Origin of the sequence: Aquidulcibacter paucihalophilus (genome assembly GCF_002105465.1) — a bacterium.
GTDB classification, from domain to species: domain Bacteria; phylum Pseudomonadota; class Alphaproteobacteria; order Caulobacterales; family Aquidulcibacteraceae; genus Aquidulcibacter; species Aquidulcibacter paucihalophilus.
In genome coordinates this window covers 1-89,775 of the sequence record NZ_NCSQ01000032.1, presented here as the reverse complement: position 1 = coordinate 89,775, position 89,775 = coordinate 1, and the positions used below count along the sequence as shown (strand labels likewise).

Below are 89,775 nucleotides of genomic sequence, written 5' to 3'. Positions count from 1 at the left end.
ACAGCCTCAAAGCGAGCAGTTTTTGCGGGTGTCCAGCTTGGAAGTAGCCCAGCGGGGTCCAGTTCTGGCCAAAATTGATGCCGCTTAACTCACCCTTGCCGGAATAATCAGCCAGATAGCGACCATATTCACTGTCCACCGTGCGCTCAGCATAGCGGGCACCAAAGCGCACGACCCAAAGGCCATCTAGGGCATCAGGGGCCTGCAAGGTAAAGTCTGCCCGAACAGCGGTATTGTCGATGGTGGTAGTCTCGCCAAAGACCCAATGCGACTTCGCAAATACGCTCGACGGCGTGGTGAAGGCCGATGGTTGGGCAGGCGTAAAGGTTGGGAAGGCTCCGTTGCGATAATTGAAGACCAAAGTCGTCGGGGCAGTTGGGTTTGGAATGAGGCCCGCTGCCGTCCCATTGCGCACACCATATTGGGTATAGCGCACGTCATTATTGCCCGCGGTGCTCTCGTAATCTGCCTTCGAATGATAGGCACCGAGGTCGACTTTCAAGCGCTCTGTCAGCTCCCACGCCAAACCTAATTGGATATTGTCGGTTTTGGCTTCACCATTTTGGACAAAGCTGATGCCTTCGGCTGAATTGGCCGTGACGGTGCCAGACTCAAACACATTGTTTGCACCAACTTGCAGATTGGCTGCGCCATAGGTCGCATTCTCATTGGCGAATGGGAATTTGAGCGAGGCTTCTTTCGTCAAAATCGTTAGGTTTGAATGGAACCAGTCAAAGCGCAGCTCAGCTGTGTCCGACAATTTGAAATCGACATTGATCGAACCTGCCAAGCGCTCGCGGTCCTGATCACGATTGGTGACATAGCGATATTCAGGTGACCAGATGTTGCGCGTCGTTGCACTGCTCAGTGGGCGGTTGTTGAACTGCCAACCGCCGCGATTATCACCGCCCAAGGCGTCGGTTACCACATTGCTCTTCTCATAGGACAGGCTGCCCAAAACAGCCAAGCGGTCGCTGAAGCGATAGCCCAGGGTTGCCGACAAGGATGGGGTCGTCTCCCCATCTTCGCTTTGGTTGGCGCGGGCCTGACCGGCAAACAGAAGACCATCTTTCAGGCTGCGGGCCGAACGCGTGCGCAGATTGATGATGCCGCCAAGGCCACCTTCGAGCAGTGAGGATTGCGGTGACTTAAAGACGTCTACGCCGCCGATGAGATCGGACGGAACCCCTTTAAGCGAATCGGTCTGGGTTGCATTGCCTTCCCCGATGCGGAAAGCTTCCAGACCGGTCAGAAAGATTTCATTGTTAAGGACCACCACATTCTGATCCAGACCGCGAATCCGTACTTTCGTGCCTTGACCATTTTCGCGGTCGATCTGAATACCGGGCAGACGCTGAAGAGATTCTGCGATGTTTTTGTCTGGGAATTCGCCAATATCTTCGGCGGTGATGGATTCGATAATCAGGTTGGAGTTGCGCTTTGTTGCCAGGGCATCGGCGACCGAGGCGCGATACCCGCGCACCACAACGGTTTCCACTTCTGGCGCTGGCTGTGCCTGCGAACGGGTCTGTGCGGTCTGAGCAGCTGCGCTTCCGGCGCAACCCAGAACCATGGCCATGACCGAAACGCTGGTACGCAGGCCTAGCCCATAGGTATTTTTACGCATCTCTCTGTCCTCCCAAGGAATAAGTCATCAGTTGGTCTCTGATGTCGATTTTTATCGGCAGCTTCCGTCACTTCGATCGGGACCCAAGATCCGGTTCACACCTGACCCTACCACTCCCGCGCCAAATTGACAGCGCTGTTATTCATGGCCTGCTCGAAATTGATTGCGCTGTCAATTGCTAGTTTGCGTTGCTGAAAATTATTTTCACACACCAGCCTGTAAGGATTGACAACGCTATCAATCGTGAGTGACTAAGACAAAAGTCGAGGTGCAAAAAGGTTTGAAAATCATGTCGTGGGAAGCCGTAGACGCTCGAAAACTGCGCATTCAGGCAGAATTTGATGCCCTTTTGCTGCGTTCAAACGAACAAATGCCCAGCGCCAACGGCGTGTTTTGCCGCTTCCGCTATCCGGTGTTAACGCGCGACCATGTTCCCCTTGCATGGCGGTTTGACTTCTCGGCAGACAGAAACCCGCGCTTCTTAGAGCGGCTTGGTGTCAATGCTGCCTTTAACCCCGGCGCGCTCTATCATCAGGGCAAATATCTGTTGGTCGCGCGCGTAGAGGGGGCCGATCGCAAATCCTTTTTCGGCATGGCTGAAAGTGAAACCGGCGTCGATGGCTTTCGCTTTTGGGACCATCCGCTCGACATCCCTGAGGGCACCCCACCAGATACCAATATTTACGACATGCGCCTGACCCGGCATGAGGACGGCTGGATCTATGGCCTATTCTGTACCGAGCGAAAGGATTTGGCGCTGCCCCATGATCTCACCGCCGCGGTGGCCGGATGCGGCATCGTCCGCACTAAGGATTTCCGCACGTGGGAACGCCTGCCAGACTTGGATGCAGGACCTGGGCAACAGCGCAATGTTACCCTTCACCCAGAATATGTTGACGGCCAATACCTACTTTATACCCGCCCTCAAGACGGCTTTGTTGATGTTGGCGGCGGCGGCGGCATTGGCTGGGCCTTAGTGGAAGACATGCGGCGCGCGCGCATTTCAAGGCAAGAAATTGTCGACCCCCGCGCTTATCACACCATCAAAGAGGTCAAGAACGGCCAAGGCCCCCCTCCCCTCAAAACCCCCTATGGCTGGCTGCATCTGGCCCATGGCGTGCGCGATACCGCAGCCGGCTTGCGCTATGTGCTTTATGTACTGCTGACCGACTTGAAAGAGCCGTGGCGCGTGATCGCTGCACCCGGCGGCTATCTGATCGCCCCGCAAGGCGGAGAGCGTGTGGGCGATGTTTCCAATGTCGCCTTCTGCAATGGCTGGGCCCATGAGCCAGAAACGGGTCGGGTGCTTATTTATTATGCTTCATCAGACACCCGCGTCCATGTCGCCGAAACGCGCCTAGACGAATTGTGCGACTATGCCCTCAACACGCCCCCCGACAGCCTATCGTCACGCGGCGCCTTTGAACAAAGACAGGCACTCATCTTAGGAAACGCCTGACTGGAGCTCTCGTCAGGTGCAACCCACGCCAAGCGCTGCGGGCAGTAGCAAAGGTCAACACCCCCCAAACGGCAACCTCTGGCGCAAAGCCTTCATGCTCCATCTCAGCAGAAGCTTGCCAAATTGGGATCGTTTTCTCCATTTGCGGGCGTTAAGCCGCCAATCGTGACAAGCTAGATGATAAGACGCGGAGATCGAGGCCGGGGTTTCAATCTCGGAAGATGCTTTAGGCAGCCCACAAAGCGGGTAATCTCTGCACGACTTGAACTTATGTTGTTCGCAGGATGCTATTGGCGCGGATTCGAAAGGGGCGGCTTGAGTTTGAAAATCTGATCGCGGCGCTTGATTGGCTCGGAATCCGTGTCTTTTCATTGACGAGCGCTTTGGTTGCCTCGCGCAATCAGATGGATATGGTTGGCTTTATCCTCTTGGGCACGAAATAGCTGTATCGGGCGCATTCCTGTTGGGACTAGCTTTACGGGGTGGTGCCATCCAGTTCGGCTGGTCCCTGTCACGCTATCGGGCAAAGTGAAGATCAGACTGTGGCGGTTCACCAAGACCCCAACATCGGTCTTCTGTTTGGGCAAGGCTGATCATCCCTATAGGTTTGGGCCGCAGCGCGCTTGGCACCATCAGGCCCATTCTTGTCTTTGAATGCACCAAGGCCGACCTAACTCCACGCCGGGGCTGGCAGCTCAAAGTCTTATTGTGTCAGGCCTAATCCGACGTGCGTTCCCCATCTTGGAAGACCAGCGCCGCCTTGGCCATACGCTCGCTATGGGCGTTCTGTGGAATAACGGTGTACGTTACTGTTTCACGCCCCACCAGGAATCGAAGCTTCTCGAGCACTGGGAAGAAGGGGTGTCCTCGCTGCCATCGATATGGACTTGAAGGGACCATGGCCCCGTCGATGCCGGCCACGGGATAAGGTTGATCTTTGATATCAGGATTACCTGCCAGTTAATCTGCAGCAAATCTGTCCGTTTTCGAATGTCTTCAGCACTAATCCAACAAGATAACAAGACAATATCTATATCCTAATTTGATTTTGACCACCTAATTTACTTCTCAATTCCAGTCGCTTTTAGCGCTCATTAGTAACTTACTTGCTATTTATCACCCGAGTGCTTCTCAATCTTTGGCACTTTGAGGGGAATTACTGATGAGATACTCAAAAAACCTTTGTTGCGACAAAACTGGCGCGCAGCGAAAGGGGCAACGTCGCCATTGTCTTTGCCTTGGTCTCTGCAGTTTCTCTGGGTGTCCTGGGCGCCGCGATAGAACTGACCCGTATTTCCAACACCAAAGCCTCGTTGGCGGCAGCTGCAGATGCGGGGGCCTTGGCCGCCAAGCGCGAACAAAGCGATAAGGCGTCTGAAAGCGAGACTGTGGCCCGGGCTGCGGGGGTTGCGGCCGGCACCAAAACCTTCCTAGCCTCTGCGCCGGGTGCCGATCGAGGGGTTAGCAATCTTCAAGCTGTGGTAACTTGGGATGCAGACGGTTCAGCCCGCCTGACTGGAACGGGCAACCAAAGCTTAATTTTGGGCGGGATCATTGGCCGTTCAACCGTTGCCCTACGGGCTGTGGGTGTCGCCACCGCTGGGGCTGATAAGCGTCTGGAAGTAGCTGTCGTCATGGATACGACGGCATCGATGTTCCAATATGACGGTCACCCGACCACGCGCTTTACCCAGATGCGCAGTGCCGCCAAGACCTTTGTCAACACGCTGTTCAATACCATCACCATCCCAGACCGTTTGCGCGTGGCCGTTATCCCGTGGACAACGACTGTGAATATTCGCGGCGAAGTCCCAGACCAAACTTGGGACAATTCGCCCGCACCGGTTCGCAGCACCGCTGATGCCGGCACACGTTCCTTGCCCAGCAATACGATCAGTCGTTCGTCCAATATTAGCGAAAGCAGCGCCACCCTCACCTCTATGTTCGCGCCAGTTGGCTGGCGTGGTTGTATCTCTGGCACGGGCGAAAGCCTGACCGCCAATGATGACCTCAAATCTGGCATGACATGGAATGCCCTTCGCGTGCCCCCGCGCGTGAATAATGCTACGCGGACTAAAGGATTTGTCGCTACCAAAATGTGTGACAATTGGACCGGCTGCGGTGGCGGTGGCGGCGGCGGTGGCGGCGGCGGCAGCCCACCTCCCCCAAAGACACAAGGAAAGATGGAGCTTCCGGGCAAAAAGCCTGAGTCATTTGCGTTCTTGAGCCTTGGCAAGACTGCAATCAATGCGGCTTGCGTCAATAATCCTTACGCGCGCAACTATAATTCCTGCCCATCTGGCAGCCCAAGCATCACCACCATCAATTGCTCGCAAAACGACAATAATGGAACGCGCAACGCCTTTTTCAATTTCAACGGGTCGCAAGCTTGTATCAGCGGCTCGGGCTGTCGCTTGGATCTCAATACCGGCACCGCCAATGGCTGTGTCGCAGACTATAATGAAATCGCGTGGAATAATGCCAATGGCGCTTGGTGTTCCTGGGTCCCCAAACAGACGTGGGATAGCTTCCGCCGCATCACGGGGCCAAACCTAAACTGCCCAATGCCCATGCTTGGCCTCTCAGCCAATCGAACCCAGCTTATCAATACGATTGATCGCCTGTCGCCCTCTCCAGGTGGCACGCATGCTGATGTCGGCTTGCGCTGGGGCTTACGTGCCCTTTCGCCGCGCAGCGAGTGGGCCAACTTCTTCCAGCATGCAAGGCCAGAGCCCTTCGGGTCCAGCAACGCTACGAAAGTTATGGTGTTGATGACCGATGGGGCCAATGAGCAAGCCATTAACTTCCCCGGCTATTGGGGATGTAGCGAATCGGGGGCTCCGGGTTGTTCAGGATCGCCCGACCGGACTACCCTCGACAGCCGCATGCAATCTTGGTGTACCGCTATCCGGGAAACCTATAAGATCGAACTTTATACGGTGGCGATCAACGTATCAGACAGCGATGCGGTCAGCCGCCTTCGTACCTGCGCTGGAGATCCGACACGCGCCTTTGCGGTGGATGCCAGCCAGTTGAATGCAACATTTGAACAGATTGCACGCGAAACCTTCAGCCTGCGCTTGAAAGAATAACATACGAGTGTCCCGGAAGTCGCGAGGCTTCTGGCATCTCGCGCTGCGCCTCCACAGGCGCTCCACACTTCTTCCATGGCCTCTCAACGGAGGCAGCGCAGAAGTGCGCACATGAGCGAGCAAAGCTTCCCCAGAGTCTCGATTGCCCGCCGCACCTTGATTTATGACTGGCGCCGCTATGCGGCGGCGGTTGCCGCCCTTGGCTTGTCTGGGCTTTTGATGTTGGCCCAAATTGGCTTGTTGTTCGGCCAATTTGCGACCTTCACCGTCACGTTACGACAGTCCAACGCCGACCTCATTGTAACCTCGGGCGATTCGTTAAGCTTTGATGCCTCGGTAGACATTCTGAACGTTATGTTGGCCGCTTCTGGGTTGATCCAGCGGTTGAAGGCGTGGATCGTCAAGGACAATTTGGCGGCGATTGGCGCAAAGGCAGCCGCCGGGTGCCCGTATTGGGTATCCCGCTCTCCTTAGATCCAACCTCGCCGGCGCGGATGCAATCAATTCCCCAGAACCTTATGGCTGCCCTTTCCGAACCAGGTGCGGTGCTGATTGACGAAGCTGACGCGCGAAAACTGGGGATCAACCGCATTGGCGATACAGCCGAGATCAATCGTCAACGCGTCCGCGTTGTCGGCTTTACCTCTGGCTTTCGAAGTTCTTGGGGGGCCTTTGTGTTCGCTTCCCAGGCCACCGCGCGATTGCTTGGCGATGATGATCGCTCCAACCCGCTTTACCTCATTCAAGTGAAAGACCCGCGGGAAGCCGAGGCCACACGTGACCGGCTCAATGCCAACGCCTTAGAAGCCCCTTACACGGTCTGGGAGAAACATGATCTGATCGAAAGTTCGGAAATGGTTTGGCTCATTGATTCTGGCGCGGGCGCATCCTTTGGCTTTTCGGCATTTGTCGCTTTTTTGGTGGGGATTGGCGTAACAAGTCAAACGTTGCGCGGCGCGGTTTTGGCCCAGTTGAAAGAGCTCGCATCCCTTCGGGCGCTTGGCGTTCCCGCCTCTAAACTGCGCGCGATTGTGGTCGAACAAGCCATTTGGGTCGGACTGGTCGGCATTCCCGTCATGTTGGTGGGTGCCGGTTTGGTGCAGGTTCTGGCTGGCGCTTTGAAGGTTGCCATCGCTTATCCGTGGCCAGCAAGTGTGACGTGTTGCCTATTTCTGCTGATTGTCGCCCTTCTGTCTGGCATACATGCGGTCCGGGCGCTTTACCGCTCCAACCCAACCGAGTTGTTGCTATGACCGCGCAGACAAGCATCAAGGCAACGGGGCTCACCAAACGATTTGGCGACGGGGCTACCGCCAAAACCGTGATTGATCACCAGGACTTCGCCTTGCATGCAGGGCAACTCACCCTGTTGATGGGCCCATCCGGATCTGGCAAATCGACCCTACTGGCTATGGTGTCAGGTCTATTGAAACCCGATGATGGGACGGTGATTGCCCTCGGCGAAGACCTGTGGAGCCTATCGGAAGCCAATCGGGAAAAGCTGCGCCTGGCTTCAGTTGGCTTCATTTTTCAAGGCTTTAATCTGTTCCCTGCTTTAAGCGCGCGCGAAAATGTCCAAACCGTTCTGGAAACGATGGGGCTTGCGCCCCGCGAAGCGATAGAGCGCTCAATCGCGGCTTTAGAGCAGGTGGGCTTGGGTGACCGGGTCGACCTTCTACCCAGACAATTGTCGGGCGGCGAGAAACAACGCGTCGCTACTGCGCGCGCACTCGCCAAGCAGCCGCGCCTCTTATTTGCGGACGAGCCAACCTCCGCATTGGATCGGGCTAATGGTGAGCGCATCGCTGACCTACTGAGGACCGCAGCCCACACAACCGGCGCCGCGGTCTTATGCGTCACCCATGACCCGCGCTTGAAGGACCATGCAGACCGCCAATTGTGGATCGAAGATGGCCGCATCTCATCAGAAACCGATGCGACGCGCCAGGATCGAAGGAGTTAAGCTTCATGAATGCATCTAAGCCACTCATTGTCGCGCTTGCGGCTCTACTGTTTGCCGCCTGTGGCCCACAAGAAGATCCAAGCACGCCTGAAGCCGACGCCAATGCACAGGGCGAAGCCGCGGCAGTGGCCAAGGGCCGCGTCGATGTCGAGGGCGGTGTGATCGCAATTGCGGCATCGCGCGACGGGGTTATCACCCAAGTCTATGTGGAAGAAGGCGACTCCGTCGAACAAGGGCAATTGCTGGCCCGCCAGGATGAACGTGTGCCGAGCGCGGCGCTGGCCGAAGCCATGGCTGCCCGCGATACCCAAGCTGCACGGCTGGACGGTTTGGTAGCCCAACTTGCTTCCGCCAAGGATGAAGTCCAGCGCTTAAGTGGCAGGTCGGAGGTAAGCGCTTCGAGAGCTCGACTTTCGTTGCTTCAAGAACAATTGGCGGCGGCAGAGCGCGAACGCGCCAGATCTGAAGGCACGGGCCGGCCAGATCCCCTCAGCGCCCGTCTGGCCAGTTTGGAGGTTCAAGCGTCCGCGGCCCGGCGTGAAGAAGAAAGGCTTGTCGATCTGGTCGATCAAGGCGCAGACACCCTTCAGGCGCTGGACCGCGCTCGCGATGAGCGAAAGCGACTTGAGTCAGAATTGCGCGCGCTCAAGGCTGAGACCGACAAGACACGCAGTGAAGCGGGCGACCGCGTGCGTTTCTTGCGCCGCGAAGTCGATGTCATCCGCGCAGAGCTTGGCCGTTCCATCGTCGAAGCGACAGCACGTATGCGCGTGTTGCAATCGGACTTGGCTTCGGCGCGGGCCGAACTGCAGGCTGCAGAAGCGCGCGTCCTGTCCGCGCGCCTTGAGGTGGAGCAACGTCAAATCCGGGCACCGGTGGCTGGAATAATCGTTCGGGCCGCCGCCAGACCTGGCGTTGGGGCATCGACTTTGAATGTCACCTCGCTCTTCACCCTTGCCCCCTTCAACGCCAAAATCATTCGCAGCGAACTTGAGGAATCCATGGTTGAGGTCGTCAAACCGGGGCAGCGGGTGAACGTCAAGGTTGAAGGCAGCACCCGTCCTGAAATCAAAGGGAAAGTGCTGCGCGTGGGGCAAGTGTTTGGCGTGAGCCGCCGCGACGATGATCCAAACGCCCGCGCAGATGACCGGGTCATTGAAGTGGTTACCTCTGTTGAGAACCAAAACTTGCTGATTGGGCAACGGGTTCGGGTCCACTTTCTTCGGGACGCAAAGCCATGACAACAAAACTGACGCGCCGAAACGCGCTGGTCCTCATGGCCATAGGCGCATGTTTACCGCGCTTAGCCCGCGCAGAACCCCTCTCAAAGGGCGAGGGGCCGACCTCGCTTTGGAGCCAGATTGGCGGACCCGAATTCGCAGCCCTTTTGGCCGTGACCCTTTCTGGCGCACCCAGTATCGAACAAGCCAAACTGCGACAAAGAGCGGCTGTTTTTGCTGCCAGTGGGCAGCGGGCAGCGCTGTTCCCACAAGTCCGCGCAGAGTTAAATGCGAGTGAGGATCGGCCGTGGAACCGCGACGACCCAGACCGCCCTAGTCGCAGCACCAATAGCGCCACCACCAGTGTGAGCTGGGCCCTAGACCTTTGGGGCAAGGCACGGGATGAATTGCGCGCAGCGCGACTGGAAGCAGATGCCCAAGCCATTGAAATTGACGGGGCGCGGGTGGCCCTCGCCCTACAACTTGCGCAAGCTTTGGCCAATCGCACCCGCGCCGCAATTGGCCTTGAGAGCGCACGAACCGCCTTAAGCCGTCAACACGAGATTGCCGAAAGAATCCGAGCCCGCCAGCGTGCCGGACTGGCAACTCTGGCCGATGCCGCCGAAGCTGAAGCGGCCCTCCGATCGAGCGAAGTCGCCCTCACCGAAGCGCAGCGGAACGATCGGCAGGCAACATCGGCTTTGGCAGCCACACTTGCCATCGACCCCCTGATACTCCGCCCAGAACCGATTCATTTTGGGCTCAATGAGGATGTGGCTCCCCTTAGGGAGGAAGTCACCTTTGAAAGCCTGTCGGGTCGGCCGGACTTACGGGCGCTGGAAATCCGTCTGTCTGCCGCGGGCGTGCGGGTCAGCTTAGCGCAGCGCGCGCTTTATCCAGACTTGTCGATCTCTCACAGCATTACAGGGTCCTCCAGCCAATTCGACTCCCTCCTTGCCCCGCGCCATCTAGCAACACAGCTTGCCGCGAGCTTGGCTATGAATGTACTGGATGGCGGACGGCGTCGGGCCCAACGCCATATCGCGGCGCTAGAACTCGAAAGTCTGGCCACGGCCCAGCGAGGCTTGTTGCTAACTGCGGCTGATGAGGTCATGCGTGCTTGGATTAATCTTCAGACCATTCAAACCCAGATACCCCAGCGCCTCGCTGCCCTTGAAGCCAGACGACGCACCCTCACCCTAGCGCGCGCCCAGCATAGCGCGGGAACCTTGAGCACCCTTGAGCTCTTGCGTGCAGAGGCCTTGCTACAAGATGAAGAGGCCGAAGTGCGCGCTCTGCCAGCAGATCGGTTTCAAGCATCAGCCAGCCTATTGGCTGCCATGGGTGTGGTTCCCTGATGTTCGCCGAGACTTGGACCTATCCCTTTGGCCGAACAGCTATGCACATCGACTTAGGTTGCCTTCGTCTAATTCCGTAGCCGGAGCGGGGTCGATTTTGATCCGCCGGTGCGATTGCCCACCCCGTCTGGTACCGGGACCGGTGAGCCCGCATAATCAGAGTTAATCACCAAATTTGCGGAGTTTGAAGTGATCACATTACGCGCCACAACAACGCTCCATTGTGAACCGTCTGCTATGCTGCCGGGCGAGGTCACATAGATTGTGGTCTCGGGAAGATAAATGGTCCCAAGCAACCGATCCACATTTGGGGATTTGAAGCTGACATGCTCGCTGCTCTTCCGGCTGCTAACAATGACAAAGCCCGACCAAGCGCCTGAGCGACGGCCTTCCAGAGACACAAAGGTCTTGTCCTGCACCATCAGCTCGGCATTCATCAAGATCATCACCGTGTCTTCACCTTCCAGGCGGGATTCATCTTCAAACTCTAAGTCTTCACAAAAATAATGTTCTCCCGGCAAAAGCTTGAGGGTTGCCGTTCCACTCATCTCAAACTCAATCCGATGGGTTCCAGGACTCAAGACCTTGGTGCCCGAACTCATTTCTACTTCCCCGCCATCGGGGACCGATGAACAGGACTTCGGTGGCGCAATGATTCTGTCCTTAAATGGATCGGCGATCGCGAGAGCGCCCATTTGCGGCTGCGGCGAAAACGCGGTTCCAATAGCTTTGCCAGTCATCCGCACGGTCCCAGCTTCAATCGACGCCTTTTGCTTAACTTCATGATTGCTGTTGGAATGCACAACACAGCCTCGGGCCGTGATTTTGGAGGTACCCGCCCCCGAGACAGCTTTGTCGCTGCTCCCATCATCCATGCCAAGAATGCAAAGAGGCTGTTTCACAAGCGCTTCTGCAGTGGCCTCGACATTGATCTTGAAGCCACCGGGCGGGACAAGATTGCCAAAAAAGGACGAGCGGATCGCTTCACCCCGCACGGTGAAGGACCCGTCTGGCCCATCGCTGGCATCAAATTCAACTTTGGCCCGCTTGGCGAAGTTTTCGACTTGGCTCAGGGCAAACTTCTCTGCATACTCACTCGCACTCTTTTTCGAAGTTCCTGCGATCGTCATTGACTGCGCGCCAGCAAGGGCTGCAGCGTCAACGGCGGCTTGCATGGCGGCATGCTCATTGCTCAATGCGGTAAGCTCAATGGCGGCCACCAAAATCAAAGACAAGGGGACAGCAACCAGCGCCGTAATGACGGTCACATTGCCGCGGCCCGGGTTCTGCACCCGCGGGTCGAGCTTAAACACAAGTCTGTTGCGCGTCAGGGGCAACGCTTTCAGATCCAAAGGCCAAGCCGCTCTTTCCGACGACCGCCAAACCGGATTTGGCACAGCCATCTGAAAGTCAGCCAGTGATTACCTGCAAGATATGTCTGAACATTGGCTCTTGCAATCGAATATACAAAAAATTGATGTCGAACACTCAATTAGATTTACGGCGCTTAAGCCGATGATCCGATTTGATGCCTGCTCTGGCCTATGGCTTGGTGTCCGCACCGCCCTTCTCTTTAGGCTTTGGGTCATTCAAGCGTGATAAAATCCAAAGCATGAGTTGGAGGTTTTGGCCTGATGGAACCCACTTCAATAATCTATGCGACCTCGGCCAAGCGGCACTTCTTTATGGCGGCACTTTCCGCCCTGTTTGTCGCTTTCGGCATTTTGATCGCTCAAGAAATTGGCCCGAGCACCTATCAGATCGCCTTAATCATCATCCCAGTGATGACTGCCGCACTCAATCTTGTTGGCAATTTTGTTCAAAAACTGGCCCTCACCGACCATGAATTAATCTATCAATCGCTGGGGAACAGGTGGTCGATTTTACGCGAGGATATTGAAGACTGGAAACTCATCCGAAACAAAGGACAGCATCATGCGATGCTACAGGTGCGCCATAAAAGTGGTCAGGTTTTTGTTGTGTCAGATATGTCTGCCTTGAGCGTGCAGGATGATCAAACCTTTGCCAACCAGTTAGCCCGATGGCTGCGCCGTGAGACGCTTCCCAAGCGGTAAAGCCGGTGACTTGGCATGATCACTCCGCGCCACTTTCACGTTGCTTCGCGCCCGGCAATACCTGCGCTCTTATAAGGCGACTATCGACGAAGTAGCTTTCCGCCAAGGCTTGTAAATCTTGGCGCGTTAGGGTGCGCATTGTCGGCGCGGAATCTAACCCATCCTGCCAAGGGCGCGCCTCCCGCTCGCCAATGTCGCGCTTGATCAGCGCATCGGATATGGTCGACACCCAACACCGATTGGTCTCACAGTCTCGGATTTTGTTCGCAAGCAGCGGAGCACGGGCGCGGGCGATTTCATCCTCGGTAGGGCCATGGGTGGCGAGATCCTTAGCAATTGCGCGGATGTGGGACTCCACGCTCTCAACATCCTTTGGCAGCACGATTGCTGTCACGGCGAGAACGACATGATTGCCATAACCCGGCAATCGCGTTGTTCCGACTGACGGCGAATAGGATTGTCCATAGGCTTCCCGGATTACATCATTGGCTCGAACTTGAAAAATCTCGCTCAGTAAGTCGAGCCGAAAAGCATCTGGACCCTTCTCAATGTTTTGTATTTGCCAAGCTACATGGACGAGCGCTTGATCCTCCTTGCCACCATGATGAAAGGTTTGCATAGGGCCACCGCCATCCGTCAAACGCCAATTGTGCGCGACGGCAATACCTGAATCCAACCCCCGTCGTTTAGGTAAAGCACCAAAGCGGCTCTCGACCACTTTTATGGCTGTATCTAAATCGATATCCCCGGCGACAATGACATTGATTGGCGCGTCTTTCAGAATGGTCAGCAGACGTTCATTGGCTTGGGCAGCATCAACTTTTAGAACGGCTTGCAGGAGCTCCTCTGGTGTTCGTGCCGCAAAAAGTGGCGAGCCCGTCTGATAAAGGCTGGATCGCTTCTGGCTGAGGACGTCTTGAGCTGTAAGTTGGCGAAGGGCCAAATATTGCTTTAGCCGATCTGCATAAAACTGGGCACTTTCCCTACCCAATTTGGGTGACACAATTTGCGCCAAAACAACATCCAATGTCTCATTGAAATGGGTCAGAAGCGCTTCGGTTGACAGGCTGGTTCGTACTAACCCAATGTCGCGATCAATTGGGTTGAGTGCCGATTCTCTGAACGCCTCGCTGATGTCTGACGCTTTGAGATTGCCAAAACCGCCAACTTCCCACTCTCGCTCGGCAAGGCCAGCCCACAGGTTATCGCTATCACCAAATGCAAGCCAACCAGCGCTGATCTGAACCCTAAGGGCGACTTGGCCTGGCCGTTTCGACTGTGCCGGGTCAGTCACCTTTGTTGGATTGGGTTTGACAACCAAGGTCAAGCCATTTTCAAACCGAACAAAGTCTGCGTCCAAGCCCGGCTCACGCCATCGACCGGCAAGCTTACCTGCGGGGCCGAGATTCGCGGGTTGAAGTCGGACAGGCTTTACAACTTGCCGCGGCGGAATCGGCGCGGCCAAGATTTCGCGCCACAGCGCCAAGACACTTGCTTCTGTCACACTGGGATCTTGGGTCGTGATCAAGAAGCGGGGTTGGACGCCTTGCCAATAAATGCGCAGCTCTTCATTGAGAAGCGCGACTGTAATTCGCTCGAACTCACGCAAAAGCTGTGCCCGCCGAGTGGCACGGTCTTGTTTCGCCATGGGGGTCCAATTATAGGTCAGCGCCCGCAAAATGCTTTCTGCCCTCCCCTGAGCACCTTCAAAAAAGTCAGGAAGTTCGCTGGAGGGCCTGTCGCGCGTCCATTGTGCGATGGCACGGTCCCTCTCTTCCTGTGAGATGCCATCCTGCAAGATACGCCGCATCTCGAGCGCGATTGCCTTTAGGCCGCCCTTCCAGTCCCCATTGCGGGGGACGAAATCAAATTGCGCGCGCCAGCCCATGCCAGGTTGATTGTTTGGCCCAGCAAATGGCCCACCATAGGAAGCCGACAAGAGGGGTGATGGATCGCCCTGCTTTACAGCCAAGCTCAGGCGGCGGTTCACGATGTTGAAGGTAAGCATGCGCACACTTTGGCGAATGCTCTCTTCTTCGCGTGACCCTCGCTCAAACAGTCGAGGGTCTGGCCGCTCAGCTTCAATAACGAACTCTTCTGGCTGGGTGTTTGAGCGATCAATAGAGACGGCAAGCTTATTCTCTTCCCATTGCCCCTCGCTTGGGTCTGGTGGGTTTGGCTCGTTCAGCGCGGGCTTCCAACTTGCAAACCGCTCTTTAATCATAGCCTCGGTCGCATCCACATCGATAACACCAACCACCACGAGGATGGCCCGTTCTGGCCGATACCAGCGCTCATAAAAGGCACGCAGGCTTGCCGATGTCGTTGCCTCAATACTTGCAATCGTGCCAATCGGGCTGCGGTGTGTATGGCGTACGCGGGGATAAAAGAGCTTTTGGCGTTCGCTAAACCTGTCTGCCATCGGCGATGCGCGGCTGACCTGCTCGTTTGAGACAATGCCTTTTTCGCGATCAATCGCATCTTGAGCTAAGGTCAACCGATCCGCCGTCTCGCGGAAGAGATCGAGGGCAAGCTCAAGCCGCCCCTCATCCGCCTTGGGCAGGTCAAACCTATAGATAGTCTCATTCGTGCTTGTTGAGGCATTCACATGTCTACCGAAAGCGGCACCCAAACGCTCCATGCGTTTTATGAGCTCGCCCTCGGGAACATTTTTTGAGCCGTTAAACGCCATATGTTCCAAGAAATGCGCATAGCCCAGTTGGTGATCTTCCTCAAAGGCTGAACCAACATGAATCCGAAAGCGGAGGGCCACCTCGCCTTCTTTGTTATCATCCCGCTGGATGGCATAGCGCATGCCATTCTCAAGCCGACCAAAGCGGATGGCAGGGTCTGGTGTTTCACCCGTGCGTTCCCACGGCCAGATGGTGGTTGGCTTTGCCGTTTGGACCTTAAGCCCGCCCGGCGGCGTAACGATCATCGGCCCCGGCAAAAGGGATAGATCTGCTGGTGCTTTGCTCTGTGCTTGCGCCCATGCCAACGAGGGGTCAAAGCTTAAGGCCATAGCAGCAAGCCACAGCCCGCAATGCCGCACCCTTTTAACAATTTGAAAAAATTGTCTCTGAAATTTCACCGTCAAAATCCTAATTCACAATTCAATCTGAGATTTTGAACGAGTTCTGGTTTTCTGCAAGTTGCGCCTGCAGGGGAACAAGCGGCTCGCCCCGCTGGGCCCTTCACCCCTCGTTTGCACATTGTGCGGATCGGTGGCTAAACTGGTGCGGCAATCTATCGCATGGGGATGAAGCAAAAGGCGTTGGGCGAATGGCGACAGGTGCTTATGCTGAACGGATGGACAAACTTTCGAAAGATCAAGAGATTATCGCGGCGGCGATCGCGATTAATGCCCCCTTCGTTGGCCGGCTTCGATCACGGACCTTGGTCGGCTCCCGCTGGTTTGCGCTGATCGGGCAATTCATCACCGTTTTGGTGGTGCATTTTGGCTTTGACTTTGAACTGCCGCTTTTGGCCTGCCTTCTCACGATTGCCGCCAATATTACGCTCAACATCATCATCACGGTGGGCCTGCCGCCCCAGCGCCTCGTGCGGCAATGGGAGGCGGCTGCGCAATTGACGTTTGACGTGCTGCAGCTGGCGCTCTTGCTTTATCTAACAGGCGGCATCGCCAACCCTTTCTGCCTGTTGCTGATTGCACCAGCCACCATTGCCGCTTCGACGCTGCAACCGCGTTGGACGCTGAGCATTATTGGGGTGACCATCTTAAGCGTCGGGGTACTGGCCCTTTATTCCTATCCCTTGCCTTGGCTGCCAGCTGGCAGCTTTATGCTGCCGGCGCTTTATCAATTCGCCATGGCTTTTGCGATCGTCATCGGCCTCTTGTTCACCGCAAGCTATGCGTGGCGTGTGTCTTTGGAAGAAAGCCAATTGGCCGATGCCCTTATTGCCACCCAAGAAGTGCTGGCGCGCGAACAAAAGCTCGCGGCCTTGGGCGGACTTGCTGCCGCAGCGGCGCATGAATTGGGAACACCTCTGGCGACAATCCAAGTTACCGCCAAAGAAATGCTGCGTTCACTGCCGCCCAACAGCCTCGACATGGAAGATGCCGAACTCATCCTGTCCCAAGCCCAGCGCTGTCGCGAGATTTTGCGCAATCTAACCAATCAGAAGGAAATTCCTGAATCAGTTACCGATACCCTGCCCTTTGGCCAATTGCTGGAAGAGGTGGCCGAACGACACCCTGAGTTGGGCAATAAGGCCGTCTTGTTTGACATTCAGGGGCCGGAGGGCAAGGGCGAACTGATGGTCATTCGCAAACCCGCCATTCTCTACGGGCTCGGCAATTTTTTAGAAAATGCTATTCATTATGCAAAACAAGCTGTCACAGTCTCGGCCAAATGGGATGAGCGCAGCGTCCGCGTCACCATTACTGATGATGGGCCAGGCTTTGACGAAGCCATTCTTGACCGCTTGGGCGAACCCTATATCTCAACCAGCTTGCAAGGCTCAGCTTCGGCCACGACGCGTGAGGGTATGGGCCTTGGCTTTTTCATCGCCAAAACCCTATTGGAACGCTCAGGCGGGCAAGTATCCTTCTGGAATGGTGCAGGCCCTGGACGAGGCGCGGTTGTGCAAACGGTGTGGCCAATTTCTGCGATCGCCGCCAAACCATAAAACGCAACCCCGAAAGACCTGCGACTTCTTGTCACTTGCGGTTTGATGCGTTTGGGTTCACTGAAAACTATGGCAGCAGAAACACTGATTGACGCCCTCCCCGACCGTTCCCTCCTTGTGATGGATGATGATGCGCCTTTGCGCAATCGTTTGGCCCGTGCGTTGGAAAGCCGCGGCTTTTCAGTCAAGACTGCGGCTGGTGTGGAAGAGGCAATGACCATTGCGCGCGGCGCACCGCCTGCCTTTGCGGTTTTGGACTTACGCCTCGAAGATGGGTCGGGGCTTTCGGTTGTCGAAGAACTCCATGTCCGCCGCCCAGATGCGCGCGTCGTGATGCTGACTGGCTATGGCAATATCGCCACGGCTGTTGCGGCCGTCAAAGCCGGGGCGGTGGATTATCTGTCCAAGCCTGCCGATGCCGATGATGTGGTCAAGGCGCTTTTGGCCCAAAGCGACCATTTACCAGACCCACCCTCTAACCCCATGAGTGCGGACCGCATTCGATGGGAACATATCCAACGCGTATTTGAACTCTGTGGCCATAATGTCTCAGAGACGGCGCGCCGCTTGAACATGCATCGCCGCACCTTGCAGCGGATTTTGGCCAAGCGCGCCCCACGCTAAAGCTTTATGCCTTGACGTCGGCATCGTGCTCCATAACGATGGGCTAAAGGATCACGTGCTCAACGTAGAGTCCAGATCATGCTCATAGGAATGTCGTCGTGGAACATCTAGACGTGCTGATTGTTGGTGCTGGCATTTCCGGCATCAGCGGGGCTTACCACCTCAAAAGCCAATGCTCGGGCAAAAGCTATGCGATTTTTGAAGGCCGTTCGGCCATAGGCGGCACCTGGGATTTGTTTCGCTATCCCGGCATCCGCTCTGATTCCGACATGTACACCTTGGGCTTCTCGTTCAAACCTTGGACAGAAGCTAAAGCCATTGCCGATGGGCCATCCATCCTGAACTATCTGCATGAAACCGCGGATGAATATGACATCAAGTCCAAGATCCGCTTGAACCACCGCGTCGTCGGGGCTTCGTGGGATTCTGCGACTGCGCGGTGGACAATTGATTACACGTTTGGCGAGGCGCAAACCAAAGGGCAGCTGACGTGTAACTTCGTGTATATGTGCACCGGCTATTACAATTATCATCAGGGCCATCGTCGCGATTTTCCGGGCGAGAACAACTTCAAAGGCCAAATCATTCATCCCCAATTCTGGCCCGAAAACCTTGAGTATCGCGGCAAGAAAGTTGTGATCATCGGCAGCGGGGCAACCGCGGTCACTTTGGTACCTGCGATGGCCAATGAAGCCGCCCATGTAACCATGTTGCAAAGGTCGCCCACTTATGTGGTGTCGCGACCCGGCGAGGATGCTTTTGCCAATTGGTTACGCAAAGTTCTGCCCGGCAAATTGGCTTATGGCCTGATCCGTTGGCGCAATGTGCTGTTTCAGATGTATTTTTACACGATGGCACGCAGGCACCCTGCCCAAGTTAAAGAGCGTTTGTTGGGCCTGCTAAGAGAGGAATTGCCGGCCGATTTCGACATGGCCAAGCATTTCACGCCGACCTATAATCCTTGGGATCAACGCTTGTGTCTGGTGCCTGATTCTGACCTGTTTGCCGCCATTAAAGCTGGCAAGGCCAGTGTGGTGACCGATCATATCGAGCAATTTGACGAGGCGGGCATTGTCCTAAGGTCGGGCGAGCGGGTTGACGCTGACATCATCGTCACCGCCACCGGCCTACAATTGCAAGTCTTGAGCGGTGTACCATTTGAGGTGGACGGCGAGGCTGTCGATTTTTCCAAGACCTTTTCCTATAAGGGCATGATGTATAGTGGCGTGCCGAATTTGGCTTCCGCTTTTGGCTATACCAATGCGTCTTGGACTTTGAAGGCGGACCTGACCGCCGAATATGTCTGCCGCTTGCTCAATCATCTCGATGCCACCGGCCAGACCACGTGCCTGCCCGAAACGGGCCGTGAAGCACTAGAGCCAGCGCCTTGGCTGGACTTCAGCTCTGGCTATGTCACCCGCGCCATGGAAAGCTTCCCTAAACAAGGTCATGTCGCGCCGTGGAAAGTCCATCAGAATTATGCGCTGGATCTGATGGCCTTCCGCTTTGGCAAGCTGGAAGATGATGTGATGCGCTTTTCTAAGCCAAAGACCGCCTGAGGAAGCTGTTGGATGGACAGGGCAGGCCAACGCCTGCCATGAAGCATCATGCTTGGAAGTCTCTCATGACAGAACCCGCCGCTAAAGCCCCTGCCCTGCCGATCCTCATCATTGGGGCGGGGCCTGCAGGCCTGTTTGCCGCAGAACTTTTGGCCAAGGCTGGACATCAGGTGCAGATGTTTGACGGGATGGCATCGGTGGGTCGAAAGTTTCTATTGGCTGGGCGCGGTGGCCTGAATCTGACCCATAGCGAAACCCTGACCCAGTTTAAGCCACGCTATGGGTCCTCAGAGAACTGGGTAGAAATCTGGTTGGAAGGCTTTAGCCCCGATGCGTTGCGGACTTGGGCCGAAGGTCTTGGCCAGCCCCTTTTTGTGGGCTCCAGCGGGCGGGTATTCCCCCGAAGCCTGAAAGCATCCCCTCTCTTGCGCGCTTGGCTGCAGCGACTGGCGGACTTGGGCGTGACCATCACGACCGGGGCGCGCTGGACAGGCTTTTCTTCCAAGGGGGCCGCACAATTCACCTACCGCGATGGGTCTATCCATGAACTCCGCGGTTCTGCCATCCTTTTGGCTCTGGGTGGGGCGTCTTGGCCCAAGCTTGGCGCAGATGGGGCTTGGACCTCAATCCTAAGCGCGCTCGGCGTGGGCATTACCCCGTTAGCCGCCTCCAATGTCGGGGTCCATTCTGCCTGGACAGAAACCCTAAAGGCAGGATTTGGCGGTGCCGTCCTGAAGAATGTTGAAGTCGGTCTGGGTGATGCACGCGCACGCGGTGATGTCGTCATCACTGAAGCTGGCCTCGAAGGCGGACCCATTTATGCGTTGTCGCCGGCGCTACGGGCCAGCCTCGGCCAGGGGTCTTGCCAGATTCACCTTGACCTGCGGCCCGATGTTGAAACCGAAACCCTCGCCCATCGGCTTGTTAAGGCCAAGCCGGGCCAATCTATTTCAACCGCGCTCAAAAGCCATGTGAAACTCGCCCCGCCCGCCATCGCCTTGATGCGTGAAGCCACCGGCAACAAGCTGCCCCCCACCGCTATGGGGCTCGCGCGCTTGATTAAGACCCTACCCATAGAGGTGACAGGCCTCGCGGGCCTTGACCGGGCCATCTCCACCGCTGGCGGCATAGGTCGCGACAGTGTCGATGCCCGGCTCATGCTTAAGCCGCTGCCGGGCGTGTTTGTAGCAGGAGAAATGCTCGACTGGGATGCCCCAACCGGGGGCTATCTCCTACAAGCGTGCTTCTCCAGCGCCCAGCATGCTGCCAAAGGGATAGATTCTTGGATCAAAGAACGTGCAGATTAAAGACGTCGGCCGTTTTGCCAAACCTGAACCAGATTAGCATGTGCATCCACCTGCACAAAGTCCGCCCGCGCCCCAACCACTAAATGGCCCAGACGGTCTTGCAAGCCCATGGCATCGGCAGGGGCATAGGTTGCCATCGTCAACGCATCGGCCAAACTGACCCCGACCGAGCGCATCATCACCCCGACGGCATCCAGCATGGACAGGTTAGAACCTGCTAGCACCCCATCAGGCGTGTAACAGGTCAGGCCGCGGGCTATGATCTTTTCACCCTTCAACTCAAACCAGTCTTGACCCGAGCCCAGGGTCGGCATGGCGTCACTGACCAGAATGGTTCGTTGGGGCCCAAGCAAACGGGCGACCAAGGCCATATTGGCTGGATGGACATGCACCTGATCTGCAATCAGGCCTGAATAAGCATAGCGGCTAGACAGAGCAGCACCAACCACACCCGGCGCGCGGCTGGAGAGCTGGCTCATGGCGTTAAAAATGTGGGTGAAACCCCGAAGACCTTCCACCTCGGCCGCCACAATTTGCTCGTAGCTTGCCTCGGTATGGCCGGCAAAGACCACAGCGCCACGGCCGACCAAGTCCGCAATGGCACCGGCTGAGGCCGTTTCAGGCGCTAAGGTGATAAGGGTTTTGCCATGTTTCAAGCGGGTCAATAGCTCAATAGCCGCCGGATCTAAGACTTTGAACTTCGAGGCATCATGAACACCTTTGCGGCTGGCGTTCAAAAATGGCCCCTCCAGATGAATGCCAACAATGCCCGGAACGCCCGCCGCAATCGCGGTATCGACGGCGTCAATCGCTTGGGCTACCTTGTCTAGGTCATCGGAGATCAAAGTTGGCAGGAGAGAAGTCGTGCCAAATCTGACATGGGCTTTTGCGAGGGTCGCGATGGTTTCAACCGTCGGCGCGTCATTGAATAAGGCACCGCCACCGCCATTGACTTGAATGTCAAAAAATCCCGGCGCAAGCACATCACCTTTCAAATCAACCAGCTCATAGTCGGCCGGTATGGCCAAGTCGGCCCCAATGGCTTCAATCTTGCCCCCCGACACAAGCAGCGTCTGGCCAGTCAGGATTTGGCCACCAGAGGCGAGGCACCCATTGTGGAAAGCGATCGCGTTCATTGCGTTTCGGTGACTTTGTTTAGCCAGGGTGGCGAATCGGGGTTTCGCCCACGCGCACGGGCCAAAGCCTCTGCACAAGCATAAAAAGACGAGACCTGACAGAGCGGTGCAATAAGGGGGTGAAGCCCGGCTTGAGTGGGCAAATCAATGGCCCCCGGGAAAGGTCCGCCCGAGGCAAAGACTTTGGCATGGCGGGCGGCAAACTCTTCACTCAAGGCCGGGAAACCGGCAGCAGCCTCGTCCATTGGCGCAATCAGAATAACCGGAAAGCCCGCCTCAACAATTGCCATCGGCCCGTGGCGCACTTCGGCAGCTGAAAAGGCCTCTGCATGAAGGGCACTTGTCTCTTTCAATTTCAGCGCCATTTCATGGGCAATGCCAAAGGTCAGGCCCCTGCCGATGACAAACAGGCTGTTGGCTTCCAAAAGCGCCTCGCCCACACGCGACCAATCCTGATGAAACGCCGCATGGATGTGATCGCCAGCTTGATGGATCGCTGTCAGCAAATCCGCATCTTCGCGCCACTCGGCTACCAAGTGAATGATGGCCGATAGAGAGGCGATATAGGATTTGGTCGCTGCAACAGCCAATTCAGGCCCAGCATGGAGCGGGATAAACACATCGGCGGCTTTGGCAGCGGGTGAATTCGCATCATTCACCATGGCGACGACAAAAGCGCCTGCCTCTTTGGCAAATGCGATGGAAGTCAAAATGTCCGGGCTCTTACCAGATTGCGAGATCACCAAAAACAAAGCCCCATCCAGATCGCGCAGAGGAGTCCCAAAGATTGAAGATGTAGACGGTGCGTGAGAGGCCACCAGCACGCCAAGGCGTGTTTCAATTGCATATTTACCAAAGCCGGCTGCATGGTCAGAAGAGCCACGTGCGCAGGTCAAGACCAGACGCGGCTTTAGGGCGCGCAGCCGAGCCCCCAGGTCGCGCATCAGGCTGGCGTTTGCTTCAACTTGACGACGGACAATTTGGCCAGCCTCGCGTGCCTCGGTCCACATCAAGGTTTTGGATTGACTCACAGGGGCTCTCCTAAAGGGCTGTCGTGTGACGTGACTCGCCGCGGGAGCCCAGTTATCTATTAGACAGACTTGATAAAAGTTTTTTGAACTCAGGAGTTATAGGGATGGCCTATTGGCTTTTAAAGAGCGAACCCGACAGTTTTTCATGGGCTGACCAAGTCGCGCGCGGAACACACGGTGAGCCTTGGACTGGGGTTCGCAACCATCAAGCCAAGAATTTCCTCAAACAAATGACCCTTGGCGACCGTGCCTTCTTTTATCATACAGGCGATGAAAAGCAGATTGTCGGCGTCGTCGAAGTCGTTCGCGAAGCCTATCCAGACCCGACTGATCTTGCTTGGTTTGCCGTTGATGTGGTCGCCCAGCAAGCTTTAAGTCACCCCATTACCCTGGCGCGGATAAAGGCAGATCCCGTGCTTTGCGATCTTGCCTTGGTGAAGTCGCCGCGCCTGTCGGTGCAGCCGGTTTCAGATGCGCATTGGCATTATCTGATGGGCCAAGCCTAATCCGATTTCGATTTGAAAATCTTGCCATAGGCCAAAAAATTGAACGTGGATGCGACCAGCGTTCCTGCCGCCATCGCCACAAGCAGCGGGAGATTGACCAAGCTTGCACCGACAAAAACCAAATAATTGATCAGAAGGCCGATCAGGCTTGCCGCCACATAGGCGATCACTTCCTGCCACGTCGGCATCCCGGTTGCTGCGAAGGTTGCCTGTCGATTGAGGACGAAGGTGAAGAGCACAACCACAATCAACGACAGGGCCCGACTAACATATTTATCAAGGCCCGCATGGACCATAGCAAAAACCAGTCCCGCATCGAGGCCAAAGGCTAACCCACCGACAATCACAAAGCGCAGGATGCGCGCGCCCGTGGATTGGGTCTTGAGGAGTTCAAAAGTTTTCACGCAGCAACTTTCTCGCGATTGAAAGCAGAATGCGCTTTGAAGATTAAGATCATGCCAAAGCCCTGATGCTACGGACGGTGCCCATCTGGTTCGTCCTCATTGCAGATTCAGGCTTCTGTGTCAGATGGAATTCCCACATGCGGGGTCCTGTTCATCACTCGCAGTACACCTTATGCACATCAGGAACGACGTAACTTACGGTGTCTCAAGTCGATGTCTCTTGCTGAACCCACAAATCCGACTGAACAGGCCCCCAAGACTTCCCCGGTCAGGCTTTTATTTCGCTTGCTCTTGGTCGCCGCTATCCTGATCGCGACCTATCACTTGCTGGACCCATTTTGGAAGCGAGTCTCGGTTTGGAATCTGGCCGATAATGATGACGCCATGCGGGTGTTGCAGGTGCGCGATTGGCTCGCGGGACAAGCTTGGTTTGACGTTTCGCAACATCGCTTCACCGAACATCCAATTAGCAATATTCATTGGTCTCGCATTGCTGACTTGCCGTTGGCTTTGAGCATGCTGATCACCAATCTGATCTTTGGTCCGTCCATGGGGGAAAAAGTCGCGGCATTCATCACCCCAATTTGGTTGGGCGTGATCTATGTGGTTATTGGTATGCAGGCCTCAGTGGCTTTGGGCGGAAAGAAGGCCCTTCTGCCAGCCATCTTCCTCATCACCTGCGCGCCAGCCGCCCTGAATTACTTCCTCCCCGGCCGGGTTGATCACCATGGGCTGCAACTCATCTTCCTGGCAACCGCCCTATGGGGCTTAGTGGCGGGAAGTCGCAAAATGGCAGCTTTAAGCGCACTTGCCATCGCCCTTGGCATTGGCGTTGGCCTCGAAGCCTTGCCGTTGCAGCTTGTCCTTATTGCTTGGGTGGCGTTGCGCTGGGCGGCACGCGGCGGCGATGTACAGGATGAAACGCGCTGGTTCGCAGTCAGCCTAGGCTTAAGCCTCGCTCTTTGTTTTGTCGCGACCGTGCCCGAGGCAAAATGGGCAGCACCGGTCAATGATGCCATTGGCCGCGGCCATGTGGTTTTGGGAGTGTTGGGTGCCGCCTTACTCAGTTTGGCGACTTTTGTACCTACAGCTCGATTGGGTCCCAAGGGCGGGATTGCTGTTCGCCTCGCTCTCTTGGCGGTGATTGGCGTCCTTGTTCTGTCTGGCGTGCGCATCTTCCCAGAATTGATTACCTCACCCTACGCCCAAATCGACCCGCTGTTGAAACGGCTCTGGCTCAATAATGTCACCGAGGCGGCACCCTTGATGAAGACAAAATTGAGCGTGATCCTCGCCTTTGCTCTGTTTCCGGTCCTTGCGGGGATTGCCAGCATTGTCGCCGTCCTATGGGCCAAGGGCAAAGAGCGGGATTTATGGATTTTGGCGGCGGTCACGATTTTTGTCTCCGCCGCTCTTGCAGTTTTCTGGCAGGGCCGTTCGGCGGGGCTGGCAACGACCGTTTCTGGGATCATGACGGCCGCCTTGGTTGGCAAACTGATTGAACAAGTCAATTTGCGCACCGCTTTGATCGTCGCCCTCCTCGCCAATCCAATCATCCCGGGCCTTATTGGCTCAAGAGTGGCTGAATATTTCGAGCCTAAGCCTACGAAGTTTTCGACCGGCGGCGGCGCAGGGTGTTTCACCGAGCGGGCCTTTAGCAGCCTTAAGGCGCAGTCTCCAGGTCTGGTTGTCGCGCCCATTGATATGGGCGCGCGGATCTTGTTGACGACCCCGCACCGCGTGCTGGCTGTGCCTTATCATCGCAACAATACGGGCAATCTTGCGGCCTATCGTTTGTTTATGGCCAAGCCCGATGAAGCCAAGGTTATGGCCAAAGCCTTGGGCGCTACCTATGTCGCCATCTGTACCCGGTCGGCCGAGGTTGCGATTCTGTCGCGGCAAAGCCCCAAAGGCCTGATGGTGGAGTTGCGGGATAATCGCATCCCGGCTTGGCTGACGCCCATTGAAAAGCCAAAGGGCTCGAACGTGCAAGCCTATAAGGTCAATCTTGACTAATTGGGAATCGGTGGTTGATCCCCCGTCATGGCACGTGCTGGGCGTGGATGCTTTTGGCTTGTTGTTTAAAAAAGGTTGATTTTATAGGCTTTATTGCCCTTGCGACTTCATAGTCGCAATTGGGTGAGCTCATTTGATTCGGGGTATTGCACACCGCCGCCCTCTCGTGGTTGAAGGGGCTTGCAAGTGTGGAGAAACCTGTGTCGAAGCGCCAGAAAGGGCCCCTACCCCATCCAGCCCCGGGAATTGGTGCCGCTTGGCTGGGTGATCGCCCCGCCTTTGGCTTTGGCGATGGGATGATGAAGCTGGGCGAGGCACTGCTTCGCTGCCATGACGGGGGGATGTTGGCCATGCAGGCTAGCCCCGATGGCCAATCCATCTGGACGGCTGGCGATGATGGCAAGCTGGTTCAAGTCGATAGCAGCGGTCAAGTTCATGAGCGGCTTCATGTGCCACGCAAATGGCTCGACTCGCTCGCCATCTCTCCGGATAGCCGCATTGTGGCCGTTGCTGCCGGTCAAACGGTGCATGTGCTTGGGCCAGATGCGACTTCTCAGGAACTGCGCCCACCCAAAGGTCCGACAGCACTGGCCTTTACCCAAGACGGACAAGAGCTTGCGATCACCCATAGCGGGGGTGTCAGCCTGTTTGAGCGCTCATCTGGGGAGTTAGTCCAAGAAATTCCTTGTGCCGGTGGGCCGATCTCTGTGGCCTATGGTGCCAATGACGCGTTTTTGTTTGTTGGCTTGTCTGAACCTGCTTTGGCCGGATGGCGGCTTCAGGATGGACAGGCTTTCAAGATGGGGGGCTATCCGGCCAAGCCGCGTTGCCTCGTTCAAAACAAGACCGGCTCGGTGCTTCTCACCTCAGGTGGCCCTGCACTACTGGCCTGGCCCATTGTCGCCGGTAAAGGTCCAATGGGACAATCGGCGGGTGTGTATCGACCACGGCTAGGGCTTGTGACCTGTGTGGCCGTCCAGGATGCACGCGCTTTGGTTGGCTGGTCAGACGGCGGGGTGGATCAAGTAGATTTGGCTTCGGGAAAAACAGGCTTTCTGGCCGGCCCTCGCCCGCGCCATGAATTATTGGATGATCCCCGCAAGATGCGCCGCTCCATCCTCAGTTTGGCATTTCATGCCTCAGGTAAACGCTTTGCTTATGTCGGCGAAGATGGCAGCTTTGGCCATCAATGGCTGCAATAAGTAGTACTAGCGCCTTAAAACGGGCTTGGGCACATTTTGATGTGTGCCCAAAAGCCCTCTTAGAAAGACTCTTAATAGAAGAGTTAAAGAGTTAAACACCTGAGAAGTGCCTTTTTCGGGTTTGTCTTCAAGGGTTTGCAGTCACTCTGCGCGGGTGTTCCCCCGTGGATGAGCGTCCGATCCCCCGAGGTTCTTGTGGGTGTTCCACCGCCAGTGCGGCGCCCATTCCCCCGACAGAAAGTGGGTGTTCCCCCGTGGGTTTGGTGGCAAGCTCTTGGATCGGCTGAACTCAGCCACCGTCGATAAGGTGGCGCAATGAGTTTCTTGTCACAGCTCGACCGAGCCATCCAGGCTTTAGCAATTTTCCTCTTGGCTGGGACGATCTCGCCGCGGGCCAAATACTCGGCGAGGCGCGCAGCGTTTAGAACACGCGAGAAGGCCTTTCTGAGGTTGGCGCGAACGCAATGGCCATGATGGTCGTCATGGGCTTTCTGGGGGTCGATGGGATAGCCAAAGCGTCCATACCAAGAGCGCCGGGCAAGGGCATGGGTGGCGCCGTCATCGCCTTCTTTGTGCGCTTGTTCCACTCGCAATAGTACCCGCGCATCATTATCGTTTGGCGATCTTGCCTCGGCTAAAGCCCCAATACAGGCACGTGAATCAATCAAGGTCTGAAAACCTTGGGCCTCTCCAGAATTCTAATTCCTAAAGTCTGCCTGCTCTACAGCCATCTCTCTGAGCACCACCCCGCCCCTTTCGGTCACAGACATGATCGCGCCGATGGGGCAACTGCTTTCTTGACGACTAGCGATCAAGATTTGGTGGCCATCTCTCGCAAAACTGGGTTTATCCTTCTGGTTGGACCGAATGAGCAGGCCAATGGGGGGAGTTTCCAGGTCGCGCGTTTGAATGAGCGAAAAGCCAATTGGGGTTTTCCCGACCTTTTCGGATCGCACTTCGAAATCAATGGGCCAAAAGGTCATGGCGTAATTGCCTTTGGCAACATTTAGCTCTGGCCCAAGTTTGGAAAGGTCATCAACAGGCAAATTTTCCGCTGGGACTATTTCAAGCGCGTTTTGGCAATTTGGCTTCAACGACTGGGGTGACTGTGACCAAGCGCTAGAGTTCCACGCAAAGAGACAAACGGTGGAGCAGAGAAAAATGTTGAAGCGTGATTGCGTCATGGTGCGTATCTGATCCTTCTAGGATGGGCAAAGATTAGGTTCTGATTGGCTTCATCGCCCCCAAAGTGGGTGATCCCCCGTTAAGTCACAGCAGCAAATCGCCCTGCTTCTTGGCGATGGTGTCGGCGTATAATTGATCAAATTCAATGATGGCGTCAGAAATGGCGGTGCGTTCACCCGCGTCGCGACGGATGAAGTGGGCGGCGGGGGAGCCGTCGGCGGCTTTCACAATCGTCATACTATATTCGGGCAATTCATCGCGCAGGGCGATCTTGCGCATCATGCGCGCAAATTCTTTAGGCTCGGAGTCCGAACCTGTTTTGTCCTTAAGTACCGAAAAGCGGCAAAGCCAGCCCTTCTTTTGATCGCCGGCATGCTTGCGGGCAATGCGGTAGAGCGCGCGTTCGAGCCCACCGGTCAGGCTGAAATAGTCTGGGTGCATGGTCAGCAATTGCTTTTCCTGCGTCACCCCTTCGTAAATCCAATTGGACAAAGTGATGCGAAGCGCGCGCGGTTGTTCCGTAATGGGATCGACTTCAATGTCCCACTCGTCAATCCAGGAGAAGCGACGGTCCCTGCCCCGCTTGGCGCGCAGCGACGTGAAGATGGTGGTCGAGGCTAAACGATCGAGGGCGGCACGTAGTTCCTGATAACCCTTACCGCCCGTATCCCGCTTAATCGCCCGTAATAGGTCATAGGCGGTGGTGCGCAGCGTGCGCGGCAGATCATTGACGCCCTGCTGCTTTAGCCTGTTCAAAGCGCTGGCTGCCCAGATGAGAATATCAGCGTCCCAGATCGTGGCCATGCCATAGGCGGGCACTGCTTCGACCTTGACCCATACTTCGCCATCGGGGCTGCGGTAATCAATCGGCTTCAAACGCTTGCGCTTTTGCAGCGAAAAGAAGGGCCGCTCCATCGTCTCCCGCTGATCTTTCAACGGGATGTCGTGTACCATCGGGATGAAGAAGTCGAATTGAGGGTCATCTTTGCGTCGCGCGGACATAGCTGTCTCTCTCTTTCGAATGTTGCCACAAAGCTCGCACGCGAGAGGGCAGAAGCATATCCCCGGTGACGCACCAAAGGGTGCAGATAAGGCGTGTCCCGATTCTGGGCTTTGACCAAGCCAATCGGGCTTATTGGGTGGTGTTTGAACTACACTATCTGATTCTGCGGCTGCGCAGGATGAATCAGGCTTTCGCCGTCAGACAGGTGGAGCTGTTGATCTGTCGGCGTGTGGACACGTCTTCAGGTCGCCACGTGGTTGTGACAAGACCCCCACCCGCAGGCGCGTTGCCGCTTAGCGTTCACCCATCGGGTGTTTGCCATAATGGCGCAGGACGAAATCTAGCCCCTCACCCACCAGATGTTGGACCGTCACATCGCGCTCGGCAGCCAAAATACGCAGTGAGCGGGAAAGTTCTGGACTGAAATAGCCAGCCACCATTACCCGTCCATCTCGCGCTTTGGCCTTCTGGGGCACGGGCATGGCAAAATTGGGCGGTGCAAAGACCGGTGCTGGGGCCATTGGCTCGGCGGTTGAAACCGGTGCCGGGGCAAGGGCGGCAACGTGTGGTTCTGCCACGGGTTGACTGTCCTGATTAGCTGGGGCGGTCATCTGGTATGGGCTTGTGTTGGGCTGTGCGGCTACGGCAGCGAGGCGCGCTGCGAGGCTTGGTGCTTTGGCCATCTATCTCCCCTTCCCTTTTGGGTACATGTGCTGGTTAGGCCGCTTGGGCGACGGTTTGGGTTTTGGTGAGGCGGCCCATCATCCATTCAAAGACCGCATCGACTTCGCTGGCGGCTTTGCAGCCTGGTTCATATTCGCTGGCAGTATGGCCATCAACGACGGCATGGCGGAAGGCCGCCCTTTCTGTCAGGCAAACCGGGGCCAGTGGCATACCAATCCCGCGCACAACGGCAGCAGCATCTTCAACCAAACTCGCAGCCCGAGGTGGGACGGCGTTGAAAATCGTATAGGCGGGCTTTTGCGCGATCCGCATCAGCTCCCCTGTCGTCTTGATGGCATGAAGGTCAAACGCGCTGACCCGGGTTGGCACCAAAACCAGGTCAGCAGCACGCGCCGCAGAGACTGCTGCGGCATCTGCAGCCGGTGGGCTATCGAGGATGCACAGATCCACCCCAGCTTGGGCGGCTTCCTGTAAGGTGGCCTCTAGTCGTGTGTAAGGCGTGGCGACGACGGCTGGATTGTCCCCGCCCCGCCAGTCGCCCCATTGCGCGGCGGTTGCTTGAGGGTCGAGGTCGATCAGGGCCACCGAGAGGCCCTTGCGCGCAGCCGCAACAGCGAGGTGAACCGACAAAGTTGTCTTACCTGCCCCACCTTTTTGGCTGACTATGGCTACTACATGCATCTTCCTACCTCCTCGTGTCCACATGCGGCCATGTGGTAAATTCGGCGCGTCGTCATTCTGGAAACCCCACGTCTGGAGGCCCCCACACGTGGGCTTGGGAGACAAGGCGAGGTGTCGGCCTGTCCGAAGCTGGACTTGTTGAAAAGTCGCCGCCTCCCCGTGTCCACATGTTGAAAGACTAGACTTTAAACCTTAACGATTCCTTATCGATACTCTGAAAATTCGCCTCTGGGGCGAGGCGAACGTCAAGGTGGACGTCACACCATCTTTTCGCAAATTGGGCGCTGTTGGTCGATTTTTGAGCCAAGGCGGGGCAGGTGAGGGGGCTGGCAAGGTTGGGCCAGCCCATCTGCTGAGCTGGACCGGCATATTTCGGCTTACTAGGGCCTTCGGAGGCCCTTCGTCGACAAAAAGACGGCTTGTGGCCGTGTCCACACATCGACTTGTCCTCATGTGCGTTTGTCGATGGGTGGGCGCGCGCAGATGTTGGCTTGTGGGGGCGTCCACGGGCCGACAAATCGACATTGCCACACTTTAGATCTGTCCACGCGCCCGCACGTCGATTCTGTGGACGTGTTGACGCAAAAATCCGCTAGAAGGGGAGGGGTGGCGGGACGTTCAGGCCTGGCAGGTGCGTCCAAAGTCGTGTTTTTGCCCATCGGCGCACTAGATGGGCCACCCAGCAACACACATTCATGCGCTCAAATCATCGGGGTATCACACACGCCGTGCAGGCGACTTGTGCAGCTGGCGGATCAGCAAAAAGCGGGTTCAGAAGTGGCTTTATACTTTTCACAGCAGGCATAAAGCGCGAGCGCCATCGTTTGTGCATCAGCATGACGCGCCATCGCCCACATGGGACCCGCTTGTGTCCAATCGGGTTCGCCATGACCCGCTTGGCGCCAAATCCAGGCCACCGCATCATGGATGAGATCATCGAGAATAATGTCTTGATCGACCCGATAGTCGGGATCCCGCTCATGACGATTGGCGAGGACGTTCAGCGCTTCGAGGCAGAAGGTGCGATAGGCAGGGTCGGGGATGGTCTCGAGGCGAACTTCAATCTCCAGCGCGAAATCTTTCTCCCAAGCCGTCAAGTCAGAGCGTGCGACTGCTGCGTCCAATCGGTTATTCGCGCCAAACACAATCCCGGGGCAAACATGCAGCAACGACCACAGGCGGGCAAAGAAATCATTGCCCACACGGGTCAAAATTCCCAGGCGTTCGCGCCATTGTTCCCAGTCATTGCCAATTGCTTGCGCCGAGGGTGTTAAAGCGAACGCTGGGGCAGGGGAGACCACCGCCCGAACCGATGGTGTTTCCAACAGAATGGACTTCACGCGGTCAAACAAAACGCTCGGGGGTTCTGCCACCAGATTATCCATCCCGCCGGATTCTTCTTGCCCCAATCGTCCCACGATTTCCGTCAGGCGGATTGTTCTCATGCCGCGCACGGCATTGGAGTCAGATTTGCTGAACAGGCCCAAAGCCTGCAGCACTTCTTGGGCAATCACCGCATGCAATTTGGAGTGCACACCATCCTCAATCATGGTCACAAGCTCGCCCTCCGAGACCGGGCGGGTAATGACACGTCCTTCGCCAAAACCAAGCCGGCGCAATCGAACAACAATGTCTTTGGCCGAATCCTGTAGTCGGGGGTCGGTGCGGTTCAAACAGGCAGCACCTCGCCGGGCCGTCGCCCAATCGCCCGCCCGTCCGGCAGCTTCATAAATGCGCTCGACCTCTACTTGATCGCCCGATGCGATGGCCTGATCCATGCTGGACCCAAAGCCTTGGTCGATGGAATGGGGCAGGCTTGGTTTCAATTCTGTCTTGATTTCATGACGCAGGAGCGAACCAATTGACCGAGGTTTGGCCTGGGCGCGCAACACATCGACCATACGCATCAGTTTGGTTCTAGCAAAATCCACTTGGCCGCGCTGGACCTCGTGCAAAAGCTCGACCAAGCGGTCCACGCCGGTCCCTTGCATGGCGGTTGCATCGACGCAGAGGATAAAGACAGGATGATCCTGCCCCCGCCAATGCCGCGCCACATAGCGAAGATCGCCGCGCAGGCGGCGTGCACGGGCGGCCGCATCATAGCGAATATGGTGGTCATGGGCTTCCAGAAGCGTTGCCGAGAACACAACTGGCCGTCCCTCAGACTCATAGATATAGGCATTGGCCAATGGCCCAAGCCGCTTTTCAGGTCGCCCCGTAAGACCCAAGTGCACATTGCTGCCAATCTGGGTCCAAACGCTGACCAAATCCCCAGCCGGACGGATAATGACCTCCGATCCAAGTTCGGCCATCCGGTCACACATCAGCCCCAAGTCGTAAAGCTTCGCCGCGGTTTCCTCATCCTCTGCCACAATGGCAAAGGCGATCTCGGGCTGATGGCTACGATTGAGGTGATGGCGTCGACCAAGTGGGTCAATGTCTTCAGGGGCTAATAGACCTTCTTGCAGCATGGCCCCCAATGCCCAGATCGACTGTGCCCAGAGTAGGGGCAAATTGGCATTGGCGACGCGGTCTTGACTGCCCGGTGCGGCCGCTTCTGCCTCCACCGCATCGGCCTCGACATAGTAAAGCTCTGGCAATAGGGGCAGGCCATCGCGCACTTGGAACAAAGGCTCAAGCCTGTCTGCCCACGCACTTGCGCCGCGTTTATCCCCCGTCATTTCGGCATCAACAAGAAGATAAGTAAAAAAGAGCGGCCATTCGGACTCGATATTGGCGAATTTTGAGAGCTCACCCGCGTGATAGTGTAAGCGGTGCTCGTCTTCCACCGTCGTTTGATGGCCGTCGCGCAAGAAGCGCTTACAGCCATAGCGGCCAGCCAGCCGATCCAGGATACGTCCGCGCGTATGAGCAATCATCACTTTGTCGTCGACCGCAAAAGCGGGCCAGCCGACCACTGCCAGCAACGCGGCATCGGTCTCTTTCGACGCGGATTCGCCGGGCAAAAGGACCTGCAGGGTCTCGCGCGCCCGGGCAATATCATCAGCCGGCACCCGAATGGGGCCACGGGTCTGACAGCCAAAGTCCAACCCATCCATCGCCTCGAGCGCTGCTTTGGCAACACCGACGGAGCTCGCATTGATTTCCACAACGCCATCATTGGATTTGCGGCCACGCTCCCAAATCCCATAATCGGCAATCCGATAGGCGGGTCCAATATAATGTACCAGGTTTTGGACAAAATCGACTTCATCGGCGGTCTTGAGAATCTTAAGCCCGCCGGCCGTCATTTGTGCCAAGAACAAGAGGAAGAGGGAGGTGGCATCAATCTGCAAATGGCCCCAATGGGCGTCGCCAACGACAGGCTTCCCGGTGGCTGCATCATATTTTGCGTGCAGACCATCAAGTGGGTCTTGCGTATGCTTAAACCGCTCTACCTTATCGGCTTGGCCCATCATGGCCGACAGCAGGCCCCGCATGAGCCCAATGACATTGGCTTCCAAAAGATGGGTCCGCTCTGATCCAGGGTCCAGACGCTTATAGGCGCAGGCCAAGCCCCAAACGCCAAGGATGGAATAGACATTGTCGCGCACCCAAGCATGCGCATAATCCCCGTGGACGGTTTTGGCGGTGCTGGCAGGCAAAAGGCCTGCTTCGGCGCTCAAGCGCTTCAGAAAGATCGCGTCTATGTGGTCATACCAATGACGGAGGCGCGCTTCCATGTCCGGGGCTTGATCGTTCATGTCGGTTAGCGTCCGTATTCTTTCGCAAGGTCACGCAGCCTTTGCCGGGCTGCAGGGGTGAAGTCGCCAGCCTGAAAGCGCCAGTTCCAATTGTCTTCAATGGTGCCCGGTGTATTCATCCGGCCATGGCCATCGAGGCCAAAGACATCTTGTAGCGCAATAATGGCGAGATTGGAGCCAGATTGCATGGCCAATTCGATGAAGCGCCAGTGCAAATCACTGCCGTCGCCGCCAAGCAATTCTAACGCGGCAGCGGCTTCACGCGGGGCATCATTGGCGCGCTCTGCGGCTTCGCGACCGTCATTTTTGAACCAGCCAATCACGGTATTATTGTCGTGCGTGCTGGGATAGCAGACGGTTGACGCGGGATAGTGATAGGGGTGGCGTTCGTCGCGTGGCGGACCATCGCCAAACTCAAACTCAAGGATTTTAAGGCCGGGGAAGGCGAATTTGTCGCGCAAGGCGATGACGTCTTCGGTGATATGGCCCAAATCTTCGGCAATCACTTTCAGATCGGGCAAGGCCGTGATGATTGCGGTGAACAAAGCGTCACCCGGTACGTCAACCCATTGGCCATTGATCGCAGTGGTTTCACCAGCCGGTGTTTCCCAACAAGAAGCAAAGCCACGGAAATGGTCGATCCGCACCGCATCAGCAAAGTCCAGCAAGCGGCGCATGCGGGCCACCCACCACGAAAAGCCATCTTCAGCCATTTTGTCCCATTCATAAATGGGATTGCCCCACAGCTGACCCGTGGCACTGAAATAGTCCGGGGGAACACCCGCCCCAACCCGGGTATTGAAATTCTCGTCTAATTTGAACAAGTCAGGCCGCGCCCAGACATCGGATGAATCATGGGCGACAAAGATCGCCATATCGCCAATGATCATAATCCCCTTCGACGCCGCATGCTGACGCAAGCGCTGCCACCGCAGATCAAATAGAAATTGAAGGGCCTCGATCGCGGCTATGTCGTCTGCCAAGTCCTGACGGGCCTCGGCCAGGGCTGCAGGGTCCCTGCGGCGCAGATCGTCAGGCCAATGCATCCAGCCTTGGCGCTGGCGGGAAACCGAAATCGCTTCAAACAAGGCATAATCATCCAGCCATGCCGCACCATGTTTCAGCTTAAAGGCAGCAAGGCCAGCTGCCAGGGGATGGTCTTTTTGGGCTGCCAGGCGACTGCCAGCCAAGCGCAGCACGCCAAGACGGGCGGGCACAGTTACCTCATAATCCACTTTCTTTTGTGGCAGAGCCTTCAGATGGGCTACCTCGTCGGCGCTCAATAGCTTCGCTTGAATCAAGCCATCGATGTCGATCAAGAGCGGATTCGCGGCAAAGGTTGTGGTTGCCGAATAGGGGCTGGCATTGTTGCCGGTCGCATTAATGGGCAGGATTTGCCAGAGCTTTTGGCCAGACTCTGCCAAGGCATCGATGAAGGCCATGGCCTCGTCGCCAATTTCCCCAATACCATAGGGGCCAGGCAAGCTGGTGGGGTGGAGCAAAATGCCACTGATGCGATCAAAAGCCATGTCCGGTCTTTCCTATTGTTCTTGAGGTGTCACGCGAAAACACGATCAGGGTTCGCGCGGGAAGGTGAATGGTCTGCCCGCCCGCGGCCACTTGGTCTTGGGTTGGGCGAATAGGATCTGCGGTAGTCAGGGCCATGCGCCAGATGCCGGTCCCGGTGGGGGGCAAGATGAAAGCTGCATCGGCCAAACTGGCATTGAACAGGATCAACCATCCGCGCGGCTCATAAATGGCCGCAAAACATTGGGTCTTGTCATCCATCCAATCGCTATGGGTCATCAGATTGCCCCACACGCTCCACCATGCAATTGTCGGCTCGCGCTCGCCCGGGCCATTGGGATGGCCGTCTGGGAAGCCAGAAAACATCTCTTTGCGCAAAGCGATGAGTTGTTTGGTAAAGCTTAAGCGTTGCCCGCCAAGTCGGGAGCTTGGCAAACGCCAATCGAGCCAGCTGATTTCGTTGTCTTGCGCGTAGGCATTATTATTGCCCCCTTGCGTGCGACCCATTTCATCGCCGGCTAATAGCATGGGCGTGCCAAAGCTTAAAAAGACACTGGCCAACATATTGCGGGCTTGCCGCTCGCGCAGCTCTTCAATTTCGCGATTGGCGGTTTCGCCCTCAACCCCATAATTGGCCGAGAAATCATGATCGCCCCCGTCGCGATTATTCTCGCCATTGGCATGGTTGTGCTTTTGGGAAAAACGCGTGAGGTCCAACAGCGGGAAGCCATCATGACAAGCGATGAAGTTAATGCTGGCCTCAACCGGTTTGCCCTTATGGCGGAACAAGTCCGGCGTGCCGGCTAGGGCCTTGGCAAAGTCGCGCGCTTTATCGCTGTCGCCGCGCCAGAACTGCCGGATGGAATCGCGCGCTTTGCCGTTCCAATCGGCCCAGTCCGATGGGAAGTCACCGACATAATAGCCCCCAGCCGCATCCCATGCTTCGGCGATGAGTTTAACATCCTTTAGCCGTGCGTCGCGCCGGACTGCATCAAAGAAGGGGGCTTCACGGCTAAAATGGCCTGCTTCATCCATGCCGAGCGAGGGGGCAATGTCAAAACGGAAGCCGTCGAGGCCATAGCATTGTGTCCAATGGGCCAGGGAGTCCACGATCAGGTTTTGCACGTGGGGATGGGCAGCATTCAGCGTTGCGCCACAGCCGCTAATGTCGGCATACCGACTTGGGTCTTGCGGGTTCAGCCGGTAGTAAGACGCGTTGTCGATCCCGCGATAGGACAGGGTCGGCCCATGCCGATTGCCTTCACAACTGTGGTTATAGACAACATCCATCCAGACATCGAGATTGCGGGCATGGGCATTTTGGACAAAAGCCCGCATCTCTGCGATGGGCTCCCCCATGGCATAGTCGCCATGCGGGACGAAATAATTGAGCGTGTTATAGCCCCAATAATTCTTCAGGCCCTGATCAACCAGAAATTTGTCATGAATGAATTGGTGAATCGGCAAAAGCTCGATCGTCGTAATGCCCAGCGCGCACAGATAATCGAGGGCTGCTTGGCTGCCGAGCCCTGCAAATGTGCCACGCTCTTTCTCAGACAAACCCGGCAGCTGCATGGTAAAACCCTTTGTATGCAGCTCATAAATTAGGGTTTCGCGCCATGGCTTGCCTGGATGGCGGGGCAAAGGGGCAAGTGCGGCGGGATCGACGACCACCCCTTTAAGGCAGGTCGCGCGATTGTCGCGAGGATCGGCCATCCCATCGGGGTCATGGCCTTCATAGAAATAGCCAAAATGCTCTGGCCCCCATTGAAAGGTGCCAGCCACAGCCTTTGCATAGGGGTCCAGCAAGACTTTATGTGGGTTGAAGAGGTGCCCTTGGTCTGGTCGATAGGGCCCATGGACGCGGTAGCCATACATGGTGCCAGCCCCCAGCTTGGGGGCGAAGCCATGCCAGATGTCGCCTTTGCGGGCTGGTAGATCCGCGCGCGCAATCTCTTGACGTCCATCGCTGGAAAACAAAACGAGCTCAACCCGGATGCCATGGGCACTGAACAACGCAAAATTGACGCCACCCTCACCGAGCGTCGCCCCCAATTGATTTGGGTTGCCTGGTTCCAGTCGCAGCAGCATTCAGATTCTGTTTCCTATGCCGGAACGAGATAAAGGCCTGCAAGCGGTGGCAGGGTCAGAACAATCGAAGCGGGCTGGCCATTGAAGGGCATGGCCTCTGCCTCCACCCAAATGGGGCCTTCGAAATTAGACCCATCATAGGCCGAAGAATCTGTGTTCAAAATCACCTTCCAAGCGCCACCATGGGGCACGCCTACCCGATATTCGACGCGCGGCACGGGGGTCATATTGATCAAAGCGAGCACTTTCTCCGAACGGTCGTGGTTCCAGCGCAAGAACGCAAACACCGACACATCCGCCGCATCGGCCTGAACCCATTCAAAGCCGGAGGGATCGCAATCGCGTTGATGTAGGGCAGGGGTTGCACGATAGAGTTTGTTCAGATCTCGGACCAGAGACTGAACCCCTTTATGGCTCGGTTGATCCAGCAGGTGCCAGTCAAGGCTGCCTTCATGATTCCATTCGGCGACTTGGCCAAATTCTGCCCCCATGAACAATAACTTCTTGCCGGGATGGGCCCACATCAAAGCGTAATAGGCGCGCAAGTTTGCATAACGCTGCCAATCATCGCCGGGCATGCGCGAAAAGATCGAGCCCTTGCCATGGACGACTTCATCATGACTGAGCGCGAGCATGAAGTTCTCGGACCACGCATAAGCCAAGCCAAACGTGATCTCGCCATGGTGCCATGCGCGGTGGATGGGGTCGCGGCTCATATATTGTAGCGTGTCATGCATCCAGCCGAGGTTCCATTTGAACCCAAAGCCCAGCCCGCCGTCATATGTAGGCTTACAAACGCCCGCCCACGCGGTGGATTCTTCGGCCACCATCATGATGCCATCGGCTTCGCCATAGCACATCTCATTCAAGCGACGCATGAATTGGACGGCTTCAAGATTGATGTTGCCGCCATAGATATTGGGAATCCATTCCCCATCTGCGCGGGAATAATCGAGATAGAGCATGGAGCTGACAGCATCGACGCGCAGGCCATCAATCTTGAAGCGGTCGAGCCAGAACAAGGCCGAGGAGACCAGAAAATTGACGACCTCGGGCTTGGTGAAGTCATAAATATTGGTCTTCCAGTCAGGGTGGAAGCCAAGCCGCGGGTCGGCATGTTCATAAAGGGCGGTGCCGTCAAACCGGTTTAAGCCATGGCCATCAATCGGGAAGTGGGCAGGCACGAAATCACATAAGACGCCAATCTCTGCTTCATGCAGACGGGCCACCAAGGCACGGAACTCATCAGGCGTGCCATAGCGGCTCGTGGTGGCAAACAGACCAACGGGCTGATAGCCCCAAGAGCCATCAAACGGATATTCTGTCAAAGGCATAAATTGCACATGGGTAAAGCCCATGTCGCGCACATAGGGGATCAGCCAATCGCCAAGCTCACCATAGGTCAGCGGGCGGTTACCCTCTTCGGGCTTGCGTCGGAAGGAGCCCGCATGGACTTCATAGACTGAAATGGGCGCATCGAGGCTGTGTCGGCTATGGCGCGACTTTAGCCAGGCTTGATCGCTTTGAATTTGCTGGGGCGGCTCCACCAAGCGGCTGGCATTGGCAGGGCGCAATTCCGCGGCTTGACCAAACGGGTCGGACTTTAGGGGTTGGAGCTCCCCGTTTGCGCCAATAATCTCATATTTATAAATATCGTTCGCCGACAGGCCGGGGATGAAAATCTCCCAAATTCCGGCATCGTGCAGCTTTCGCATGATGTGGCGACGCCCATCCCAGTTATTGAAGGGGCCGACCACCGAAATCCGCTGCGCAGCTGGGGCCCAAACCGCAAAGGCATAACCCTCAACCGTGTCGAGTGTGATGGGCCGTGAGCCCAAACATTCCCAAGCCCGCCAAAGCTGGCCTTGGCGGAAGCGAAGGATTTCCTTTGGGTTCAAAATGCCGGCGAACCGATAGGGGTCTTCTAGGCGCACCTCTTCCCCGTCCCAGCTCGCCAGATAATGATAGGTTAAGGGCTGCTTGGGTTTGGCGATTTTGGCGACAAAAAGGCCGTCTGGGTGCACCTTTGTCATTGCCATTGAGAGCTTTTGATCCGGCGCGACCAGCGTCACGCCTTCCGCAGCCGGCAGAAAACACCGGATTGTGACGTCGTGGGTTACTGCATCGCCATGCGGGCCGAGAAAGGCAAATGGGTTTGTATGTGTGCCTGCGACTAAAGCGAGAATTTCGCTTTGGTCTGCTAAGGCGGGTCCTAGCTCGGCTGAGCCATTCAAAGCGGCCTTCGCCGGTTTTGCCCGGGTCGTTTTGGTGGCCATTAGCGCGCATCCTCATAAAAAGTCGTATCGTCCGGGGTTGCCTTCAGCGCACTCTGCCGGTCTCTGCGGCGCGCATCGGCATAGGCATTTTCGCGCTGCGACTGCAGCATTTCCGAATCTGCTTGTGAGAAATGTCCGCTCTTGGATAGGCGCGCCTCGATCCCAAGCCTTAAAGCTTCGATCGTAGCGGCATAAGCAATATGGTCGGCAAGGCCGACGTCAAACTCGCCCAGCGCAAGCGTGGCTGGCAAGTCTGTGTGCCCGATAAGAGCAACCCGCCCGCCCGCGGCGCACACATCTTGCAGCGTTTGCTCAACTTTTGGAATGCGAACGCTCGATTTCAGGGCAATGATCAAGATGCTGTCGCGCCGTCCGCTGATATCGGCAGTGATTTGATCGCAGACTTCTAAGCCACAGCCCCGCAAGGCACTGACCAGTGTGTCTGCGAATAGGGTTTCCGCACCTGAATGCAGCACAATGATTCGCCCGCTCCCGGCGCAAATCTCCAAAAGGGTTTCTAGCTCATCGAGTGCCAAGGTGGTTCCCTTTTGGCCCAAGGTTTTTGAGACTTGCTCAAACAAGGCTTGGCCAAGGCCGCTATGGCCCTTCACATGCGGGTTCTGGCGGCTCATGGACAAGGTGCGGCGTTCAAGATCGCGCGCAAGGCTCAGCTTAAAGTCCATAAAACCCATACAGCCTATGGCCTTGCAAAAGCGCATAATCGTGGGCTCTGACACATCGGCGCGTTCGGCTAGATCGGCAATCGACATTTCAACCACAACCGTGGGCCGACCCAAAACAAAGCGGGCAACCCGCTGTTCAGACGGGCGTAAGTCCGCGAGATGAGAATCGATCTGACTGATGATCATCGTCTTTTTCCCTCCCGCCCTTTGTTTCTTGGCTTGATTTATACGAATAATCTGCGCCCAATGCCACCCTTGAACGCGTGTTGCGCAGGTTTTGTAGTTTTGCTACATCAAATGTGCAATACCAAAACCAATGAACGGCAGGCGAACCCTCCACAGGGCGGAAACTGCAGTCGGGGAGAGAAATGGACCAAGTCGGGTGTTTATCTTGGCTTTGGACCAACCTGTGTCTGATGGGCAGCGGCCTGTCGGTTTCATAAGTGGCTCCTTCGCGACTGACATTTCCAGCCTCTGCCGAAATAACCGGGGCAGGAAAACGGCATGGCAGGCATCACTTTTGAAACCGTCGCAAAGCGATATGGCGAAACTGATGTCATCAAGAACTTATCGCTCGACATCAAGGATGGCGAGTTCATGGTTCTGGTTGGGCCATCTGGATGTGGCAAGTCGACCGCCCTGCGGATGATTGCGGGCCTTGAATCGGTGTCTTCGGGCACTTTGAAGATTGCAGATCGGGTTGTGAATGATCTGAAGCCCAAGGACCGCGACGTTGCCATGGTGTTTCAGTCCTATGCGCTCTACCCCCATATGACGGTTCGCCAGAATGTCGCCTTCGGTCTTGAAGTACGCAAAATGCCGAAAGCCGAGATTGAAAAGCGCGTGCAAGAGGCGTCGGCCATTTTGGGTCTTGACCCTTATTTGGATCGTAAGCCTAAGGCGCTTTCTGGGGGGCAACGGCAACGTGTGGCGCTGGGTCGCGCCATTGTCCGCGATCCTGCGGTCTTTTTGTTTGACGAGCCATTGTCAAACCTGGACGCGAAGCTGCGGACTGGCATGCGGGCCGAGATTTCGCGCTTGCAGAAGCGCTTAGGCACCACCGCGGTTTATGTCACGCACGATCAAACCGAAGCCATGACCATGGGCGACCGGATCGCCGTTCTAGCGCCCTTGGCCGAAGCCGGCGACAGCAATCTGATGCAGGTCGGCACGCCGTTGGAGCTCTATCACCGTCCTAGCAGCGTCTTTGTTGCCCGCTTTATCGGCGCGCCCAGTATGTCAATTTTGACCACACAGCTGGCCGGTCGGGCGATTTCGCATGCCGCCTCTCCTGGCTTTGCGATGCCGGATCGGTGGGAGCCTTTGGTCCAAACAGGCGACAGCGTTCTGATCGGTTTCCGTCCCGAAGATGTTCGCATCAAGGGGCAGGGCAGTTTTGCCTCGGCAGCCCATTTCAAAGGACGAGTTGAGATGGTGGAGACCTTAGGCCACGAGGTTCTAACCCATCTGGATGTTGAGGGTACCACTTTGATCGCCAAAAGCCATGGTGAGGCCCCCACGCCTAAACTGGGGGAATGGGTCGAGGTGGAAGCTGATCTCAGCAAGGCGCATTTCTTCGATAGCAAGACCAATCTGCGCTTGGTCGAGAAGGATTAACCCATGGCTTGGCGGACAAGTCACGGGGGATCACCCACCAAACGATCATTCCTAGCAGCAGGGCTCGGTTTGTCCGGTACGGCTATATTGGCCGCTTGTGGCAAATCTGGGGGTCCTAAACGCGATGCTCTGGTGGTTTGGCATTCTTATCGTGGTCGCGAGAAGGCCGCGCTGGAAGAAGTTGCTGCCCTTTATTCTGCCCAGGTCGCCGGTAAAGCCCGTCCTGTCCGTTGCGTCGGGGTGCCGAATGACGCCTTTGCCGACAAGATTTCAGCGGCGGTGCCCCGCAATAAGGGCCCGGACCTTTTCATCTTTTCACATGATCGCATGGGCGGTTGGGTTGAAAGCGGCAATACGGTCGCGGCCATCGACTTCTTCTTAAGTGAGCAAGATCGCCAAGGCTTTCTGCCCGGCATGCTGGACGCTACGACCTATAAGGGCGTGACCTATGCGCTGCCATTGAACTTCAAATCTGCCGCTTTGATCTACAACAAAAGATTAGTCCCTAGTCCACCGCGCACCACCAAAGAACTCGTTGAGATCGCGACAAAGCTCACAGACAAAGCGCGTGGTCGGTTTGGCTTTGCTTATGCTTATGACGATTATTTCTTCCATGCGGGCATCGCCAATGGCTTTGGTGGGGGTGCCTTTAATGCGGCGGGCGACTTGATCCTGAACGATCCTGCCAATGTCGCAGCTTCTGATTTGGTGCGTAGATGGCGGTCTGAGCTTAACCTGCTGCCAGATGATCCCGCCAATTCTTTGGTGACGGCGCTATTTAACGAAGAGCGGGCCGCCATGGTCATGAGTGGGCCGTGGTTTTTGGGCGAAGCGGCCAAGGACATTGATCTGGGCATTGCGGTATTGCCGATGATTTCAGAAGCCAACAATCAGCCCATGCGGCCTTGGATGACCATTGAGGCCATCTATCTGGCCGCCGGTACAGCAGACGAACACGAAGCTTGGCAATTTGCGAAATTTTTGGCCGGGCCGCAGGGCTCGACCATTATGGCGCAAAAGGGCGGGCAATTGTCTGCTTCAGAGGCGGCCTATCGCGTACCCGCCATCGCAAATGATCCTATCATTTCAGCTTTCAAGGCCCAAGGTGCCTTAGCGGTGCCCATGCCCAATTTGCCAGAGATGACATTGGTTTGGTCGCCGGCGGATAAAGCCATGAAGCGCTTCACGAAAATGGAAACGACATCGCAATCGGCTTGGAATGATTGCCAAGCCGAAGTGCAAGCAGCCATTAACGCCTTGCGGGCTTCCCAAGCTGGGGGACGGGCATGAAACGTAATTTAAGCGCGATCTTCTTCGCCCTCCTGATGGTCATTTCTGGGGCCGTGTTCTTCCTGCAGCAAGCAGCCCAACATCGCGATGAAGCGGCGTCGGGTGCGGTTGCATTGGTCACGGCGTCTGATTTGGCAAAGTTGGGTTCGGCGGGCCTGACTGCAGGGCTTAGCGACCAAACAATTGGCGTTATGATGGCCGATGTGCTCAAGCGCTCTGGCCGGGACGGCGATCGCTATCGTCTTGTCATGCGAAACGGCAAGCAATTGGCCGCCAGCAATTGGCCCGGTGAAGCTGCGCCCCGTCCGCTAAATCTAAACGAAAAGCCATTATATGATTTGATCCTTGGCCTTCCCATGGAAGGGGCAAAGCTCAAGCCAGAGGCCTTAGGTGCCCATGCGGCTGCGCCTTTGGTCGTGGCTGGCCAGCGCGTTGGCATGGTGGAGATTGTCCAGACGTCGAAAACGTCAGGTCCAGCGCTCATTTCCCCGCTACAATGGGGGGCGATCGGCCTCGGCATTCTGGTGCTTGCTGGCCTGGCCCTCGTTCAGCCAAAGCTCGGCGCTTGGGCGGGTTTGGCTTTGCCGCTGGGCGTTGCCTTTGTTCTGGGCCAGTTCACGGGAGCTAATCTGGCCACGACCTCGCAACTTCTTCTCGACAATCTGAACAGCACGGCCCGCGCGGTCGATGAGGCAATGCGGGCGGTAGCCGCCAGCAACGGCCTAACACTTGCCGGTGATGTTGCGCGGTTGGACTCGGCTGTCGTTGCAGGCGCGGTGGACGGGGCGGCGCTAAACACCTCGCTTCTGTTTTTGGGTGGGCTTGGTGCCTTGATTGGCGGCTTCATCAGTTTCGGAGCAGCATCTGCAACGTGGCGGGCGCTCACAGAAAACCCAACCGCTTATGCCTATGTGGCACCCGCCTTGATTGGCATGTTGGCACTGGCCTTCTTCCCCTTCTTCTATGGCTTTATTCTATCCTTCACCGACACGACCTTATTGAACCAAGGCGCAAGCTGGAGTGATCGCTGGGTTGGGTTTGCCAATTATGCCAGCATTTTGGGTGACTTTAATTTCGGCGGCAATGGAGCGGCCTTTAACTATCAGAACTTCTATTGGACCTTGGGCGTCACGATTGTTTGGACGGTCTCCAATGTCGTTTTGGGGGTGGCGATTGGCCTTGGGATGGCACTTCTGCTCAATATCAAAGGCCTGCGCGGGGTTGCGATCTATCGCACACTTCTGATCCTGCCTTGGGCTATTCCCAATTACATCACGGCTTTGACTTGGAAGGGCATGTTCCACCCACAATTTGGCGCGATCAACCAAGCCATCCAAGCCTTTGGCGGCCAACCCGTTCAATGGTTTGATAGCGTGGGGCCGAGCTTTATCACCGGCCTTGCCACCAACGCGTGGCTGTCCTTCCCCTTCATGATGGTGGTCGCACTCGGCGCGCTTCAGGCGGTGGATGAAGATATGTATGAAGCGGCCCGCATTGATGGGGCATCACCCTGGCAACAATTCTGGCTGATTACCTTGCCCAGCCTGCGACCCGCCCTTCTGCCTGCCATCATCGTCTCGGTTGTGTGGACATTTAATATGTTCAATGTGATCTATCTGGTGAGCGCTGGGCAGCCTTCTGGGGCCAACGAAATCCTTGTGACACGGGCGTACCGCATCGCGTTTGAGGAATATCGATACGGCTATGCCGCCGCTTATTCGGTCGTGATTTTCTTGATCCTGTTGATTTATGGCGTGTTCCAGATCCGCGCGACTTCTGCCACGGAGGCCAATAACAAATGACGTCATCCGATCAAAAGCGCGCGCCTTTGTGGCTGCACCCCATTCTCATCCTCATCACTTTGTTGGCGCTTTACCCAATCTTCTGGGTGTTTGCTTTGGCGTTCTCGGGCACTCAAAACATTGGCCTTGCAGACCTGCCGGCCAACCCTGGCTTCTGGGATCGGATGCGGGCGGCAACGCCGGTTCCCGCGCAATGGTCGATGGAGAATTTTGTCGGCGTGCTGCGGGATCAGCCCTTCCTCAAATGGATGCTGAACAGCTTATTGGTGGCGGCGCTTACCACCGTCTTTGGGGTCGCCTTGGCGTGTTCGGCTGGATACGCCTTCTCGCGATTCCGCTTTAAGGGCCGCGAATTTGGCATGACCCTGTTCTTGGTCACGCAAATGTTTCCAGGTACTTTGATGCTGATCCCGCTTTATGTGATCATTGTGGATTGGCTTGATCTTGATAACTCGGTTTGGGCGCTGGTGATTGTTTATTCGGTCACCGCCATTCCTTTCTGCGTCTGGATGCTTAAGGGCTATTTCGACTCAATCCCGATTGAGATTGAAGAAAGCGCGATTATGGATGGCTGTTCGCCCTCGCGCATTTTCTTCCAAATCGTCTTGCCGTTGGCCCGCCCAGCCGTCGCCGTAACGGCTCTCTTCAGCTTTATGACGGCGTGGAATGAGTTTATTCTGGCTGCCACATTCATGGATGAAGAGGCGCTATATACAGCCCCTGTCGGATTGCGCTTCTTTGTGAGCGAATATTCCTCGCAATGGGGCTATTTCGCGGCGGGCTCTATTCTGGTGTCCCTGCCGGTGGTTCTTTTGTTCTTGATGTTGCAGCGTTTCCTTGTATCGGGCCTAACCGCCGGTGGCGTCAAGGGCTAATCGGATGGCGTTTCGGGCTTGGATAGGCGAGGCGCTGCGCTTTTCTATTATTGCGATGGCGGGTGCGGCATGTGTCGCGGCTGGTGCTGTTGCGGCAAAGCCAGCTGTAGCCCCGACTGTCATATCTGCCCCCATGGGCGAGACCGAAGCCCGCTTGCCGTGTAATCGGGGGGGTAGCCCCTTTTGTGAGCTGCGCCTCTATCAAATCATGGTCGGCACCTTTGTTGATGGTTCGCCAGAGCATAATCCAATTGGCGGCTATGGCCCGGGTCCCCATACCGGTGACATCAAAGGCGTGATCCAAGCGCTGGATGGCATTAAGGCCATGGGCTTTAACGCAGTTTGGCTGACACCGATTTTTGACAGTGCCGCGGGCAGCCCCCAACACCGCCATTCTGGTGAGAAAGTAGTCAATCCCCGCCTTGACGGCACGGGCTATTATCCGCGTGACTATTTTAAAGTCGATCCGCAGTTTGGAACGGCCCAAGATGTGCGCGATCTAATCGCTGCTGCCCGTCTGCGAGATCTAAGAATTATCTTCGATGGCGTTTTTGGCCACCATAAGGGCAATGTGACGCCCTCGCCATCGGGTCTTGTGCCCGCCGCCTCAAGGCGCCCTGATGACTATTTCAACAATCCTACGACTTATCCCGGCGAAGTGGTGGACTTTGATAATCCCAAGTCTCTGGCCTTTTATGATGAAGTCGCCCGCTATTGGATTGATGTGTATGGGATAGATGGTTGGCGTCTTGATCAAGCCTATCAAGTTCCCAATCGCCCCTTGGCGCGGCTGGTGAAATCCATCTCTGCAGCGTCTAAGGATCAAGGCAGGCTGGGCTATGTGGTGGGCGAGATTTGGGGCACCGCAGAACGGATTCGCGCGTCCCTCGGTACGACGCAAGAGCCTGCCTTGCCCAGCGCGTTTGATTTTCCCACCCGTTATGCTTTGGTCCAAATCCTCGCGACAGGGGAGGATGGTACCAAGGGCAAGCCGGCGGCGACCTTACAAGAAGCCTGGGCCATGGGGGCCCATGCGAGCTATCCAGATCACGCCATCATGAATCTGATGCTGGGCAATCATGATTTGGTGCGCTTTGGCGATCTGATCCAGCGGGCCGGGAAGGGGGGGCCTAGGTCAGAAGCTTATTGGGCTCGCCACCGCTTGGCCTTCACCTTTATGGCGGCATGGTCCGGCCCGATCACAACTTATTATGGCGAAGAAGTGGGGGCCGAAGTTGCCGGCTTCTCGTTGAAAATCCGCCAGAATTGCGGCGAGCTTCAGAAATGTGATGACCACATTGCTCGAAATATGGTCAAATTGCCCGGTATCAATGCCAAAGACAGGGAAGTTCTGCCTAAAGCGCTTGCACTGCGCGACTACCTGACCGAGTTAATGGCCTTACGTAAGGTCAGCCCCGCTCTTTATGCCGGTGCGCGGACCCATCTCTATTCGGATCAGCATCTCTATGTGGATCTGAAGACGCTGGGCGCGGAGAAATTTGTGTTTGTGATGAATGTTTCTGATCTGCCTCGGACGATCAGCGTAACCCCAAGCGCGTTATCGGAAGTGGAATTGACTGACGCTGAACGCGTGATTGGTGACATTCAGGTGCAGACCAGCGCATCAGGGCTTACAATCGACCTGCCGCCCTTGAGTACGGGTATTGTGCGAATCCAAACATCTGGGGCTGCTGCACGTCCTTGAAGTAAAAACACTGATTTGGCGCTGTATCTTGTGACAAATCCCTTTAACCCTGATGTTCCAATGGAGCGCACTGATGGCTGAATTCGTCCCCGTCCCCAGTTTTGATTTGGTTGTTTTCGGTGCATCTGGGGATTTAGCGCTGCGGAAGCTGTTCCCGTCTCTGTTCCACCGCTTCAAGGACGGCCAGATTCCAACCGATAGCCGTATTGTTGGCGTGGCCCGTCAAGCCATGACCAAGGAAGCCTTCCGCAAGTCCGTCAGTGAGGGTTTTGCCAATTTGGCCAAGGGCGATCCGTCGTCTGCTGAGTTTCAGGCCTTCTTGGCCTTGATCGATTATGTGGCGCTTGATGCCACTAAGGCCGATGGTCCGTGGGACCATCTCGTGCAATCGTTAGCAGGTGGCGAAGATAAGGTGCGCGTCTTTTATCTCTCCACGCCGCCATCGGTTTTCGGCGGCATTTGCGCCCAGTTGCGCGATGCTGGCCTTGTGTCGCCTGCTTCACGTGTGGTGTTGGAAAAGCCTTTGGGCCGGGATTTGATGTCGGCCAAAGCGATCAATGATGCCGTGGCAGAGGTCTTCTCTGAAGATCGCGTCTACCGCATTGATCATTATTTGGGGAAAGAGACAGTCCAGAATCTTTTAGTCTTGCGCTTTGCGAATGCGTTGTTTGAGCCGGTATGGTCGCGGGCGGCGATTGACCATGTGCAAATCACGGTGGCTGAGACGATCGGTGTCGGCAGCCGTGGCGATTATTATGACAAATCTGGTGCCATGCGCGACATGGTGCAGAACCACTTGCTCCAGCTTTTATGCTTGGTGGCGATGGAACCGCCCAATTCAGTCGATGCCGATGCCATTCGTACCGAGAAGATCAAAGTGCTACAGGCGCTTGTGCCCATTGGGCCAGCTGATATCGCCAGCCACAGCGTGCGCGGCCAGTATCGCGCCGGCCTCGTCGAGAATGAGGCTGTGAAGGGCTATTTGGAAGATTTGGGTCCTGACCGGACAAGTTCGACCGAGACCTATGTTGCTTTGAAGGCCGAGATTGCCAATTGGCGCTGGTCTGGCGTGCCATTTTATCTCCGCACGGGCAAGCGTTTACCCTCGCGCCGGTCAGAGATTGTCGTGACCTTCCGCCCACCTCCCCATAGCCTCTTTGGAGGCAACGGGGAGCCCAACCAACTTGTTATGCGCCTCCAGCCAGATGAAGGCATGGAGATGTGGTTGCAAATCAAGGAACCAGGTCCTGGCGGTTTGCGTGTCAAATCCGTGCCGCTCGACTTATCCTATGAGACGGCGTTTACCTTGCGCTATCCCGATGCTTATGAGCGTTTGTTGATGGATGTCGTGCGTGGGAACTTGTCGCTCTTTATGCGTAAGGATGAAGTGGAGTCGGCCTGGGCTTGGGTGGATCAAGTGATTGCGGCGTGGGAAAGTGCGGGCACCCAGCCTGATCCCTATGCCTCTGGCAGCGATGGCCCGCTGCAGGCCGCGTTGTTGATGGATCGTGACGGGCGCAAATGGCGGGACCTGATATGACCGCCAGCGTGACAACCTTTCCACTTTTGAGCTTTGCAAGCCGACCAGCAGCCGAAGCGGCGCTGGCCGATGCGCTGGAAGCTGCTGTGCGCGAGGCCCATGCCCTGGGGCGGCGGGCGCGCATGGCTTTGTCGGGTGGCTCGAGCCCTGAACCTGCCTATCGCGCCTTTGCCGCAAAGGACCTTAACTGGTCGCAGGTCGATATTGCGTTGGTCGATGACCGTTGGGTTGATCTGGATCATCCAGGCTCTAATCAGGCAATGATTGAGCGGGCCTTTGCTCCGGCGAAGGGCGTCACAATTTTTGGCATGAAATTGCCGACCGAAAGCCCCAAACAAGCTGAAGCGGAATTGGATTTGGTGTATCGGGTCCTGCGCCCCTTTGATGCCATTGTACTTGGCATGGGCCCCGATGCACATACAGCTTCGTGGTTTCCTGCTTCGCCCGATTTGGCTGCCTGTCTTGATCCGACGAGTTCGGCCACTGTTCTGGCTATTGATGCCAGCCTCGCCCCTGTGGCCGCACCCTATTCAGAGCGCATGACCATGACGTTGCCGGTGGTCAGCGAAGCGCAACAAATTCTGATCTTGCTGTTTGGCGCGGAAAAAAAACAAATCCTTCAACAAGCCTTGGATGCCCCTGTCACACATGCGCCCATAAAAGCCGCTATTGAAGCAACTGGCGCCCGGTGCGTTGCACTGTGGGCCGACTGATTGAGAGTGATGACCATGACAAAGTCCCTTCATCCCACGATCGAAGCCGTTACAGCCCGTATTGAGGCGCGCTCCAAAGCGCGCCGGCAGCGCTATTTGGATTTAATCGACTCCCGCCGCTCGCCAGATCCGGCGCGCGCGCGTCTAGCGGCTGCCAATCAAGCGCATGGCTTTGCAGCTTGCCCGCTTCAAGACAAAGAGATGTTGAAGCATAGCCGTTGGGCCAATATCGGCATCGTAACAGCCTATAATGACATGTTGTCAGCCCATCAGCCGTTGGCCGCCTATCCAGACATTATCAAGTCCGCCGCCCGCAAAGCTGGTGCGACGGCGCAAGTGGCCGGTGGCGTGCCTGCCATGTGTGACGGTATCACCCAAGGCTTTGAGGGGATGGAGCTGTCGCTCTTCTCGCGCGATACGATTGCCATGGGTGCGGCGATTGCCCTGTCGCACGACACATTTGATGCCGCGATTTATCTGGGCGTGTGCGACAAGATCGTGCCCGGGCTGTTGATCGGGGCACTTCGCCACGGTTGGCTGCCGTCGATCTTCTGCCCAGCAGGGCCGATGCCATCTGGACTGCCTAATCCTGAGAAGGCCCGCATCCGCCAATTATTTGCTGAAGGCAAAGTTGGCCGGGATGCTTTGTTGGAAGCTGAATCTCAGAGCTATCATAGCCCCGGCACCTGCACTTTTTACGGTACCGCCAATTCAAACCAAATGCTGATGGAGATTATGGGCCTGCATGTGCCGGGGACGGCCTTCATCAATCCCAATACGCCCTTGCGTACGGCGCTGGTAGAAGCCTGTGCCAAACGGGCAAGTCAGATCACCCAATTAGGCGATAGCTATATCCCTATTGGCCATGTAGTTGATGCGCGCAGCATCGTAAACGCGATTATCGGCCTGTGCGCCACAGGTGGTTCCACCAACCAAATGATCCATATTCCGGCCATTGCCCAAGCTGCTGGCTTGATCGTCGATTGGGATGATTTCAACGATCTCTCGTCGGTTATCCCACTTTTGTGCCGGGTCTATCCCAATGGCATTGCTGACGTGAACCATTTTCACGCCGCCGGTGGCATGGGCTTTTTGATCCGCGAATTATTGGAGGCTGGCTTGCTGCATCGCGATGTTACGACCGTCGCGGGCCAAGGCCTTGAAGCCTATACCCAAGAGCCCTTCTTGACAGACGCAGGGCTTGAGTGGCGAGAAGCCCCCGCAAGCAGTGGGGATACGTCGGTTTTGGCCTCCGTGGCTGAGCCCTTCTCGAAAGATGGCGGGCTTCGCGTCCTAAAGGGCAATCTGGGCCGGGCTTGCGTAAAGGTTTCTGCCGTGAAGCTGGAGCATCGGATCGTCGAAGCCCCGGCACGGGTCTTTAAGGATCAAGCGAGCCTACATGTCGCCTTTAAAGCAGGTGAGCTTGACCGCGATGTCGTGGTCGTGGTGCGCGGCCAAGGCCCTGCGGCCACAGGTATGCCAGAGCTGCACAAGCTAACCCCGCCCTTGGGCGTCTTGCAAGATCGAGGATTCCGGGTTGCTTTGGTCACCGATGGCCGGATGTCGGGTGCCTCCGGCAAAGTTTTGGCGGCGATCCATGTGAGCCCTGAATCAAAATTGGGCGGCCTTATTGGGAAGATTCGCGACGGCGATATGGTCCGTGTTGACGCAGAAGCGGGGACTTTGGATGCCTTGGTGCCGGATGAAATTTGGCAAAAGCGCGAAGTCGACACCCAAGTGGTGGAGGGCGTAACGCGGGGCTTTGGCCGCGAGATGTTCTCCATGTTCCGTGCACTCGTTAGCCATGCCGAACAAGGGGCGATGCCCTTTGGCGACATGGATCCAGATGAGGCCATCTTGGACCCTGCCCAAGACCAAGATCCGCAACCAGCTGAGGCAGATGCATGAGTTCCCAAGCGATCCTCGTTGGCGATGTCGGGGGCACCAATGTGCGCCTCGCCATTGCCCATATTGATTCCAATCAGCAGGTTGAGCTCTCTCATGTAGAGCGTATGCCTGTTCTATCCTTCCCCAGTTTAGAGGAAGCGATTGAAGCTTGGCAGGCTGATGGGCGGATTTTGCCTTCGACGGCGGTCTTTGCCTTGGCAGGGCCAACCGGTGCTGACGAGGTTCGCTTCACCAACTCATCTTGGTTGGTGTCGGCTTCGGCCACCAAGGCCCGCTTTGGCTTTGATCATGTAACCTTGGTCAATGATTTTGCCGCCCAAGCCCGCGCAGTGCCGTCCAATAATGAGGATGCATTTGAAACTCTGATTGAGGGCGAGGCGCAAGCGGGTGCTCCCATCGTTGTTCTGGGTCCAGGTACGGGTCTTGGCATGGCACTTTTAGTGCCCGACGGCAGAGAGTGGCGGGTGCTTTCTACCGAAGGCGGCCATCAGGCCTATGCACCAGTCTCGCCGCGTGAGCGGCAGATTCTAGAAGTGGTGGCAGAAGATCTGCCTTATGTAAGCTACGAGAATCTCGTTTCTGGGCTGGGTCTTGATCGTCTGTATAAAGCCATTGCTAAATTGGAAGGGCGGGTCGCGCGCCTGAAGGGCGGCGATGAAATCGGGCCGGCAGCCATTGCAGGCGATGATCCCTCTGCGGTTGAAGCCGTCGAAGTCATGATCCAATCCTTGGCCACCTTTGCCGGTAACGCCATTTTGGCCACGGGTGCGCGTGGTGGTTGTGTGATCGCAGGCGGGGTTTCGGAGGCCTTGGCACCCTTCATGCGCACATCGGAATTTGTTGCGCGCTTGTTAGGGCGCGGGCCGGTCAGTGGCTATCTGAGCGGAATCCCGGTTCGGCGCGCCCGCAATGCGTTTGCTGCTTTAGAAGGTGCTGCCTTCTTTGCCCCCAAGCACCCTGCGTAGTTTTTTGTCTAGGAGAGGTCGATGACCAGCTTTGCATCCCAATTGAGAGCCGCCCCACTTATTCCGGTCTTGACGATTGCCGACCTCGACAAAGCCGAAGGCCTTGCATTGGCTTTACAGGCCGGGGGCCTTAAGAATCTTGAGGTGACCTTGCGCACGCCCGTGGCCCTTGAAGCTATCGCCTTAATGAAAGCGGCCGCCCCGGACTTGCTGATCGGGGCTGGGACAGTGTTGAGCGAAGGCGATGTTGAAGCCTGCTTTAAAGTTGGGGCGGACTTCATTGTGACACCGGGATCAAGCCCAGGATTGCGCGCAGCCCTTTTGAAAGCCGATGCCAATGTCATGGTCGGCGTCGCAACGGCGACCGAAATCATGAGCCGCTTAGAAGAAGGGTTTGGGGTGTTAAAGTTCTTCCCGGCAGAGCAATCTGGTGGCGCGGCCGCCCTCAAGAGTTTTGCCGGGCCTCTGCCCGATGCGCGCTTCTGCCCCACAGGCGGCGTGACACCAGACAAGATCGAAAGTTATCTTTCGTTGCCCAATGTGGTGGCCGTCGGTGGAACTTGGATTGCAACACCCGAGATGATCAATGCGGGCGATTTTACCACGATTGAATCTAATGCGCGCATCGCAGCTGGATTTAAAAAGTCATGATCCGCAATCGCCGTACACGGATCGTCGCGACTTTGGGCCCCGCGAGCCGCTCGCCCGAAATGACTTTAGCTTTGGCTCAAGCGGGTGTTGACGTTTTCCGCATGAATTTCAGCCACGGCAGCCATGAAGATCATGCGGAGGCCTATCATAATGTGCGTGCTGCCGAGAAGGCGACGGGTAGGCCGATTGGCGTGCTCGCAGACTTGCAAGGCCCCAAACTCCGCCTCGGGACATTTGCAGAAGGCAAGGTGCACTTGGTGAAAGGCGCACATTTCCGTCTTGACCGAGATCCAACGCCAGGGGACGTGCAGCGGGCCTGTATGCCGCATCCCGAAATCTTTGCCGCGCTAAAGTCTGGCGATGACCTTTTGATCGATGATGGTCGGGTTCGCCTGCGGGTGCTCGAACATGGTGAGGATTGGGCGCATACGGAGGTCATCCAACCAGGCCCCGTATCGGACCGCAAAGGCGTCAATGTGCCAACAGCTGTTCTGCCCATTTCGGCTATGACCGAAAAAGACCGCAAGGATTTGATGTTTGCTTTGAGCCTTGGCGTAGATTGGGTTGCGCTGTCTTTTGTGCAGCGTCCTGCAGATATGGCAGAGCTTCGCAAGCTGGTGAATGGCAAGGCGGCTTGCTTGGCCAAGATTGAAAAGCCAGCGGCGTTGGAGAGTTTGGCAGAGATTTTGGATTATTGCGACGGGGTGATGGTCGCACGCGGTGATTTGGGCGTAGAGTTGGCCCCAGAAGACGTGCCTGTTGCCCAGAAATTGATCCTGCGCATGGCGCGTGAGCGCGGTGTGCCCACAATTGTTGCCACCCAGATGCTGGAAAGCATGATCTCTGCCGCCGCACCCACCCGCGCGGAAGCCAGCGATGTCGCCAATGCGGTTTATGAGGGCACAGATGCCTTGATGTTGTCGGCCGAAACAGCAGCCGGACAGTTTCCGATGGAGGCTGTTGCGGTGATGAGCCGGATTGCAGAGCGGGTTGAATCTGACCCGCGTTGGCCGGGCTTGATGGATGCTGAGCATGCCAATCCAGAAAGCGCCGTACCTGATGCCGTATCCGCGGCCGCTAGGACCGCTGCCAATGCCTCCAAGGCTGCTTGTCTGGTCGCCTTTACCGCGACGGGCACCACAGCCCTGCGCGTGGCCCGTGAGCGGCCCTTGCAGCCTGTCTTGGTTTTGACGCCCAGTATCCGCACCGCGCGTAAGCTTGCCTTGGTATGGGGGTTAGAGGCCCGCGTCACCAAGGACCCGAAAGATGTGGAAGATATGGCCGGTGTGGCCTCATCCATGTCCTCGAAAGTCGGAACAGCCAAGTCTGGGGATCGGATTGTGATCGTCGCAGGTCTGCCTTTTGGCACCAAGGGCGGGACAAATCTGATGCGGATCGCGCGGGCGACCTAGGGTTTCAGCATGACGTCGGACCTTCTAACCCTTTCCGCCTACGGTTTTGACCTGTCGATTGCGCCTTTGGCAGGCGGCGGCATTGCGCAATTGAACTGGCATGGCAAGCCTATTTTGCGTCCGGCTTTGCCCGGCGCAGCGGAAGCGCGCGACCCACTGGGCCTAGCGTCTTTCCCAATGACACCCTATGCGAGCCGTATTGTGGATGGCAAGTTTCGTTGGGGCGATGTGTCAACCCATATTCCGCCCAATATGGCCGGAGGTGCCCATCCTTTGCACGGCATCGGCTGGCGCACGCCATGGTCGATTGCCTCCCAAGATGAAGTCTCGATTGAAATCGTCTTGGTGCATGCGGGGGATACAAATTGGCCGTGGGCTTTTGAAAGCCGGCAACGCTTTACGCTCACACAAGATCATGTCGAGATTGCGCTCTCGGCAAAAAATAGGGATCCGCGTCCTTTCCCGTCATCTTTAGGGCCGCACCCTTATTTCTTATCTGAAGGGGCCGAGATTCAGTTTGATGCCGCCCAGCTTTGGGAGATTAGTGGCGAAGCTTTGCCTAGCCATTTGGCCCGTCCGCCCGTGGTTGATCAACTGGCGGGAGGTATTGCCGCGACGAGCCTTGATCTGGATCATTGCTTTGAAGGCTGGAATGGCCGTGCACGGATTAAATGGCCAGAGCATGGAGTAGAAGTCTCGGCCTCGGTTCTGGTGGGTGATACCCCGTGCCCGTGCACGCGATTACAACTCTATACCCCGCCCAATGCTGGCTTTTTCTGTTTAGAGCCCGTCACGGCGCGCGGCGTATCTTTCACCGCCGCCGACCCTTATGAATTGGGCGTGGTTGAGTTGGTGGACCAAAGTCTGACCATCATCACGACCCTGAAACCCTTTGCCGTCAGCTAGGGCTTAGCGGTTAAGCTCAACCAGCTCGTACCAGGTCTGCATATAGCCGCCCACGCCACCTTGAACGAAAATGGCGTCGCGATCATCAGTGATCCAGACGTCATAGATAGGGTGTTCGCCCGCCATGCCACTCGACCCATCGTCAAGGAATTGGAAGTGGCGGGTCTGAAATGTTCCAGCTTTGACAGTAATTTCTTCCTTGCCCAAATGAAGCCCGTCGATGCGGACTGGTGCCAAGAAGGGCGGTGTGGCGCCGCGATGATCGGGGGAGGGGAGATACATGTTAAACGTGTGCCGCTTCTGCGCTTCCCAATCATGCAGGCTTAGAAAATAGCCATCGGCGACAATAGGGTGGGTGCCAAAGCCATCTATGGGCGCTTTGAGGTCAACGCGCTGCGATACCCGGCCAATCGTCGGCCCATAGCTTTCGCACTCAATGAAGTCCTCGCCAAAGCGAAACCAGCCTGTGCCCATAAATTTGTCGCCAACCGTTAGTCGAACGTGGCAATCCATTGGACGCCGATTGGCATCGATCGAATACATGATGTCGCGCATCACGCTGGGGTCGGGTTCTGCAATAAAGCAATGGGCGCGCAATGTCGTCTGGCCGTCGCCATGATGGGTGAAGCGAAACGCCTCTTCGCCGCGCCATTGATCCAGCATATGCGGCTTTTTGGAAGTATAGGCGATTTTGCCAGTGATCGTGCGGTGGGCCATCCCATGCTCCTCTCTATCTGGCTAAAGACTATCGGAAGAGTTGCCAGAACCAAAGTGGCAATTACTCTAACCCATCCGACTAGGGCTGAATTTCCTGTCCGTCCCACGCAAATACGCGCCCTGTTTGCGCAGGGGTGAGTTCACGGACCACAGATAAGAGCGCTGCTGCCGATGTGTCCGGCTCAAAAATCTCATTTTTGGTATAGCGCTGTAAGTAGGGCTCCGACATCGCGCTGCGCACGGTGCCGGGATGCAAGCCAACGCAAATGACCTGCGGGCGACGTGCTGCAAGTTCGATTGCGGCTGTGCGGATGAATTGGTTGAGCGCCGCTTTAGAGGCCCGGTAGCTGTACCAACCCCCGGCCTTATTATCGCTGATAGACCCAACGCGGGCGGAAAGTGATGCAATGACGGCGCGGCGATCCCGCGCCAATAGAGGCGAGAAATGCTTTAACACTAAGGCTGGGCCAATCGTATTGATTCGGAACAAACGGGCCATAGTCTCTGGATTGAGATCTTTGAGGCCCTTTTCAGGGCGGATCGTCTCGCCCTCATGCAAAATCCCAATCGTGTTGATGATCAAGTCAAACCCGCCTTCGATCTCGCAGGCCGCTGCAGCCTCCATCAGGCTGGCATCGCTCTCAAGATTGAGTTCTACGGACGTCACACGCGGGTCGGTGCTAGGGTAGGGTGTGCGACTTAAAGCAAATAGCTTTTGGGTAGCTGATGATTGAAGCAGTATACGGATGATTGCTCCGCCAATTGCCCCGCTTGCCCCCAGAATGAGGATGTTTTGAAATGCAGCTTGTGTCATGGGGAGTGATACGCAAGACGTGCCAGCTTGGACCGCGCGTTAGGCAGTGCGGTCCAGTAAAGCGGTCACCTGATCCGGTGTTGGCATAGAGGTTTGTGCCCCAGCCGTTAGCGTGGCGACGGCACCGGCTGCGCAGGCATAGGCGAGGGCTTGGGCGACAGAGCCTTGCGACAAAAAGGCGACCATAAAGGCCCCCACAAAGGTATCACCCGCCCCCGTGGTATCGATGGGTGTCACGGCGGGGGAGGCGCTGCGTGCAATCTCTTTGCCATTTTGGCTAGCCACAGCCCCAGCCGCCCCTAACGTCTGGATGATCAGTGCTTTGGAGCGATGGAGTTGATCACCATAGAAAGCGGCCTCGGTTTCATTGACGACCAAAATGTCGGCCCGATCAAGGATTGCTTGCGGCAGCGGCTGCGCCGGCGCGAGATTGAGGCACAGAAGTCCTTTTACCCGAGCCGCCACATACGCAATGGTCTCCACGGGCAGCTCAAGTTGGCACAGGGTGGCATCAAACTCACCCGAGAGGTCGGACAAAGTCGCGGACGAAACCTGCCCATTTGCACCGGGGGCGACAACAATTTGATTTTCGCCCGCCTCATCCACCGCGATCAGCGCGACGCCGGTTGCGATATCCTCTAGGACTGTCACGCCATGCAAGTCGACGTCATGAGCCTGCAGCAAGGCTAGGGCTTGCCCACGGGCAGCATCCTTGCCCACACAGCCAAACATGGAAACCTGCGCGCCCAGCTTACGCGCCGCCAAAGCTTGGTTTGCACCTTTGCCGCCCGGATAATGGGCCAAAACACCGCCGCTGACGGTTTCCCCTGGTCGCGGCAGGGCGTGCACACGCGCCACAATATCGAGATTGATCGAGCCGATAACGCGAATGCGGGGCGAGCTTTTCATGCCAAATACCTCAACAGCAAGGACAAGACCGCATGCGGATCAGCCTGAGAGACCCATTTGGCATTAAACGCGCCCGCCACGGCTGGACGAAACTCAACAGCCGTATGTCCGCGCGTCAATGTGCTTTGGGTCTCCACCTCGATACGGCATGGGCGCAGCTGAAAGGCTTCTGGTGCGAGGAGATAAGCAATCACGCAGGGGTCGTGTAGCGGCGCGCCTGTAGCGGGTTGATCGGGCTCTGATGTATCCACCAGATTGGCTGGCAGCGCATTGGAGAAAGCCAGCATGTCAGCCGCGAGGCTTGCCATTGGCGTCTTCAGTGCACCGATTGCCTCAACCCAGGCCTGTGTACCCCGTACTTGATGGGTGGCGTCAAGGCCAAAAACAACCAGCTCACACCCGCTTTTGAACACAATGTCGGCCGCTTCTGGATCGGCATAGATATTATATTCTGCCGAAGCGGTAATATTGCCACCTTCACGTCTTGCCCCACCCATAACAACGATTTGGCGCAAGCGGCGGGCCGTCTCGGGTGCGGTTTGAATAAGCGTGGCAATATTGGTCATCGGCCCCGTCACGGCTAGAGAGACCGTGTTCGGCGATGCCGCTTCAATCGTCTGGATCAGGAAGCCAATGGCATCAGAGGCTGCAGGCCCAACGCGCGGCTCGCTGGCCGGGAAATGGCCAAGACCCTCTGGCCCGTGGAAATCATCGGCGAGGATGGGTTCGCGGGTGAGTGGCTTTGCAAGACCTGCATGAACCGGTACGTCCTCACGGCCCGCAACCTGTCGGATCAAACAAGCATTGCGCGTGGTATTATTGAGGGCCACATTGCCGGCCGTCGTTGTAACGCCCAAAAGGTTCAGACGGTCGCGCGCGCCAAAGGCCAGCGCCAGCGCGACCGCATCATCCACACCCGGATCACAGTCGAGAATAAGCGGGATAAGGCTCATACGGTGCGCGCGGCCTTATCCTTATCATTGCTGGCCTTGATCATGGCGCGTACGGCTTCCCATTGGGCATCATCCCAAGCCCGCAGACCCGAGAAATTGCCGCCCGTCGCTTGATAGGCAGCCCCGTCAATCGCAATGGTCTGCCCATTCACATAATCAGCGCCCTTGGCCATCAAGAATACGGCCAAGTTTGCAAGCTCAGTCATCTCCCCCACGCGGCCCATCGGATTGGCCGAGCGTTCAGCGCTCTCCATACTTGATCCGGGCGAAAGACGCTCTGTCATGCCCTTTGTCGGGAAGGGGCCAGGCGCAATATTGTTGAAGCGAATACCATAACGGCCCCACTCCACCGCCAGCGATTCTGCCATCGCACGAATGCCGGACTTGGACATAGCCGACGGGACGGTAAAGGCCGATCCATTCCATACCCATGTGGTCAAAATATTGATGACATTGCCCTTCTTGCCCTCGGCAATCCAGCGCTTACCAATATCCAGTGTCATATAAAAAGTGCCGCGGAAGACGATATTGGCGATGGCGTCAAAGGCGCGTGGTGATAAGTCTTCGGTTTTGGAGATGAAGTTGCCTGCCGCATTATTGACAAGCCCAGTCAACGCGCCACCGTCAGCCCAGATGAGGTCCATGGTCTCGCGGATTGCTTCGGCATTGCGAATATCGCAGGGCAAAGCCACGACTTTGCCGCCATGGCGGCCCATAAGTTCATCGCGCGTCTCTTCCAACACCGCGCCGCGGCGGCCTAAGATGTACACCGTCGCGCCAAGAGCTAGAAAGGCTTCGGCCATTTCCTTGCCAAGGCCCGTGCCGCCGCCGGTAACCAGAATCCGCTCACCCGACATTAAGCCGGTACGAAACATAAGTTTCTCAACATCCATTGGCGCAGAACTCCCCGATTTTGATTATGATTGGGGAGAGCATATTGCATTTATCGGCCTTGGGAAGGCGGGCGCCTGCTGGGCACGGCAAAAGATGCTGTGAAGTCGAAATGTCACCCCATGAGGAAGGAGAGTGGCTCGTGCAGACGGGCCCGCCATGATGCTTCATTATGGTCCGCACCTTCATAGACGCGACTCTCAAAGTCTTTGCCTTGTTGCCAGCCGCGTGCCTTGAACACTTGGTCCATGGCAACTTGATAGGGCTGATAGAAGCTGTCGAGATTGAGCGTGCCATGATCCATCCAGATCTTGTTCGGACCTGGCTTGGGCAGTTTACGCTTAAGATAGGTGGAAAAGGCCTGAATCATCGCCGGCGTTTCGAGGTCGGGCTTGGTATAGCTTTCGGCCGCACTTAACAGTGTCCAATGGGTGGAAAGACAGCCAGCACCCCCAAATATCTGCGGATACTCGCAAATACCATAAAGCGAGATCAGTCCGCCCATGCTGGATCCCATAATGAAAGTGGAATCCCTGCCGGGCTTGGTGCGGTAATCACGATCAATCAGGGGCTTTAGTTCTTCGACCAAGAAGCGCAAATAACCGTCGCTCAAGGAGGGGCCTTCATGCTCGCGAATTGTCCGTGCACGAAGCTTTTCGTCCATGGCGGCCTCGACGCCAGCGGGGGAGAAGTCTTGGCGGCGGGTCTGTGTGTTCCAGATTCCAACCACAATCGCATCGTTTCCCGGCACGGCGCGCTGGCGGGCTTCCATCGCTTGATCCACCCGCCATGATTGACCGCCATAGGCGTGGCTCGCCCCGAAAATATTCTGACCGTCATGCATATAGAGCACGCGATAACGGCGTTTGGACGTGCCATAATCCGCCGGGAGCCAAACGCTGATATTGCGCGCAGCGGTATGGCCGCTGGGCATTGCCTCATAGCGGATGATCATGGCCTCACCGGCTTCTGAAGATTGGGGGATCAAGGTTGAGGCCATAAGCCCACCTGTGGCGGCGATCAGGGTGCGACGATCCATGGTATCTTCCTTCAGTCTGTCTGGCGAACCCAGATTTGTAGCGTTTGGGCAGGGCTATCAAGGGTCAAGGCTTGACCGCCGACGAGTTTGGCATCCTTGCCGCGCACGCCCTTGATATGGTCAATCTTTTGACCATCGGCGATCTTTTGCCAGCGCCCCTCAGGTAGCGTTACGGAAGTAAACGTGGCCGCTGTGTTCCCAATATTGGTCAAAACCAGGACCTTCTGATCCACCACATAGCCTAAGAGGTTGGCATTTTCGGGTGTGATCCATTGGATATAGTCAGCAGATGGGGCTTTTCCGGTGCGGAAGACGCGACCCATTTCACTGTTCCGGAAGGCAATCAACCCGCGCCACCAGTGGTTCATCGCCACAAAATCATGCGGTGCACCGGTTTTCTTGGATCGATCAAGATCTGACCAAACAAACTCGTTGGGTGTGCGGACATTATAGGTGTCTTGCCGACCTTTAAAATAGATCGGGCCGGTTGCTGTATATCGAATAATCTCCTCGGTACCGACCATGCCCTTCGAGCGCAGCATTTCCGATCCGCCATGCAGCACGATGGGCCCAAGGCTTGTCAGCAACAGGCCCGCGGCAACCCGGTAAGGGGCTTCCTCGACGCCTTCTAAGCCATTCCAATCCTTTACAGCAAAGCGGTCTGCCAAGGTCCAATTATCATGGATGTCAGCATAATTAATGCCGCGATTGGTCGATTGGGCTTCTTCTTTCCAGCCATTGGCGATGGCGAGCATAGCTTGGCTGCGTTGGCTGGCATTCCCGCCAGCATAGCCGCGGTCTGTTGCCTTATCCTGCAAGCGGAAGGGCGAGCCAACAAGTGCGTTGCGCGTATCATCTTGGAAGAAGGTGATGGGGGAATCTTCCTTATACCAATCCCAATCTGGGTTTGCGCGCACGATGGGGTCGCTCACGTCGATCCAGGGTTCGCCATAGATGATAATGTCGTCGCCAACCGCTTTGCGCAGGGCAATCAGGGTTTGCTCATCAATTTGACCGGCCAAATCGATCCGGAACCCGTCAATACCAAACTCATCGATCAAATGCTTGGCTTGATCAATCAGCCAGCGCTGGGTCATGGGTCGATCTTCGGTCTTCACTTCATTGCCAAAGGGCCCGATGTGCTGACCGGAATCGCTGGTGCGGTAATAATAGTCACGGTCCAGTACATTGAAATTGAACAGCATATTACGGCCATCCATGTTTTCGCCGGTGTGATTGGGAACGATGTCGACAATCACCGCGATGCCGCGATCATGAAAGGCCTGTACAAGGTCACGGAATTGCTCTCGCTCGGCACCAAAATCTGTGCCCTTCTTCCGATAGGTGTTTTCAATGGCAAAGGCATGGGTCGTCCGATAGCCCCACTCATAGCTGAGTTCGGCAACACCGAGGCGCTGCATTTCTGGATCCTTGCCAAAGGCGGCCTGCCATTCGGGCTTTGGATAGTGCAGGAATTCCTGCATGGGCAGAAGATGGACAACATTCACGCCCAAGTCGACGATATGATCAAAGCCGATCTTTTGCCCTGTCTTACTGCGCAGGCCTGGCATGGTGAAAGCCGGAATTGTGCCTTTGAGTTCGTCGGCAACGGGCAACTGCCGGGTGAAGTCTTCGATATGGACTTCATAGGCTACCACATCTTCCATTTTCGGACGGCCATTGGCGAGGGGGCGGGCAGGGGTGGTCCGTGGCATCACCCGGCTTTTCCCGTAGGATTCCGCATTGGCGCGCGCATAGGGATCTGAAATGTGCACCGGATGCGTTTCATAGAAATAGCGGCCGGGTCCGGGTTTTCCGTGTACGGTAAAATCATAAAAACTGCCTGCCAGATTGCCCTCTAAAGTCGCCTCCCAGACACCAGAATCATCGCGGCTCATGTCAACAACGCGCTTGGCTTCGTCGGGCTTGGCCTCGGCGCGATCATAGATGAAGAGGCGGACTCTCTCGGCGCGCGGCGAGAAGACGGCAAAATGGGTGGTTTGACCATCCGATGCGATATTGGCCCCTAAGGGCTTGGGCGAATAGAGGGTGCGGAACCACGCATCAGGCCGCACGCGCGCACTAATCCCTTCGGTCTTCAAGTGGAGCCGGTACGAGGCGCGCAGATCGATTGGCTTGGCAGGAACCAGCAAGGCCGTATCCAAATCATTGGGCAAGATCGAAGCAATCGGCACCTCTTGATTGGCCTCGTCAACCAAACGCCAATCAGCCGGATTAAAGCTGCGCTCGGCCCCATTGAGATGGAACCAAATGGCGGATGGGCCTGCGAGCTCCGCTCTCAGGCTGGCCTTCTGGGCGTCTTGGCCCAGGGCCGGCGCACCGACACTTGCCAAAAGGCAGCCCAAACCGATCCAGAGACTTTTGGGGTGAGACTGGCCGAACATGCAAGCAATCCTTCTTGGGCTAAAAGTGAATTTGAAGCAGATAGTGGGTTTAGGCAGCAGCGGCCTGGCAATGGCGGGCGATGAAGTCCTGATGGCTGGGCATATGATCCACGGCCTTGGCGATGATGGTAGAAACATTGGCCAAGAAGCCGTCGAGATCTTCATCGGATAGGTCGCGTGCTAAAGCATGGTAGCTTTCAGGGCGAATGCCTTGGCCCAACAACACTTGCAGCCAGCTGGGTTCGGCAAACAAATCATTGGCGCGCCGCTCAATCCGCCCGGTCTTGCGGAAAAGCTCGATCTTATGGCTGAGGCTGTCGGGGATCGGCATGGTCTGGCAATGCAGCCAGAAGGGGGAATCGGTGCGCGCATTGGCGTGGTAATGCAGGATCAAGAAGTCGCGGATCAGCGCATATTCCTCAATGGCCTGTTGGTTATATTCATTGCTCAAAACCGGATCGCACGCCTTGGTTGGGAATAGGGTGATCAGGCGGCTGACGGCCGATTGGATCAGATGGATTGATGTGGATTCCAATGGCTCCATAAAACCGCTTGCAAGCCCCACGGCGATACAATTCTTATTCCACAATTTCTTGCGCCGTCCTGTGACGAATTTAAGGGGACGGGGATCGGCGAGGGGCTTGCCATCGAGATTGGACATCAAGACCCGTTCGGCCTCGTCATCGCTCGTAAAGGCGCTGCAATAGACGTGGCCATTGCCAATGCGATGCTGAAGCGGAATGCGCCACTGCCAGCCCGCATGCCGGGCCGTTGCGCGGGTATAGGGTGTCAGCGGTTGTACAGACTCACACGGCACAGCGAGGGCGCGATCACAGGGTAGGAAGTTTGACCAATTCTCATAGCCCGTCTGCAACGCCCCTTCGATCAAGAGACCGCGAAAGCCAGAGCAATCGATAAAAAGGTCACCTGAAATGACTTCGCCAGTTTCCAGCGTGACGGATTGGATGAAACCCGACAGGCTATCCAGTTCGACTGAGCGCACTTTGCCCTCCGTCCGCACCACAAAGTGTTGTTCTGCATAGCTGCGCAAATAACGAGCATAGAGGCCGGCATCAAATTGGAATGCCCAAGTTGGGCCGGGCAGGGGGGAGGCACCCAAACGTTCCAAGCGATCGAATCGATTGGCATAGGCGGCTTTGGTAGCCGCCGAATAATCCCACAGCGAGGTTTCTTTCCCAGCTAGATTCTGCCGCATCCAATAATGATGGAAGGGCACAAAGCCGAGGTTGCGGCCGATGCCGCCAAACGCATGCATATAGCGCGCGCCCTGACGGTGCCAATTGACGAACTCAATCCCTAGTTTGAACGTGCCATTGGTCTTGGCGACAAAATCATTCTCATCAATGCCAAGGATGGCATTGAAGATGTTGATCTGGGGGATGGTGGCTTCACCCACGCCGACGGTGCCAATTTCTTCGCTCTCAATCAGGCGGATGTGAACGCGCGGGCCCAAGACCTTTGACAGGGCACTGGCCGTCATCCAGCCTGCGGTGCCGCCGCCCACAATCACAATGGTTTCAATCGCCTGGGTTTCCAAACTTACGTCTCCTCGCCGTCCTGATATGTGCCTGACATAGGCCGCGGGCTGGGGCAAATCACAACATAGAAAACCCCCGCCAGGCCAAGCCGACGGGGGTCATATTGCTACCGATCTTTCAAGATCAGAACTTGTAGTTCACACCAACCAAGAAGGTGCGACCATATTCTTGGTAGTCCTTCACCAAGCGCTCATCATCATTGATGAGGGTGGTGAATGGCTCGTCGGTGATGTTGTTCACTTGGAACAGGATCGACAGATTGTTCAGAGGACCAGATTGGAAGGTGTAGCCAATCTGACCATCCAGCACCGATTCAGCTTGGATGCTGCGGGTTTCCAAGTTGGCACCAAAAGCCACGACCGATCCGGTGAAGTCCGAACGATAGCGGTTGCTCAGGCGGGCTTGGAAACCATAACGCTCATAATAGACCGACGTGTTGAAGATCTGCTCAGACAGACCGGGCACTTTGGTCGCAGGCTGGCCAGCGATTGGCTTGATGCTGCTGTCATTATAAGTCGCGCTGAAGTTGGCACCAAAGCCTTCAAGAGCTGGTACAAACTGGTCGAACGGGAACGAAGCGGTGAATTCCAAGCCGCGGATGAAGCCACCCTTCACATTGCCTGGCGAGCTTGCAATACCAATGTTGGTTGGGCTTGCAGGTGCGCCGGTTGGCACGATCAGGCCAGTCGCGTCAAAAGGACGCTCAACGCTGTCGACGATCCAGGATTCCAAGTTCTTGTAGAAGCCTGCCACGGCGAAGTAGGCACGGCGACCAAAGTACTTTTCATAGCTGACGTCGAGGGCTTGGGCCAAGATTGGCTGCAGCAATGGGTTGCCCGAGTTTTGGAACCAACGTGTACCGCGGTTTGGAACGATCGAGCTGTCATAGCTGTAGCTGAAGGCCGCATTCATCTGGTCCATACGAGGACGCGACAAGGTGCGGGCCAAAGCAACGCGGATCTTGGCATCATTCTCGAGGTTAAAGGACAAGTTCATGCTGGGCAGAACATAGGTATAGTCTGTGCCTTCGGTCTTGGTGACCAAGGTTGCCGTAGAATTGCTGCGGCCGCGAGCGGTCGAGCTTTGGTCGGTATTGACGACTTGGACGCCGAAATCACCGGTCAGAGGCACGCTACCAACTTCGGTATCGATGTTGAACTTGGCAAAGGCGGTGATCAGGGTTTCTTCGACCAGCCAGCTCTTGATCGCAACGTCTGCAGCGGTATTTGCACGCAGCGAGTAGATGCTTCCCAAGAAGCCGCGTGGGTCATAGCTGACCACATTGCCCAAGCCCAACCATGACAGATTGGTTTGGCCGACACGCGCGGAAGTTGGGATGGCAACGCTGTTGGCACCACCAGCCAAATCCAAGAACCATTCGTTCACGGTCTTTTCTTTGCTGCGGTCTGAGTAGCCAATGCCGTAATCCACCGACTTGATGGCCTTGTCGCCGCTGAATTCATGCTTCGCAGCGATTTTCAGAGTGTTGAGTTCGTCGACCGTACCTGGTGACTTGTAATAGCCGGCTTGGCCCCAACCACCTGGGTCGGTCAAGCTGATGGTGTTATAGTCGCCATAATTGATGCTTGGCTTGAACACCAAACGGCCAGCTTCTGCGGTCGCGAAAGCCAAATTGTCGGTTGCGCCAGCCGAACCACGACCCGTACCCGAGTAGGATTCGATGTCGGTGTCGGTGCGGTCACCCTTCGACCAGCTGAGGTCGAATACAACCGAGTCTTTTGGGCTGAACTGCCACTCAACTTTACCGGCCAATGCAGCCAATTCGGCTTCACGAGCGCGGATGTCGTTGCGGATAATGCCTTTCACGCCGTTGAAGATACCGGCAGAAATGATGCCATTGGTGACTTTAGCGGTTGGAGGTGGCTGCAATTGCGCACCCGACCACCACAAGGGAAGCTCGATGCCGCGCAGGACTTGCTCGTCATTGAACTTCGAATAGTAGCCGTCCACCGAGAGCGAAAGCGTTTCAGTTGGCTGGAACTCGATCACGCCCATATAGCCGTCACGGGTGATGTTGCCTGACAAGGCATAGGGTTTCACGCCGCCGATGACAAAGGTGCCGGCTGGGACGTTGAAAGGGTTGGTCCCGACCGTTGGATAGCCCCAAGCCTCATAGCGGTTGGACTGATAGGGCGATTCCATATGGGCATAGCCCAAAGCGATACCGAGCTTGCCGTCCATGAATTGATCGATATAGGCGAGCGAGACACGGTTGCCATTTTCAGACGTACCGGCGTTCAGAGCACCCAGATCGTTTTGCTCATAGCGGGCGCCCACGGCGAATTGGCGACGGCCAAACTTCAGAGGGCGAATGGTTTGCAGGTCAACAGTACCCGCGACACCTTGTGCCAAGAGCGTTGCGGTTGGGGTCTTGTAGACGGCTGCACCACCCAACAATTCCGATGGATATTGGTCAAATTCAACACCGCGGTTATCGCCAACCGAGACTTGCTCGCGGCCGTTCAACAGGGTGGTGGTGTAGTCTGGGCCAAGGCCGCGAACCGACAATTGCGAAGCGCGACCGTCGATCCGTTGTGCAGCCACACCTGGCAGACGTGCCAAGGATTCTGCGATGGAGACGTCTGGCAGCTTACCAATGTCTTCCGCCGAGACGACTTCGGCGATCACGCCCAAAGTCTTCTTCGCATTGATGGAGTTTTCGATACCACGACGGATACCGACGACGACGATCGTCTCAACGTCTTTGTCGGAAGCTTCTGTGGTGGAAGCAGCTTGTGCATGGGCTGTCCCGCTCATAGCTGCCAACAGGGCAACCGAAGACACTGCACCAGCCAACAAGCGAGCGCGCGACACGCCGAGGCGTGATTGTGTGTGTATATTCATCGCGGTTCCTCCCAAATAAGCTGATCCGACCGCAACGGACCCGCTTGTGATTCCCTTCAGAACACGCCGGTTATCAGCAAATTATCGGGCCGCCCGACGATATTCCGCTCCTAAAACTGACCCAAAAGCCTTGAATCAGCAATCAAAATACGTCCAGCAATCATTTATTTGTGAACGTGTAGGAAAGCTACATGACAAAATCGCAACGAATGTGCAATGGGAAAGTGGCTGTGAATGCAGGTAAATGCGACAAAGTTGTAAAACTGGTGCAGCGTTGCAACATCCCAGACTCGTCATCGCGGCCGTTCCGGTTATATCGGATTGCGAGGTGGTCGAAGCAGATTGGGTCCAGGGGTCTCCTGTTTGCACACCAAGAAAAAGATGAGCTCCGGGGGGCAAGATGCAGGGTCAAAGCCAAAAGCTTCAACGCTTAGTCATTGTGGGGGGCGGGTCTGCCGGCTGGATGGCGGCATCAGCCATTGCCAATGCTGCGGGGCGCGGGTGCACCATTACGCTGATCGAATCGGATGAGATTGGCACAGTCGGCGTCGGTGAGGCCACCATTCCACCGATCAAAGTCTTTAACCGCACCCTTGGCCTAGACGAAAAGGACTTTGTCGTCCGCACACAGGGCAGCTTCAAACTGGGCATTGAGTTTGTGAATTGGGGCCGTCAGGGCCACCGTTATTTTCACCCGTTTGGCACTTATGGCGCCGACTTTGATATGGTGCCTTTGCACCAATATTATTTGCGCGCCCGCCAGACTGGCAGAAACCCCGGTTCGCTTGATGATTTCACGATGGCTTGGCAGGTCGCGAAACGCGGTCGCTTTGCCCCGCCAACGCAAGACCCGCGTTTGATCCAATCGACCTTTGACTATGCCTATCATTTTGATGCAGGCCTTTATGCCCAATTCCTGCGGTCCTATAGCGAAGCGCGCGGTGTCATCCGGATTGAGGGCAAAATCGCCGATGTGGGTTTGGGCAGCGAAGATGGGCACATCACCCATGTGAAGCTCGAAGATGGTCGCATTGTTGAAGGTGACTTCTTTATCGATTGTTCGGGTTTCCGCGGCCTATTGATCGAAGGCGCGCTCAAGGCAGGTTATGAGGATTGGAGCCATTGGCTGCCCTGTGATCGGGCCATGGCAGTGCCGTGTGAACATGGTGGGGAATTCACCCCATATACCCGCTCCACCGCGCGGGAGGCGGGTTGGCAGTGGCGCATCCCGCTTCAGCACCGGATTGGAAATGGCTATGTCTATTCCAGCGGCTTTATCAGCGATGATGAGGTGGAGCGGACTTTGCTTGCCAATATCGACGGAAAAGCACTCGCCGATCCACGTCCCTTGCGCTTTACCACCGGCAAGAGAAAGAAAATCTGGCACAAAAACTGTGTTGCGATTGGTCTCGCTGCAGGCTTTATGGAGCCGCTGGAATCGACCAGCCTGCATCTCATTCAAACTGGAATTACCCGATTCCTCGCCCTTTTCCCGGACAAGACAGTCGATCCAGTCCTCGAGACGGAGTTCAATCGCTTAAGCACCTATGAGTGGGAGCGCATTCGCGACTTTCTCATTCTGCATTATTGCGCGACCGAGCGGGATGATACGGAGTTGTGGCGCTATTGTGCCTCGATGAGCCTGCCCGATACTTTGACGTATAAGATGGCGCATTTCCGCAAGTATGGACGGATGGTGTCGGATGGACCGGAACTCTTCCTCAATCCCAGTTGGCTGGCGGTCTATTTGGGGCAGTTTGTGGAGCCAACTGGCTATGATCCGCTGGTGGATACACGCACCCATGTGGAAGCCGACCGTCATTTGGCGGGTTTAAAGACGCTCATGGCCCAAACGGCTGAGACCTTCCCAACCCATCGCGACTTTATCAATCAAACCTGTCGGGCAAGCTAAGCTTTAGCTGACCATGCGTAGGCGTGGGCTTTCTTCACTGGCTTTGACGACTTCGGTGCTGGCCTTCGGTTTGCCGAACAGATTGCCTTGCGCGTGGGTAATATCGAGCTCGAGGATTTCCACAATGGTGCGCTCGGTCTCAACCCGGTCAGCGATGAGTTCCACGCCATAGCGCGAGAAGAGGGCAGAGACGTCGGCTGGCTCAAATTGACGGTTAAGGCCGGTTACGGGCACGGCTTTGGCTTCCACCAATTGCTGCACCAGTTTATCGCCCGCAATCTTCACATAGCGCACACCCATCCGCTCAAGCTTACGCAAATCGAGGTCGAGCGTTTCGCAACGATCAATGGAGAAACGGAAACCCAGATCAAACAAGCGGCCCATATTGCGCTCAGCCGCCATCGGGATTTTCTCAAACGAATCGCGGGTCAGTTCAAAGATGATCGAACCCGCCAAATCCTTATTGTCGCGCAGGAAGGCGATGAATTGCGGGAAAAACGTCTCGTCTCCCAGACTGGTGGTCGAGATGTTGCAGAACAGGCCGATGCGGCGATCATGTTTCAAAAGGCGGCGAGCAATCTGGACGCAGCGTAGGAGCAAAAGATTGTCGATCTCGCCCACCAGACCCGAGGGCTCAGCAACGCGCAAAAACTCGCTTGGCAAAATCACGGCACCCGATGGGTCGCGAAGGCGGGTAAAGCCTTCATAATAAACGGTCTTGCGCTGGGGCAGGGCGACGATGGGCTGCAAGTGCAGCTCAATCCGGTTTTCTTCCAAGGCAGAGCGGACGGCGGCCAATAGGCTTTGATCCGACCGCCGTGGTGCAATCTTTTGCCCCTCGATGGCTGAAGCCTCCCGTCGACGTTCGTTCTTTTGCACATAGGTCGTCAAAAGCAGGGCGATCTCGCGCACTTCGCGCGCTAAGGCAGCTTCGCGTGCGGCGGCATCCTCGGCCAAGGTGGTCTTGAGGGTTTCAATCTCTTGATGGGTGGCGACATGCATGTCCTTCAAGGATTTGAATTCATTATCGATCCGGATTTTTTCAGAACGGGCCAGCTTTGCTTCACGCGGGGTGAAGGCCAAATGAAATAAACCGCAAGCCACCGCCAAGAGTCCACCCATACAGACCGAAACCGTGAGGCTGGCCTCTTGGATGTAATAAGCAAATGCCCCCAAGCCGATGGCGGCAACGCAATAGACCAAAAACAGGATAAAATGGGCGGCAGCTAGCACGGGCTTCTCCCGAGGATGTAAGGAATCTTCACACCCAAATCTTGGAGGCTGAACTGGTTAACGTTTGGTTTACCATCGTGAAACCCGCAGGGAATTTCACTCAGATTTGCTGTCGCTCGCAGATTTTTTCGACGCAGTCAGATCGCGCCCAAAGTTTGTTATGGCCGTGTCCTGACCGGCCTCAATCACTTCGCGGCGCATGGCGCGTGCGCGTTCAAACGTCGAGAACAGAGTATCGCCATCGCCCCAACGAATCGCGCGGCGCAAGGCGGTTAAGTCCTCGGAGAAGCGGCCCAGCAAATCAAGCACCGCATCCTTATTCATCAGGAACACATCGCGCCACATCGTGGGGTCAGAGGCTGCGATCCGGGTAAAGTCCCGAAAGCCGCCCGCTGAATATTTCACAACTTCGCTATCGGTCACCGCTTCGACATCTTGGGCAGTCGCGACAACGCAAAAGGCGATCAAGTGCGGAAGATGGCTGGTCATGGCCAGAACTTGGTCGTGACGCACGGGGTCCATACATTCAACCTTCGCCCCCATACCCTCCCAGAAATGGGTCAAACGTTCCACCCCCTGTTGATAGGCGGGACGGGGGTCAACGAGCGGGGTCAAAATGGCCCAGCGGCCTTCAAACAAGGTGGCAAAGCCCGCATCGGGGCCCGATTTCTCCACCCCGGCAATTGGGTGGCCAGGAATCAAGTAGCAGGTTTCAGGCAAGACCGGTTGTAATTGTTGCACAATGGCTTCTTTGACGGAGCCAACATCGGTGACAATGGCACCAGCCTTAACATGGGCCCCAATCTGTGCGCCAATTGCCCCCATGGTCGCAGGCGGTGTGCACAGGATGATCAAGTCAGCCTCTGAGACGGCAGCCTCAATTGTTTCGCTAACCTCACCCAGCCCCAATTCTCGTGCGCGACCTCGGACATAGGGGTCGCGGTCATACAAGATAATCCGTTTGGCAAGGGCATTGTCCTGAGCGGCAGCCGCTAAGGATGAGCCGATCAAGCCGACACCAATAATGGCCAAAGTATCAAACGGGCTGGCTTGGTGCGACATCAGGACGCCATGAAGTCTTTAAGCGCGGCCACGGTCAGCCGATTTGGCTCCTCAAGCCCAACCGAAATCCGCAAATAGGCGTTGAGACCATAGGCGCGCACGGCACGGACAATCACACCCCGCGACCGCAAATAGGCGTCTGCGGCCTCTGACGTCTTTCCGGCTTCACTGGGAAATTTCACCAAAATGAAATTGCCAACGCTGGGCGTAACCTCCAAGCCAAGGGCGCGAATCTCTTGGGTCAAATAGCTGAGCCAGCGGGTATTGAAAGCAACGCTTTGGTTGGCGAAGTCTTGGTCCAAGATAGCGGCTTCGGCAGCCGCTAGGCCCGGCGCGCTAATGTTGAATGGGCCACGTACCCGGTTCAGCGCATCAATCACCACTTGCGGGCCATAGCACCAACCCACGCGGGCGGCAGCAAGCCCATGGATTTTGGAGAAGGTACGCGTCATCAGCACATTGCCTGCTTCCCCCGCCAATTCCAACCCAGAGGAATAGTCATTGGTTTGGACATATTCGCTATAGGCCGCATCCAACACCAATAATACATGGTCAGGCAAACCGGCATGCAAGCGCTTAATTTCCGAATAGGGCAGATACGTGCCGGTTGGATTATTTGGATTGGCTAAAAAGACGATCTTGGTTTTGGATGTCACACAGGCCAATAAGGCATCGACATCGGCTGTTAGATTGGTTTCAGGCGCAGAAACGCAAATTGCACCGGCCTGTTGAGCGGTCAGCCGATAGACCAAGAAGCCGTGGGCGGATTGCACAATTTCATCGCCTTGGTCCAGGAAGGCGCGGCCCAAAAGCTGGAAGATCTCGTCAGAGCCGCTGCCACACATGATGCGGCCGGCATCCAGACCATAGCGGCTGGCAATCGCGGCGCGCAGGCCAGCATGGTCGCCATCGGGATAGGTCGCTAAATCCTCTGCCGCTGCTTGATAGGCGCGCTTGGCCGCAGGGCTGCAGCCTAAAGGGTTTTCGTTGGACGAGAGTTTCCAAGGCTTCTCAATCCCTGGGATGGTGGCTTCACCGCCTTTGTAGGGGACGATGTCGAGAATTCCAGCTAGGGGCGCGACTGACATTTCAATGGCCTTTATCAGGTAAAGCGTTGTTGCGTGGGCATGACGTTCTGGCCCGTTTTGGTCAAGGGGGCATTGTGTGCAGTTTTCTGCGCCGCAAGTGTCCCATTTTAAGTCAGCCTTTACATCCTGTGTGTAGAAGGGGCGGTGAACAGACGTGAAAGCAGCGGGCCAAACCCTGTGTTTTACGCGTCATGACCGGGAAAACCCGGCAACAAAGAATTTGGTGGGTAAAATGAGTAAGACCGTCCTAATCGTTGATGACGATCCATCGCAGCGTCGCCTGTTGCAGGGCGCTGTGGAGCGCCAGGGCTTTGCGACACGGACCGCTGAAGACGGCGCGCAAGCGATCGCCCAAGCCATGGATCCAGCTGTTGATGTGGTCCTCTTGGACCTGATCATGCCAGGCGTTTCGGGTATGGAGGCCTTGGCCGCTATTCGGGCCAAGCGCGATGATTTGCCCGTTGTTGTTTTGACGGCCTCTGGCGGCATCGACACGGTTGTGAAGGCAATGCAGGCTGGCGCGACAGACTTCTTCGTGAAGCCTGCGAGCCCAGAGCGCGTGATGGTCTCGATCCGCAATGCGCTGAAAGTCGGCGAATTGTCGGGCGAGGTAAAGCGCCTGAAGAAAAAGGCCGCTGGCACTTTCACCTTCAGCGACATGGTCGCGGGCGCTGCGGCCATGCGTCAAGTGATCCGGCTGGGTCAGCGGGCAGCGACCTCTAATATCCCCGTCCTGATCTTGGGTGAAAGCGGGGTTGGTAAAGAAGTGATTGCGCGCGCCATCCATGGCGAGAGCGAGCGTTCGGGCCGCCCCATTATTGCGGTGAACTGTGGCGCGATCCCAGAAAATCTCGTTGAAAGCATTTTGTTCGGTCATGAAAAGGGTGCCTTCACCGGTGCCCATGATCGCCACTTGGGTAAGTTCCAAGAGGCTGATGGCGGTACACTCTTTCTCGACGAAGTGGGCGAGCTGCCCCTTGATATTCAGGTCAAGCTATTGCGCGCTTTACAAGAAAGCGAAGTCGACCCTGTCGGCTCCAAACGGCCTGTGAAGGTCGATGTGCGCATCATTGCTGCTACCAACAAGGACTTGGCGAAGCTGGTTGCCGAAGGCCGCTTCCGCGAAGACCTCTATTACCGCTTGAACGTCTTCCCAATCGATGCCCCGCCGCTGCGCGAGCGGATGGAAGATATTCCAGCCCTGATCAAGCATTTCGTGACCCGCATCAATGCCGAAGAAGGTAAGCGGGTTTTGGGGGCTTCGCCGCAGGCTTTGGCCATGCTGCAAAGCTTTGATTGGCCGGGCAATGTGCGCCAACTTGAGAATACTGTCTTCCGGGCTGTGGTCTTGTGCGATGGCGATTTCTTGCAGCCGGAAGACTTCCCCCATGTTCAAGCAGCTTTGCCGCAATTTGTCTCGGAAGTCCCAGTATCCGCTCCTGTCGCAGAGGTTTCACCTGCGGCGGTTCCAGCGCCTGCCGCCATCGACTTGCCAGCCATGCCAGCCAATAGCGACCTTTTGGCTGCGGCGATTGAAGCTGGAAATGGCATCGCCATTTTTGACCCAGCTGGCCATTTGCGCACCTTAGAGCAAATTGAACGCGACCTTATTGAGTATGCCATCGACCTCTATGCGGGCCATATGACTGAAGTTGCCCGCCGTTTAGGCATTGGTCGTTCAACACTGTATCGCAAGCTCAAAGAATATGACTTGGAAGAGCATATGGCGCGGGCGGCGGGTTAAGCCAGCTTCATCACATAATTGCGCTTGGTCGCAAAGGACAGGCTGTAGCCATAGGATTTAAGGGCGCCCATCAGGTCGCTCGCCCAATCCTTTTCGCTGCGCTCCAGGATCAAAAGTCGTGGCCAAAGGCCCCTGGGTGCTTGGCTGAAAAAGGGCAGGAGGGCTCGGTCCTCATAGCCCTCGATATCAATCTTGAGTGCATCAATGCGCTCTAGGCGTGCTTCTTCAATCATGCTGATCAGTGGGCGGACGGCGACTTCAACTTGATCTGCACCACCGCTAACGGTGGCAAGTGAAGCGCCACCTTCATTGCTGCTGCCGACCGAGAGCGTCATAAAGCCGTTGGTCTCGCCGGCACCGCAGCCAAAGACATGGGCGTTAAACCCAGGATTGAGGGCGAAATTCGCCCGCAACCGCGCTAGGACGCTTGGTTGGGGCTCAATGGCTACGATTTTGCCACTGGGCCCAATCAAGGGGCCAACCCAGAGGGAATAGGCCCCGACATTGGCCCCCACATCGACAAAGATATCGCCGGCCTTCAGCTCTCGACGCAGCAACTCCCGCTCTTCTAGTTCAAACCGTGAAGGCGAAAACATGAGTCGTTTTTCGGTCACGTTTCGCCGGGGGTCGATCCGGGTCTTCACACCCCAAGTTACCAAATCCAGCGGTCCCGTAAGCGCAGGAAAGATCAGCCTTTTTCCGACCGAAGCGGCAAATTTGCTCAAAGGTCCCGGATCAAAACTTCGGGCCATGGTGATGACGCGACTTTGAAAAGCCGATGGGGAAAAGGTGCCGAAAGGACTGACTTCGTTTGACATTGTCGTGAGTTGCCATGCGTTATCTGCATTTGCAAGGAAATAGCCGCACCAATTGACGTTACGTACCGCTTCCCCTCGGCTTCGTCCCGGTCTAGTAAGGAGTCACCGCGCCGTCCCAAGCTAGTTCCGGGATGCGCTCAGGGAGGAATAAATGGATCTCGCGACAATTACTGCTGGTATGAAAGAACGTGTCGAAGCCAAGCCAGCTTTCGGCAACACCGTGAAGTTTGATTTCGGCGATGCCGGCAAAATCCACATCGATGGCAAGAACGGCAATGCCGTAACCAATGACGATGGTCCAGCCGACTGCACCTTGAAAATCGCCCTCAGCGATTTCGTTGATATGGTCGAAGGTCGCCTGAACGGCATGAACGCTTTCATGAGCGGCAAGCTGAAGGTAGATGGCGACATGTCGATCGCCATGAAGCTGCAATCGATCATCGGCTAATCGTCTGATGCAACTGGTTCAGGACCCTTTTGTAGACGCGATCCCAGGTCTTGAGACCTTTCGCGTCCTTGGGCCTGACGACAAAACAATCCGCGCGGCCTTCGTTCCCTATACCGGGGATAAGCCGCGCGGGTCCGTGATCTTAGCGCCGGGCCGCACGGAATATATTGAAAAATATGCCGAGACGATTTCAGATCTTCTCGCGCGCGGTTTTCATGTTCTGACCATTGATCACCGTGGGCAGGGCTGGTCGGATCGATTGGGTGCGACCGCCCATGCTGGTCATCTCGATAGTTTTGCCAAAGCAACCGATCATATGGCGCGCGCGGTCGCGGCCGTTGCGGATCGATTGACCGGGAAGCGGATTTTGTTGAGCCATTCCATGGGCGGCACGATCTGTTTGGAAGCTTTGTTGACAGGTGCGATCCCAAACGTGGTTGGTGCGGCTTTTTCGGCACCCATGTGGGGCATTCTGGGCCCGCCCGGTATGGGCCTTCTGGCTAAATCCTTGGTCGCGGCCGGTAAAGGCAAAGATGTTGCGCCATCCTTGCCAAGCATCTGGCAGCCAGAGGCCTTTGAGGCCAATCACGTTACCCATGATCCCAAGCGCTTTGCCCGCAATAATGCCTTGATGTTGGAACAGCCCGCCTTGCAGATTGCCGGGCCAACCAATGGCTGGTTAGTGGAAGCCATCAAGACGATGGCTGCCTTTACCCCCGCCCGCTTGGGTCAAATCACGGTGCCGATCTTGGTGGTCAGTGCGGAAGGGGAGACGATTGTGGACAATGCGGCCCATGTGCGCATTTGCGGCCAAGTACCCCATGGGCACTTACGCGTCGTGGCCGGCTCGAAGCACGAGCTTTTGCACGAAGTCGATGCCATCCGGGCTGAATTCTGGGCCCATTTTGACGCTTTCGTGGATCCACTTCTGGCTTGAAGCGCCGAAAGACCGCTCAACTACATTCTTGTGTGCATTGATGGCTTGCTTAGTCTGCCACGATGTTTATACCCGCGCCTTCGAACGGGCAGGTGGCCGAGTGGTTGAAGGCGCACGCCTGGAACGCGTGTATGGGTGAAAGCCCATCGAGGGTTCGAATCCCTCTCTGTCCGCCAGTTCGACTGATTTTCGCTTATTTTTCAAGAACTTAAAAATCGGACCACCCCGTACCCACACCGGTACCCACATTTTATTTTCAAACAAATTGCAGTTGGGACCGCTTTGAGGGCGGTTAAGTGGATCCGTTTCGAAGTGTTTCACACGCTAGCGAAGGTCCAGCAGGGACCGTTGACTTCACTGTAGTGGCAGTTTTGGCACTAGTCCAAACAACATATGTCACCGGCCAATCCCCGCACCTAAGACCTGCCCAAGAGCCAGCTCAGCGCCGGGGATCTCGCGAACAGCGATGACATTCACCCCGCGATCAATGACAGCATGGCGGCCAAGAGCTGTATCGATATGGCCGAGGACGGTTCCTTCCGAGGCATTGGCTTGGACGCCGATAGAGCCGCGCTCAAGCCCCAATTGTTCGCGGGCGGCGGCTTTGAATTCCTTGTCGCGCAGAGCATACCAGCTTTCGGCCTTGAATCCGACTCCTCGGCCGTGGGCGGCCCCATGGCCTGCCTTGATGAGATGATCTGCCCGAGCGCACAGTTCTGCCTCCATGGCCTCTGAAAGGTGTTCTGATGCGTCTCCGCCATTTGCCCGTCGCGCAAGAATGACATCATGAGGGGTGAGGCGGTCGATTGTTGGATCAAAGCGCTGCTCCACCTCTACAGCTGGGCAAGCGTCGACCTCGCGTTGGGACGAGGGTGCAGCTTCGCTTTCCATGGCCACGCTTTGTTCGGGTGCTCCCCGCTGCCCAAAGGCCGCCGTGCGCTCCCGGTCCCAATAGGAGCGGATCTCATCCTTGCTGCGCTGAAGGGTGTCAAGCCGCTGCTTCATATCTGGCGCAAAGGCGACACCAGCCTTGGAGCGTGTAACCAACCCCATCCGCTCAAGATGATTGATCCGACCGCGAGCAACGGCTCCAAACGTGTCAGTGCGGGTAAGCTCTTCTGAGGCGAGTAACCCGCCATTGGCTTCTGCGAGCTTGGTGAGCTTCCGATCAATGTCAGTCCAATAGTTTGCCCGTGTACGGCCAAAGAGCTGTTGTTCGGCCTCTGTGCGTGTCTTATCGCCAAGTAGGCTCTGAGCCTGGCTTTCTGCCCGTTGGCGGATGCCTTGGCTGATCATTTCGCGTGGGATGATCAAGGTCGAGCCATTGGCTCTGATGCCCCGGATCAAGACATGGGCATGGGGCTGATCGGTATCATGATGATTGATAGCAACCCAGGTGAGGGCGGGTTCTTTCAGATCACGGCTAACGTCTCCCATCACATCGCGGATATAGCCTTGAAGATCTTCCATCTTGTCGGCTTGCTCTGGACTGATGATCAGCCTGAAATGATGACGATCATCGCCCCATGCTCGCGTAGCTTCTTTGACGGCCTCTGGGGCAAGCTCGCCAGCGGGTCCATAGAAGTGAGCTTCTGACCCATCAAAGCCAACCCCTTCGCGGGCTAGATACTTCACATGTTGGACGATGGCCTTGCCGGGATTGGCAACAGCGCGGGAGCCTTTGTGGCGGGCCACAAAGGCCTTCACCACAACGCGCTGGGAAGCCCGCACGCTAATGGAACCAACCCTGCCATTCTTCGCCGCTGGACCACCACCAACAAAGCCACCAGCCGCCGCACCACTCCCACGACCAAAGAGCTTTGCATGGACAAGCTTGCGGGCAAGGGATGCCCGGACAGAGCCGCCATCACCCTTGAGACGGCTTGGCAAGCGAGCCTGCGCCTCGGCCCCATGGCTAGCGAGGCGCAGGCTTAAGCGCTCCTGAAGCGTGAAGACCGGCTCTGATCTGCTACCGCGATCACCCTGATCCTGACTGCCATAAGCCATGGTCGCAACTCCCAGATGGCGGCCCACGAAGACCCAGAAACCAGCCATTGGCGCAGTAATTCATGGCAATTCATGAGGCGCAATCAGATTCACCTATTTTGCGAATAATATCAGTAAGATAAAGCAAAAAATTTCTCCCTTTATCTTGCCTCTCCTTCTCTCATATCTCCTCTGTTCCCCTTATGACCCCGCTTCGAAACAGATCACCACAAAACGAAACACATTGGAGGAATGATAGCCTTATGAAGGCATGTCATCGCCCTAAGCTACTCAAAAGCAGCAACCGAAGCCCAGCCTAGACCCGAGCACGCGAAAAGGGCGGAGCTGTTAGGCTCCGCCCTTGGGCTAATTTGTTAGGATGAAGTGACTATGCGGCGGTCTCCATCGGCAGGTCTGCTTCGGTGTCAGGGCCTTCGGTTTTGGCTTTGCCGCGAGCGAGGACTTCAAGTTCGCTGAAGGGGCCTAGGACAAACTCGATGACGTAGCGGGTGCGGCCTTGATCGTCATCGTAAGAGCTGGGGCGGATGCGACCGAGGAGGCGAACCCGGGTGCCCTTTTGGACCATCGTTTCGATGCGGGCGATGATGGCGGGGGCAAAGACGGTGACGCGGTGCCAGTGGGTACGGTCCTTTTGGGTGCCGTCTTCGGTCTTCCAGCGCTCGGAGGTGGCGACGCTGAGGGTTGCGAGTTTGCCGGTCTTGCCGAAGGTCTTGATCTCAATCTTGCCGACGTTTCCGACGATTTCGAAATTGGCCTTATCCATGGTGGTTTCTCCGTTTGGTCTGAAGCTGTCCCGTCCGTTGGTGTCCCGGTCCGGGGGTCGCGGTGGCGACGGGGCGTAACAGCGTCCGGAACAAGGCGAGGGGCGGAATCCGACCTGGTGGCACACAAGGGCTTGGCGCGGGCAGGAGCGCAGCGACAACTCGGACCCTTGAATTCGAAGAATGGTGGGACACGCCGCCGGAGGCAGTTTTCAAGCCACGTCAACGCGTCTCCCGAGACGGGCAACAAGGGTCTAGACGGGCAAGTCAGACCATTCAAAGGAGATCAAGGACCAACTTGGTTTAGGCCAATGCGACAGCTATCGTCGACTTAAGGAAGGCATGCTGAGATCAAGACCACTAGACCAACGTCCGAGCTCACTTAGTTTCCCTCGCATTCGATCATCGCGCAATCTGGAAGACCAAGAATAAGTGGGCGTGCAGTCGGGAGTATCGGCTTACAAATGCGTCGATGACTTTGCCCTAAGCCATTTTGAACAACCTCGATGGTCCAACAAAAAGGGCGGCCTAAAGTGCCGAGCGGCCGCGAACACTCACGTGGGCCTAACAGCAATGACTTGGCCCGTCGTCACCAACACGATTAGCCCAAGTTCAGCGCCCGTAATCTTGAGATAATCTTGTACCTGCGCCCGATAGTGATTGAGGGTTTCGGCTGTCGGCTGCACATCGCTTTTCCAGTCGATGACAGCCCTTGGCTTACCAGTTTTGTCAAAGCTGGTCGCGTCGGCGATTCCAAAGGTCGCATGTTCGATGCCGTTAACGTCCAACGCCACATATACCGCCAATTCGGGCACCAAAGTCGGACGCAACTCAGTAATCGCCGGGATTGCAAAGGTACGGACTACGCATCCGGCAAGCTCGTCGGGACAAAGACCCTGGGCGGGGTCTTCTGCGATTGGCTTGCCGATTTCGACGATTAAGTCTGAAGCGCGTTCGATGAGTGCTCGGGCATCGTCAGGAGTTTCGCCGGTCAGAACTTCTTCAAGCAGTTTGTGCAGGATCAGGCCCCGCTCGCGACCTCCCTGAATACTGGGCCACATTGCTTCATCATCGGGCAGATCGGCCTCCGATTCTGCCCAGATCTCTGACGTCTCTCGTGTCAGAGTTGATCCAGCTGCGCTTTCGCCGCGGCTTGGCGCGAGCCAGACCAGATGACGTTGGCGTGCTAGGATGGATGCTGCTCCAGCGGCGAAGACTTCCCGCGTCTGATCGTTGGTCTCGACGCCCTCAGCGGACTCGAACCCGGGCGGAAAATGCGAGAGGTCAAGCGACGGCAGGTCGGCAAGTGAAAGATCCAGAAGCGAAATCCAAGCCGACTTCGATGGAGCAGCGTCGAGACGCGGAAGCACCAGAAGCTCACAGGCGCGAGTGGCTGCGACATACCACAAACGGATACGCTCTCGGTCGAGTTCGGCTTTCTCTCTGTCGCGCACCGCGTCATAGCCGACCGGCTCCACCCCAAACATCGGGCAATATAAAACGTCGTTATCACGATCCGTTAGGGCACCCTCGTGTGACTTGATGGCGGTCATCGTGTTAATTGGGACAACAATCGGCCATTCAAGGCCCTTTGCCGCGTGCATCGTGTAGAGCCCAACAGCATCCTCTTGAGCGTCAGGACGTCCTTCGACCTCGCGGGTCCCATCTGTCCAGGCCGCTGTCATCGCCTCGGCAAAATCGCGCAGGCCGCGAACAGCAAAAGACGTGGCCAGACTGAGATAGAGGTCGACATTTGTAAGAGCCCGCTCTGCCTGGCCGCGATGGCGTTCTAGTATAATAGGACGGACCCGCAGCGCATCGACGGCTTGCGACATCAGGTCGTGCGGCGTGGTGCTGTTGGCTTGTCGATAGAGTGACTGCAGCTTCTCGATGGTCGATCGCGCCAATGGATGCCCAATATGTTCGACGTCGACGCCCAAATCGAGACGGGGCAACCGTTCCGGATCGTCTTCGGCACGCGGCAGTGCCCAGATAATGTCAAGCAGTTCCTCTTCGGTTAAACCGACGAGCGGGCCGCGCAATAAGGCACCCAAAGCAAGGGTGTCACGGCGGTCGGCGAGCACACGCGTCAACGCGATCAGATCTTGAATCTCCTGACGTTGGAAAAGGCCCTTGCCTGCCTGAGTAGCTACCGGGACGCCGTAGCGTTCGAGCGCCTCCTCATATCGCCACATGTCCGTGCCGGTAGGGGCAAGCAAAGCGATGTCGCCGGGCCGGCAAAGATTACTGGTTCCGTTACGGCGATCAGGAATCATCTCGCTGCCAATTAAGCGGGCGCACATTTGAGCGATTGCGTCGGCTTCACTATCGCGCTGCTGTTCGGACGACGCCTTACCATTCTCGTCTGCTACTGCGACATCGAGTGCGGCAACACAAAGGCCCTCGCTACGATCTGCGTGATGGGGGTCGAGCGGAGTGAATCCGGGTTGACCATCGCTCGAAAGCGGAATTTCGAAGCGTTCGTTTACATAAGTGAGGATCGTCGCGCAGGAACGGAAATTTGTCGATATTGTAATGACACCATTGGGGTCCTGCGTGAGAAAGGCCTCCCGCGCCATTTTGTACGCATCAACATCGGCCCCACGAAACCTGTAGATCGCTTGCTTTGGATCGCCAACAAGGAAGAGCGCGCCAGGACGGATGGCGAATTTCCGCCATTCCGCGCTTGCAACGCCGGCCGGCGGGTCACCGCATAGGCGCCAGAATATTTCCATCTGAAGCTGGTCTGTATCCTGGAATTCGTCGACTAGGACATGTTTGAAGCGAGCAGCAAGGGAGCGTCGGACATCGTCATGATCGCACAAAAGATCCCGCGCCGCGAAGATCAGATCATCGAAATCGAGCAGGGCGGTTGAACGCTTATAGTTGCGGAATTGGTCCAGCACCGGCTTTACCTGAGCGATTAGGTCGCTCAAGATCTTGCTGGCAACGTTCTGCATCAGATCATACCAGGACTGGCAGCAGGCGACATAAAATTCTTTCGCCGCATCATTCAGCCGGTCGCCATCAGTCTTTGCCAAACCTACTCGCTTAGCGGCTTCGACCCATTTGCCTTTCTTCTGATAAGCAAGGAATGAACCTTTTTGCGTGCAGAGGTCGGGATGCGGCAACGAAACTAGCAATCGTATTAAACCAGTCGGAGTTTCGACGCTTGGTCCGCTATCAAGGCCCTTGGCCATCTCGGCGAAGCATTCGGCCAGCATGGCAGTTTCTTCTTCTACCGCTGGCGCGGTGCGGATGAAGTGGTTCAATTTAACAACGGAGTCGCGGAATGCCTGTAAGTGCGGGGCTAAGGCACTAACTGGCGGCGCCGAGATAGTCCTGCTTTTGCGCAAGTTGTCGACGACCTCATGAATCAATTCAACGGTGGTGCCGGGATCGTGCAACACCATTTCTGCGATGATGCCACCTTCTTCGCCCGACAGCTGTTCACGCAGCCACTTCTCGACAAGTTCATTAAACGCCAAGTCAGCTTGGTTACGGTCCATCACACTCGCGCCGGGATCAATGTCCGCTTCGACCGGATAGGGCTTGATTAGACGCTGACAGAAGCCATGGATGGTCGAGCAAGTGACCTCGTCGATCTCGTTTGCGGCGATCGCAAGGTTATCGTTTTGCTTCGCGGACAAACCGTCTGGAAACGCAATACGCAATTCGTCTGGAATTGTCCCTGCCTTTAGCTCAGTCACAAACTTGCGAACCCGCATCAGCAGTTCGCTGGCTGCAAGTTCTGTGAAGGTGACAGCGGCGATTGATTTGGCCGCGATTCCCTCGGCGAGCATGGCGGCAATGCGGCCCGCCATTACGGCTGTCTTGCCAGACCCTGCACCGGCTTCGACCATGATCGAGCGATCATGAACGCGAATGGCGGTGTAGCGGGCAGCGTCGTCGCTCAGTGCTTTTCTAGTAACTGTCATCACTGTGCCTCCCAGACCAGCGCAGCATCGCCGAGTGCATCCTTTGCAGCGGGCAGTTTTCGTTTGCAGTAGGTGGCACCGGCATTGGCCGGCAGGGCGAACGCCAGATCATCATAAGTGTCGCCTGTGTCCGGCCCGATGAATGCCTGACCGGATTGAAGGTTCGCCCGGGCGGCTTGCAAATAGCCGATGAGCTCGGTGAGTGTCGAGTCTGGATCATCAAGCTGAAGGTCAAGTTGATCGCGCAGGTAAAATAGCGATGCCCTTATCGACACGTCGTCGCCAAGGAGCGCCTTGACAGCAAAGGCATAAAGGCAGCGTTGCAGTTCGCGGCCACCATCAATGCCTATATTCTGTTTGGGCGGCTTTCCGGTTTTATAGTCGCGAACAAGCGCGCGCTTGCCATCGCCAGCAAAGTCTAGGCGATCGATGTAGCCGTTGATCCGAAAACCGGTGCTGGGTATGGTAACGGGAGTTTCTGGATCCCATGGGCTAGCGGCGTCTACTTTTGGCTTCGCCCCACCGAAGGCGACTTCGCCGAACGAGCGGGCATCGGGCAGATGTTCGTCACGGTATGTTAGCGCGTTCTTAGTAAGTAGTAGGGCGTCATCGAGCGTCCGCCGCCAGATTAACGCCGGTGGGACAGGCCGTTCACTTTCCCAAACGCTCGCCACGGTTATCACAGCCTGCTGCACGGCATTGTCGATTTTTGCTTTTCCAGCCGACGCGAGCCCCCCTGCTTTCTCGAGGATCGCAAGCGCTCGCTCGAGCGTCATATGAACTAAGTCTCCAAACGCCAATGCGTCGAGAACTAGCGGGTCAGTGCCACTCTCTGGCATCCGTAGTTGCATCCCATAGCGCCACACAAAGCCGAGTGGGTTACGAAGTAGGAGACGAAGCGAACTGGCAGATTGGGTCCGGTCAAGGATGGCAAGTAGGAGAGGATGGTCGGCGCGGACAAGACCATCGTGTGGGGTAATCGACTTATGACGCCAGTTTTGCCAAGCCGCCTTAGCGCTAATGGCTTGGTTGTGCGTTGCGAACTCGTGGGGTCTGGCTATGAGCCGGTCAGTCTCGCTAAATGCCTGAGCTGGAACTGCATTTCGGCGGACATAGCGCTCGTCAGATGCCGCGTAGAGAAGCGCACTTTCGCCTAGCTGGCGGCCTTGGCTGTCACGACGCGCGAACGACATGACGATTTGGTCGCTAGTCGTGGCTAGGATGGTTTCAAAATCTCGCTGATCTGCCGTGCCGACTGGTAACGGGTCTAGCTCCCGGCTCGGGATGATATGATCGGAAATAAGACGGTCTTCGGAAATGCCGCGCGGCCATCGCGACGAAGTCAGACCAATAAGCCGAACAAAACGACGCGGCGAAGCCGCCAATTCGTTTGCAGGCATCCAGGCCACCGAAACACAGGCCTCAAGCCCGTCGCTTTGTCTCAAGCGCTCCAGCGTCGCATCAATAGACGCTGAAGGTCCAGCCAATAGAGCTTTTTGCCAGATTTTTAGGGCGTTACCTGACAAAAAGGATGAGCCGATCTCTTCGGCTGCCTGATGCCCCTTCGCCAACAGATCGATGATGGCACGCAAGGTCGGCGTATGATCGGTCGCATCTGGCCAATCGTCTGGGGTCAGCCGTTCCAGCAAGCGTCGCCATGCTTCCAATGAAGCTAGCGGTGCATCGGCGGGTAATACACGCGTCCAGCTCTGTGGCAGGGAAACAAACGGGCCTGAGGCTGAACCACACAATGCGGCGAGCCGGCGCATCCTGGTCTGCGAGAAGCCACGGATCAGGAGATCGGCGAGCGCCGCTGCGGCTTGGCCGTCACGGGTTGCTGTGGCCTTGATCCCGTGGACAAAATGGAAATCGAGGTTCGCATCTGCTCGCAAAGCGAGGAAGTAATCGTCATAGTCACCGGTTGAAGCTGCCGCGATCGCGATGTCTGAAGGTTCAACTTCACCAGAGGCCAATAAGCCCCGCGCCCACCGAACCGCCTCGATGGCTTCGTGGTAGGCCGTCGCAGCGCTAATCTTGCTGATCGTAGGGGCCGTTGCGGCTTCGCGGTTGATCGTGACATCTAACTCGTTCAGCCAAGTGGGAACCTCACGAGGGCCGGCAGTCCAACTTACTTGGGTATGTATTGTGAGTTCTTGCAGAAGCTGACGCCAGCAAGGGGAAAGCTCGGTATGTCCGACGACCTCGACTGGGCCCAAAACCGACTTTGCGTTAGCAATCCGTGTTAGCGCGCGGGCTGCGAGATCAGTGGGGCGCATGGTGCCGGGCGGCAGCTGGGTGAGAACTGCTGCCTCTAGGCGCGCCAAAGAGTCAAGGCGACCGTGTTCGCCAGCGCGTTTGGACAAATCGATACCTGCCCGCCAAACCTTTTTGAGTGTTCCGGCGGCCGCATCGACCATACCGGGGAGCTCCTTGATGCTTTCTAACTGCCCGAGTGCCGTGGTCGGAAGGACGGCCCGAATTGAGTTTTGTAAGGACTCATCATCGATTGGACGAGCGAAGCCACCGGCCAAGCGAGCTGCAAGTTGCTCGAATGACATGATTTGCACGCCGTGAAGACGCTGTCGGGCCGCATGGAGACGCAGTTCCCGTGCCGCCAAACGGCCATGAGCGACGATGGTCCGCCGGATGGAAATGGTGGTCATCGTCACTCTCCCAGATTATTTTTTGTTTGCGTGCCGTCTTGTCGCCAATCGAATAATTCTGCCGCGGCCTCTTTGCTTATTATTTCTTTCTTTGAATCTGTCTTGGTCATCTGACTTGCCTGTCACCAAGCTTGGCTCAGTTTGACGTAACTCGATGATAAGGACGAAAAGTATACACACCTTAAAGATGTGTCCATTTGAATTCTGTCTGCATCGATTTGCAGGCAGCTCGTATGCTGGAGTAAGCTGGTCAAGCAGCATCAAAAAATTCGATGTCTCAGTTCTCCAAGCATCCAAAGATTTGAAGCCTTGCCAAGAACGCCCGCCTCACCCCAATCCCATTTCGTTCAAAATCCAATCAGCTGCTGCTTGTGCTTTGCTTGCGGCCGTTAGGAATGAAGATGGATTGTCGCCAAGGGCTTTAAGCCAGCCATCGATATAGGCGGCGTGATCTTCAAGGTGGTCAGTGGGCAGGCCAATGTGCGCGCCAATGAATGCACTAGCTAGTTCAGCGACTAGCTCTTCCAAGGCATAGCCTGCATCGCCAAAGCGGGTCTGACCAAAGTCACGATTGAGGCGGGTCTCATGGCGGGAGGCATGGGCGGTCTCATGAGCGAGCGTTGCCCAATATTGGCTGCCATCGCGAAACGCTTCGCGAATAGGCATTTGGATAAAGTCTGCGGCCTTGGAGTAGAAGGCCCGGTTGCCACCATGGCGAAGGGTTACGGGGATCCGGCCGAAGAGCGAAGCCCAACGGGTCTCATCTTCGGAGATGGTGATTGGCGTACGTGGAACAACCGGCGCTTCAGAACTCGCATAGAAGGTTTCCGGTAGACCATCGATTTGCTCGGCATTAAAGACGGTATAGCCGCGCAGAATACGACGGGCTTCACCTGCCTCGTCGCCATTGGCACCCTTGGACTTGGAAACCCGAGAAGGCTTGCCATCACCATCTGACTTATCGCCCACCTCGGCATAATAGACGACAAAGGACCCGCGCTCTCCTTTGCGAACACAGGCCTTCAGGGCCAGGGCCTGTTTGAAGGTGAACCAATGGCGTGACCTAAAACCACTTTCCAATGAGGCAGCCCATAGGGCGATGATATTCATCCCGCGATAGGGTGTCCCGCATGAACGCAAGGGCAAGACCAAAGCATCGGGCGGAGCAATATCATCCCATGGCTTGATCCACGGGCGAACACCGCGTTCCAGAAGAGCACTTATCTGGGCGGTGACACGCTCATGGGGTGTCAGACGAACTTCATCGGACGCCGATGAATAGCGGGAATGACGAGATGCAGTAAGTGAAAGTGACATGGCGGATACCTCCGCCGACGGGATCTTGCGTTACGCGATACTCACCATGAGCTCGCGCCGCCCCCATCGGCCGAGATCAACAAACCGCACCCCTGAAAACCTGCCCGCACCCCGGTGGTTTTGCCTTGTCTAGACCGGGGCGGAAGCGTAGCGCCCGACCGAATGGTTGCGGGCAGACGGGTAGGGGTGCAGGGATTTTGGGCCGATGGGGGTGAGTTCACGACTTAGTGTGCTCTCGAACTCCGGTTACCAGGTTGCCGATGAGCGCACCTATTGTTTGCAGCGACTTCTGAGAAATGCACGTTCGTCTCGTCGATTAGCGCGGTAGGCTGTGATGAGATGATTGTCATTTGAAACGACAATGCGCACGACGCCCTTAATCTTTTTTAAGGCAGCTAAGCGGTCATTGAGAACCATCTGATCTAATCCTTTTCGCTTAGCCAGTTTCAACTCTTGCGTTAGGGCCGATATCTCGTCGCAGACATCACGAGCGCGGATCAAATAGCCTCGGCCATCAACATAGTCACCAATTTCAGCCGCGACTTCCAGAAGGTTGGGATCAAGGCCCCGCTGTGCACAGCGCTCGCTTCCATGTTTTGTCATTTTGAACATTGGATCCGCCCCTCACGATAGCTCATCAAGGATGTGCTCGCCGGGTCTGGCGGTTCTTCCCACTAGCCATTTTGACCGGCAAACGGACGTGTCGGTGTCGCCGCCGGTTAAACTGACAAAGAAATGAAAGAGTTTGCCTTTGCCAATGAGAAAGGTCTTTGTGATCCTGGATGGCTTGCCCTTGTGATCGCCGTTAAGGAAATCATCAAAGTTTCTGCTAATAATCTGCCCAGAGACAGAGATCCTTGGTATCCATTCGCCGAGGGCCACATACCGTTGAGGTATGAACTGGGCTAGTTACTGTGCGTATGGAGACGTTACAGACAGTAGCAGCGGGATATGGGCGTCGGCTTGATGTTGTGGAGACGGGTCGTCGGCGTCGCTTTTCTGATGATTTCAAGCGGTCGGTTGTGGCAGAGAGTTATGCGGCTGGGGCTGTGATTACGCAGCTTGCGCGCCGCTATGGGGTTCACCCAAGTCAGATCTACGTTTGGCGGGCGCAGGCTCGTGGTGGTGGGGTTGGCCGGATTTCGGAGCCGCCGGCATTTGTTCCGGTAGTTGCGACTGGCGACCATGGGGGTTTATGTGAACCCTTGCCAGCACCGGTAAGTGCCCCACTTGTCATTATGTTGTCAG

67 protein-coding genes and 1 tRNA gene are annotated in these 89,775 nt (G+C 56.3%); 35 read left to right on the top strand and 33 right to left on the bottom strand.

All coding sequences use genetic code 11. The features are described 5' to 3' along the window. A partial coding sequence (locus tag B7364_RS03000; protein WP_232780783.1) for a TonB-dependent receptor plug domain-containing protein occupies positions 1 to 1,627 on the bottom strand: 1,627 nt, incomplete at its 3' end. A gap of 289 nt (positions 1,628 to 1,916) precedes the next feature. On the opposite strand from B7364_RS03000, the gene B7364_RS02995 reads away from it, so the two are divergent. The 8 genes from B7364_RS02995 (at position 1,917) to B7364_RS02960 (ending at position 10,719) form a co-directional block, all read left to right on the top strand. Next, entirely contained in the window at positions 1,917 to 3,086 is a 1,170-nt protein-coding gene (locus B7364_RS02995) for a glycoside hydrolase family 130 protein (RefSeq protein ID WP_085338468.1), read from the top strand. Positions 3,087 to 3,370: 284 nt separating this feature from the next. Continuing rightward, positions 3,371 to 3,529, top strand: a complete 159-nt coding sequence (locus B7364_RS18350; protein ID WP_157893452.1) for a TRIC cation channel family protein — start codon at positions 3,371 to 3,373, stop codon at positions 3,527 to 3,529. Positions 3,530 to 4,282: 753 nt separating this feature from the next. Then, complete coding sequence (locus tag B7364_RS02985) at positions 4,283 to 6,178, top strand: TadE/TadG family type IV pilus assembly protein (RefSeq protein ID WP_085338463.1); 1,896 nt, start codon at positions 4,283 to 4,285, stop codon at positions 6,176 to 6,178. A 111-nt stretch (positions 6,179 to 6,289) separates the two neighbouring features. Beyond that, positions 6,290 to 6,652, top strand: a complete 363-nt coding sequence (locus B7364_RS02980; protein WP_085338462.1) for a hypothetical protein — start codon at positions 6,290 to 6,292, stop codon at positions 6,650 to 6,652. Continuing rightward, positions 6,571 to 7,431, top strand: coding sequence for an ABC transporter permease (locus B7364_RS02975; RefSeq protein WP_198534010.1), 861 nt, complete (start codon positions 6,571 to 6,573; stop codon positions 7,429 to 7,431). The genes B7364_RS02980 and B7364_RS02975 overlap by 82 nt, the downstream gene beginning before the upstream one ends. After that, complete coding sequence (locus B7364_RS02970; protein WP_085338460.1) at positions 7,428 to 8,141, top strand: ABC transporter ATP-binding protein; 714 nt, start codon at positions 7,428 to 7,430, stop codon at positions 8,139 to 8,141. The genes B7364_RS02975 and B7364_RS02970 overlap by 4 nt, the downstream gene beginning before the upstream one ends. A 5-nt stretch (positions 8,142 to 8,146) precedes the next feature. Beyond that, positions 8,147 to 9,382, top strand: coding sequence for an HlyD family secretion protein (locus B7364_RS02965; RefSeq protein WP_085338459.1), 1,236 nt, complete (start codon positions 8,147 to 8,149; stop codon positions 9,380 to 9,382). Beyond that, positions 9,379 to 10,719 carry a TolC family protein gene (locus B7364_RS02960; protein ID WP_085338458.1) on the top strand — a complete coding sequence of 447 codons (1,341 nt, stop codon included), beginning with the start codon at positions 9,379 to 9,381 and terminating at the stop codon, positions 10,717 to 10,719. Before B7364_RS02965 ends, B7364_RS02960 begins: the two co-directional genes overlap by 4 nt. 68 nt (positions 10,720 to 10,787) lie before the next feature. Here B7364_RS02960 and B7364_RS02955 read toward each other — a convergent pair whose 3' ends face one another. Then, on the bottom strand, positions 10,788 to 12,122 hold the full coding sequence (locus B7364_RS02955; RefSeq protein WP_085338457.1) for a pilus assembly protein TadG-related protein: 1,335 nt from the start codon (positions 12,120 to 12,122) through the stop codon (positions 10,788 to 10,790). 231 nt (positions 12,123 to 12,353) lie between these two features. On the opposite strand from B7364_RS02955, the gene B7364_RS02950 reads away from it, so the two are divergent. Continuing rightward, complete coding sequence (locus B7364_RS02950) at positions 12,354 to 12,794, top strand: hypothetical protein (protein ID WP_085338456.1); 441 nt, start codon at positions 12,354 to 12,356, stop codon at positions 12,792 to 12,794. Positions 12,795 to 12,813: 19 nt separating this feature from the next. Here B7364_RS02950 and B7364_RS02945 read toward each other — a convergent pair whose 3' ends face one another. Further along, positions 12,814 to 15,816, bottom strand: a complete 3,003-nt coding sequence (locus tag B7364_RS02945; protein ID WP_085338455.1) for a M16 family metallopeptidase — start codon at positions 15,814 to 15,816, stop codon at positions 12,814 to 12,816. Between the two features lie 260 nt (positions 15,817 to 16,076). Here B7364_RS02945 and B7364_RS02940 point away from each other — a divergent pair, with 260 nt between their 5' ends. The 4 genes from B7364_RS02940 (at position 16,077) to B7364_RS02925 (ending at position 20,934) form a co-directional block, all read left to right on the top strand. Beyond that, positions 16,077 to 17,444, top strand: a complete 1,368-nt coding sequence (locus B7364_RS02940; protein ID WP_085338454.1) for an ActS/PrrB/RegB family redox-sensitive histidine kinase — start codon at positions 16,077 to 16,079, stop codon at positions 17,442 to 17,444. Positions 17,445 to 17,513: 69 nt separating this feature from the next. Next, a complete protein-coding gene (locus B7364_RS02935) occupies positions 17,514 to 18,068 on the top strand; it encodes an ActR/PrrA/RegA family redox response regulator transcription factor (RefSeq protein ID WP_085338453.1) in 555 nt (184 codons plus the stop codon). 98 nt (positions 18,069 to 18,166) lie between these two features. Next, a complete protein-coding gene (locus B7364_RS02930; RefSeq protein ID WP_085338452.1) occupies positions 18,167 to 19,627 on the top strand; it encodes a flavin-containing monooxygenase in 1,461 nt (486 codons plus the stop codon). 65 nt (positions 19,628 to 19,692) lie between these two features. After that, a complete protein-coding gene (locus B7364_RS02925; protein WP_085338467.1) occupies positions 19,693 to 20,934 on the top strand; it encodes a BaiN/RdsA family NAD(P)/FAD-dependent oxidoreductase in 1,242 nt (413 codons plus the stop codon). Here the strand turns inward: B7364_RS02925 and nagA are convergent. Together nagA and B7364_RS02915 are read right to left on the bottom strand one after the other, a co-directional pair. Then, on the bottom strand, positions 20,931 to 22,070 hold the full coding sequence (nagA, locus tag B7364_RS02920) for an N-acetylglucosamine-6-phosphate deacetylase (protein WP_085338451.1): 1,140 nt from the start codon (positions 22,068 to 22,070) through the stop codon (positions 20,931 to 20,933). The genes B7364_RS02925 and nagA overlap by 4 nt on opposite strands. Beyond that, a complete protein-coding gene (locus B7364_RS02915) occupies positions 22,067 to 23,101 on the bottom strand; it encodes an SIS domain-containing protein (protein ID WP_232780782.1) in 1,035 nt (344 codons plus the stop codon). The genes nagA and B7364_RS02915 overlap by 4 nt, the downstream gene beginning before the upstream one ends. Positions 23,102 to 23,205: 104 nt before the next feature. Between B7364_RS02915 and B7364_RS02910 the strand changes: the two genes are divergently transcribed. Further along, complete coding sequence (locus tag B7364_RS02910; protein WP_085338449.1) at positions 23,206 to 23,607, top strand: EVE domain-containing protein; 402 nt, start codon at positions 23,206 to 23,208, stop codon at positions 23,605 to 23,607. Here B7364_RS02910 and B7364_RS02905 read toward each other — a convergent pair. Continuing rightward, complete coding sequence (locus B7364_RS02905; protein ID WP_085338448.1) at positions 23,604 to 24,011, bottom strand: GtrA family protein; 408 nt, start codon at positions 24,009 to 24,011, stop codon at positions 23,604 to 23,606. The genes B7364_RS02910 and B7364_RS02905 overlap by 4 nt on opposite strands. Positions 24,012 to 24,224: 213 nt before the next feature. On the opposite strand from B7364_RS02905, the gene B7364_RS02900 reads away from it, so the two are divergent. From B7364_RS02900 to B7364_RS18240, 3 genes are all read left to right on the top strand, one after another. Next, positions 24,225 to 26,027, top strand: coding sequence for a hypothetical protein (locus B7364_RS02900; protein WP_085338447.1), 1,803 nt, complete (start codon positions 24,225 to 24,227; stop codon positions 26,025 to 26,027). A gap of 200 nt (positions 26,028 to 26,227) precedes the next feature. Continuing rightward, positions 26,228 to 27,229 (top strand): WD40 repeat domain-containing protein, encoded by a 1,002-nt coding sequence (locus tag B7364_RS02895; RefSeq protein WP_157893449.1) that lies wholly within the window; start codon positions 26,228 to 26,230, stop codon positions 27,227 to 27,229. A gap of 464 nt (positions 27,230 to 27,693) precedes the next feature. Beyond that, complete coding sequence (locus B7364_RS18240) at positions 27,694 to 27,825, top strand: hypothetical protein (protein WP_269798752.1); 132 nt, start codon at positions 27,694 to 27,696, stop codon at positions 27,823 to 27,825. 673 nt (positions 27,826 to 28,498) lie between these two features. On the opposite strand, the gene B7364_RS02885 is transcribed toward B7364_RS18240, so the two are convergent. The 8 genes from B7364_RS02885 to B7364_RS02850 all read right to left on the bottom strand — a co-directional run bounded on the left by B7364_RS02885 (position 28,499) and on the right by B7364_RS02850 (position 41,249). After that, positions 28,499 to 29,416 (bottom strand): replication initiator protein A, encoded by a 918-nt coding sequence (locus tag B7364_RS02885; RefSeq protein WP_085338444.1) that lies wholly within the window; start codon positions 29,414 to 29,416, stop codon positions 28,499 to 28,501. A gap of 294 nt (positions 29,417 to 29,710) precedes the next feature. Then, entirely contained in the window at positions 29,711 to 30,100 is a 390-nt protein-coding gene (locus tag B7364_RS02880) for a ribbon-helix-helix domain-containing protein (protein ID WP_085338443.1), read from the bottom strand. Between the two features lie 34 nt (positions 30,101 to 30,134). Next, on the bottom strand, positions 30,135 to 30,782 hold the full coding sequence (locus B7364_RS02875) for an AAA family ATPase (protein WP_085338442.1): 648 nt from the start codon (positions 30,780 to 30,782) through the stop codon (positions 30,135 to 30,137). A 755-nt stretch (positions 30,783 to 31,537) separates the two neighbouring features. Then, on the bottom strand, positions 31,538 to 34,486 hold the full coding sequence (locus tag B7364_RS02870; protein ID WP_085338441.1) for a glycoside hydrolase family 15 protein: 2,949 nt from the start codon (positions 34,484 to 34,486) through the stop codon (positions 31,538 to 31,540). A 5-nt stretch (positions 34,487 to 34,491) separates the two neighbouring features. Continuing rightward, positions 34,492 to 36,015 carry a 4-alpha-glucanotransferase gene (malQ, locus tag B7364_RS02865; RefSeq protein ID WP_085338440.1) on the bottom strand — a complete coding sequence of 508 codons (1,524 nt, stop codon included), beginning with the start codon at positions 36,013 to 36,015 and terminating at the stop codon, positions 34,492 to 34,494. Next, on the bottom strand, positions 36,005 to 38,104 hold the full coding sequence (glgX, locus tag B7364_RS02860) for a glycogen debranching protein GlgX (RefSeq protein WP_085338439.1): 2,100 nt from the start codon (positions 38,102 to 38,104) through the stop codon (positions 36,005 to 36,007). The genes malQ and glgX overlap by 11 nt, the downstream gene beginning before the upstream one ends. Before the next feature lie 14 nt (positions 38,105 to 38,118). Further along, complete coding sequence (glgB, locus tag B7364_RS02855) at positions 38,119 to 40,380, bottom strand: 1,4-alpha-glucan branching protein GlgB (RefSeq protein WP_085338438.1); 2,262 nt, start codon at positions 40,378 to 40,380, stop codon at positions 38,119 to 38,121. Further along, positions 40,380 to 41,249, bottom strand: coding sequence for a MurR/RpiR family transcriptional regulator (locus B7364_RS02850; protein ID WP_085338437.1), 870 nt, complete (start codon positions 41,247 to 41,249; stop codon positions 40,380 to 40,382). The genes glgB and B7364_RS02850 overlap by 1 nt, the downstream gene beginning before the upstream one ends. A gap of 318 nt (positions 41,250 to 41,567) precedes the next feature. On the opposite strand from B7364_RS02850, the gene B7364_RS02845 reads away from it, so the two are divergent. From B7364_RS02845 to B7364_RS02790, 12 genes are all read left to right on the top strand, one after another. Next, complete coding sequence (locus B7364_RS02845) at positions 41,568 to 42,680, top strand: ABC transporter ATP-binding protein (protein WP_085338436.1); 1,113 nt, start codon at positions 41,568 to 41,570, stop codon at positions 42,678 to 42,680. Between the two features lie 3 nt (positions 42,681 to 42,683). Beyond that, positions 42,684 to 43,970 carry an extracellular solute-binding protein gene (locus tag B7364_RS02840; RefSeq protein WP_085338435.1) on the top strand — a complete coding sequence of 429 codons (1,287 nt, stop codon included), beginning with the start codon at positions 42,684 to 42,686 and terminating at the stop codon, positions 43,968 to 43,970. Further along, positions 43,967 to 45,772 carry a carbohydrate ABC transporter permease gene (locus B7364_RS02835; RefSeq protein WP_085338434.1) on the top strand — a complete coding sequence of 602 codons (1,806 nt, stop codon included), beginning with the start codon at positions 43,967 to 43,969 and terminating at the stop codon, positions 45,770 to 45,772. The genes B7364_RS02840 and B7364_RS02835 overlap by 4 nt, the downstream gene beginning before the upstream one ends. Continuing rightward, positions 45,769 to 46,647, top strand: coding sequence for a sugar ABC transporter permease (locus tag B7364_RS02830; RefSeq protein WP_085338433.1), 879 nt, complete (start codon positions 45,769 to 45,771; stop codon positions 46,645 to 46,647). Before B7364_RS02835 ends, B7364_RS02830 begins: the two co-directional genes overlap by 4 nt. Before the next feature lie 4 nt (positions 46,648 to 46,651). Then, a complete protein-coding gene (locus B7364_RS02825; RefSeq protein ID WP_085338432.1) occupies positions 46,652 to 48,352 on the top strand; it encodes an alpha-amylase family glycosyl hydrolase in 1,701 nt (566 codons plus the stop codon). A 73-nt stretch (positions 48,353 to 48,425) separates the two neighbouring features. Next, positions 48,426 to 49,892 (top strand): glucose-6-phosphate dehydrogenase, encoded by a 1,467-nt coding sequence (gene zwf, locus B7364_RS02820; RefSeq protein ID WP_085338466.1) that lies wholly within the window; start codon positions 48,426 to 48,428, stop codon positions 49,890 to 49,892. Then, positions 49,889 to 50,605 (top strand): 6-phosphogluconolactonase, encoded by a 717-nt coding sequence (gene pgl / locus B7364_RS02815; RefSeq protein ID WP_232780781.1) that lies wholly within the window; start codon positions 49,889 to 49,891, stop codon positions 50,603 to 50,605. The genes zwf and pgl overlap by 4 nt, the downstream gene beginning before the upstream one ends. Before the next feature lie 15 nt (positions 50,606 to 50,620). After that, positions 50,621 to 52,513 carry a phosphogluconate dehydratase gene (gene edd, locus B7364_RS02810; protein ID WP_085338465.1) on the top strand — a complete coding sequence of 631 codons (1,893 nt, stop codon included), beginning with the start codon at positions 50,621 to 50,623 and terminating at the stop codon, positions 52,511 to 52,513. Then, on the top strand, positions 52,510 to 53,478 hold the full coding sequence (locus tag B7364_RS02805) for a glucokinase (protein WP_085338430.1): 969 nt from the start codon (positions 52,510 to 52,512) through the stop codon (positions 53,476 to 53,478). The genes edd and B7364_RS02805 overlap by 4 nt, the downstream gene beginning before the upstream one ends. A gap of 21 nt (positions 53,479 to 53,499) precedes the next feature. Further along, positions 53,500 to 54,129 carry a bifunctional 4-hydroxy-2-oxoglutarate aldolase/2-dehydro-3-deoxy-phosphogluconate aldolase gene (eda, locus tag B7364_RS02800; protein ID WP_085338429.1) on the top strand — a complete coding sequence of 210 codons (630 nt, stop codon included), beginning with the start codon at positions 53,500 to 53,502 and terminating at the stop codon, positions 54,127 to 54,129. Next, positions 54,126 to 55,541 (top strand): pyruvate kinase, encoded by a 1,416-nt coding sequence (gene pyk / locus B7364_RS02795; protein ID WP_085338428.1) that lies wholly within the window; start codon positions 54,126 to 54,128, stop codon positions 55,539 to 55,541. The genes eda and pyk overlap by 4 nt, the downstream gene beginning before the upstream one ends. A gap of 9 nt (positions 55,542 to 55,550) precedes the next feature. Then, the gene (locus B7364_RS02790; RefSeq protein ID WP_085338427.1) at positions 55,551 to 56,447 is read left to right on the top strand and encodes an aldose epimerase family protein; all 897 of its coding nucleotides are present in this window, start codon (positions 55,551 to 55,553) and stop codon (positions 56,445 to 56,447) included. A 3-nt stretch (positions 56,448 to 56,450) separates the two neighbouring features. Here B7364_RS02790 and B7364_RS02785 read toward each other — a convergent pair whose 3' ends face one another. From B7364_RS02785 to B7364_RS02745, 9 genes are all read right to left on the bottom strand, one after another. Then, positions 56,451 to 57,164, bottom strand: a complete 714-nt coding sequence (locus tag B7364_RS02785) for a hypothetical protein (protein WP_085338426.1) — start codon at positions 57,162 to 57,164, stop codon at positions 56,451 to 56,453. A gap of 79 nt (positions 57,165 to 57,243) precedes the next feature. After that, positions 57,244 to 57,978: an SDR family NAD(P)-dependent oxidoreductase gene (locus B7364_RS02780; RefSeq protein WP_085338425.1), complete on the bottom strand. Its 735-nt coding sequence runs from the start codon at positions 57,976 to 57,978 to the stop codon at positions 57,244 to 57,246. Positions 57,979 to 58,017: 39 nt separating this feature from the next. Next, on the bottom strand, positions 58,018 to 58,887 hold the full coding sequence (locus B7364_RS02775; RefSeq protein ID WP_085338424.1) for a ribokinase: 870 nt from the start codon (positions 58,885 to 58,887) through the stop codon (positions 58,018 to 58,020). Continuing rightward, positions 58,884 to 59,840: a nucleoside hydrolase gene (locus B7364_RS02770; protein WP_085338423.1), complete on the bottom strand. Its 957-nt coding sequence runs from the start codon at positions 59,838 to 59,840 to the stop codon at positions 58,884 to 58,886. The genes B7364_RS02775 and B7364_RS02770 overlap by 4 nt, the downstream gene beginning before the upstream one ends. Continuing rightward, positions 59,837 to 60,733: an SDR family oxidoreductase gene (locus B7364_RS02765; RefSeq protein WP_085338422.1), complete on the bottom strand. Its 897-nt coding sequence runs from the start codon at positions 60,731 to 60,733 to the stop codon at positions 59,837 to 59,839. The genes B7364_RS02770 and B7364_RS02765 overlap by 4 nt, the downstream gene beginning before the upstream one ends. 113 nt (positions 60,734 to 60,846) lie before the next feature. After that, positions 60,847 to 61,770: an alpha/beta hydrolase gene (locus B7364_RS02760; protein ID WP_085338421.1), complete on the bottom strand. Its 924-nt coding sequence runs from the start codon at positions 61,768 to 61,770 to the stop codon at positions 60,847 to 60,849. An 11-nt stretch (positions 61,771 to 61,781) separates the two neighbouring features. Then, on the bottom strand, positions 61,782 to 64,175 hold the full coding sequence (locus B7364_RS02755) for an alpha-amylase family glycosyl hydrolase (protein ID WP_085338420.1): 2,394 nt from the start codon (positions 64,173 to 64,175) through the stop codon (positions 61,782 to 61,784). Positions 64,176 to 64,224: 49 nt separating this feature from the next. Continuing rightward, positions 64,225 to 65,733 (bottom strand): tryptophan halogenase family protein, encoded by a 1,509-nt coding sequence (locus B7364_RS02750; RefSeq protein ID WP_085338419.1) that lies wholly within the window; start codon positions 65,731 to 65,733, stop codon positions 64,225 to 64,227. A gap of 124 nt (positions 65,734 to 65,857) precedes the next feature. Further along, the gene (locus B7364_RS02745; protein ID WP_085338418.1) at positions 65,858 to 68,599 is read right to left on the bottom strand and encodes a TonB-dependent receptor; all 2,742 of its coding nucleotides are present in this window, start codon (positions 68,597 to 68,599) and stop codon (positions 65,858 to 65,860) included. A 400-nt stretch (positions 68,600 to 68,999) separates the two neighbouring features. Between B7364_RS02745 and B7364_RS02740 the strand changes: the two genes are divergently transcribed. Next, positions 69,000 to 70,511 (top strand): tryptophan halogenase family protein, encoded by a 1,512-nt coding sequence (locus B7364_RS02740; protein WP_085338417.1) that lies wholly within the window; start codon positions 69,000 to 69,002, stop codon positions 70,509 to 70,511. 3 nt (positions 70,512 to 70,514) lie between these two features. Here B7364_RS02740 and B7364_RS02735 read toward each other — a convergent pair whose 3' ends face one another. From B7364_RS02735 to hisC, 3 genes are all read right to left on the bottom strand, one after another. Further along, complete coding sequence (locus B7364_RS02735) at positions 70,515 to 71,744, bottom strand: EAL domain-containing protein (protein WP_085338416.1); 1,230 nt, start codon at positions 71,742 to 71,744, stop codon at positions 70,515 to 70,517. A 96-nt stretch (positions 71,745 to 71,840) separates the two neighbouring features. Then, complete coding sequence (locus tag B7364_RS02730) at positions 71,841 to 72,806, bottom strand: prephenate/arogenate dehydrogenase family protein (RefSeq protein ID WP_085338415.1); 966 nt, start codon at positions 72,804 to 72,806, stop codon at positions 71,841 to 71,843. After that, a complete protein-coding gene (gene hisC / locus B7364_RS02725) occupies positions 72,806 to 73,894 on the bottom strand; it encodes a histidinol-phosphate transaminase (protein ID WP_085338414.1) in 1,089 nt (362 codons plus the stop codon). Before hisC ends, B7364_RS02730 begins: the two co-directional genes overlap by 1 nt. 232 nt (positions 73,895 to 74,126) lie before the next feature. Between hisC and B7364_RS02720 the strand changes: the two genes are divergently transcribed. Continuing rightward, a complete protein-coding gene (locus tag B7364_RS02720) occupies positions 74,127 to 75,638 on the top strand; it encodes a sigma-54-dependent transcriptional regulator (RefSeq protein WP_085338464.1) in 1,512 nt (503 codons plus the stop codon). Here B7364_RS02720 and B7364_RS02715 read toward each other — a convergent pair. Beyond that, positions 75,635 to 76,234 carry an FkbM family methyltransferase gene (locus B7364_RS02715; RefSeq protein ID WP_157893447.1) on the bottom strand — a complete coding sequence of 200 codons (600 nt, stop codon included), beginning with the start codon at positions 76,232 to 76,234 and terminating at the stop codon, positions 75,635 to 75,637. The genes B7364_RS02720 and B7364_RS02715 overlap by 4 nt on opposite strands. Before the next feature lie 373 nt (positions 76,235 to 76,607). On the opposite strand from B7364_RS02715, the gene B7364_RS02710 reads away from it, so the two are divergent. The 3 genes from B7364_RS02710 to B7364_RS02700 all read left to right on the top strand — a co-directional run bounded on the left by B7364_RS02710 (position 76,608) and on the right by B7364_RS02700 (position 78,017). Continuing rightward, positions 76,608 to 76,904 carry an SCP2 sterol-binding domain-containing protein gene (locus B7364_RS02710; RefSeq protein WP_085338412.1) on the top strand — a complete coding sequence of 99 codons (297 nt, stop codon included), beginning with the start codon at positions 76,608 to 76,610 and terminating at the stop codon, positions 76,902 to 76,904. A 7-nt stretch (positions 76,905 to 76,911) separates the two neighbouring features. After that, entirely contained in the window at positions 76,912 to 77,841 is a 930-nt protein-coding gene (locus B7364_RS02705) for an alpha/beta fold hydrolase (RefSeq protein ID WP_085338411.1), read from the top strand. A gap of 86 nt (positions 77,842 to 77,927) precedes the next feature. Beyond that, positions 77,928 to 78,017 (top strand) — tRNA-Ser (locus tag B7364_RS02700). 220 nt (positions 78,018 to 78,237) lie between these two features. Here the strand turns inward: B7364_RS02700 and B7364_RS02695 are convergent. The 6 genes from B7364_RS02695 to B7364_RS02670 all read right to left on the bottom strand — a co-directional run bounded on the left by B7364_RS02695 (position 78,238) and on the right by B7364_RS02670 (position 89,139). Then, entirely contained in the window at positions 78,238 to 79,848 is a 1,611-nt protein-coding gene (locus tag B7364_RS02695; RefSeq protein ID WP_157893446.1) for a hypothetical protein, read from the bottom strand. Positions 79,849 to 80,215: 367 nt separating this feature from the next. Then, positions 80,216 to 80,611, bottom strand: coding sequence for a single-stranded DNA-binding protein (locus B7364_RS02690; RefSeq protein ID WP_085338409.1), 396 nt, complete (start codon positions 80,609 to 80,611; stop codon positions 80,216 to 80,218). Positions 80,612 to 81,163: 552 nt separating this feature from the next. Next, positions 81,164 to 84,547 (bottom strand): UvrD-helicase domain-containing protein, encoded by a 3,384-nt coding sequence (locus B7364_RS02685; RefSeq protein WP_085338408.1) that lies wholly within the window; start codon positions 84,545 to 84,547, stop codon positions 81,164 to 81,166. Further along, complete coding sequence (locus B7364_RS02680; protein ID WP_085338407.1) at positions 84,547 to 87,210, bottom strand: PD-(D/E)XK nuclease family protein; 2,664 nt, start codon at positions 87,208 to 87,210, stop codon at positions 84,547 to 84,549. Before B7364_RS02680 ends, B7364_RS02685 begins: the two co-directional genes overlap by 1 nt. 327 nt (positions 87,211 to 87,537) lie before the next feature. After that, positions 87,538 to 88,527 carry an ArdC family protein gene (locus tag B7364_RS02675; protein ID WP_085338406.1) on the bottom strand — a complete coding sequence of 330 codons (990 nt, stop codon included), beginning with the start codon at positions 88,525 to 88,527 and terminating at the stop codon, positions 87,538 to 87,540. Positions 88,528 to 88,797: 270 nt separating this feature from the next. Then, positions 88,798 to 89,139 (bottom strand): hypothetical protein, encoded by a 342-nt coding sequence (locus tag B7364_RS02670; protein ID WP_085338405.1) that lies wholly within the window; start codon positions 89,137 to 89,139, stop codon positions 88,798 to 88,800. Positions 89,140 to 89,447: 308 nt separating this feature from the next. Here B7364_RS02670 and B7364_RS02665 point away from each other — a divergent pair. Continuing rightward, the coding region (locus B7364_RS02665; RefSeq protein ID WP_085338404.1) for a transposase at positions 89,448 to 89,775 on the top strand (328 nt) is incomplete at its 3' end.

What these genes read in the sequence shown, in the direction of transcription:
- B7364_RS02740 (WP_085338417.1), top strand. Translation starts at nt 69,000, where the DNA reads ATGCAGGGTCAAAGCCAAAAGCTTCAACGCTTAGTCATTGTGGGGGGC.
- glgB (WP_085338438.1), bottom strand. Translation starts at nt 40,380, where the DNA reads ATGGCCACCAAAACGACCCGGGCAAAACCGGCGAAGGCCGCTTTGAAT.
- B7364_RS02940 (WP_085338454.1), top strand. Translation starts at nt 16,077, where the DNA reads ATGGCGACAGGTGCTTATGCTGAACGGATGGACAAACTTTCGAAAGAT.
- B7364_RS02945 (WP_085338455.1), bottom strand. Translation starts at nt 15,816, where the DNA reads ATGGCCTTAAGCTTTGACCCCTCGTTGGCATGGGCGCAAGCACAGAGC.
- malQ (WP_085338440.1), bottom strand. Translation starts at nt 36,015, where the DNA reads ATGGCTTTTGATCGCATCAGTGGCATTTTGCTCCACCCCACCAGCTTG.
- glgX (WP_085338439.1), bottom strand. Translation starts at nt 38,104, where the DNA reads ATGCTGCTGCGACTGGAACCAGGCAACCCAAATCAATTGGGGGCGACG.
- B7364_RS02925 (WP_085338467.1), top strand. Translation starts at nt 19,693, where the DNA reads ATGACAGAACCCGCCGCTAAAGCCCCTGCCCTGCCGATCCTCATCATT.
- B7364_RS02715 (WP_157893447.1), bottom strand. Translation starts at nt 76,234, where the DNA reads ATGTTTTCGCCTTCACGGTTTGAACTAGAAGAGCGGGAGTTGCTGCGT.
- B7364_RS02785 (WP_085338426.1), bottom strand. Translation starts at nt 57,164, where the DNA reads ATGGCCCACCGCACGATCACTGGCAAAATCGCCTATACTTCCAAAAAG.
- B7364_RS02805 (WP_085338430.1), top strand. Translation starts at nt 52,510, where the DNA reads ATGAGTTCCCAAGCGATCCTCGTTGGCGATGTCGGGGGCACCAATGTG.
- B7364_RS02680 (WP_085338407.1), bottom strand. Translation starts at nt 87,210, where the DNA reads ATGACCACCATTTCCATCCGGCGGACCATCGTCGCTCATGGCCGTTTG.
- B7364_RS02730 (WP_085338415.1), bottom strand. Translation starts at nt 72,806, where the DNA reads ATGTCGCACCAAGCCAGCCCGTTTGATACTTTGGCCATTATTGGTGTC.
- B7364_RS02845 (WP_085338436.1), top strand. Translation starts at nt 41,568, where the DNA reads ATGGCAGGCATCACTTTTGAAACCGTCGCAAAGCGATATGGCGAAACT.
- B7364_RS02790 (WP_085338427.1), top strand. Translation starts at nt 55,551, where the DNA reads ATGACGTCGGACCTTCTAACCCTTTCCGCCTACGGTTTTGACCTGTCG.
- B7364_RS02775 (WP_085338424.1), bottom strand. Translation starts at nt 58,887, where the DNA reads ATGAAAAGCTCGCCCCGCATTCGCGTTATCGGCTCGATCAATCTCGAT.
- B7364_RS02780 (WP_085338425.1), bottom strand. Translation starts at nt 57,978, where the DNA reads ATGACACAAGCTGCATTTCAAAACATCCTCATTCTGGGGGCAAGCGGG.
- hisC (WP_085338414.1), bottom strand. Translation starts at nt 73,894, where the DNA reads ATGTCAGTCGCGCCCCTAGCTGGAATTCTCGACATCGTCCCCTACAAA.
- B7364_RS02720 (WP_085338464.1), top strand. Translation starts at nt 74,127, where the DNA reads ATGAGTAAGACCGTCCTAATCGTTGATGACGATCCATCGCAGCGTCGC.
- edd (WP_085338465.1), top strand. Translation starts at nt 50,621, where the DNA reads ATGACAAAGTCCCTTCATCCCACGATCGAAGCCGTTACAGCCCGTATT.
- pgl (WP_232780781.1), top strand. Translation starts at nt 49,889, where the DNA reads ATGACCGCCAGCGTGACAACCTTTCCACTTTTGAGCTTTGCAAGCCGA.
- B7364_RS02995 (WP_085338468.1), top strand. Translation starts at nt 1,917, where the DNA reads ATGTCGTGGGAAGCCGTAGACGCTCGAAAACTGCGCATTCAGGCAGAA.
- B7364_RS02685 (WP_085338408.1), bottom strand. Translation starts at nt 84,547, where the DNA reads ATGACAGTTACTAGAAAAGCACTGAGCGACGACGCTGCCCGCTACACC.
- B7364_RS02980 (WP_085338462.1), top strand. Translation starts at nt 6,290, where the DNA reads ATGAGCGAGCAAAGCTTCCCCAGAGTCTCGATTGCCCGCCGCACCTTG.
- B7364_RS02745 (WP_085338418.1), bottom strand. Translation starts at nt 68,599, where the DNA reads ATGAATATACACACACAATCACGCCTCGGCGTGTCGCGCGCTCGCTTG.
- B7364_RS02955 (WP_085338457.1), bottom strand. Translation starts at nt 12,122, where the DNA reads ATGGCTGTGCCAAATCCGGTTTGGCGGTCGTCGGAAAGAGCGGCTTGG.
- zwf (WP_085338466.1), top strand. Translation starts at nt 48,426, where the DNA reads ATGGCTGAATTCGTCCCCGTCCCCAGTTTTGATTTGGTTGTTTTCGGT.
- B7364_RS02875 (WP_085338442.1), bottom strand. Translation starts at nt 30,782, where the DNA reads ATGCATGTAGTAGCCATAGTCAGCCAAAAAGGTGGGGCAGGTAAGACA.
- B7364_RS02690 (WP_085338409.1), bottom strand. Translation starts at nt 80,611, where the DNA reads ATGGATAAGGCCAATTTCGAAATCGTCGGAAACGTCGGCAAGATTGAG.
- B7364_RS02710 (WP_085338412.1), top strand. Translation starts at nt 76,608, where the DNA reads ATGGATCTCGCGACAATTACTGCTGGTATGAAAGAACGTGTCGAAGCC.
- B7364_RS02760 (WP_085338421.1), bottom strand. Translation starts at nt 61,770, where the DNA reads ATGGATCGTCGCACCCTGATCGCCGCCACAGGTGGGCTTATGGCCTCA.
- B7364_RS18350 (WP_157893452.1), top strand. Translation starts at nt 3,371, where the DNA reads ATGCTATTGGCGCGGATTCGAAAGGGGCGGCTTGAGTTTGAAAATCTG.
- B7364_RS02770 (WP_085338423.1), bottom strand. Translation starts at nt 59,840, where the DNA reads ATGAGCCTTATCCCGCTTATTCTCGACTGTGATCCGGGTGTGGATGAT.
- B7364_RS02935 (WP_085338453.1), top strand. Translation starts at nt 17,514, where the DNA reads ATGGCAGCAGAAACACTGATTGACGCCCTCCCCGACCGTTCCCTCCTT.
- B7364_RS02675 (WP_085338406.1), bottom strand. Translation starts at nt 88,527, where the DNA reads ATGTCACTTTCACTTACTGCATCTCGTCATTCCCGCTATTCATCGGCG.
- B7364_RS02970 (WP_085338460.1), top strand. Translation starts at nt 7,428, where the DNA reads ATGACCGCGCAGACAAGCATCAAGGCAACGGGGCTCACCAAACGATTT.
- B7364_RS02825 (WP_085338432.1), top strand. Translation starts at nt 46,652, where the DNA reads ATGGCGTTTCGGGCTTGGATAGGCGAGGCGCTGCGCTTTTCTATTATT.
- B7364_RS02870 (WP_085338441.1), bottom strand. Translation starts at nt 34,486, where the DNA reads ATGAACGATCAAGCCCCGGACATGGAAGCGCGCCTCCGTCATTGGTAT.
- B7364_RS02960 (WP_085338458.1), top strand. Translation starts at nt 9,379, where the DNA reads ATGACAACAAAACTGACGCGCCGAAACGCGCTGGTCCTCATGGCCATA.
- B7364_RS18240 (WP_269798752.1), top strand. Translation starts at nt 27,694, where the DNA reads ATGGCCATGATGGTCGTCATGGGCTTTCTGGGGGTCGATGGGATAGCC.
- B7364_RS02670 (WP_085338405.1), bottom strand. Translation starts at nt 89,139, where the DNA reads ATGTTCAAAATGACAAAACATGGAAGCGAGCGCTGTGCACAGCGGGGC.
- B7364_RS02830 (WP_085338433.1), top strand. Translation starts at nt 45,769, where the DNA reads ATGACGTCATCCGATCAAAAGCGCGCGCCTTTGTGGCTGCACCCCATT.
- B7364_RS02950 (WP_085338456.1), top strand. Translation starts at nt 12,354, where the DNA reads ATGGAACCCACTTCAATAATCTATGCGACCTCGGCCAAGCGGCACTTC.
- B7364_RS02765 (WP_085338422.1), bottom strand. Translation starts at nt 60,733, where the DNA reads ATGGATGTTGAGAAACTTATGTTTCGTACCGGCTTAATGTCGGGTGAG.
- B7364_RS02755 (WP_085338420.1), bottom strand. Translation starts at nt 64,175, where the DNA reads ATGTTCGGCCAGTCTCACCCCAAAAGTCTCTGGATCGGTTTGGGCTGC.
- eda (WP_085338429.1), top strand. Translation starts at nt 53,500, where the DNA reads ATGACCAGCTTTGCATCCCAATTGAGAGCCGCCCCACTTATTCCGGTC.
- nagA (WP_085338451.1), bottom strand. Translation starts at nt 22,070, where the DNA reads ATGAACGCGATCGCTTTCCACAATGGGTGCCTCGCCTCTGGTGGCCAA.
- B7364_RS02910 (WP_085338449.1), top strand. Translation starts at nt 23,206, where the DNA reads ATGGCCTATTGGCTTTTAAAGAGCGAACCCGACAGTTTTTCATGGGCT.
- B7364_RS02965 (WP_085338459.1), top strand. Translation starts at nt 8,147, where the DNA reads ATGAATGCATCTAAGCCACTCATTGTCGCGCTTGCGGCTCTACTGTTT.
- pyk (WP_085338428.1), top strand. Translation starts at nt 54,126, where the DNA reads ATGATCCGCAATCGCCGTACACGGATCGTCGCGACTTTGGGCCCCGCG.
- B7364_RS02900 (WP_085338447.1), top strand. Translation starts at nt 24,225, where the DNA reads ATGTCTCTTGCTGAACCCACAAATCCGACTGAACAGGCCCCCAAGACT.
- B7364_RS02840 (WP_085338435.1), top strand. Translation starts at nt 42,684, where the DNA reads ATGGCTTGGCGGACAAGTCACGGGGGATCACCCACCAAACGATCATTC.
- B7364_RS02850 (WP_085338437.1), bottom strand. Translation starts at nt 41,249, where the DNA reads ATGATCATCAGTCAGATCGATTCTCATCTCGCGGACTTACGCCCGTCT.
- B7364_RS02705 (WP_085338411.1), top strand. Translation starts at nt 76,912, where the DNA reads ATGCAACTGGTTCAGGACCCTTTTGTAGACGCGATCCCAGGTCTTGAG.
- B7364_RS02835 (WP_085338434.1), top strand. Translation starts at nt 43,967, where the DNA reads ATGAAACGTAATTTAAGCGCGATCTTCTTCGCCCTCCTGATGGTCATT.
- B7364_RS02880 (WP_085338443.1), bottom strand. Translation starts at nt 30,100, where the DNA reads ATGGCCAAAGCACCAAGCCTCGCAGCGCGCCTCGCTGCCGTAGCCGCA.
- B7364_RS02885 (WP_085338444.1), bottom strand. Translation starts at nt 29,416, where the DNA reads ATGTCCGCGCGACGCAAAGATGACCCTCAATTCGACTTCTTCATCCCG.
- B7364_RS02695 (WP_157893446.1), bottom strand. Translation starts at nt 79,848, where the DNA reads ATGGCTTATGGCAGTCAGGATCAGGGTGATCGCGGTAGCAGATCAGAG.